This is a genomic window from Pandoraea sp. XJJ-1 (assembly GCF_026802345.1).
GTDB lineage: Bacteria > Pseudomonadota > Gammaproteobacteria > Burkholderiales > Burkholderiaceae > Pandoraea > Pandoraea cepalis.
In genome coordinates this window covers 2,467,769-2,581,922 of sequence record NZ_CP113827.1, presented here as the reverse complement: position 1 = coordinate 2,581,922, position 114,154 = coordinate 2,467,769, and the positions used below count along the sequence as shown (strand labels likewise).

Genomic DNA, 114,154 nt, shown 5'->3' with positions numbered 1-114,154 from the left:
ACATCCCCCAAGCGATCAACTGCTTGCGGCCAATGTGGTCGGACAGGGCTCCCGTGAAAATCTGCGTGATACCCCACACGGCAGGGTATATCGCTGCAAGCGTGCCGACCTGAGCAAGCGACATGCCTGCGGTAGCGAAGACCAGCGGAAATAGACCCCACGCCATGCCATCGTTGAGGTTATTCACCAACCCCGCCTGGCTGATGCTCGACAGATTGCGGTCGGTGAGCGAGGCGCGACGGAAGATTTCGCCTTGGGTGGGCAGCGCATCTTCATGTTCGGTGTGGTGCGCCTGCACTTCGTGTGCCACGTAGTGCCGGGTTTCGCCAACCGCCATAGCCGAGAGTGTCAAACCCGAGGCAACGTAGACGACACCCAGGTAGAACGGTTCCGGGCGCAGCCCGTAGCGGGCGGCCAGCCAGCCGGTGGCGAGCGCGCTGCCCGCCACGGCGAAATAGCCGGAAAATTCGTTGAGGCCCATCGCCAGGCCGCGTTGCTTGGGGCCAACTAGGTCGATCTTCATTATGACCGTGGTGGACCAGGTAAGGCCCTGACTGACGCCTAGCAAGACATTGGCAGCGACGATCCAGTTCCAATCGGGTGCCCACATCAGGACGAAAGGCACCGGCACGGCCACCAGCCACCCGGCGACCAGTATATGCTTGCGGCCGTACCGATCGGACAGTCGTCCTGCAAAGTAGTTGGTCAGCGCCTTGGCGATGCCGAAGACAACGATGAAGGAGAGAATTGCTGCCCGCGCCGCGACGTGAAATTCGTACGCGGCGATGGCCGGCAAAATGCTGCGCTCAAGTCCGACCATCGCCCCGACAAAGGCATTCACCAGCACGAGCAGCGAGAACTGGCCCAAGTTCTCGCGCAATCCGAGACGAATGTCAGATGTGTGCATGGGGCAGATCTCCAGGCTGAGGTTGAAGCGCAGCTTGTCGACGCCCACGAAAAACCACGGCCCTTCGCCGCGTCGCTTGCCCAGCCCCCCACAACCGAAAGAGTGGGAAAAGGGCCGACTCCTTGCTGGGGAATTGCGTGGAGAACATCGTCAGCGCCTCCGTCAGAACACCAGTACCTTGTCTGCCTCAGCTGTCCAGGCAGTCATTTAGCTCAAGGTGCTGCGGCGAGTTCCCTTGATAAGTTCATAGACGCTAATTCCTCGAGCGTCGAGACAAGTGCCGTACAGACCGCCGCCGCCCCCGACCGTGCACAGCATATCTCCCGCGTTCTAATAGTCCTCGGGAACATGCTGGCCTGACTTAGCACAGACCACTGCGCCTCCCATCAGGAACAGTCGGACCGTCCCACTTTCACGCTTGACCAGCGCTTTGGCGAGACGCAGAGCATTTTAGCTGTGTTCGCTCCCGTAGGCGGCATCATTGAGAATGAAAAAGGTTTGCATGGTGGCCTCCATAAGCGTTTCGATCGATGTTTGAGTTGCTTCGCGGCTTACTGAGTCGAGCTTTCGATGCGCAAACCGCCTGCGGCCCGTTCGCTGACGCCAGTACGGTCCTCAATGGCTCCCCCCGTCCCGCGTCGACGACCGACGCTATGCTGGCCGAGCGAATCGACGACCGGCTCGAGGAACTGGAGGACTATACCAAAGTCATGTGCGCCATCCTGGAGCAACTGCGACCTTTGGCAGCCCTGCGCGGTCGGTCGCCGGCAAGGCAGCGACTGACGCCACACCTGACTCTCGCCTTGGGTTTTCTAGGAGCGTATTGTCGCGCACAATGATTTATACTACCGGCCATGCGAATCATCCGCCTGCTTCTGCTCATCGTGCTGTCGCTAGCGCTGCCCACGGTTGGGCTGGCATCTGCGGGCTATATGGGTGAGTTCCAGATGCAGCAGGCGGCGGACGCGAGCATGACGGAGATGGCGATGCCGGTCGGCCATTGTGACGAAACCGCTACCAAAGTGGCCCAGCCCGGCAAACTCAAGGCCGGCACGCTCTGCAAGCTTGGTCAGGACTGCAAGATTGGCGCTGCCTATCATCCGACCAGCCCGGTCAAGCTGTTCCATCCATTGCCCGCTGCGCAGCGGGTTACGCCAGTGCCCACGCGAGCACTGCTTTCCCACGTCCCCGAAGGACTGTGGCGACCTCCCACTTCGCTTTGATTTCCTGACAGTATGATCCGCTGAGCGTGCGCTCGGCGGTCGCAGGCTGTGCGCACGCGCACGTTGTCTCGTCACGGAGTCAATAACATGTCCACGCGTTGGATGCTCATCCCCTTGCCCTTGTGTTTGGCAGGGGTGGCCGGCCTCGTCCAGGCCGCGCCCTTGACCTTTAGCGACGCGCTCAAGGTCGCCGAACAACAATCCCCGGCGCTGACGGCCAGTGCCGCCAACCTCCGATCGGCCCAGTCTGCGGCGATTCCGGCGGGCGCTTTACCGGATCCAAAGCTGATCGCAGGCGTCGAGAACTACCCGGTTTCCGGAGATACCCGCTGGGCACTGGAGCGCGACTTCATGACCATGCAGAAGATCGGCATCATGCAAGAGGTGCCCAATGGCGACAAGCGTCGCGCGCGCGTCGAAGTGGCCGATGCCCGTTCGGTGCTGGCCCAGAAGCAGCAGCAGGTCTCGCAGCTTGACGTGCGCCGAGGCACCGCGCTCGCTTGGCTCGATCGCTACTACCTGGAAAAAAAGCTGGCGCTGTTCGACCAGCTCGACCAGGAGAATCGCCTGCTGGCCGACACCGTGCGGGCTCAGGTCGCCTCCGGCAAAAGCCAACCGGCCGACGCCGTGATGGCCGAGCAGGAACAGGCCGACCTCGCGGATCGTCGTGACGGCCTGACACGCGATATCGCCATGGCAATCGCCTCATTGCGTCGTTACGTGGGCGCTGACGCGGATGATCCCTTGCCCGGCGACGCACCGGCGTTGGCGGTCGATCCAGAACGTTATCGGGCGCATCTGCATCATCACCCGGAAGTGGAACTGCTTGCCGCAAAGTCAGGCGAAGCCCGGGCCGAGTTGCATGAAGCGCAGGCGGAAAAAAAGCCCGACTGGGGCGTCGAGCTGGCCTACCAGCGTCGCGGCCCGCAGTTTGGCAACATGGTTTCGGTCCAGTTCACGATCGGCTTGCCGATTTTCTCGAAGAGCCGGCAAGACCCGATGATCGCCTCCAAGGCGGCCGATCTGGAGCGGGCCGACGCCGAGCGCGACGCCATGTTGCGCGATCACCTCAATGAGCTCGATAACGGCCTGGCCGAATACACGTCACTCACCCGCCAACTGGATCGCGTCAACCAGACGTGGCTACCGCTCGCCCGCCGAAAGGTCGACCTCCTCACGGCCGGCTATCGCAGCGGCAGGACCGACATGGGCACGGTACTCGCTGCCCGGCGCGATCTGATCGAGCGGCGCATGAAGGCAATCGATCTGGAAAACCAGCGCGCGCAGATCGCGGCCAAACTTTACTTCACGTATGGAGGGGACGAACAATGAAGCCACGTCACATAACACTTGGTGCATTGATTGTCTTGGTAGCCGCCGCCAGCGCCGGCGCAGGATACTGGTACGCGCTGCGTCATGCGGGCAGCGCTATGGGGAGTGCGCCCGCGGCCGCCGCCAATGGCGTGCCCACTCAAGGCGACGCCAATCGGAAAGTGCTCTATTGGTACGACCCGATGGTGCCGAACCAGCACTTCGACAAGCCCGGCAAATCGCCCTTCATGGACATGCAACTGACGCCGAAGTACGCAGGTGAAGGCGGCGATGCCGCGGGCGTTCAGATCGATTCGGGCGTGGCGCAAAATCTGGGCATCCGTCTGGCCCGGGTCGAGCAAGGCACGTTTGACGCACCGATCGATGCGGTGGCCAACGTGGTCTTCAATGACCGGGACGTGGCGGTGGTGCAAGCGCGCAGTGGCGGCTTTGTGCAACGCGTCTACGCCAGGGCGCCCGGGGACGTGATCGCGCAAGGCGCACCGCTTGCGGACTTGCTGGTGCCTGAATGGGGCGGTGCACAGGCCGAGTTCCTCGCGGTGCTCCGCACCGGTGACAAGGGCCTGGTCGACGCCGCGCGCGAAAGGCTCATGCTGCTCGGCATGCCCGCCGGGCTCATCGCCCGGGTCGAGCGCACGGGGGTGTCGCAATCGACGTTCACGATGACCTCGCCCATCGCCGGGGTTATCCAGTCGCTCGACGTGCGTCAAGGCATGAGCATTGCCGCCGGCATGACACTCGCGAAAATCAACGGATTGGCCACCGTCTGGCTCGAAGCGGCCGTGCCGGAATCCCAGGGTGGATTGGTCGCCGTTGGCCGCCTGGTGGAAGCCCGTCTGGCGGCGTATCCTGGCGAAACCTTCAAGGGCAAAGTCATCGCCGTATTGCCTGAAACCGATTCGGCCAGCCGGACCCTCAAGGTGCGGGTCGAGTTGCCTAATCGCGACGGGCGCCTGAAGCCCGGCATGTTCGCGCAGGTCCGCTTGCAGAATGGCGCGGCTAAGCCGGTTCTCACCATTCCAACCGAGGCGGTGATTCGCACGGGCGTGCGCAACGTCGTGATCGTCGCGCAGGACGGCGGCCGCTACGCGCCGGTAGAGGTCAAAGTCGGGCAAGAAGGTGCCGGCAAGACGGCGATTCTCGAGGGTCTGTCGGAAGGACAGAGCGTCGTCGTCTCCGGCCAGTTCCTGATCGACTCTGAGGCCAGCCTGCAGGGTGTCCTCACCCGCCTCGCGGGCGCCCCCGCCCAGGCCACGGTCCAGCCGGCAAGTGGCGCGAGCGCCCCCGCCGCGCTCAACGAAGCCACCGGCAAGGTGGAAAAACTCGAACACGGGCAAATCACGGTCTCGCACGGCCCGGTCAAGTCGCTCGGCTGGGGGCCGATGACGATGACGTTCAAGCTGTCCGACCCGTCCATGGCGACCGGCATCAAAGCGGGCGATACCGTGCATTTCGGCTTCGTCCCCAGCGGCGATGAGTTCGTCGTCAAGCAGTTGGAGAAGACAGGAGCCGGCTCATGATCGCGAGGCTGATCCACTGGTCGATCGTCAATCGCTTCCTGGTTCTGATGGCGACGCTCTTTGTTGCTGCCGCGGGCGTGTGGGCGGTCAAGACCACACCGGTCGACGCACTGCCGGACCTGTCGGACGTGCAGGTCATCATTCGTACCAGCTATCCGGGCCAAGCCCCACAGATCGTCGAAAACCAGGTGACCTATCCGCTGTCGACGACAATGCTGTCGGTGCCCGGTGCGAAAACGGTACGCGGCTATTCCTTCTTTGGCGATTCGTTCGTCTACGTCCTGTTCGAGGACGGCACGGACCTGTATTGGGCGCGCTCGCGCGTGCTTGAGTACCTGAACCAGGTGCAAGGCCGCCTGCCCGTCACGGCCAAGACCGCATTGGGACCGGATGCGACTGGCGTGGGCTGGATCTACGAGTACGCATTGATCGACAAAACGGGCCAGCACGACCTCGCCCAACTGCGCAGCCTGCAGGACTGGTTTTTGCGCTTTGAGTTGAAAAGCCTGCCCAACGTCGCTGAAGTTGCCTCCATTGGTGGCATGGTCAAGCAATACCAGGTCGTGCTCGACCCCATGAAACTGGCCGCCTACCATATCCCTCAGGCAAAGGTCATCGATGCCATCCAGAAGGCCAATCAGGAAACCGGGGGTTCGGTGCTCGAGCTGGCGGAGACCGAATACATGGTGCGCGCGACCGGCTATCTGAAATCGCTCGACGATTTCCGCAACATTCCGCTGAACGTCTCGGCCACCGGAGTTCCGGTCAAGCTTGGCGATGTAGCTACCATTCAGGTTGGCCCCGAAATGCGGCGTGGCATCGCCGAATTAAACGGGCAAGGAGAAACCGCCGGCGGCGTGATCATCCTGCGCTCGGGCAAGAACGCTCGCGAAACCATCGCCGCGGTCAAGGACAAGCTCGCCGAGCTGCAAAAAAGCCTGCCTGCCGGGGTCGAGATCGTGCCGACCTACGACCGCAGCAAGCTGATCGACCGCTCGATCGACAACCTCAAGCACAAGCTGATTGAAGAGTTCATCGTCGTGGCACTGGTTTGTGCGGTGTTCCTGTGGCATTTGCGCTCGGCTCTGGTGGCGATCATTTCACTGCCCCTTGGCGTGCTGATCGCGTTCATCGTCATGCGCTATCAGGGCATTAACGCCAACATCATGTCGCTTGGCGGCATCGCCATTGCGATCGGTGCGATGGTCGATGCGGCGGTGGTGATGATCGAGAACGCGCATAAGAAGATTGAGATGTGGACGCACGAGCATCCCGGCGAGTCCCTCAAAGGCAGCGCGCATTGGACCGTGATCGGCGAAGCGGCCGCAGAAGTCGGGCCGGCGCTGTTCTTCAGCCTGCTCATCATCACCTTGTCGTTCATTCCGGTGTTCACACTCGAGTCGCAGGAGGGGCGCTTGTTCGGCCCGCTCGCCTTCACGAAGACCTACGCGATGGCAGGCGCTGCGCTGCTTTCGATCACACTGATCCCGATTCTGATGGGCTACTGGATACGGGGGCGCATCCCGGACGAGACGCGAAACCCGCTCAATCGTGCGCTCATCCGTATGTATCGCCCGCTCCTCGACTGGGTGCTGGTGCGGCCGAAACTCACCTTGGTGATCGCTATGCTGGCGCTCTTGACCACCGCGTGGCCGATCAGCCGCCTGGGCGGCGAGTTCATGCCGCCGCTCGATGAGGGCGATTTATTGTACATGCCCTCGGCACTGCCGGGGCTATCTGCGGCAAAGGCGGCGGAGTTGCTGCAGCAGACCGATCGTCTGATCAAGACGGTGCCCGAAGTCCAGAGTGTGTTCGGCAAGGCGGGGCGTGCGGAGAGTGCGACGGACCCGGCGCCCATGGAAATGTTCGAGACCACCATCCAGTTCAAGCCACGCGATCAGTGGCGCCCTGGCATGACGCCGGCCAAGCTGGTCGATGAACTCGACCGGGTCGTGAAGATCCCTGGCCTGTCCAATATCTGGGTGCCACCGATCCGCAATCGCATCGACATGCTGGCCACCGGCATCAAAAGTCCGATTGGCGTGAAGATCTCCGGGACGAACCTGGCCGAGATAGATCGCGTCGCGCAAGACGTCGAGCGGGCTGCGAAAACGGTGTCGGGTGTGAGCTCCGCGCTGGCGGAGCGCTTGACGGGCGGGCGGTATGTCGACGTCAACATCGACCGCGCGGCCGCGGCGCGCTACGGCCTGAACGTGGCCGACGTGCAGGCAATTGTGTCCTCGGCCATCGGCGGGGAGAACGTCGGGCAAACCGTGGAGGGGCTCGCGCGCTATCCGATCAACGTGCGCTATCCGCGCGAGATTCGCGATTCGCTCGAGGGACTGCGCAATCTGCCGATCCTCACCGACGCCGGTCAACAGATTACGCTGGGGACAGTTGCCAAGATCGATGTCAGCGATGGCCCGCCGATGATCAAGACGGAAAACGCCCGGCTCTCGGGCTGGGTCTACGTCGATGTGCGCGGCCGGGATCTGGCGTCGGTCGCGGGCGACTTGCGCGCAACAGTGGCGCGGGAGGTCAAGCTCGAACCCGGCATGAGCATTGCCTATTCCGGTCAGTTCGAATACCTGGAGCGCGCCGCCGCACGCCTCAAGCTGGTCGTGCCCGCGACGCTGGTGATCATCTTTGTGCTGCTCTTCATGACCTTCAGTCGCTTTGACGAGGCTGCCCTGATCATGACGACGCTGCCCTTCGCCCTAGTGGGCGGCATCTGGGTTCTCTATCTGCTCGGCTACAACATGTCGGTGGCCACCGGCATCGGCTTCATCGCGCTCTCGGGCGTCTCCGCCGAGTTTGGCGTGGTCATGCTGCTGTATTTGAAGCAGGCCATCGCGGCAAGGCAAGCATTGGGCGTCACGTTGACTGCAGAGAGCCTGGACGACGCCATCCGCGAGGGGGCGGTCTTGCGGGTGCGCCCCAAGGCGATGACGGTCGCCGTCATTCTCGCCGGCCTGATCCCGATTCTGTTGGGCAGCGGCACCGGCTCGGAGGTCATGAGCCGGATCGCGGCGCCCATGGTGGGCGGCATGATCACCGCGCCGCTCCTGTCAATGTTCGTGATCCCGGCGGCCTTCCGGCTCATGCGTGGCCGGAATCATCGCCGGACGTAGTTCCCTTGCCCGAAAGGGTGTTTTTCTCACTATGTGTAAAAGGAGTCTGTCATGTTCAAAACGATCAGTGCAATGCTCACCTGTGTCGCCCTCGGCGCCTCCCTGCCGGCCATGGCCGCCGGCGCGGCCGATATGAAGCCCATGAGTGGCATGAGCCAGATGGGAGGCATGAAGGCAGACAAGTCTGCTGCGGTCACCGCAACGGGCACCGGCGTGGTCAAGGCTGTCGACAAGCAAGGGGGCAGCGTGACGCTGGCCCATGGGCCGATCAATGCGTTGGGCTGGGGGCCCATGACCATGGGCTTCAAGGTGGCCGATGCCAAACTACTCAATGGCGTTTCGGTCGGCCAGAAGGTCGACTTCACTCTGGTGTCGAAGGACGATGTCCAGACCGTGACAGCGATCCGAGCCGCGAAATAATGCATTGATGCGGGTGGGTGCCGCGACGATCGGCTGGCACCGGCGTCGCACTCCGCTCGTTGCGGCCGGGTCGGAATTCCAAGGAGCGAATGATGGGAACGAGTATCTTCTTCGGGGAATCGGTGATCGCCGCGTTTGGCGCGGGCGTGATCGCCCTGTTTGCACCGTGTGCATTTCGGTCATGCTGCCGGCGTATTTCGACAGTTCCTTCCAGAACCGTCGCAAGCTGGTGGCGATGAGCTTGGGGGTATCGCCACGGTCATCCTGCCGCTCGTGATGGGTGGCCGTGGCCCTGCGCCGTCTGTTGGTCACGCAGCAAACGCCGCTCTAACTGATTGGCGGCGGGCTGATGCTGGCGATGGCGGCCTTCACGTTGTTGGGCGGCAAGCTGCATCTGGGGGGACTGTTCGGAACCGGGATCGGCCAGGGCCGCGACAGCTTACTTGAGCGAGGCCATTTCCTCGGGCGTGCGACGCACGACCAGACCTGCAGCCCGCGGCAACTCACTGTCATGCGTTCGCCAGGCCGCCGCGCACCGATGTCAGCTTCGACCGGCGCGCCACCCGCTCTGGCGCGCGCCGGCGGCTCCATTGATGCCCCGAACTGCACGAGCGTCGCGACCCCGCTGATCCCCCGGCGGTCGCGATCAGCTATGTGCGGCATCCCGCGTCGGGGCGTTTTTCCTGATCGTCATGCATGGCAAATTCAGGGCGGGATGCGGGCCAAGCCCGCCCCGTCCACCGCAGTCTTACGGTGTCCGGATATGAAAGAAGTCCTCAACGGGAAAGACCGCCACGATACCCGTGCCCGGCACGTCGGAGTGCGCCACCTCCCGGATCGCGTCGGTGATGGCCTTGACGTCGGCTTCGTCGGCAAAAATCTCGAGCTTGATGTGCTCGCTCATCCAGTCGCTCGCGAAGACGTTCGCGTAATGGCCATACCCCTTTACTGTGGTCGCAGTGAGCCCGGGCACATGAACGGCCGCGAGGCGCCTCTCCAGTGGCTCCAGCACATCGTCTCGAACAATGGCAATCACATATCTGAAGCTCATGATCTTCTCCTCGACAAAGAAACCCCAACCCGGCAAGACCTAGGACGTCTTGATCAAATAGTTACGCATCAACCCCACATCCTCGTGCTCCAGCATATGGCAGTGGTAGAGGAACAGCCCGGGGTAGCCGTCAAAGTCGAGCAGCAGCCGGATACGCTCTCCGGGCATCACCAATACGGTGTCCTTCCAGCCGTCGTCCACGTAACCGCCCGCCACGGAATTTCTCGCTGACGCATAACCGGGGCGTACGGCACGCCCGACGACGCGGAACTGCAGGCCATGGACGTGCATGGCATGCGCCATCGACATGACTTCCTCATTGCGGAACTCCCAGAGTTCCGCAGTAGCGTGATGCACAGTTTCGTCTGGCGCGACGCCGTCCATTTCGAAACGGCGACCGTTAATGCCCCACGTCATCATGCCCATCGTGACGTTGAAAATCCTGGGATTGGCTGCATTGACGGCACGCTGCGGTTGCGCCTCTGGGAGCGCTGCCAATCGCTTTGGCAAGCGCGGTTTTTCCGATACTGTCCTCACCACGCGGACTTTCGCGACCGGGAAGGATGCTCCGTTGGGTAGCGATGTGCCACTCATCATGTCGCCCATCGCCATATCCCCGTGGAATGACAGGCTACGCAGTGTCAGTTCGCGGCCGACCGGGTATAGGGCAAAATCAACCCACACATCGATGCGCTCCGCAGGTGCCAGCGTCACATAGTGGCGGGCAAGCGGCTGTTGCAACAATCCGCCATCGGTGCCAATGACCGCAAGCGGCGATCCGTCGTTCCATGCCAGCTTGAAGATGCGTGCGTTCGAGGCATTCACCAGGCGTAAGCGATAGGCGCGGGCCGCGACCGGCAGTTCGAAGTCGGGTCTGCCGTTGACAAGAATGCGATCACCCAGAAAACCCATCATCTGCCGCGCGGTGGCCATCATGCCGCGACCATTCCTCATTCCGCCCCCCATCATGTCACCCATCCCGCCCATCATGTCGCCGCCCGCGCCACTGAGATAAACGAGTTGGTTATCGCCATCAAAGTCACGGTCTTGCAGCACGAGCGGTACATCGTAAGGGCCGCTGGGTAGGCCGAGCGTGGCTTCCTCGTCGTCGCTCACGATCAACAGTCCAGCCAGACCGTAGTAGATCTGGGCGCCGGTGCGGCCATCGGGGTGCGCGTGGAACCAATACGTGCCGGCGCGATTGCGTACCTCGAACTCGTACACATAGTGCTCGCCGGGCGCGATCGCATACCGGGGATGGCCGTCCATGGTGTCGGGCACGGACAGGCCGTGCCAATGGATGGTGGTGGCTTCGGGTAACTGGTTGATCAGGTCGATGCGTACCTTCTGGCCGCGTCGCACCCGCAGGATCGGCAGGTAGCTGCCGGGCAAGCGTTCGAAGGCATGCGGATCCCCCTTGAGGACGACGCCGTCATAGCGCCAGACGGCGGTTTGCTGCCCCGGCAGGATCGCGACTTGGTCCCGCTTTGCCCGTAGCTGAACATGAAGGTCGGCAGTGAACGGGCGCTGCCCAACCGATTCCAGCGGGCTTGCCGTTCCGGATAACCGTAGTCCCGCGGTGCCGATCGTGAAGATCGCTCCCGATAGCGTCGCGCGAAGGAGTTCACGTCGCGACGTGTCGATGCCATTGCACATATTGAGCCTCCTTGCACTGCAGCCCTGACCAGGGCCGGCGGTATGAGCGCCGCTAGCGTCGGGGTATGACGCCGCCACCCATATAACAGCTGCCGATGTCGTGCATCATGCCAGTGTGCATCACCCACATGCCCGCCACGCCAAGCACGGCGATCAAGCCAATGACCGCTAGAACGATTAGCACAATGTCGAATACCGAAATCTTGTCCAGTAGCATGTTCACTCCTCGGTCCAGCGGCTGCCGTCGCCGCTCATTGCGTTTGCCCTTCCTTGGCGATCTGCTTCCATGTACGGCCCCGATCCTCTGACAGGTAGACGTTGCGTTTGAATGTCGCGATCGCGATTTCGCCGTGCTTGGCTGGATTTTGGGCGATGAAGGCCACCGCGTCATCCGTCAGCGGCGGCAACGTCACTTCCTGGGGATCTTTGCCGTCTCGCCAGTTGATGCGCGTCAAGGCGGGCTTGCCGGCATAGTGGCTATACCAGAGATGCGTCCCGTCCAAATCGAACCATGCCGCAAGCGCTTGCCCGCCTTGCAGTTGGCGCAAATGGTCGGCGGCGTCTTCCGAGATATACAGACCCTGATCCGTGGTCACGGCGACCACGCGGGAAATGGTCGGATGAATCGCCAGACCGTTGACGTCGCCCGCCAAGCCCTTGGCGGCCGCTGCAATCCATTGCATGCCATCAGACTGCGTGTAGTAGATGCCCGGCTGTTTCATCCGGTCATTCGGGCGCTGGTTGAAGACATACACCGTGTTCGTCCCATAGCTCGTCGCCATGGTGTGGAAATCCGCCTGTCCTTCAAGGCCGAGCTTTTTCCAGGTGCGGCCGCCGTCCTGGCTCTTGAGCAGCCCGAACGGATTGTTCAGCTTGGTCCCCGGCGCAGCATGACCACTACTGTATAGCGCGTCGCGCGTTGCCGAGAACCCCATGTAGTCGTGCGGCGGACCTTCAGCCTTCAACCAGTGCCCATTGCTGTAGATCGCCAATCCGACGTGACTCGGGATGAGGATCTTGGTACCGTCCGTGCTATACGAAAGCCCGTGGACATGCATCAGATAGACGGTTTCCGCCGGGGCGCTCACACCATTCGGTGCGTGTCCCCCCGGGGCCTGGGGCGCTGCCGTGGCTACCGGCAAGCTGCCGTTTGCCATCGCAGCCAGAGCGATGACTTGGGCGAGCGCGGTCATCCGCGGGCGAATTTTGCGCTTCATCTTGTTCTCCGTGGTTCTGGGGCGCTCACCGCATCGCGGTGAAGGCGTTTGTCATTAGGATGCGCTCATTTCTCCAGGTTTTTTTGCGTCACGGACTTGGTGGCCTGCCCGGTCTCGGCTTTCTCATCGTGCGCCTGGTTGTGCGAACCCATGCCGCGCATCATGAAAAACATCGAGAGTGGGCACAGCAGGACTAACAGAAACGGCGCGATGCCAAGCACCAGGGCATGGAATTGCGGTAGGGCAAAATAGGCGGCCACCAGCACCACGCCCATCACCAGGGCGAGGTTGATCATCGTCTTGCGGCTGCAGTTCATTTGTCTCTCCTTGCGCCCGATCGCTTAGCGTCTTGCGGGTGGCCATGCGGGGCTGCCCACGGACTGCGGTCGTGCCAATCGAGCTTATGAAATCACTTTGGGCGCCGGCATCGAACTCGGGGGTGCGATGCCGGCGGCGGTCAAATCAGATCGAGTCGACTACTGTCCTCGGTAAAGTTGTTTGAGGTCGGCGGGCGCCGGCGCCGGAGATTCCGCACTTGCCATGCCGTGCATCGTGGTGCTGCCTTGTGACATCCCCATCGCGCCGGAGTGCATGTCCATCGGCATGCTCTTCATCATTTCTTGGCACTGCGCCATCATTTGTTGCGGGTCGACCGGGGCAGTCTTGGCCTGCGCGACCTGGCGCTGCCGTTGGGTCACGTCCAAGTCGGGGCCTGCGAAAGCGGCCGTGGCCGACGCAAGGGCCACAAGGCCCAGGAGCAAAACGGATGTTTTCTTCATGCTCTGTCTCTCCAAAATTCTCAAATTGCGGCACGAGCCCATGCGAAGGTAAGTGGCTCGTTATCCGGTTCGGCATTACGTGCCGAGCAACCGCTAAGCAGCTGGGTGGGCGATCGCGAGCAATTCGCGATGCGCGGCGCCAGCGGGCCTGAAAGGTGATCGCCGGCAATCACTCAAAAGAGAGTTCTCGCGACCACAGATGCCTGTGACGCGCGAATGAGGCCAAGGTGAGCGGATCAGCTCCGGAAACAGCAATAGCGAATGGACAGAGGGGGAGAGGTGACGCGAGCGAGCTCGGGGCGGGCGAGCGACGAGGAACTGGCCTGCGAGGCCGCTACCCGGGGGATCGGGAACACACGCGCGGGGCCAGGTGCAACGGGATGATCAAGGTCCGTCGACGTATCGACAGACTGCTTGCCGACATCGCCTTGCGCTTGACACAGCCCCACTTGGGCCGCGTCGCGTTGGGCGCAACCCGACGTGGCAAACGTGAAGTCGTTCATCGACTGTTCGGTCGACGCCATCGAAGCGTGCGGACAAGCGTAGGCGGCGACGGCGAGCTGCATGAACAGCATGCTCCACAGCACCACGAGGGCTGTCACTACCTGCTTTACGTAACTTGCGTGACGCGTTTTCATTGTTCTCGACTGTATTGCGACCTGGCGGCCACGCGCGTGGGCGTGTGGTTCAGTGTCGGAACGCCATTCGCCATGGCCAAACCTCCCGCTCAAGGCGATGCAATGACGGGTCAAGCCCTGTCGTCAGTGGCGCGGTACGTTTCAAATGTAGTCCTTCCTATAGTTGTAATGTCAAGCGGATTTTTCGCATGATTTGCGAGCGCACCCAAAAAACAGGTTGACCGTCCTACCGTGGGAATTTCTAAGCTGAAATCGTTCCAGTACGGTGGGGGGGCATCATGGCCAGAATCGATCCGGTCTGCGGGATGACCGTGGAGGAGCGTACCGCGGCGGGCCACACGTCGCACCGGGGCGTCACCTACTACTTCTGTTCGACAAGCTGTCAGCAACGCTTTGAGGCGGACCCTGGTAAATATGCCGCACGCGCCCCCGTCACCAGTGCCGGGGACATAGCGAAACAGCCCGCTGAGGCATACACGTGCCCCATGCATCCTGAAGTAAGACAGGCGGAGCCCGAGGTCTGTTCCACGTACGGCATGGCGCTGGAACCCAACGAGGCCATTGCCGTGGAAGAAAGCCCGGAACTGGCCGACATGACGCGGCGCTTCCGGGTGAGCGCTGCGCTGGTGTTGTGCCCGTATTCCTGATGACCATGGGCGCGGACCTCCGGCCGGACGCCTCGGCGCAACTGATTTCTCCGCGCGCCTTGCAGTGGCTGGAATTCGCGTTGGCAACGCCGGCAGTGCTGTGGGGCGGGTGGCCGCTGTTTGTGCGCAGTTGGCGTTCGCTGGTCAACCGCAGCCAATATGTTCACACTCATCGCCTTGGGCATGGGGGTTTTGCCTGAGGCTATGGCACGGTCGGCGGGCGAATATCTCGGCATTGCACAAACGCGCATCGTCACAATGTTAGTATAACCCCCTAGAGTATTTTAAGGGGGAGTGCGATGAGTCATACCGTGCGCAAAAAGAAGCAACTGCTTAACCGAGTCCGGCGGATCAAGGGCCAGATTGAGGCTATCGAGCGCGCGCTCGACGAGGAGCGCGGGTGCATGGACGTGCTACAGCAAATCACAAGTTGTCGCGGCGCCATGAATGGACTGCTCGCCGTGGTTCTCGAAGACCATATTCGAACGCATCTGGTTGACGCAGAACACGCCGACGAGCGTGGCAGTGGAACTGAGCAACTGATCGACGTCGTTCACAGCTATTTCAAATGAACAATTATGAGCAACTTTGAAGATTCCACGTTCGACGCGGGACACGACCACATCTTCTTGGGCGCGGCCCACGAAGACAACGAGCGCCGAACCTGGATGGTGATCGCTCTATGCAGCGCGATGATGGTTGTCGAGATTGTCGGCGGCAGTCTGTTCGGCTCACTGGCCCTCGTCGCCGACGGCTTGCATTTGTCAACGTACGCTGGCGCGATGCTTATCGCCGCGTTGGCGTACACGCACGCTCGCAGGCATGCTGCCGATCGCCGCTTTGTATTTGGCACAGGAAAGTTGGGAGATCTCGCGGGCTTTTCCAGCGCCATCGTACTCGCCATGATCGCGATACTGATCGCATACGAGGCCGTTAAACGCTTCTTTTTCCCGGTGCCCATCCACTTCGATCAGGCGATTCCTATCGCGATTCTCGGCCTGCTGGTTAACCTCGCAAGTGTGTGGCTGCTCAGCGGCGATCACCACGGACATGACCACGGCCTTGGACACGCTCATGGCGGCGAAGCGAAGCACATCCTCAGCGGCGCCACTGAGTTTGCCGTAACGATTTTCGAGGTTGGTGTGCCCCCAGTATTTCGCATCACGCCGATAGACGGATCATCACAACTGATCGCAGAGGCCGTTTCGGTAAATACTGTGCGCCCCGATGGGAGGTCCCAAACTTTCGTGTTTGTAGACCGTGGCGAGTATCTGGAGTCAACGGAGAGTATCCCCGAACCGCATGCTTTCCAGGCAGTAATCCGCCTACCTGATGGCGAACACCGCGTCGAATTCGAAGAGCACGCTCACCGTCTTGGCGACTCACCTGCTGCGGCACACCGTGATCACAACATTCGCTCTGCGTACGTTCACGTCATTGCCGATGCCGCTGTTTCCGTGCTGGCAATCATCGGGCTGCTGCTGGCCCGCGCGCTCGGTTGGCTCTGGATGGACCCGCTTGCTGGCGTGATTGGTGCCCTGGTAATTGCGAATTGGTCTTGGGGTCTAATGCGAGACACAGGGGCCATTCTGCTTGACATGAACCCAGACCAGCGACTGTCCAACGAGGTACGTCGACTTATAGAGAACAAGGGCGACAAGGTCGTGGACCTGCATGTGTGGCGCCTCGGCCCGGAACATATGGGCGCAATTGTTTCGATAGCCACTCGTCGCGCCGCGCGCACGCGCGATGTTCTATCGCGCTGCACTCAGGCACTTGAACGAACTCTCGCATCTAACCGTCGAGGTCCACGTGTCGCGAGCGGCGAGCTGACGCAAAAGTTGTCGGTTGGCTTCGAGCGCGTTGTTTGCCCTCAGGAAAACAGACAACTTCTCGTAGGGAGTACTTGTGGCGTGCCCGCATTAATTTAAACCAACCGGCCCCCACAATTCCCGTTGCGGTTTAATAAGCCATATTGCTTTTAGCGTTATGTGGGAAATTTCCCCTTATCTTGGCATGCCCCCAATTCGCATTTTCCATGAGGACTGTTCATGCGCTTACCACTTCGGCATGCTTTTGCTTCTGCCATTCTGCTCATCGCCACACAGGCCGCGTTTGCACAAGCATCGAGAACCGTGTTCCTTGAGGACCTGACCTGGACCGAACTGCGCGACCAGATTCAGGCGGGAAAGACTACCATCCTGATCCCGATCGGCGGAACCGAGCAAAGCGGCCCTGATGTCGCGCTCGGCAAGCACAACGCGCGGGTGAAGGTGCTTTCACAGCGTATTGCGGAGGGACTCGGCAATGCGCTCGTTGCGCCCGTGATCGCCTATGTGCCAGAGGGCAGCTACGCTCCGCCTACTTCGCACATGCGCTTTCCCGGCACCATCACGGTGCCGGACGACGTGTTTGAAAAAACGCTGGAATCCGCCGCTAACAGCTTCAGGATCCACGGGTTCAGGAACATTGTGTTCCTCGGCGATCACGGCGGTTATCAGAACGACATCAGGCGGGCTGTTGCCCAGCTCAACAAAGCGTGGTCAGGCTCAGCGGCCCGAGCGTTCGTGCCAACCGAATACTACGGCACCAGTTCCGATGGCTACGCGAAAATTCTGCGCCAACGTGGTTACCGCGATGACGAGATCGGCACACATGCGGGACTTGGGGATACGTCGTTGCTGCTCGCGCTGGCACCGCAAATGGTTCGCGAGGATCGGTTGCGACGCGGTCCGAAACTCGGACCGGCTGACGGTGTCTATGGCGGTGATCCGCGTCGCTCAACAGCTGAGCTCGGTAGACTGGGAACCGATGCGATTGTGTCGCGAACCATCGCTGCCGTCAGAAATGAGACCGCGGGCCGCTGACGGATCCGCCGGCATCTAACTCTTCCTTACACATTCATCTGATAACGGAACTCACCATGCATCAGTGTTCTCGTCGCTTGTCGCTGCTTGTCTCGTCTGTTGGCGTTGCCCTAGCCGGTTTAGGCGTCACCTGCATAGCCTCCGCAGCAACGGCTATTGCTACCGTGGCCGACATGCCCCCCGTGGTGGACGCAAGCAACCTGTACAGTGAAGCAGGCGCCGGCCACTTCAGCGCGACGGTGGCGGATGCGCTGCCGCGGATCTATGTGCCCAACCTGCGCTCCAACGACGTCTACGTGATTGATCCGGTGACGTTCAAGGTGGTGGGAAAGTTTCACGTCGGCTACAGCCCGCAACACGTCGTTCCGTCATGGGACCTGAAGACGCTATGGGTAGCCAACAACGCCGAAGGCCGCCCCGACGGAAGCCTGACGCCGATCGATCCGAGGACAGGCAAGCCCGGCAAGGAACTCAAGGTTGACGATCCCTATAACATGTACTTCACGCCGGACGGCAAGGAAGCGATCGTGGTGGCGGAAGCCCATGCTCGGCTGGACTTTCGCGATCCGCACACGATGGCGCTGAAGTCGAGCCTGTCCGTGCCAGAGTGCAAGGGCATCAACCATGCTGATTTGTCGATCGACGGCAGGTACGCGCTCTTTACCTGTGAGTTCGGCGGGAAGCTGGCCAAGATTGATCTCGTCAATCGCAAGGTCATCGGTTATCTTGAGCTGGAAAAGAAGGGTATGCCGCAGGACATCCGCGTCTCGCCGGATGGCAAGGTGTTCTATGTCGCGGACATGATGGCCGACGGGGTCTTTGTGATCGATGGCGATACCTTCACGAAGACGGGCTTCATCAGGACCGGCGTCGGCGCGCATGGGTTGTACCCGAGTCGCGACGGCACCCGTCTGTACATCGCGAATCGCGGCTCCAATCGTGTGCACGGTCCGCGCCATGGCAAAGGCAGCGTGTCCGTGCTAGATTTTGCGACACGCAAGGTGGTCGCGACCTGGCCGATTCCGGGCGGCGGCAGTCCGGACATGGGCAATGTCAGCGCGGACGGCAAGACACTGTGGCTGTCCGGCCGGTACGACGACGTGGTCTACGCGATGGATACGACAACCGGTGCCGTCCGCTCCATTCCAGTCGGCATGGAACCGCACGGCCTGACCGTCTGGCCGCAACCCGGTCGCTATTCGCTGGGCCACACGGGCAATATGCGCTGACTACGAATAGCATCTATTTGGCCGGCGATTTCGTGTAGATCCCTTGCTCACGAGCGCGCCGTGAAGGCGCGCTTTCGACAGGGCTATCATTTCGCGGTACTCCCCAACAATCGGGGCTCACTCATCCACATCGCCGCGATGACACCGAACGCGAAGGCCCGGCCCGCGACCAGCCCCATGGTGGCAGCCAGGCCGAACAGGTCGGCGGTGATGCCGACTAGCAGAGCCCCGACTGCATAGCCGAGATCACGCCAGAGCCGGTACGCGATGCTGGGCTGGTTCGCTCGATGTCCCACCAAGGATGCTCTCCCGGTAACGCGGCCTACGAAGGCTTCTTTGAGGCGCTGAAGACGGAGTTGATCGATTCATCGATGTCGTTGCCCCATACATCCGCTCGTATAACGCAAAGCGGATCAAGGTCTCCCGCGGCTCACTCAGCCCGCTCGAATGCCGCGAAAGTTTCGGAATTGCGGCATAAACCAGTCCAAGATTTGGTCCGCCCCCAGTGGGCCAGTTCCAACTCGGCGTTGACACTTCGGCCAATTGTCTGTTGCTGGCTGGACATGAAGTCGTCAGTTTTAACTCCGTGCCACAGGCGCGCTGCGCCTGCGCATGTTCACGGTAGCTCATTGGCTCAACGTCAAGCAATCGAATGCGCAGTGACGTGTGCGTCAGTTGCCCCACCTCCACCGAACCCGTCTCGACGGTAATCGCCATCGAAGCTTCCCAACCCGTCAGCGCTACGCCATCCGGTCGGCGCTTCGTCTACGAGTGTGAAGAGAAGCCCGATGATGCCCGCGACGGCACCAAGCCATACCAGTCCGGAAACACACCAAGCGATACCCCCGATAATCCCGCCGACAACGATGCCCTGTGGCCCTCGATCTGCCTTGCCTCGCAAGGCGCCACTCCACACCAGCAGAATTAGCAGAATCGCCAGCAATAACTGCTGCATCGCGTCGGTGAGATCGCTCGCGTGATCGGTTGACGCGTGCAAGGGGGCTTCGGCAAGGGCACCAGACGCGGCAAGCGCAGATCCGACCGCTGTCAGCCAGCCCCGTAGCATTGATGACAACATTGCCCACACCCTCCTGGTTTGCACGTGACTGCCCCATCGCCGCGGAGTCAATTACATCCTAGGCAGCAGCTAGGGCGTGCCGGTTGACGAAAGTCAAGCCCACAATGGCCACATCATCGGCCCATTTTTCAGGTCGTTCGACATGAACCAATCGCGCATTCAATTAACAAGTGCCCCGAGTTTGACGGCCGTCAATCAGCAAAGATGCGAAGCGGCGATACTGGATCTGCATGTCCCCATCTCGTCTCATTACAGTCCTAAGGGGCTTTCACCATGGCCAACATGAGATTCAATGCACTCGTCGCCGCATTTTCCCTCCTTGTGGCGATGCCGTCCGCGTTCCCCGCAGCAACGGCACCGGGTACAAACCACGACCATAGCCACGGCAGGGCGGGTGCGGCGAAGCGTGTGGCGCCCCCTCAACCGAGAAGCGCCGAACTCGACGACCAGATCGCACACCTGCGTGCGATAAGGATGAGGCTGTCGCGCGCCGAGACCCCGCAAGCGCGTCAGGCGCTGCTGGAAGAGCGCGCGGTGGTGATGCAGGCTGCGATGCACACCATGCACGAAAGCCTAGGAATGCCTGAACCGGGCGCAATGCGCTCAGCCACCATCAGACAAGGCACTCAAACGCGGGCATGCCGGGAGATGACATCTCAGCACTTGGACCTCATGCAGGAAATGATGCAATCAATGATGGGTTCCCAGAGCATGGGAGAGAGGACCGGCAGTGACATGGGGCGCGGAATGGGGAGCGGAGTGGGCGGGATGATGGGCAGATAGTCGATGCGTCTGCCGAACACGCCGTATCGGCAGATCCGGGCCCAGCGACGTCAAACCATTCGCGTATTCGAAATGGCCATGCACAGCGATCATGCCGGACAACACGCTAGCAACGCATCTCGCGCAAGTGAGATGCGACTCGCGAAGGATCCGATCTGCGGGATGATGGTCGACAAGGCCACCGCCTTATCGTCGGAGCGAAGCGGGCGCACGTACTACTTCTGCAGTCAAGGGTGCCTGCAAACGTTCGAGTCGCCGGAAACGGAATTGAAGGCGATGAAAACGCGCGTCACCATCGCCTTGGCCGGCGTGCTCGCGCTGGCAGTGTTGCGCGCCGGTGCGTTCCTCGCGCTGGCCGCCGGGGCAACGCTCCTGACATGGGCGCCGATTCCGGCGCTGCCGTGGTTCACATGGGGAATCTGGCTCTTCCTGCTGGTGACGCCCGTGCAGTTCATCGGCGGCTGGAGTTTCTACAAGGGCGCATGGAACGCGATCCGCACGCGCAACATCAACATGGACTTCCTGATCGCGCTGGGCACTTCGGTCGCGTATGCCTACAGCATCGTCGTCCTGTTCTTTCCGTCCTGGTTGCCTGTCAGAGTCGCCGAGCGCGATGTCTACTTCGAGGTATCTGCGGTCATCATTGCCTTTGTGCTGTTGGGCAGATACATGGAAGAGATCATCAAGAAAAAATCCTCTGCCGCAGTACGTCGCCTGCTTGACCTGAAGCCGGCCAAGGCCCATGTGATTCGCGAGGGTCACGAGGTCGAGATTCCCGCAGAAAGCATCATGGTCTCGGAACGGGTGGTGGTGCGCCCGGGCGAGAAGATACCCACCGATGGCACCGTCACCGAGGGGCAATCCAGCGTTGACGAATCGATGCTGACCGGTGAGTCGATGCCGGTCGACAAAGCCCTCGGTGCCAAAGTCATCGGCGGCACACTCAACCGATCGGGTGCGTTTACGTTCCAGGCGACCAAGATTGGCGCGGACACCGCACTGGCCCAGATCATCAAGATGGTGGAGGATGCGCAGGCGAGCTCGGCACAGGTCCAACGTCTGGCCGACCGGGTGACGGGCTACTTTGTGCCGGCTGTCGTGGGCGTCGCGCTGCTGGCGATCGTCGGTTGGACGCTTGCGGGGCATTTCCCACAAGGGGTGCTTGCCTTCATCGCGGTGTTGATCATTTCCTGTCCGTGCGCGCTGGGCGTGGCAACGCCTGCGGCCTTGATGGTCGGCGTGGGAAAGGGGGCGGATTCGGGCATCCTGATCCGCGGCGGCGAGGTTCTGGAACGTGCCGAAAAACTCAGTACCGTCGTCTTCGACAAGACCGGCACGATCACGCGCGGCGAACCGACCGTGACCGACATCGTGCCCCTCGGGCGTCACCAGGAGGCTGACCTGCTTGCGCTGGCCGCTGCCGTGGAATCCGGCTCCGAGCATCCGCTCGGTCAAGCCATCGTCCGCGCCGCGCAGCATCGTCGGTTACCGATCCTCAAGGCGAGCCATATTCAGGCGCTCTCGGGAATGGGCATTCAAGGCGAGGTCGACGCACGGCGGGCCTGGCTGGGGAACCGGCGCATGCTGGCATTACAGGGCGGGGCGATCGAGACGGCCGAAGCGATGCTGGCCGGCCTGGAAGCCGACGGCAAGACCGCCATGCTCGTGGGCAGCGGGCAGGATCTCCTCGGCATCGTCGCCGTGGCCGACACAGTGAAGCCCGAGGCGTCGCAAGCCATCGCCCTGCTCAAGGCACGCGGTATCGGGGTTGTGCTCTTGAGCGGCGACAACACGCGGACCGCGCAAGCGATCGGGCGGCAGGTGGGGATCGACCGCGTGATCGCGGAAGTCATGCCGGACGACAAGGTCAAGACCATCCAGCGGTTGCAGGCGGAAGGGGAGGTGGTCGCCATGGTCGGCGACGGGGTCAACGACGCGCCGGCGCTGGCGGCGGCCGACATCGGCATCGCCATTGGATCGGGTTCGGACGTCGCCAAGGAGACCGGCAGCATCATTCTCATCCGTGACGACGTGCGCGACGTGGCGGCCTCCATCGAGCTGTCGCGAGCCACGATGCGCAAGATCAAGCAAAACCTCTTCTGGGCCTTCTTCTACAACACGATCGGCATTCCGATCGCGGCGTTGGGGCTACTTAATCCCATCGTCGCGGCCGCGGCCATGTCGCTGTCATCGCTGAGCGTGGTCGCCAACTCGGCGATGCTCAAGCGCGTACGTCTGAGTGGCCACGAGGAGGTGATGACATGAAGTTTGCCGTCGGGATCTGTGCAACGTTGGCGACGCTACTGGCCATCGCCATCCTTTATGCGTACGGAATTTCGCTTATGTCGGTGCTGGTGGCCCTGTTGGTGCTGTCCTGCCCCGTCTGGGTGATCTGGATGAGCTTGCGTATTTCGCGGCGAACCGAGCTAGATATCCATGCCGCGGTGGACCAGGAATTGAAATCCCGCAACAAGCCATGAGAACGAGGGCGCAAATGAACTGGCTTTCACAAGACCTGATTCCGTCGATTCCGCAAATACCCTCGCGGCCGGCGTCGCGGGCAATGCTTTCAACAAAACCTTGCTGGCCTTGCACATCGGCATCCTCCCCGGGAAGGCGGGGGCGGCTGGGCGGGGCGCGCTATTGTCGATAACCTGACGACCGGGAGTGCATATGAACAACCAGATGCCTCAGCAGGAAACGTCGCACGAGGCTCACAGGACATTGTCCAGGTCCAGGTGGGTTCTGATCGGCTTCCTGATCGTCATTGCGTATTTCCTGTTCACGGAGCACCGGGCTCACGTCATTCCGTACCTGCCGTTCCTTCTGTTCGCCGCCTGTCCGTTGATGCATCTCTTCATGCATCACGGTCACCACCACGGCCATCGGCATTCGGGAGAAAGACCGTCCCGGCGTGTGGACGGAAAAGGGGAGTAAACATGCAGCACGATACTCAACCCGGGTATGGTCTATGGTGGCTGGTGTTCGTCAATTCGGCCATCTTCATCATCTTCGCTTTCAGCTTCACCAAACCCCGGACCTCGCGCGACTGGCGCTCCTTCGGCGCATTCTCTGCGTTTCTCGTAGCACTGTTCACGGAGATGTACGGATTCCCACTCACGATCTATCTCATGTTGCCCTGGTTGAACAAGCATTTTCCGGGGATTGATTTCCTCTCACACGACGCGGGACATTTGCTCGAGATGATGTTCGGCTGGCGCACGAATCCACACTTTGGGCCGTTCCACCTGGTGAGCAACGGGCTGATTTTTGGCGGATTTGTCATGCTCGCCTCTGCCTGGCGGGTACTGTATCTTGCCCAGGCGGAGCATCGGCTGGCAACCACCGGACTCTATGCACGCATGCGCCATCCTCAGTACGCGGCGTTCTTCCTGATCATGCTGGGTTTTCTGATTCAGTGGCCGACGCTCCTCACCCTGATCATGTTTCCGGTGCTGGTCTGGATGTATGTTCATCTCGCGTTGGCGGAGGAGCGTGAGGCTGCCGCCGAGTTTGGCCAGGAATACGCCAGCTATTGCCTTCGGACCCCACGATTCATCCCGCGATGGGGAAACACGGCGCCCAGCGCACGTCCTCACTGACATCAGCGGCCCGGCGGGACGCCGCGACAAAGCCACCAAGGAGATTATCGTGATGGTTCATTGGTTCGATATGGCGGGATACGGTGTGGTCCATTGGTTGACCTTCGCCATCATGGCGCTGGCGCTGATTTATCCGATCGGTCGAATTCTCATGCGGATCGGCCTGTCGCCCTTTTGGGCGATACTGGCGTTCGTGCCCTTGTTCAATCTGATCGGGCTTTGGCTGCTTGCGTTTGTCGAGTGGCCGAGGCAGGATCCTAGGCGTTCCAGCTAACGGCGTTCCGACTTGACGGCAATGCGTCTCGGATACCAGGCACCGCCCGACGTCGCGGTGGCAACGGCGTCGGCGATCGCCCAGCCGTCGCGGGGCGAGTTCAACGCATATCCCGTCAGCCCTCCCGGGAGGTCAACGTGAAATGGCTTCAGGCAGTCAAAGGCTTATTCACCGCGTTGCTGCTTTGAGTGTGCCTTGGGGCGAGCGCCGAAGTTGCCATTCCCCCATTGACCGCCCGTGTCACCGACCTGACCGGCACATTGCCCCCTGAACAGACGGCCGCCCTGGAGCAAAAGCTGCAAGCCTTCGAGGCCGAGAAGGGCAGTCAGATCGGGATTCTGATCGTACCGACCACGCAACCCGAAGACATTGCGCAGTACTCCATTCGAGTCGTCGAACAATGGAAGCTCGGGCGCAAGGGCACGGATGACGGCGTGCTGCTGATTGTCGCCAAGGACGACCGGCGCGTGCGCATCGAGGTCGGCTTTGGTCTCGAGGGCGTGCTCATCGACGCCATCAGCAACCAGATCCTCCACGACGACATCGTTCCGCGCTTCCAGCAAGCCGACTTCTATGGCGGCGTGAGCGCCGGCGTCGAACGCATCATGCGCGTTGTCAACGGCGAGCCGTTACCGCCACCGAAACGCATCAGCGGTGAGGGAAACGACTCAGTGCGCCCCTTCCTGCCAGTCCTTTTGGTGCTGACGCTCGTCCTCGGCGGCGTGCTTCGATCGATCCTCGGCCGGGGCCCCGGCGCCGTCGCCACGGGCGGCGTTGTCGGCGTCATCGGCTGGATGCTGTCCGGAACCCTCATCCTCGGGGTTCTCGCCGGCGCGATCGCCCTCTTCTTTACGATGGTTGGCGGTTCCCATCTCGGGTTCTGGGGAATTGGCGGCATGGGCGGCTTCGGCGGGTCAGGGCGGGGCGGATTCGGTGGGGGCGGCGGTGGATTCGGCGGCGGCGCCTCGGGGAGATGGTGATGCCAAATTTCCGGCGCTTGGGCCGACATCTGCTGATGACCCATTGGAAGGTCAGGCAAACCTTCCCGCGCAAGACGCTGCAGGCGATCGAGCGGGCCATCTCGGCCGGCGAAGCCAGCCACATCGGTCAACTCTGCTTTGTCGTCGAAGGCGCGCTGAGCTGGGCCGGACTGCTCAAGGGCCTCACCGCCCGCGAACGTGCCATCGAAGTGTTCTCCCAACAACGCCTATGGGGGTCTCCTCGTTTTCAGTGCAATAAGTGACGGTACGAAAAGCTAGCACTGGCGCGGAGGTGGTGTTGGTAGATCGTTGATTTCATTGACTTTCCTGTTCACTTTCAAATCTGCGATTCGTGGCGTCAAACCGTGGTCGGTTTCATCCATTGGTGCCAGTTATCGATGCATTTGGCCGCGAAGGCAGGATTTGGTCAGCATAGCGGTCAACCGGGAAGCGAAACACACCCCGCAAGTTGATGCTCTCCAGCCTGGTGGGCGCAATCTTCCCGATCAGTTCCGGTGGAATGACCTGGCGGCGGTTCGACCAGCGATCCAGGACCGCCTGCATCTGTGAGGTATTCCACGCCATCACGATGTTGGCCATCAGGCTCAACGCATCGGCCACAGCCTGCATTTCATCGACACGTTTGGCCTGCGCCGGGCTGATCCGGCCGGTATAAATGGCGCGCTTGAGGGCGTTAACAGCCTCGCCCCGATTGAGCACCCGGCGCAACTCGTTCCTGAAAGCGTCCTTGACAAAGTAGTCAGCCAAAAACGCCGTACGCAGCAACCGCCCCAATTGCACGCCAGCCTCATAGATTGGATCGCCCTGGGCGGCAGAACCGAACCGCGCAAGAGCTGCCACCGCACTGGCATGTCCGCTCATGACCGAGGCTGCCAGGTGCACCAGACTATCCCAATGCTTTTCGATCAAAGCGACGTCGACATTGGCTTCGCACACCGCAGCGATTTCTGCGGGCACTTTGGTGCCGCGTGGCACAAAGAGGTGGCGCTGTTTGAGTTCCTTCAACCGCGGGCAAAGATCAAAACCAAGCAAACGGGCATGTGACATGGCAAAGTCGGTGTAGCCATGGGTATCCACAGCAAGCTGGCTGGTCTCCAGCTTTTCTTGGCGGATGACACCTTCAATGGCCACGCCCGCCTGGCGCTCATTGAGCACAAAGGGCTGCGCATGGAAGATGCCCCACCGGTCTTTTACATGGGAGTAGATTCCAATGGAAGGTGTGTTGCGCCGAGGATCAAGCCGGGCTTGCCACACCCGTTTGGTGGTCTCCATGCTCATCATGTCAGAAGATGCCAAATCGGACCGCCCCCAGGTGGCGGCAATCGGGTGTCGCTGCATGAATTCCAGCACAGCCTGGCAGGCCTGGCTCAGACGCCGTTCGTCCCGCGCCCAGCGCATGGCCTGGCGAATGCTGGTGGCAGACAATTGCGGAATCATGCGCGCGCATTCGACCGCAGTCAGACTGGTGCCGTGGGCCATGATGCCGGCATAGACCATCAGCAGCTCGTCGGTAGAGCGCGGCTCACGTCCGAGCATGATCCAGCTAAAGCGCACCTGGGCGTCAACGGCCAGAATCACTTCCGGCAATTGAACCTCACCGATGCGGTGATCCAAAGCCGCGCGCAGCTTGGTCACTTCTGGGTCTTCGTCCTCTGCGGGCAATGGCGACAAATGGAGTTCATCATCCACGCGCAGTACGCCACTGCGGGCTGCAGCGGCCACCGCATCGACACCGGCAGTTACTCTGGCCAGCAAAGGCTTCAAGAAAGTGGCAGCCTTGCTGGGTAACGATAGACGGGCATAGTGTTTCTTGGACTCTGCCTGCCAACGCTCGTCCGTGAAGAACAAGCGCGCACGACCCCGAAAGCTCAGGCTGTGCTCAATCCAGACCGAGCCATTGCGCACCGCGCGGCGCAGGGCAAACAGGGTGGCCACCTCCAACGCCTGAAACGCCCGTTCCCGGTCTGGGCTGGAGATCGAAACCTGCCAGATCATTCCCAGACTTGGTGCCACCACTTCAACTGGCAGCTTTCTGGATCCTTTGAGATATAAAGCTTGCAGCTTGGCAAGGTACTCGATGGCAGGATGCTCGCCGGTGGCCTGCCAGGGCAGCTTTGCAATGGCGACGAGCAACGACCGCACGGGGCGAATTCCATCAATCAATCCCTCGCGGACCAGGGAGGCCCTGCTCGGTGGTTTGCGTTTCTGGGTTTCGGTGATCAAGGCTTCAAGACGGGCACGCAACTCAGCATCTGGCACCGCACCTTGCGCGCTCAAGGCAACAAGTTCGCCGAGCAGCGTTTTGTACATTGCGGCCCAATTGACGGTAGCGGGGACATCGGCGGCAGCCTGACGCCACAGATCGGCGATCCGGCGCTGCACCATAAGGATCAACTGGTCTGTGGTGGTGAACAGGCAATACCGAAGAAAGCATGCGACCTCCACGGTGCGCGCTGGCTCTTTGATCTTGGCTCCGGCTGAGGGCGGCCTGGAGACAAGTCGGCGCGCGTAGCGGCGCAAGATGAGATCGGGGATGTCTGCCAGGTGCTTATGAACGTCCAGCGTGTAAAGCAGGTCGATGCGCTCCAGTACCTCGCTGATTTGGCGGGTTGAGTGTTTCGCCGGTGCAGCCCATAGCCAACTCTGCTGGGTTTGTCCATCTGGGCGCAGCTCTGAAACTGAGGCTCGCCAGCGATCAAGTGTTGCTGGATCAACGCTGGCGGCGATGGCGGTGCCTGTTTCAACTTCAAGCTGGGCAAGTGCCGCCGCAATCAGTGTCCGAATTGCCCGCTCGTGCACGATCACCAGCTTGTTCTTGTACAGCCATTGACGCGCCCGCACGAGTAGCTGATCGCGGTCGGCGCAGCGCGCCACTTCGTCGCGCAGTTCACGTACCAGTGAGCGGCGCTGGTGCTCGCTCATCCACTGGAATCCAAGGACCGTGCAGGCTACTTGTTGGTGATCGAATAGCGTGCGCCCGCGTTCATACATGGCTCTCAGCGAGGCGACTTCTGGTGCTGCAATGCCAAGCTCGTTGCCAAGGTGGCGCCACAAGGCTACTGGAATTACCCGAAAGGCACCGAGCAAACGCCCACTCATGCGCAGGAAACCAATATGGAGCGCCAGACCAAGCTTGTGGGAATCACCTCGGCGTGCATTGATTGCGTCGCGCTCGGCACCATCGAAGGTGAAAAATGCCTTCATCTCGAAGTCGCTGATATCGCGGGGGAGCCCACGCATCCCCAAAAACGTTGTGTGCCAACCCTGCATCGTGAACCTCAAAAGTGGGAGGCCACCATACCCGTTTACAAAGCGAACAGGAAAGTCAATGAAATCAACGGTCTACCCAGACCACCCCCGCGCCAGTGCTAGCTTTGCGTACCGTCACTTATTGCACTGAAAACGAGGAGACCCCGTATAGCCCGGTCCGAGGTGGAGGTTCGGATACTGCTTCGCGACTTCGAGCTGAAGAGCCGATTCGGCCGCAGCGTAATCGGCAAGCGAGGCGCGCAGATCTGGGCGATGGAAGATCGCCGCGCGCTGTGCATCCGCGGTCGGCGGTGCGGGCGGAACTGCGCCGAAGGCGGAGAGGTCAATTTCGATGCCGTCGAGCGCAGCGACGGGTATACCGATAGCGGCAGCGAGCTGGGCTCGCGCATCCTGATCGGCGCTGCGCGCCGCAGCCAGATCGCTTTGCGCCTGCGTGTCGGCAAAAATGGCAGAGTCGACGTCTGGCCGCGAGAACTGCCCTGCGGCTAGACGCTTGCGGCTCATCTCGGCAATCTGCCGCTCGGATTCGGCCCTGGTGGACTGAAACGCAATGCGCTTGCGGGCAGCATAGAGGGCGAGCATCGCAACTCGGACTTGCCTGCGGACCTTCCACGCCTCATTGACGAGGCTCAGCCGCGCGGCTTCCGACAGGTGAGTCGCCTGATCGACGCGATAGCCGCGCTTGTGCGCCGTCTCGATCGGGATGTCGAGTGCCGGGCCGAAGGTGATCGGGGATCCCGGCCCCGGGTTGGGTGTCGAATACTGAAACGGTAACTGCAAGACCGGGTTGGGAGTCGTGTCGGCGACGTCGATGCCGGCCTTGGCAGTGCCCCATCGGGCGCGCGCAACGTCGAGGGCGGGGCTGTAGTAGAAGGCCGCCAGCGTGAGCATTTCGCGATTCCAGCGCGCGGGCGGCCACGGTGCGACATTGTGCCCGGCCTCGCGCACGACGAAGGAGTGTAACGCCTCGCTCGCAAGCGAGCGCTGCTCGAAATGTCGGGCAAGCTGAGCTGGGGCGATCGGCTGGGCATGATAGGTCGTACAGCCGGCCAGCCCGACGAAAGCAATCAATATCGCTCGGCGCATTCTGAAATCCATCGGTCGTTCTGCTGCCCACCAGGGGCAGCGTCCGACACGGATGCTACGCCACCGCTTGTGAAGTTTTCGTCAAGAAAATGTTCGGCCGTCGCTGGTCCCAAGATGCTCCAAGCTGGCGGACGGCAGGCGCAGCGAGACACGGGTGCCGCTGCCGGGCTCGCTGGCCAGTTCGATCGACCAACCATATCGGTCGCATATCTTGCGGACAATCGATAGGCCGATCCCAAAGCCCCGCTTTCCTGACTGCGGGTCTTCCGCTTGGTAATACCGATCAAAGACATAGGGCAACGCGCCCGTTGGAATACCCGGCCCGGTGTCCTCAATGTGCAACCACCCGCCCAAATAGGAAATACGCACCCGCCCTCGGTCGGTGTGCCGCACCGCGTTCTCGATGAGGTTGGACAGCACGATGGCGAGCGCCGAGCGGTTCGCCATTACGTGATGAGCGTGATCCAGGTCAACGACGGTCTCGAGCTTCTTTTCCGCAAGGCGATTGGCAAAGGGCATCAGAGCGGATTCGACCAGGTTTGCCATAGCCACCGGTTCGATATCGTGTGCCGACTCTTCTCTGGCGAGCATCAGCAATGCGTTAGTGAGTTCGCGCATATTGTCGGCGGCGTGCTCGATCTGTTGGAGCCGCTTGCGCGATTTTCCACTGATTGCGGAGTCCTGCGTGAGTAGTTCGCAACTCGTCGTGATCGTAGTGAGGGGCGTGCGCAGTTCGTGGCTCACGTTGCTGGTGAATTCCTTTTCGCGCTCGATCATCTCGGCCATGCGCCGATGGTAATCGTTGAAGGCGTCGACCAGTCCGGCGAGTTCCGTTTCATCGTACTTGCCGGGCTGGATCGACGGCGTTTCTCCGAACCGAAGTGTCTTCACCTGACTGGCGAGACTGGCCACCTGCCGCACCAGCAGGCCCGACAGACCGAAGGATAGCCAAATCGTGAGCAGCGCGAAAACACCCGTCCCGGCCATCACCGCATTGATGACTTCCTTGAAATGCTGTTCGTAGGCGTTGAAATTGTAAATGCGATATAGACGTGTGGTACCGAACGGGGTGATCGCGACGTGAATCTCACGGCCGTCGATGATGATTTGATGCGTCCCGTCAGGAAGGTTTCTGACGGACGCCGGTAGAACGATCGACGGATGGTCCGATGTTGACACGTACCCATTCAACTGTTGGTCGAATGGAGGCAGGAGCGTGGGATCGACTCGATAGTTCTTGAGGACATTCGTCATGTCGTCGTGGATCAACGCCACGATCAGCTTCTCCTCCTGGGCTTCGGCCAGCACTCTCACGCCTAGCGCCTGGGCAAGCAACAAGCCGATAGTCAGCGCCGAAAAGAAAAGTGCGACCTTGAAGCGCAGGCTATTTCGCATCTCGATCGCTCTCCTGAAGGCGGTAGCCAACGCCGTGGACCGTTTCGATAAGGTCCGCCTCCCCTGACTTGGAGAGCGCCCGACGTAAGATGTAGACGTGAGTGCGCAGCGTGTCACTGTCGGGAAGCTGTTCGCCCCAGACTTCGGCTTCGAGCTCGGCACGAGTGAACATGCGGTTTGGCGACTGCAGCAAAATGCGCAGCAACTGCAGACATTTGGGCGAGAGCTTGACTGGGCGGCCGGCACGATCGACCGTCATCTTCGATACGTCCAGGTGCACATCAGCGAACCGGAGATCCACGGCTGCGACCTGACCTCGATAGCGCTTGATCATGGCGCTCAGCCGCGCGCCAACTTCCTTGAGTGAGAACGGCTTGATTAGATAGTCATCGGCCCCATGCTCGAAACCGAGCAGTTTGTCGTCGAGCGCATCTCGAGCGGTCAGCATCAGCACCGGCGTGTCTCGACAAGCTTCTCCGCGCAGATTGCGGCAGAGCGACAGACCGTCCATGCCGGGCAACGATAGATCGAGGAGGATCGCATCCCACGAGTCGGTGAGCGCCATCCGTAGGCCCATGTTGCCATTGGACGCAACATCGACCTCGTAGCCGGTTCCCTCCAGATAGTCATACAGGTTCGCGGCGATCGCCGGATCGTCTTCGACAATCAGCACTTTCATGGAATTATCGTCCCTTTGATTTCCTTGAGCTAACTTTTCTGGCAGGTTGAATTTATATGAACGCGTATGCGTTGGCGCGGGCATCAAACAGGGCATGATGCTCACCGCCGTTCTCTGTCACGTACTGCATGAATCGCTCGGGATTGATTTTCAGAAACACGTTCTCATGTCTCCATCCCTGAGGCAGCGGCCCTCGCAAGAGACGGGTGACAAGCTGATAATCGCAGTCAGAATCGTAGCTGAGAACGGGGCGTGGTTTGAGCGGAACAGAGCAAAGCCAGGCCATCAACTCCTCCCTCACGTTGCTGGTTGGCATGGAGCGTCCTGAAATCTGGCCGAGTTGTGGCAACACCGTTTCGCGGACGAAACTATTGCAGAGCGACAGATCAAAATCCGTGCACTCTGCATAGAATTCTTCCCCGCCTTCGCTTACGATCGCGATGCTAATGAGCTGACACGCTTCGGCCTTGAAATCTGTGAATTCCGTGTCGATAAAGTATCGAGTCCTCCAAGGACTCCGGGGACCTCTGCGCAAAAGGACACCTTGAGGCATTCACAGCTTCCTGATAATCGATACCAAAACGGTGCTAAGAGCCGCGCAGCACGGCGTTGCTAGATACTTTTTGTCGCTTCTAACCATTAGAAAATCAAGCTCAAGCGTGCGATGTCGCGCGTGACAAACACCAGCACAGGCTTAATGGCACCAACACCAGTGCTGCGCCGGCGTAGAACGTGACCGACGCGCCAAAGTATTCCCACATGGCGCCCGCAATGGCGCTGGCCAGCAGCATGGAGAGGCCACCGATTAGGTTGAACATGCCGAACGCGGTGCCGCGTAACGCCGCGGGTGAGGATTCCGAAACCATTGTTGCGAGAATGCCCTGCGTAAAACCCATATGCAAGCCCCACAAGGCGACCCCGACGAACATTGACGAAATCGTGCGATTTGCTCCGAGTATCAGATCCGCTGAGATCAGCAGTAGCATGCCAAACGCGAGCAGCGTGCGCCGATCCATCCTGTCCGAGAGCATACCGACCGGCCATGCTGACACGGTGTACGTGAGGCTCATTATCACCATCACGCTAGGTATCCAGGCGATACTCAGGCCGCTTTGCTGCGCTCGCAACACGAGAAACGCTTCGCTAAAGCGGGCTAGTGTGAACGTGGCGCCAATGGCCACGACCATCCAGTAGCGGTTTGAGAACTCGGTCAGTGACCGCCAGTTCAGCGGCGACCGGAACCCTTGCGCCCTCACTTCTGCGGGCGACTCGCGAACGCAGAATACGATCAAAGCAATTGCGACGAACGCGGGCGCCACCGCAAACCACAACACCGCCCGGATCTGATCCGACAACCTGAACATCAGCAAAATGGCGAGTAATGGACCAAGGAATGCGCCGATCGTGTCCATAGACTGTCGCAGCCCAAAGCACGCACCGCGTATCTCAGCCGGAGCCACGTCTGCGATCAGTGCATCACGTGGAGCGCCTCGTATTCCCTTGCCTGCGCGGTCAAGTAGCCGTGCACTCACAACGATCGCGGGTGATGTGGCCAGCGGAAACAGTGGTTTCGTGAGCGCGGAGAGCCCATATCCTAAGAGCAGTAGGCCTTTTCGCCGACCGAGCCAATCGCTGATTGCTCCTGAGAACACTTTCACAATCATCGCTGTCGCTTCTGCTACGCCTTCAAGCAGGCCAAATGCCGCCACGTTCATGCCCATCGTGGTGACAAGATAGATTGGCAGCAGCGAGTGGATAAGCTCCGATGAGAAATCCATAAAGAGACTCACGAGGCCCAGCACCCAGACCGTGCGGGGTATCGATGCCTTCCGGGAAATCTGGGACTCAGTGGTCATCGCATTTTTGCGCTTTGGCGCGCCGGAAACAATCTTCCGAAGGAGGTATGGACAGAGCGTAATCGTCATGCCTTATGCACTACTTACATGGATCCTCATGCGCTATTGTCGCCGCACCATCCGCCGGCGATGCCAACCTCTCCAACATGCGTTGTTTGATAAAGCGATACTCGTGCCACGTCAGTGCAATGACGCCGAGATCAAGCACTGACAGAAGCAGTAACCAGATCGAATGCGTGTATGTGTAGCGATACAACTGATAAGCAATAAACACTCCGAATGCGACCATCGACACTGGGAAATACCAGAGTCGCTCGCGCAGTAGACCAATGATGAGCCACAACTTGACAACACCGTGTGCCAGCAAGTAAATCGCAGCAAATTTCTGCGAGCCAACCGAGAGATGCTGTACCGCGTGCATCAGGAAGGTCGCCACCGCGTCGTGCGGATCTTCCGTCAATTCATTACCGGTGAAGCGCAGCACGATAGACAGGAATACTTGTGTGGGCACGAAGTACGCCACAACGCCAGCGAGGATCTCGGAAAGCGCAAATAATGCTTTGATCCACAAGCTTGTCTCGAATACCCAGTGAAGCCGCTTTTCCGTAGCACCTGATAGACCTGTCACGCTTTTCCATCCTTAGGTTGCAGTGGCAATACGAGCGGAACGATCAGGCAGACGCTCAGGCCACGGCAAGCTTTTTCGTCCGAGTAGGCGAGAGAGAGGCTGGCTCCCATTTTGTCGGCAATCGCCTTCACAATTGATAGCCCGAGGCCAGAGCCCGATTGCGTTGTTCCCAGTACTCGGTAAAACGGGTCGAACACACGGGCACGCTCCTCCGGAGGAATTCCCGGTCCCGTGTCTTGGACGCGCAGTTTTGCGTGGCGCTCCGAGGCCTCAAGCATCAGGTCTACCCGGCCGCCGACGGGTGTATAGCGAATCGCGTTGTCCACGAGGTTCTTCATCAAAACACTCAAATCGGCCGGACTGACGCACAGCGACACGTCACCCTTTGCCTCGATGCCGATGTCGATTTCCTTGGCTTCTGCCAGCGGATAAAGCGTTTCGAGAATGTGACGATACACCTGGAGAACAGACTCGGTTCTGGCGTTGCCGTCGCGCGGCATCGCCTGCACGCTGGACAACGTGAGCAGATGTTCCAGCATGTGTCGCCCGCGCTCGATGCCGTGACGCAATTCGATGAGTCGCTCTTTCGCAGTGACCGACATTTGCGCCTCGGACAGTCGCTCCGCCTGCAACGACAGTGCGGTAAGAGGGGTTCGCAATTCGTGTGCGGCATCAGCGACAAAGCGACGCTGCGCGTCAACGGACGTGGCAACTCGCGAAAGCAGATTGTTAATGGCGCGGATAAACGGGCGGATCTCGCTGGGCAGGTGGTCGGCTTGTACGGCATGCAGCTCGCTGTATTGCCGCTGATCAATCTCCTTCGAAAGGCTGGCGACTGGCCGGAAGATCCTTCGAACGAGCCACCCGACCACAATCAGCAGGACCGGCACAAATGCCACCAGTGGCATCACTGTTCGAATTGCGCTGGTACGGGCGATTTCGTCTCTGACATCAGTCTCCTGAGCTACCGCGATACGTGTTCCGGAGCGCAATGTTTTGACCAATACCCGATAGGGCTCGCCGCCTGATGTGAGTGTTGTTAGGCCGTCACGCATCGTAACGGGCAGCGGAAGTGGCAGCTTGTCATCACCATCTCCCGCGCTTGGTGGTATTGAAGTCCCCAGCCGCTGAACAATTACACGGGCTTCCTCGTCACTCGCTTGAGGGGCTCTAAGGTTGTGAAACTCACTGGTCGGAAGATTGTTGTTGTCGACGAGCGCTGCAACTTGTCGCAAGACGTCGTCTTGGAGCTCATGCGCTTCGTCGAATGCCGCCCCAAACGAAATCACACCAGCGATCACGGCGAAAAAGAGGATTGCCGCCGATAGCCACAGGCTCAAGCGCAGGCGGATGGAGTCGCTCAATCGCCTCTTAAGACCATCCATCCCGCCCCCCTGACATTCTTGATCGTGCTCGCCCCGAGCTTTTTGCGAAGCGAGTGAATGAGAAACTCGATCGCATTGCTCTCGACTTCCTCACCCCAACCGTAGATGCGGTCCTCCAGGTCACCTCGAGAAAGGATCGCTCCGGGCCGGGTCAGCAACGCTTGTAGCAACGCAAACTCTCGGTTCGATAGCTGTACCGGTGACCCGCCCGAGGTCCGAGCTTCGCGTGTGCCGGGATCGAGCGTGACGATGCCGTTCGTCATGACCGGTGCCGCCTGTCCGGACTGGCGCCGCATGACGGCTCTTATGCGCGCCAGCAGTTCAGCCATCTCGAAGGGCTTGAGAATGTAGTCGTCCGCACCGGCGTCCAAGCCCTTCAGTCGTTCCGGCAACGCATCGCGGGCGGTGACAATGATGATCGGAACACGTTGCCCTTTTGCTCTCAAGGTTTGCAAGACGCTATGACCGTCTTTGCGAGGCAGCCCCAGATCGAGCAGCACCAGATCGTAGTGCTGGCAATCCGAAGCCGCTAAGGCAGCTTGACCGTCAGTGACCCAATCTACCGCGAATGTCGCATCCTTGAGTGAGTCGCGCACGACGCGGCCCACCATCGGATCGTCTTCTACGAGAAGGATTCGCATGTCATGCCCTCTGATGGGACGGTTCAGTGCGCTTTCGCCGCAGCGCGCTGCCTGAAGAGCAGCAGGCTGGTCAGAATGAATGCCAGCAACGCGAACGATGCAGAGTATCGACTCAGCGCAAGACCGCCGGCACTCACGGGTTTGTCTAGGAAGTCTCCCACGACGGCACCCAGTGGGCGGGTCAAAATAAATGCGGCCCAGAAAAGAAATGTGCGCGATGTGCGGGTCCACAAATACGCTGCAACCAGAATCAGCAGGAGCGCGCCGAACACCACCGCCGCCCCCGTATAGCCGAGCCCTGCCGTATCTGCGGTCCAGTCGCCTAGGGCGGTGCCAAGCGTTTGGGAAAACATGATCGTAACCCAATAGAACACTTCCGCTTTGGGCGAGTTGACGGTGTGGACGGAGACCGAGCCCATCGTCCGGTACCAGATCCAGAGCGAGCCGAGCAGCAAGGCGAGCAGAATTGAAGAGCCCCCGGCATAACCGATACCCAGCGATCTGTCGGCAAAGTCTGCGAGCGTGGTGCCCACCGTTGTCGTCGCGATAATGGTCGCCCAGTACAGCATTGGCGAGAACTGCTTGGCACGGATCTGTGCCGTGACAGCGATGGCGAAGATCACCGCAAATATTGCTGTGCCGACAAGGTAACCGAGGTTCATCGACATCGATACCGCGTCGCCCCCCGTCTCACCAAGTGTCGTCGCAGCGATCTTGATCACCCAAAACAGCAGCGTGACCTCGGGCACCTTGCTTAGCGATTTCTGTACGGTTTCGGTCATGGTCAGAAATATCGATCAATAAATTAGGTTTGCTGACGTGCGGTTGCCCGCTCGGAAATCGAGAGGTAGAGCACCAGCACTACGATGGCCACCACGAATCCAGCACTTGTGCCGACCACACCAAGCCCAAGGCCCCCATTGGACGAGGGTTGCGAGAGGAGATCGCCGCATGAGGCGCCGAACGGACGAGTCAGCACGTAGGCGACCCAGAACGTCGTGACGGCACTGCGATGGAACACAAAACGCGCAATCGCCGCAAGTCCAATCAGAGCACCGAACACCAAGGAGGAGTTTGCGTACCCCAGATTCAGGCCCTCGGCCACCCAATCGCCGGCTGCCGTGCCCAAGGCGAAAGTCAGCAGAATAGCCGTCCAGTAGAAGAGTTCTCGCTTGATCGTGTCAATCGAATGAATCGACAAGGTGCGCTCCTTGGCGTACCAGATGCCGAACGTGAGGAGCAACGCTACGGAGAAGGCGAGCGTGGATGCCGCCAGGGGTACGCCCAGGTTGTCGCTCAGGTTATCGGTGACCAATGTTCCGAAAACACTCACGAAGACGACGGTACTCCAGTAGCGCCACGGAATGTACCGCCGCGCCGACACCTGCAAGCCCAAAAATACGGCCAGAAGCACGCCCATCACGGCAGACGTTCCTGTCAGCCCGAACCCCAGGTTGACGTTCAGGAAGTCGGCCGCCGTCTCGCCGACGGTGGTGGACATCATCTTGATGAGCCAAAACGTCAAGGTGACTTCCGGCACCTTGTTCAACCACTCTGGACTTGCCTGACTGACACGATTCATGATTGCCTCCGATTTCACTCGATAACGGGCGAATTTTCCGACAGCAGGCTTAGGGCACACTTAGGTATGCCAGCGTCGTATCCTTACGGCTTCACCCAACCACGCTCGATCAATCGTGCAAACAACTTCCGGTGTACGCACAGGGCCACACGATACGCCGGGACTACCAGCCACAGCATTTGCCGCGTCACTAACCAGGCGGAAACAGCTGCGACGACCGCTGCACCCACCATATCCATCGGAAAATGCACGCCGAGAAAAATGCGCGCCCACGCGACTAACAGTCCGAGTAGCGCGGCGCTAACTCCCACCACCCGCGTACGCTGCTCCAAGACGAGCGCGAAGGCAACCGACCAGATCAATGTGAGGTGGTCGCTTGGGAACGAGCTATCGGGTGCGTGCGTCAGATAGGTGTGCCCAATTCCCATCACAAACGGTCGCGGGTGTTGCCACATCCAGCCTATCGCCTGGTTCATCGCCAGTCCGACGACGCCCGCAACTGCGGCGCCAACCAATGCTCGGCGTTGTGGTTCGTCGGCGCGCAGCCACGCCGCTACCATCGCGATCGGGACGGCAAGTATTAGGTACTGAGCCAAGAATATTGCTATCGCAAGCACGGGCGACGACGGCAAAGCGTGCGCGTTCAGCATTAAAAATAGCGTAGTGTTAATGGATTCCATATCGCTCGTCTGAAGTTCTCGCTCGCATTACCGTTACGTCGCTATGCTGCGCCATCGGCAGCTCAATCGTCCTTGTCCTGCGTCGATGAGATGACCGCCCCAGTATCCGCATTCACCTTCACGTCGAACACCTTGCCGCCACCCACCACCTCGACTTTGTAGAGGTTGCCCTGCTTTTCCTGATCGAATTCGGCTTGTGAGGCCTTACCGCTGACGTGTTTCTCCGCGATGCCCACGGCTTGTGTCAGCGAGATCTTGGCGCTGGCGGCCGCCATGGCATCGTTCTCTGAGCGCTGGCCGGCATACGCGAGCGTGCCAAGTGTCGCAAGGGTGACAGCTGCAAGGGAAAGTTTGGCAAATCGGTACATGATTGAGTTCTCCGAAAAAATGCGCGACCTTTCGCGCAAGAACAAGCGTATGCGCCGACACTTAGCGGGGCATTAGCGGGTTCAGATCAGCAATCGAAAAGTCGGTCAATCTCGCCCTTATTCGTTTGGTCTTCGGCGCGATGGCGTGAGAAGGCAACGCAAAAGCCATCTCGCCCCCACATGCGTGATGGCATGTGGGGGCGAGGCAGAGTTAGCGTGTTGTCGACGAGCGGCGCAGAGCTGCCGCTGTAGTGTGGCTAACGGAACGTACCGGGTTCGGGTTGATTCTGTAGGGGGAGCATCTTGTGCAAGGTGCCGTCGCGCAATACCCAGTGATGGTAAAGGGCTGCGCAGACGTGCAACGCCACGGCGCCGAGCAACACGTAGGCAAGCAGGGAATGCACGTCGCCCATGGCATGGCCGAACGACGACCCTGGTGCGGACAATGCAGGCAAAGGTACGATACCCATTAGCTTGACGGGGAAGCTACGTGCCGACGCATTTATCCAACCTAAGATGGGCACGAGGACCAAGAGCGTATATAGCCCCTTGTGCGCAATAGCGGCGAGCGTGTGAAATATCGACTTCATACTTCTTGCAGGCGCGGTGCGGCGACGCGCCCATACTAACCGGATGGCCGTAAGCCCAAGAATCGTCACGCCAAGCGAGAGATGCCACGCGACGAGCCCGATGGCGGGCGTTTGTCGCGTGATATCGGGCATCGCCCAAGCCACAACAAATTGTGCGCCTAGCAGTGCCGCAGTGAGCCAGTGCATATGGCGGGACGCAGCGTCGTAGCGGGTAATGACCTGTTTCATGGGAGCCTCTTATACACAGATTAAACATCATCTGGCGGGCGGTACGGCTAAGCGCCGTGGCCCATGAGCGAATTCTGAGGCACGACACTTAGCAAAGACTTAGCGACTGCTTGGCTACCGGGCTTGTTTTCGGCGCGCGGTAGGCTGAGCCACCATGTTGGTTACGGGTTTTCATAGAGCCGCTGGATCGTCGCCTCGCCCGCCACCTGCATTTTCGGCGTCCAAGCGGCGTGCTTGCGAGCCGCGACAGGGACTACCGGATAAGCGTTTCCGGGCTGGGTGAGCAGGCCGTGGCGCTCCGCTTGAAGCAGACGATGATCAACGGATCGTCTTGTGACGTGCATATTCCGCTCATGGCTCATCGCCGTCTTGGGATAGACAGTGTCGCCTTGTTGCAAAAGCCCATGCTTTTCGGCACTGACGAGTTGTCGATACACTTGCGCACGCGTGAGCGAGTCAGAACTCGCAATGCTGGGTGCGGCAGAATGGCTTGTCGCCGCTTGGGCGCTAGTTTGCACGGCGCCGATCAAGCCCAACACGGCAACCAGTGCAGCAACATATGAATGCTTCATGATTGAACTCCTAAGGTTGACGATCAATATGAAGGTGCGATCACAAGCGCGTCGCAGAACCTTCAATTTCATCGTAGGCGTGAAGCCTTAGCAGACCCTTAGCGCGAAGCATGCGTTGGTACGCCCTCGGCATGGCGAATCCCTCGGTGCGATCAGGCTCCTGGCGGACTGATGACTTCTCAGGAAGCCACTGCGCAAACGGACATGGAGGAGGTGTCTGATCATTCTCGCAATTCTAGAGACACCCGTTGGCACACAGTGACGTGGCTATAAGAACATGATCACAGCGCGGGCAATCGCAGCGAGTGCGACCAGCACGAGCGCAGGACAAATCGCAGCGGCGAAGAGGACGGCAATCATGTGTCCCGGACGGACGCGCCACGGGCTACCTGTTGCCATGCGCCAGCGGATACCTTCCGGGTCATATCCGGCAGCGCGCAACAATTCGTCAGAGCGCATCGGCCACGCATATTCCGCGCTCGGAAATCCCGGCACTGGCCGCCCCGCAGCAGAGTCCATGTTGACGAAAAGTTAGGTGATTCCGATCCCTGCCCAACCTATGCCCACGCTCCGCGCAGGCGAGGGATACGATGTTTGGTGTGGGCGCAATTGGGATACTACGCCGCCGCGGGCAGCGTCTGGCGCTCTGAGAGTTCAATCAGCCCCACCTTGGCTTAACCGCCGCTCGCATGTCCTTCGGTGCTGGCTCGTCGGTTGAGGTGCAATAAGCCTAGAATGCACCTCGTAATGATCGATGCAATCCATCGAGGCGGTAAGCTACTCCATGCAGTTCCAATGCCGCTGCCCATACGCATGAGCCGATGGAACACACCCACCGTCACTCTCACGACGAACACCATCAGCACGAACACGATTTTGACTGGGACGGGAGCGCGCCCCATACGCATTCCCACCGCCACGCCCAAATTTCGCATACGCACGCTCATTACCCCGATGTTCATCATCGGCATGTTCACTGACGCCTGACGATAATGCCGAGCATGCGATGACCGCACTACCCAAGAGGGCAAAAGCTGGCGAGTCGGCGTTAGACAAGCTCGGTCCTTGCACACTCGGGCAAGCTCAGTCGCCACCACCGCCGGGCGGCCGCAGTGCCGCCAACGGCTGGAGGTCCGCAAGGATGGCACGCAATACTTTAATGTTGTCCTCCAGTTCCTCAAGTATGTCCTCGGTTTGGTCTACCAGCATTGCTTTGGTCGTTGCTACCGTCAGACATGCACCATTGAAAACGGTGTGCGCCATGCCGTGAAGGTCTAGTAGATCGTCGCGCAGCCCTTCCGGCGGGCACAACCGTGCACGCAGGGCGTCGAGTTGGTCGACGGCGCGCAAAATGGTGCCAGTGTCGAAGTTCTCGGCTAGATCGAGTAGTGCGACCGCGTCCACTGCGCCGTACGCCGTCTGCTTCACCATGGGACGCTCCTTCATGTTTGAGACGGCCGAGCCGAGGACCGAGCACTCCCGCCGAATAGACTGTCGCTGATCCATGATTCCGGCGGCTTGTTCAAATGCAGTTGGTAGTCGCCAAAGCGCTTGACGTTACTCGTCAGGTAGGGACTCAGGAAGCCTATGTCATCAGCATTGACCCGAGTACCCTCGTTGGCCATCTCGCGTAGCACCCGCATCATGTCGACGGTGTTTTGCAGGATCACGGACGATGCAATCAAGTCGTTGTAGCGCAAACGCTTTTGCTGCTCGTCAGGATCGTTCTCCGCAATCACATCACCGCCAAATGAGAACCATTTGGCAAACCCATTGTATGACTCAATCTTGTTTGTCGTAGCGGTGACTTCTTGGCGCAGCTCGCGGCTGCCAATCCATTCAAGCAGGAAGACAGTGCGTACGACCTTGCCCAGCTCTTGCGCGGCGAGAAAGAGCCGGTTCTTGCGACTGTACGAGCCCAGTTTGCGCAGTAACAGCGGTGACGATATGGTGCCGGCTTGAATCGACAGGGCCACCTGCATCAGGTCTTGCCAATGCGAGGCGATCAGCTCCCAGTTCACGGGATCGCCAAATAGGCGGTCGATATGGCGGTAAGTGGTGTCGGCGTCGGGTCGGGAAAAGCTGAGATCGTGCCAGTTTCGAATGCGTGGCATCAGTTTAATGCCTAGCAAATGCGTGAAGGCAAATACGGCGGCCGACTGGCCTTGCGTGTCCGAGTGCACCGTATCCGCCTCGACTGAAAGTCCGGCCTTAAGTAGGCCTTCGATCACATAGATGGCCTCCCACACGCCAGGTGGGATGAAATGGCGAAAGACCGCGATGTAGTTGTCGGCCACATGCCGGTACGCGACTGCGCCCATCTTGCGGTATCGGAAGTGATAACCGGCCAGCAGGTTATCGTCGTAAAAATCGTATTGCGTGCCGTCGGCCGCAACGGTTTTTCCGTCCCCCCAATGTTTGGGTAAATCCAGTCGAAGATATAGCTCGATCAGCTCGCGCTGCGCCGTCTCGAGCTTCTCCAGGCTCATGTGGCGGCGATTGACGAAAGACAGCATGTGCGGAGAGACTCCCCCAGCGATGTGCCGAGCCGCTTGGGTCGGGCCCAAGTTGCAACCCATCGCGAAGATGGCCAGCAAATAGCGCTCGGCCGCACGTTTAAGCTTAGGATCGCTGCCGGAGAGCGGACCGAAGTGGCGGGTGAAGTGCGTCCAATGCTCGATATTGGTGAGAATGTCCAAGATGTGCCGAGTCGGCATGCGTTGGAGCAACGCCTGTTGCAACGTGATGACGCTCCCAGGAATGTCGCGTGCCACGGTGCGCTTAAGCACAGGCTCGCCGCTTTGGCCAATCGTCACATGCTCGCGCTGATGGGGAAACGTCTGGTCGAGCGTGAGTGCCGTCTGTGATAACCATTGCCGGAGTTGCGCAACAAACTCCGTGGCGCTGCTGGGTATGCCGACTTTGGCACAGTAGTCAGGCAGGCGTCGTTCGCACTCCCGCCAGGGCAGCAAGTGCGTCCGGTAATCGGCGAACCCCTCAGAGCCGACCACACATAAATCGCCCGAGCGCAGTTCGTTCGCCATATAGGAAAACACGCAAACTTCGAGGTAACGACGATTTGTAGGAGGGCCTTCATGATGCGGTCTGCGTACCAATTTTCGCCAGCGTTCCGAGGCGAAACTCAGGTCGACCTCCGCATCGATCCATTCTCGGTGCAACGACTCGTTCTCGAGCATGATCTGCAATGCGCGCACGAGTGAGCGATCCTGTGTGGTCGAATCTAGTTCGAGTGCCTGCGCAAGGCGTAGCAACATGGACCTGTGGGCACGGAAGTGCTTCCAAAGCAGTGGTAAGTGATTTCCACCGCTAAACGCGCGCACCGCCGCGCAACTCTCGCGCAGCGGCTCCAGGTCTCCCTCGGGTGCAAGAAACCTGCGGATCTGCTGTCCGATCTCCACGTCGCTCGGGGCATCTGTCAGGATATCGACTACGCCGTCAAGGAGGCCAACTAAAGCTTCCATTTGACCACGCTGTCGAGCCTGAATATCGGCGAGTTCTTCACGCGCACGCTTGTGGATGGTGCCTATGCGTCGGATGAACATCTCCGCCAGGTCGTCACGTGTGCGCACGCGCATGCGATCGATCAAGGCCAGCATCAGCGTGTAACGCTTCTCAGGTCTCGTTTCCTTGAGGTTAGCGGCGTCGAGCTGCATGGCTTGGTTGGCCAGCGAACGCAATTTGGTCGCGGGGATACCAGATAGGGGGCGCGAGAAGTCTCCCAGTCCTTCCAACCAGCTCAGATGATCAAGCAGGATTTCGAGATGTTTGCGCGATGGCCGCTGCGCATTGCGCTTGATGCCGTGGTAGGCGCTCTGGCGACGAGTGAAGTCACGGGACAACAGCCGATCTAGGCGTGTTTTGTCCTCCGGCGCCAATCGGCGCGCCACGCGCCGGAACAACGTGGTCTGTGTCGTGGCGTGAACCTGCTCGGCGATCTTATTGAGTGTGGAGAAAGCTGGCAGCTCAATGTGGCGCGCAATCAACTCATCGATGGTCGCATTGATGATGTCGACTTGCTGATCCATGATTGCCGCGGCTTCGTGTGCTGCACGAATGGCAATCTCTTCGGCCTCGGCGCCATAGTACGGCGTCACGCCGAGGTATTTTCGAACGGTGTCGAAGTGCCGATAAAGCGTTGTCGAACCTTTCGATTCAAGGAGTACATCTGTCTCAATTCCGGCAGCCGAACGCACATGCGCGACAATTTCTTCAGGGAGAGCTTCCGGCGGAGGAAAGTAATGGAGTTGCCCGAAGACTTTGAGAAACACAAGTAGTCGCAGCCGCCCGGCTGGAGATCGCCCCGAGCGACGCACCCACTCAAGTTCTTCCACAGTCGGCGTGTAGAAGGCCTTCAATTCCCCGTTAGATAGGGTTTTGGGTAGCCGCGGGTAAGCCGTGCGTTCAAGAGTGGCCATATCGGATATCCATGATCGCCCAACGGCCGGTCAGTCTATCCGAAGACAGTACGAGAAAATATTACGCTCAACTGAGGAGAAGCCGCATAAAAACAAAGGTCAATATAACTTTTGGTGTTATGTGCGAATTTCGCCGTTATCTTGGCATGCCCCCCACTCCATCGCCAAACACTCATCACGGAATTTTCCGTTGAAGCTTTCGTTGGTGCCGTTCTGCCAAGGCTTGCCCGGATCAATCAACGCTGTCTCGATCTGCTCCTGGACCGCCCATTTCAACAGCGCCGTGCTGACAAATTCCGGCCCATTGTCCGACCGAAGATAACGGGGCGCTCCGTGCACGCTGATCAACCGACTTAGCACTTCAATGACTCGGCGTGAGCGAATCGATCCCGCCACATCGATCGCCAGGCATTCCCGCGTATATTCGTCGACCACGGTCAGACATTTGACTTGCTGCCCGTTTGCGCAGGCGTCGAATACGAAGTCGTAGCACCACACCGAGTTACGAGCCGCTGGCGCATGAGGTCTCGGACGGCTGCCGGCAACCCGGCGCCTACGTCGCTTCCTCGGCACTTGCAGGCCCGCCCGGGCCCAGAGCGAGGCACATCGGTCGCGGCCGACAACGATGCCTTCGCGCTCCAGCAACACGCGGATGCGACGAGAGCCGAAGCGCGGGTGATGTCCCGACAACGTTCTCATAGCCTCGATCACCGGTGCATTCTTGCTTGGCATCTTCAATGCATAGCTCAAGCTCGAACGGCTGACCTGCATCAGCGCACACGCTCGCCTTTGACTCAAACCCCGCGCCATCGCGAACCGGGCTTGTTCACAGCGAACCTGTGCGCTCACCACTTTTTTGCGCCGATCTCCCTCATGACCTCAATCTCAAGATCGCGCTCGGCCACCATTTTCTTTAACCGCGCGTTCTCGGCCTCAAGCGTCTTGAGTCGTTTGACGTCATCGCTGACCATCTCGCCGAACCGTTTGCGCCAAGCGTATATCGACGCTTCGCTCACGCCATTGCGCTTGGCCACCTCGGGGATCGTATCTCGATCCGCCTCGCGCAGAATTCGCACAATCTGTTCGTCACTGTACCGGCTCTTCTTCATACCAACTCCTCGTCTGAGCTGAGGAGCCATTATCTCTAGATTTGATTGGTACGAAATTTTCAGGGCAGGTCAGTACCTAATTCATGTGTTGCCTACAGCATTCCCTTGAATGTTTTGCGAATTCTTGATGAATAGCCCGAAATGCCGTTGCGCGGCCTAACATGGCTAAGTTGTTGCGCTCAGAACGGGCGTTGTACGCAACATCTGCTTGAGTCACCTCTGCTGATTTCGTGCATGACGTTGCGTACGTGGGGGCATCGGAACTTGCGGCTGACCTGTGCTGATTCGAGTGCGATGACCCAGGGAAGTCTTGCCTTCAGCGTCACGCATCCATAGACGTCAAGTTGGAGCGTGCTGTGAGAGGGCCGTCGATCATCTGCGGGTGACGGCCGCTGAGGGCGGCAGGTCAGCGGAATCTTCAGTACCGCCTATTGTTGTATAACCATCGAGGAGGCATTTTGAGCAGGCGCTTTAGTCATTGTGAGTCATTCAGGAATCTTCGTCGGATAATTCAGCTTCACCGAACGAATAACTGCCGGTGAGCTTCATGCCGTCCCACACATAGAGACCATGGAACGACCTGCGCGCATTGATGCGATAGTTTGGCTCACCTTCAGCATCAACCTTTTCACCTTGGATGATCCAACAGACGGCTAAGCCATGGGATTGCAGGACTGCCTGCAAACACTCTTGTCTGACTAGGAACGAAGACGGGCCAGACGCATTCGCCGCAGGATCAAATGCCAAGACGGTGCCCGTTTTGTTCACATAAGTTGCTGAGACTCCGCTCCACTCGGCGTTCAGTAACTTAAGCATTTTTTCGGTGGGCACGCGCAGCGAGATCGTTTCCGACATCACGGAGCAGTCTAATCCTCCCCGCTCTCGACCATATCCTTGGGAGACGGCAATGGTAGCGATTTCACCAGGATCGACAGCGCCTGCCCATCCTAAGTGCGAGTAGTACGGGTCATCAAAAAATTCTGATGCCTCCGCCCACCCGATTTCACCAAGGAATATCTCGTGGAGATCGCCTTCATGTATTCCCCGGTCAAGGATCTTGCGAGCGGTTTCCTTTCTCTTCAGGCGACTGACGTCTTCGCGACTCACTAAAGCGCCATCAACGTGCATCCATATCTCGCGGCGACCATCCTCGAACGCGTTCTCGCTTGACGTCGGCATGATCCACTTGATGTCTGTGTGAAGATTTACCCAGTTGCTCTGGGACGTCTCGTCGCTGCAGAACAAAACGCTCCCGGGTTGAGGCACGTCGTCAGTAATATAAGACCACTCGGCGGCAGCAATGTCACCGTGCCATTCACGCACGCCTGCCTGCGCCCAGAACGCGGCTGCCGGGGCTGGCCTATCATCGTCATGGACCGGAGCTTGCATAACGTTCGACGGATCAATGTCGCGGACTCTATCCTGCCAACTGCCTCGGTAGGATGCCCCAACTTCTTTTGATGTCGTCTCAGAGATGTATTGGTAGTGATCGGCCATGAACGCAAGCATCTCGTGATATGCGATCCACTGGTATTTCTTGCCAATACGCTCTGGTTTGTCAGCACGACGATCGCCTGTGCGTACGTTTTGATCAAACTGTCCGAAGCGTTCTGAGGTCCAGCCTAGGCTGAAAACGCGCCCCACGATATAACGCTGTACTAACGTCAGATCGAACTTCGGCGGGAGTCGCATCGAAGAGTTGTTGGTGATTTCCTCCATGAGAGGCGATACAATTGCGCCTCTTTTTTTTCCTAAACTGTTAAGAAGCAGGCTTCGAGCAAAGTTCAGTATTTGCTCCGCCTCGCTTGGCGAATTCGCGGTCTCACTCTCCTGCTTATCCGTCGTTGCGCGGTGCGTCGTCAAGCGATAGCCGAGTTTCTCTCGGTTGACGGCGTTCACAGCACTCCGGAACAGCTCCCATGCTTTGCGTTCGAAATCGGAGAATTTCGACGTGGCGTGTTCAATTCGCAGATTGAGCGACATCCATTTTGGCTCATCCAACCGCAGCGAAAGCCAATTGGTTGATCCCGAGTTGGTGCCGATCACATAGCGGCCGAAGTCGTCGTCCATGACGGACGTTCGGATGCGACGTTGACCCCAAGAGATGGTCTCCGATGTGTCCGCGGTCCACCGAGGAACAATAGCGTCGATATCGTTTTCTGTCGGGATCTTGGGCCAATCGCTGGCGTACGGCGGATCAATATTGGACCACGAGGCGCAACTCGGCTCGCTTCGCAAGTACGCAGCTCTTCTGATGGTGCCCTGAGCGTACTCTCGGAATAGCAGGTGCGGCCTGGGCCTGCCGTCTCCAAATACCTTGGCATGGATCTGATCCGCGATGGTTCCGACGCTTGCGGCATCCAGGGTCCTCATCGCCGCGCCGTATACGGCCGCCAGAGTGCGTTCGGCGACGTAGGCATCGTCGACTTCACAGAAGCGCCCAATCAAGTGTTCTATGACACGTGGGCGCCAAGTGAGAACTCGGACCAACGCCTTGGTGGAATGGTCACGAAGGAATCGGTTCGACGAGGGCAGCAGCCAAGCGATCATGCTTCCTGTGAGCATGGCGCATTCATCGGTGATCTCGGTGTGCGGCCACAATCGAGTCGCCCACTGGATGAGGCGATCGACCGCACTCTGACGCGCCCACAGGCCGTTCAGCCCAATCGTCCACCAGGCGTCTCGCTCGGCCATGGTGTTCTCGCGAAGCAGACCGTCCGTGAAGTCGGCATTCAACGGATGCTCGGGAATGGTCGCCAGCGTGACGAGCGTGTCGATGATGTCCTCGGTATGTGACTCCTTTAGGGTTCGCAGATAAGCGACAGCATGGGGCGTGACGGACGCAGGATCTCGCCACACAATACTGTTTAAGAAAACGCGTGGGGTGAAATACTCTTCGGCGAGCGTCGGCATGAGGGTTATCAGTTCCCGGCCGGTACGCTCCGCGACGAGGATGTGAAGTGCTTCATGGAAGCCAGGGCGGCGCCATGTACTATGAAGCGTATCGAAATCCAGCGGGCCTCCAGGCTTAAAAGTCGTCGTCGGATCGCTTGCATCTAGATGGAGATCGAGGAGACTTTCTACGCAGAGATAGTCAGACAGTCGTTCGTAGGCGATTTGGACAACCGTCACGAATCCATTTTCTGCGTCCGACCACGTCCATTCTTCGATTAGCAACCCTTCGCCGAATAGCTTGGCCAGCAGTGAACGAGAATAATCGCGGCCCGGTAAATGCGAGTTGACAATGGTCTCAGCGTCAGCATGACTTAGCCATGTGCGGCAATTCTGCACCATGCACTTGGCGACATCCTTTAGAGCAGCGGAAATGGGATTACGACGGACATCATAGTCAAGGTCTCTGGCAGCTTTTTTGTTTACGCCTACGACATAATTGTCGAATGCTTTGACCACACCGTGGAAGCCTCGCGGCAATCGGGTCTGCCCGGACGCCTCGAGCCCTAAGCATAGCGTCTTAAGATACAGCGGGTTGCTGAACTCGGGGGCCAATAGCGGGGTCGAAGGCAAGTCGATACCGAAGTGCTCAAAAAACGCGCGGGTGGCATCAAACTCTATGCTCTCAAAACCACGGTGTTCCAGTTCGATGGCACCTTCCTTGGCACTCTCTGGCAGAAGATCCTCGGCGTAGGAGCTGCGCACTGAAATTATTGTGCAGACCCAAGGCGACGCATTGAGCCGCTCCAGGAAGGGTACCAAATGGGCTGGCCAGAGCTGTCGCCCAACCCCTTCGTTAATCGCGTCGATGACGACGAAGACTCTGCTATTGGCACGCTGAGCGACGACTTCTAATGCCTTGACGAGGTCGCTCGCACTCCAGTTGGCAAGATCAAGTTGCTGCAACGCCTGGATCCACGGGTCGGTGGTTTCTAGGAAACGCTGCCCCATGAGAACTACGGTCGGGCGGCCATTGGCAAGCCTTTGCTTCGCAAGGTCACACAGCAGGTGGGTTTTCCCGCTGCCCGCATTGCCGGTAAGAATAACAAGCTTGCTGGAGGCAACTGTCCGGAACTGGTCAACATGCGAAAGCACATCACTCAGATCTGAATACAGCTCACGAAGTACGTATAAGCGGTAGTCGTCAATTCGTTGCGTCGCGGCTCCGTTCCCGTCATTGTCCGGTCCAGCTTTCGCACCCTCGTGTTGGCGGCGAGCCTCCGCCATAAGGTCGCCGGTGCATCGAAGTGCTTCGCGAAGTGAATCTTGGAGGGCCTCCAATGGATTTGGGCATATTGGATCCTCGGAAAGGAGCCTGAACTCCTCCAACACGCGATTGCATTTCAACTCGGCAGCCTGAATTTTGCTGGTCAAGGTCGAGTTTGGATCGTCGGTCAAGTCAAATGAATGACTTCGCATCCGCTCACTTATGTGTCGTGCCTTTGCTCGGACGCCGTCGTAAAACTCGTGGGTGCGGCCGAGAGCGTCGAAATAACCGTTGATGGTTAGCTTGATGTTCAGCTCTGGTGTGTACCGCGGTCCAGCGGCCTTGTGCGCTTCCGACAGTCGGGCATGGAACCAAGCGTCATCAAGATACCGTGTGCCGAAGAAGAAGTGGGCTAGGCCGTCATGTTCTGGGGTGGCAAGAGCCGATATCAACTCATGACTGCCCTGCCAGATGAACTCGACGGACATGCCAGCCCGAGCAGCCCACCCTTGCCACTTCGCAACGCGCTCGTTCCAGTGCTGTCGTGCAGACTTAGAGCGTCCGGTTCGCCCATCGGGTAGATCCAATGGTACATAGACGACGAAGCGCGTCAGGTTTGGGTGCCCAGACAGCGCGGTCTTGACCGACTCATCCAGTTGTGCCCATTGGGAGCTTTTCATGGAGTCGAAATACTTCGATTGCCATGCCCACTCAGTGCCGTCAGCATGTACGGCATGCGCTTCCACGCCCGAGTCGGGTCGTCCTTTACGAATGAATTGAGATTCGTTTGGGCAGGATGCGCGAGCGAGCTGGGTACAGAGCTCTTCGAAGGCGTCCTGCTTCGAGCCATTGAGGGGGCGAATTGAAGCCCAGTCTAGATCAAGGGGGGGACGAGAATGCGCCATGCGTTCTTGAATGTGTTGTTGCAATGGGGGGCAGCCGCACCAAGAGTATTACGAAGCCGGGGGCGGGGCAACGCGGCACGACTGGCTTTGCAGCATCTTCTCCCTCACAATCGACTTCCGACTTGGGTTAGGCGTGTGCGCTTCCTATCGTTCCTGCGCTTTGGGGGGCGATGAACGCCCGCATACTGCGGAGCGATAGCTCATGTCGCAAGTACAAAGTGCATTCGATATCTCCAGTGCTCTTCGATTGAAGGTCCGGGACGCCCATCACGGACGTCCCACGTAGCGTGTATGTCAACGGTCATGCCGCAGAAAGCTCAGCGGGAGTCGCAATTCGAGATCAAGGAAAACCCCCGGGAGAGCCTCGATGTTGGGATTGAAGCGTGAGGGTTGAATTCCGGCGGATTTCCTGTTCCGGAGCCTGTTGCATACGTCATTGCGATATGCTCAGTTGGTACCGCATGGTCGCGCCGATTGCTCTTGCCGCCGCCGAGTATGGTGCTCACCATGTACCGAGAGAAGGCTTCACTAACCCAACAGAGGCTAAAGAATCCTCGGGCGATGTAGCGGCTATGGGAGGCCTTTTCCGAAACTTTAGAAAATGATCTCAGCGGGCATTTGTACGCGATCTGCCACGTTGCCTTATTCACATACGAATCCAACGCGCTCAGTTCTTACGACGTCGACACTGTCGCGGGCGACGGGTACCAAGATCGATCGATCCCCCCCAGAGTTGATGTCCATCAACCTCAAATATGACTTACTACCCACACCGCCCCAAACGGAACGGATGTCGCGACTAGCCCATTCTCCAGACCCCTCTAGTGGGCAGAACCGGATTGATATCTTGCTATGATTTGCCAGTTGAATCAAACGATCGTGAGTTGTTTGATTTACCACTACCAGATCTTTGGGCAATGACCGAACACCTAAATTGGCCATCGTGAAATTGAGCATGGCGGGTTTTACGGAAATCATTAGCACCAGTATGAGGGCTGCATAGATTGCTAGTCTCATTTTGGGCTTGTACCGGTTCGCGGCCTGCTCTGGCGTTGGGGCGGACGCCGTTTCCGAGACGTCGCTTTCCCGCTGAGATACACCAAAAATTGCGATTGTAAGAAATCCGCAGATCAAGAAAAAGCCGATGGTCTCCCGCGGACGCATGTCTTTTGCGCCGTCGATAAAGAACAGCCCCACGCTGAACGCGATGAAGACTAGGGGCGACGCCCCGAAGATGAGGAATCGATCCGAAATCCACCGATGCAGTTGCGTCCGTGGTTTTCCCTTCTTTGATGCTATGCGATTACTTATGAAATTGAATGTGCCCGCAACCCAAAGCATTGCGATAGCACCATAAAGTATTCCAACCAACGCTAACACCCCGAATCCGAAACTCACGTAGACCAGCAGGAACGCGTCCCCCAGCGAGAATCCGTCAGGCAAAAAACCTTCGGATGCGCAGTACAGAACAACGAGTGTCGCCCCGATTGCCAGAACCCCTTTCCAGGCAACCGCAATCAAAATTTGAACTGCCTCGATTACTTCTTTTCGCGAAAGCATGTCATCTCCGATTCCACGTCCACATTTCCAATTTCGGCAGAAATCGATAGTTCTTTATGGAGCAATGCCTACTTCAGGGAGCGTGTCGTGGTGAAATATGCCGTTGGAGACCTCGGGCATGCGATGTTACGGCGGTTTATCGATCGCTTCGTCCTCAAATCAATCCGTTGCTTTGGGGCGTCGAGTGGGTGAGAGGAGGCTTACAACGGACTTCACTTTCGCTAGGCCGATAAGTTCTGTGCTGTTAGAACGGGTGACCGATCGGAGGATATATCGCAGCAAACTCGCGGGAGGTGAGCTGCTTGATCTGGTGCGACGTGTAGTCTGCCGTGAAGTAGAGCGGCAACCCGACCGGCACAGGCGGAGCTGAAAGACAAAGCGGAACGAGATCGAACATGTGACCATACAGACGAGAAGCGAGCACGAGTGGGTTGTACCCGGCTGGCGCGCCTAGATCTGGTCCGAACAGCGCAAATACGTGACATGTGTCAGGGACCTTCGCGAACACGTTCGAAAGACTCTCAGCCGACCGCGGATACAGAGGCGGATCATTCCGAACGATAGAGCGTTTTATCTCGTCGAACTGGCGGTCCCTGACAAAGTCAGCACCTACCGCGAACGCCAGAAGGTTGATGCCGATCTTGGCTAGCACGCGCGGTTGGATCGAAATATCCATTGCCACGTTTGAAACGTGCACGATGGGGTTTTCGATATCGTTCGAGACCGTAGCAGAGACGTCAATTTGATGTGCCGCTTTTTTAAAGAAGGTCAGAGCTTGGTCGATGGGGTACCCGTCCGGAACCTTCATGGAAACCTGGCCCGAGCGGCGAGAGAACACGATTGGCAATCGTGCATTGGGTTCCTCGATCCGCGCGACTGTCGAAAGCCAAATGTATTTCTTGGGCCGTACATCGGTGTTTTGAGTCGAGGTTATGGTGTACGCCCCGGACCGACCGTCGTAAGTCCTAAGGACATAGCGCCCCGCACCAGACGTGGCCTTTTCGAGCACGATTGCAGTATCTAACAGGCATGAACGAAGCGCACCGAGAAATGTCGTGAGCTGTTGCTTGTCTCTTGCGTGAGTGTCGCAGGACGTATTCGTGGTCTGATGAATTTGGGCGAGAGTAACGGCTCGACCAAACTCGCCAAGTTCGGTCTCTAGCTGATTCCCCTCGCGTGTCACCATCAAAATTTGTTCCGCCTGCATGGTTGGCGAGCTGGCACCGGACGCGCGACGGCGTCCCGTTTTCTGTAGAAATTGGCGGGCAAGGGCTACTGGCGATGCTCTTAGCAGGGAGGCTTCGAGTGGGGAGAAGACTCTGCAGTTGCAATACTCGCACACGATTCCCTTCAACATGAATCTGCGATCGTCGCCACCTAACCCCGCGGGAATGACATGCTCGTCGCTGAAGGGGCCAGCGCTGCCGCAATAGATGCATGTAGTCATGGTCGGAGTCGGCCCCGCTGGGGTTGTGCCGTTTGGTCAGGGCTGGTCGGATGGGGGCGTCTAGGGCAGGAGGCTTGGATGGCGAGCGATCAGCTATTATCGTACTTCTAGTGAGCCGCCGTTGATAATTTCATCGATTTGGAGATTCGAGTGCCAGCGGAGATCAAGCGACTTCACGTCCAGCGCTTTCGAGGGATCCGAGAGTTGATCTGGCGTCCAGGAGCCCGCCTCAACGTACTGCTCGGTGGTGGTAACGTTGGAAAAACAACGCTCTTGGAGGCTGTCGGTCTGGACCGGCCAGCCTTTCGTAGACATCTTCGAGCCATAATTTATGGCAACCGAGGAGGTCAGTATGAGTGGCAAGCGGTATACGGATGAGTTCAAGATCGAGGCAGTTAAACAAGTGACCGAGCGCGGTCATTCGGTGAGGGATGTGGCACAGCGACTGGGCATCACGACACACAGTCTGTATGCGTGGAAGCTGAAGTTCGGCCAGCCCGATATCGTGCGGCAGACAGAGTTGGATCAAAGCGCCGAGGTTCGGCGACTGAAGGCCGAGCTTAAGCGCGTGACCGAGGAGCGCGACATTCTAAAAAAAGCCGCCGCGTACTTTGCAAAGGGGTAACGGCAAGGTACGCATTCATGCGATCCCATATCGGCGAGTTCTGTCTGAAGTCGATGTGCCGGATACTTGGCGTGCATCGCAGCGGCTATTACGTGTGGCAGCGTCAGGCGGTCAGCGCTCGCAAGCGCGAGGATGATCGATTGCTTGGTCTGATCAAGCACTCCTGGTTGGCCAGTGGTGGCGTCTATGGCTATCGCAAGATTACAGTGGATCTACGTGAGTCAGGCGAGACGTGCAGCCGTCACCGTGTCCATCGGCTCATGAAGGGCGAGGGTCTGCGGGCTGAGGTGGGCTACGGCAGCAAGCCACGTTATCGCGGCGGCCCCGTCGGCGTGGTTGCCAACGTGCTAAACCGCGAGTTCACACCGACTGCCCCGAACCGGGTCTGGGTGACGGACATCACGTACATCCGGACCTACGAAGGCTGGCTATATCTGGCGGCCGTGATGGACCTGTACTCACGCCAGATCGTCGGCTGGGCTGCGCGCTCGACGATGACCAGCGATCTGGTTTTACAAGCACTGTTGGCGGCGGTCTGGAAACGAAAGCCCGGACCCGGTGTCATGGTGCATTCGGATCAGGGCAGTCAGTTCACCAGCGATGACTGGCAGTCATTCCTGAAGGCGCACCACATGGTACCGAGCATGAGTCGTCGCGGTAATTGCCACGATAACGCTGTGGCCGAGAGCTTCTTCAGCGCCCTGAAAAAGGAGCGGATCAAACGACGTATCTACCCGAGTCGGGCAACCGCCACCTCGGACTTGTTCGATTACATCGAAATGTTTTATAACTCGGTTCGTCGGCATGGCTCCGCCGGCGATCTTTCACCGATTGAGTTTGAACGGCGCTACGCGCCAAACGGCTCGTGAGTGTCTATGAAACTCTGGCCGGTCCACCGACGGTACGAATTACCGCCAGATGTGAACTCGTAAGAAGCTGTACCTGAGCCTCGAGTTCCATTATTCGACGGTCCTTTTCTGCAAGCAACTTCGCCGTTGCAGCGTTTGTTCGATGGACGGTGGCTCCGCGCCAACGGCGGAGTTCGGACTGCCGTGCTTGATATTCAGCAATCAGCGTCCGCCGCGCTTCGTTGCGCGTCATCGATGACGCCGAGTTAATGGTGGGGTGGCAGCGTGCAGCAGCACGTGCAGTGATGTCTTCGTCATCTTCTAAAAGCCGCTCAAGCACGTCGCGAAGTTGTTCGTCTGCTGTTTTGGCTTCTGCTGCATTGTTATTCATCGAGGACTCCGGACGAGCGGGGCTTAGAGCGGTCCTGCCCGTCAGGGAAGGGATGGTGACCTGTCGGTGTGTCGAGCAATTTCCGAACAGCGTTTAGCCGGGATTCGGCATGCTGAAGCTGATTCGCCCTCCCAACGCTCTTTGACGGTCTAGCGCGGATCGCATCAAGGGCCGCTTGAAGCTTATGATCTAAGCCAATCAGGTTCTGCCGGTGTTCCGGAAGCCCTGTCGCTGATAAGTGGCGGCAATCGTTGAAACACTCAAGGTGATTGGGGCAGGGGTCTACCGTGAACGAGTTCATGCAGTAGCCGTAAGGCGTCGCGTGAAATCCATCGGCTTCGATTTTCAGGTAGTCGAACGCGGCGGCATCTCCTTCGGACGCCTGGAGGCGGCGGAACGAGTCCACAATCGGCCCACGAATCTTATCGGACGCAATAAGGCGCGCCACGGTGGCCGTCTTTTCGCCTAAGCGGAATTCAATGTCTTCCGGGATCTCAATTTGATCGAGGTCCTCTGCGAGACTGCGATGGTCGTACTCATAGCTCTGTGCAACGCTTTTGCGGTTGTAGCGCTTCGAGATGATGGTGTCTGCAACGCCAAGGCGGAACAGTTCAGTATTTTGCAGGTGACGCAAGGAATGGGAGGTGAGCTTCAGCGCCCGATCGTTAGCTGTTTCACCGTACTTTTCGAACAGGTTGGGGGTGCTCGGATGATGGTCGAGTGCGTGCTGGATGAGCATTGAGTCGGGTCGATTTACGCCCAAATATCTTGATATGTCACAGATACCTTCATTTCGCTCTTCGGCCACTGATCGCTTTGGATGCAAAAACATGAACTCCCAGGGTTGCAAAGTCCCATACTCAATGGGAAATGCGGACGTGTCGGATAGCTTTGTCGGGGTGTGCAAGCGAAGGTGTGCCTCAAGCTCACCGACATGCAAATAGACTTGGGGCCAGCTCATACGGGTGCCAACGGAGATGGGGGAGCCATCCGCATATCGAAATCGCATGGCGGTTTTGCCGCTGCTCATCAATGCCTTCAATCGATTGCCGAATATGTACAAGGCCATATTCAATCGAGTGTCGATTGGAGCTGCAAGCTGGTCGGCATGGATTTCATCGAATACTGCCGGATCGAACGCACATCTATAGCGCTCGAAATATGGCGCTTGTTCGACGTCTAGGAAGAACGGATTTCCAGTCAAGTGGGGATACAACTCCCGGACAGGAACGAGGTCGTTGAGACCGTACCATGGGAGAACTCGCCCCGTCTCGCATTGCAGACGTAGCGTGTGCCTGAGCGGGGCTGTCATTGCGCGGACGCGTTCCAACGTCTGTCTGAGTGTCGTCTCAAACATGGCGGGGACGGGCTGAAGTCGTTCAATAAGCAGTCGGCTGTCCGAGTGTTCATCATGTTGCTTTTCCGCGAAGTGCCGGAGGAACATTGCTTTTGAGATTCCACCGGCCTCTGCGGCAGGTCTGCCGTTTCTGTCGAAATAGTCCCGCTCCTTAAGGCAATCTGCAGGTAGCAACGCCACCTCGGAGATCCGCATGCCAGACACGATCATGGTCTGCAAGGCAGCGAACCGTAGGGCATCCACGAACGTTTGAGGCTTTTCCGTCGTGACGATGCGAACAAGTTCCCAGAACGCTCGCTTTTCGGGCAGGCGCTCAGCCCGTTTTCTTTCAGTTAGGTCGTCGCGCAACTGGGCTTCGGACCATGTGTGACGTGCGATTTTTGACGGACCAGTGATGAGTCGCTTTTCACCCAACAGCGCGTAGATAGGACCCACTTGTAGCAAGTGATGCGTGTCAAACAACGTGCGCGCGAGCCCGACAATCCGGTCGCTCAATTGTCCACTCTTTTGGATTTCGCTCGCGACTGCCATCGCAGATCGGAAATCGTCCACAGTGAGGGCCCAAGGCGCAGCCGTCGTACATGTTGCGAGCACGCGCAGCGGGCGAGCGACTTGCTGCGCGATGTGAGGCGCGGTGTTTCGCTTGAAGAATAGCTGTTCGGCAACTGCTGCCTTGATAAGGTTCTGCCAGGCGATAGATAGCGGACGAAACTCAGCTTTCAGCTCTTCCGAGCGACCAAATTTCTCGGCATAGATGGCCAGCGCCTTTGGCTCAACGGAAAAATCGCGCAGGTAGAAGGCGGGAGGCGGGACCTCGCCTGCCATTAGGGATAGCGACCAGCCAATTCCATTTGTTGCCTTCCCGCGGTCATCCAACTTGAAGTCCCAGTTGATCCCTTTTTCTAGGATCAATCGTTTCCCAAGAGCAACATATGCCTCAAACTGCGGGGTCATTTGTCATCCTCAGAAAGCTCGTCGATGACCACTTGGACATCGCTAATGGTCCTCCGCAGTTGAAGGTACGCCGGCGAGTTGACGTCACCCTTCGAGCTCTTCTCAAAAAACACCACGATCTCTCGCATTGAGGCCAAGACACTCTCGTGCGTCGTCCTGTCATACAGGGGCAGAAACTTCTGGCAGCCGTAACACGCCATGACGGGATTGAATCTGCATGTTGGTTGCCCACTGCTGCATCCGCCGATCCCGGCGATCGGGATTCCGTGAGGTACGGCAGCGATCTGTTGCTCTTCCTTGAGCTGCGCCAGTTCGTCCGCCGAGATAAAGCGATCATGCGCAATGCGCGCGACGCGCTGATAGACATCGGACACGCCTAATGCTCGGTTGACCCGTTCGGCGTGTGTGGGCGACACATCGTAGTAAATCAGACCGGTATCTGTACGGCTGTGTCCCATGAATTCGGCGAGTTCCTCGTGATTGGCTCCGGCATCGACGAGACGTTGCGCCGCACTATGGCGCAAGTCAGTTGCGGTTCCTACTGATTCGACTCCCAAAAGCTCTGCCGTGAGTTTGGACAGGCGAAGGCCGACCTCCCGGGCGGAATCAACGTCGAATAAACGATCAGCGGCTGTCGCTCCTTTCCGACGAGTCCGCTTCTCGTGGAGGGCCCGTATGATGACTCCCCACTCGCGCTTCACACGTCTCGTAAGCGGATGTCGAGCAGTTACGGAGCGTTGCTTGGCCATGTGGAACGTGATATGCACGGACGGTGCCGCGTCGGGCAGATCGCTCCAGATGCGACAGTTGCTCATCTTTACCGACGCAATCTGGATGGGACGCATGGCGAATTGGTACGAGCAGAGCAGAAGTCCTGCGTCCTCAACTGCGAGGTCATCTGGTTGTGACAAAGAGTCCAACTGAGCTGCAATCCTGTCCAAATGGCGAACCAGGTGAGATTCTTGCTCAATCGTCAGGAATACCTGGCCAGAACGAACGGCTGCATCTGCCACCACCGTTGGATTGGGAAGTCCGGTGTATAGCAGCCCCTCGTGGTCAGGGGACCAACCGTTGAACCGCAGTGTACATAGCATACGGAGTATCGTTTTGACGTAAATATAGGCGCTCAACGGGAGCTCACGGGCGCGCAGTGTGACCCACTCTTGGGATATCTCCAACGGCCCCGCTGCAATGATCCGCTCGACATCCAATGGGCTGAGTAGCTTTGCGCCGTCAAAGGTCTTACGAGCCGTAGCAACATGTCGACCTAAGCCCAGTACGAAGAGAAATGCTTGCTTCACAAGTGCCGCGCAATCGGTCGGCAAATGATCGAAAGTGTAATCAACGGAAGTCCCGTAAGCATGCACTCGGAAGACTCTCGCCGACTGCGGGGCATCTATTGAACGAGTAACGTCGTCAAATTCGTCGTAATAGCGGATCACAGGGGGAAGGGCAGGGGCGCATTTTAGGAAGGATGCGATCTGCGGGCGTACTTTCATTTCGTCCGCTGACGAAATGGCGCCGAACAAGTGCAACTGATTCATTTCACTCCGCCCGAGGAATTGCTCGGATCAGTGCGACGCGGTCATCGAAACTGTCATTCCAAACGCCGGCGAGCCGGTCTTCAAAGACGGCCCGTGCGTAACGAGAAGGCATCGTTGACGTGCGAGACCATCCGAAGAAAGTACGCATTTTTTGAAGGGCTTCGTCCATGGAGTCCCCCGCGCTGATTAGCTGATTTAGGCGGACGACGGCGCACGTGTGCCGCAAGTCATGTGGCGTAACCGATGTCTTATTACATCTATCAAAAAGCTCGCTGGCAGCCAGCTCCGGAAGTGCTGCCGAGATCGTGCGGAAAGCTTTGGTCAGCGACTCTGTCGCCAGCGGACGATCTTTGTACGAGTTGATCAGGTACGGGTGATCGGGCCGTCCGCGGTAGTTGTCGGTGTACGTCTGTACCAAGCGGGCCATGGTGGTGCTGACCGGAATCTGTCGGATCGAGCTGGCCGTCTTTACGCTTGGTCGTGAATATCTCGGGTCGAAGGCGTCGCCATCGTCGTCATATTCGTGCTGCTGCACGTTGATCCAGTAGCGGCGGTTTTGGGTGCGATGGTCGACCCCAGATTTCACGCAATCCACGGGCAAGATCAACAATTCACCGCGGCGCAAGCCTTGATGCAACATAAGCGTGAACGCCAAGTAAAGTCGCCATCGCGTTGAGGGGTGCTTGAACGGATTGATCGAAGACGTGGGATCAAGCAGCTCGTAAAGTGCCTGAACAACGTTTGCAGGCAACGAGCGCACCGCATCGGAAGAAAAACTCTTCGCTACGTGCAGTTGGCTATAGAGTGTTCCCAGCCGGTGAATCCGAGCAGCGCGTGAACGTTCGTCGCTGGGTGCGTTTGTGGCTTTGGTAAGCCAAGCGGAGATGTTCGTGACGAACGCTAGTCCGGTATTCCATCGCAGTTCATCGGATCTGCTTCCAGGCGCTCGATTTCGAATCGAGACAAACCATGACTCAAGAGTGTCAGCGAGTACGGTGTGATCTTGGCGCGACAGCGCGTTATCGAGGCCACTCGGCCCGAGCACTCGATCTGCGTGTCTGTACAGCGTTTCAAGCTGACGAAGTTTTGCTGTCTTGGTGGAGTCAGCCAGATGGCCGAGGCACATAGTGGACCAGACGTTGGCCCAGTAGCGTGGTACGCCGTGAGCATCAACAAGTGTTGGAACTCTGAGTGCGCGAGGAACAGACGGATGGGACAGATGCAGATACGGCATTTATGCAATCACAAAATGGTGCCAAATGATACGTGAAGTGTTGCTCGTTTTCATAGGGAAAACCGGCAATGGCGCAACACGTTGTTTTGGTACCATTGATTCGCATAATGTACAAGGAGTAAAACGCTAACTTAAGCTCGTGCTACACCCAGCGGAGGCAAGCTCCACGGGCGTTAGCGAGTGGCACGAGCGTGCGAAAACCCTCGGAAATCTTTTCCAAAAGCCCCGCCCAAAGTGCCCGACCGGTATCGGTCTTGGCACGCTCATAGTTCGCGCTCGCGATAACTTCCATCGGGTCGATTTCGAGAATTTCGGCCACGCGCACGGCGATTTCTTCATCGAAATGGCTGCGGCCTGCGCGGTAGTTGCTGATGGCTGACGGGCGAATGCAAAGCAGTTTCGCCAAGGCGTAGTCAGACGGTAGGTCGCGGCGGATCTTCACCGCGTCGAGAAAATCGACAGTCGTTTTCATACCAATCCCCTTGTAAATCAATCCGGTTTGAAGGGTAGTGCAATAGTCATGAACATGCAAATATCATGGGCCGTGATACTTCATGGTGCTTGACTATTTCAAGGGGCGTGACTATTCTCCGATCCAGTGCCCCGCCACCGGCTGATCAATCCCAAACCCCGGCTGGCGCGAGGAGACCACCTAGCACGGCGGGGCATGTTTCACGATGTGAAAACGGTAGGGTTTGGGGAAAAGGGGATTCGGCATGAACAACACTTCGTTACAAAAAGCCCGCATTCATCGCAACGCACTCGGCGGGTACACACTCGACGGCCCGTACACCAAGCGGCGCGGCGTTCGCGCGCTGGTGGCTCGGGTGCTTCGCTTCGTGGGGGTCTGACCATGTTTCACGACCATCTCGTGGAGAAAGTCAGGTGCCCGCATTGCGGGAGTCCGAACGTTGTTAGTTCGCAGGCGGTTTCGACCTTCGTGACGAAGTGCAACCTCATCAAAGAATTCAAGGACTCAAAAAACGTGGTGGAGCATGGCTGCGGGCAAGAATTCGTCGTAGTGGTCAAACGCAGTGTCACGACCCGCCGCATCGGGGGAGAGTGACATGGCCTACACCGAGGAAGTCGATTTCGTACCCGGTAGCGAGCGAGGCGCGGCGCACCTGTCGCACTGTCCGGCGCAGTTACCCGACCTTTCAGGCGAGCGCACGATGGCGCTTGCCGATGCCGCGCTCGCTGGCATCTACAAACTGCTCAAGGGCCGCAGGGCCCGCAACGCGGCGCAAGCCCGCACGCGGTCGTTCGCCTGATATGTGGGTCTACGCACGCGACGCGGCGGAAGTGCTGGCGGCCTCTCCTGTGATGGGAGCGGCCGCGAAGCGCTTGCCGGCCAAGTGGCTCAAGCGCGCGGCCGATACGGCGCACAAGGCGGGGCGCGCGAGCGCTGCGAAGGCGAGCGCCTCGCACCTGTGGGATACATCGGCCGCTGAGACGGCCGTGCGCGCCTTTCTTGACGAGCACGCCCCCGAATCCCTGCCGGTGCGACCGGACGCCACCGACGCCGAAATCTGCGCGGTCGCGCGGCGTATCGCCATCGACGTGCAATTGCGCACACATGGCCTGTCGTCGGCCGACGCCCTCGTCGTCTGCCAGCACGAATGCAGCACGCGCGGCGTGACGATGCCCGCCTTCGATAAGCCGGCCGATCAAGTGGCGCGCGTGCGCTGCGAGCGCTGGTGGAGGCGTCGCCTTCGCACGCTCCACATTCGCGCGCTTGAGCACTCCAACATTCGCCTGGGCTATGTCCACTACGGCGCGGAACCCTACGCCAGCAACGAGGCGGTACGCCGTCGCATCGCGCAGAACCGGCGCAACGCGGCCACGCTCGCGGCGGTGGTGTTGGAGAACGAGAACGGCCAGCAATTCACGCTCGAACAACTCGCGGCCGTGGGCATGGCGAACAAGGTGCTTCGGCGCGGCGAATTGATGACGCGCCTTCGCGGCTGCGAGGACTTGGCAGACGCGGCCGGCATGGGCGGCGTGATGTTCACACTGACGTGCCCGTCACGCTTTCACGCGGCCAAGCACGTCGGCGGCGCGAAGTTCCGCGCGAACCCGAAATATGACGAAAGCCTGTCGCCGCGCGAGGCGCAGCGCTACTTGCGCGAAGTCTGGAAGCTGATCCGCTCGAAGCTGGCCCGCATGGGAATTACCTATTTCGGAATGCGCGTCGCGGAGCCGCACCACGACGGGTGCCCGCACTGGCACGGCCTGATTTTCACGAGTCGCGTGAGCGACGTGTGCGGCGTGATGCGCGCGCACGCGCTCAAGGACGCCCCCGACGAGCCAGGCGCGCAAGAGCGCCGCGTGCGCTTCGAGGTGATCGACAAGGCGCGCGGATCGGCCGTCGGCTACATCGCCAAGTACATCGCCAAGAACATCGACGGCGCGCACGTCGGAACGCACAAGACCGATGAGGGTTTCGCCGTCGTGGCCGATCTGCTGGGCGACGAGGAAATCGTGCCGTCACAGCGCGTCGAGACGTGGGCGGCGCAGTGGGGCATTCGTCAGTTTCAGCAGTTCGGCGGGGCACCGGTCGGCGTGTGGCGTGAGCTGAGACGCGTCAAGGCGGAAGACCTGCCGACCGAACAGGAAGCACCGGCCATCGTCGCCGCGTGGCACGCCGTGCAAAAGAGCGATGAGCATCGCGCCGATTGGGCGGAGTACTGCCGCGCGATGGGCGGCGTCGCAGGCGAGGGCAGGGCGATCCGCATTCGCTACACGCAGGAAATGCGAGAGGGCCGATATGGCCTGTCGCTGGTGAATGTGCCGCGCGGCGTCGAAGCGGCGGGTGAGTGGCGCGTGCAGGACGGTATCTGTGATTACGTCAAGGCGGGGCAGGTGTTTGTTCCGGCCACGCGCTATGAATGGCGGGTGGTTTCGCGCAGCGGCGAAGCCGCGAGCACTCGGACTCGTGTCAATAACTGTACGCGGGGCCAAGAAGGAACGGCGCCCGCCTTTCCGCATGGTGAAATCGGGAGGGAGGGGTTTTCACCATCCGAAAAGGCGCCCGAATGGATGCCGACATAGCGGGGAAAAATGGACTACATCACGCAACAAAAGCTCGACAAGGTGCACGCCGAAGCAAAGGCGCTGCCCCTGATCGTCCGGAGCCAGGGCGGCGCGTTCTTTGCCGCCCTGCTCGACATGATCGACCATCTGGCCCGACGGGACGGCCAGGCGGTCACTACAAATCGTCCCGATCAACGAGGAAATGACCATGTTTGACGCACTGAAGAATCTGATGGGCCGTATCGAGGAATTGGCGCCGCACCTGCGCGACACGGGCGAAAACCTGTTCGCGGAAATCAAGAACGACCTGTCCATGCACATCGTTGCGGCCATGAACGCGGCCGCAACGCAGGGCGCGACGCCCGCCATCGCGCAGGCGTCGGCCGCTGGCGACGACGTGGCGACCGAAGTCGCGCACGCCGTGTCGGATGCCGTGCATCTGCTGGTGGCGCCGGTGCTCGATGAGTTGCGGGCGGTGGTGGCGCGCGTCGAGGCGGGCGAGGCCGTGATCGCATCGCAGGCGGCACCGGCACCGGCGGCGGCATCCGCCGTGATCGTTGAACCGGTGTCGAGCGCCACGACCGAAGCGCCGCAACCGGCGACGACGGACGCGGCCGTGGCCGGGGTCTGACCATGACGGCGGCGGCGGGGGCCAAAGCCTGCCTCTGCCCGATCTGCGGCAGTGATCGGGCGCGGTGGTCGGTGATGAAAACGGGCCGCGTGTCGATCACGCACGGCGAGTGCGGGGTGCAGATTTTCGCGCGGGGAGACGAGGCGGACGAACTGATGCGAGACAAATTCATCGGCGCCGAACGTAACGTATGTACGGGTGTAACAGGGGAAACAGCCGTACATACGTTACCGGAGCAAACGGGCGGGGAGGGCTTCGGCGTATGGGGGAAGTGACAGAGGTCGACTACTGGGAACGGCTGGCGCATGCCAACGAAGCCATGTGGGAGGCGGAACGCGACGCGCCGATGCCGGGGGAAAAGCCACCGCCCGACGAGGCCGAGCAACTGGCAGACCTGCTGAAATTCGCTCGGGACGCGGCGGCGCCGATGTGGCCGTATCTGCCCGACGTGTATACGGACGAGGCAATCGGCGCAATCGCCAGTACGGGGTCAGCGCTGATGAAAAAGTATGGCGTCACGCTGGGCGGATTGGGGGCGCGCTTTGGCGAGGAAATCGCGTTCGTGATGGTGCTCGGGCCGCTGGCGCTGGCGCACTGGCTTGCGCACCGGGCATGGAAAGCGAAATGTGACGCCGAACGAACGATTGAGGCGGGCGAGCACGGCGCGAGCGTCACGGAGTACAGGGAAGCACCGGCCGCGCCTCAGGCGGCGCCGGTCGAGGATCACGGCGGAAGATTGAGGGCGGCATGACGGAAGAAACCAAGAAAGACGGAAGCCAGAACACCGCGAAGGTTATCGCGGTGATGGGGGCCACGGGGTCGGGAAAATCGGCATGGATCAAACAGCAATTGCGCGCGGGCAACCCGCAACGGCTGATGATATGGGATCCAAACGGCGAATGGGGCGCGTTCGGGCGCGTGCTTACCGATCAGCGTGAGGTCGTGGCGGCGGTCAAGGCCGGGAAGGACGCGGGCGGGTTCCGTATCGTCTATCAACCGGGCAAGCACATAAGCCAATGGGCGGCAAAATTCGATTGGTTTTGCGGCTATGCGTTCGACATTGGCGACCTGTGCGTCGTGGTCGATGAACTGGGCGACGTGACCGAGCCGAGCCGCGCGCCGGATGGCTGGTCGATGCTATCGCGCAAGGGGCGGCACAAGGCGCTCACGCTGTTCGGCGCGGCGCAGCGACCGGCGAACATCGATAAGGATTTCATCGGCAACAGCACCATGATTCACTGCTGCCGCCTGTCCTACGATGAGGACAGAAAGAAAATGGCGCGAGAATTGAACGTTTCGTATGACGAGGTGAACAGCCTGAAGGCCGACGAGGACGCGGGCGTTTTCGAGTTTTTGGAGAGAAACCAGAAATCCGGCGAAGTGAGGCGCGGAAAACTGACGTTTTAACCCCCGTACGTAACGTAACGGAGCGGCCTTTCGGGGCCGATTTTTTTTGTCTAGCTTTCGCCTTGCATTCCTACATTTCACACGTCGAGCGAGGCTAGACATGCATCTCAAGGAAATTCTCAAAACGGTGGCGATCACGGCCGTGGCCATGATTGCGATCAACAAGGCGAAGAAGTACGTCCCGGCCAGCGTCCAGGCGCTGCTCAGTTAAGCGGAGAAGATACGACATGAGCGACATCAAGTCGGCAGTCAAGACTACGGCCATGGTGCTCGTGGTCATCTTCATCGCGCGGCAACTGCCCGTGACCAATCAACTCGTCGCGCTGTCGCTGTACGGCGGCGCCACCACGAACTGAGGCCCAAGACATGGCGATCATTCAACAAATGCCCCCGTTCAACAACGTCAACGCGAACGGCGTGGCGACGGTGCGCATCCCGAAGTACAACAACGCCTTGACGCGCATGGTGCTCGACCTGGGTGGCACAGCCTTCACCAAGGCCATGATTACCGACATCAAGGTCAAGATCGGCGTGCGCACGGTGTACAACGTGACGGGAGCCTATCTCGACACGATCAACAAGTACAAGGGCATCTACGACGCAGCGAACCAGCTCACCATCGACTTCACGGAGCGCGACGCGCCGTCGATCAGTGGCAAGGAGCTTGGCGGCTACGATATGTCGGTGCTGCCGGATTCGATTTCGGTCGAGGTCACCATCACGGGCGCCACGGCCCCGACGCTCACGGGATTCATGTTCCTCACGGCCCCCCAGGGGCAAGTTGGGGCGCTGATTCACAAGCTGCTCTACTACCCGACGTCGACCACGGTCGCGGGCAAGTTCCCGATCAACATCAACCCACAGGGTGCGCTCATCAAGCGCATGCACATCTTCTATGCGGGCGCCTCGTGGGCGGGCAACGGCGACGGCAACGTGAACCGCGTCGAGGTCAAGAAAAACGGCATCGTGGTCAAGGACATGACAGACCACATTCGCCGCTTCGTGCAAAACGAATATCGCAAGGTGCCCCAGGCGGGCCACTTCGCGGTGGACTTCATCGTCGACAACAACCAGAGTGCGATGTTGATTACCAAGGACGCAAAGTCCCTGGAATTCAACTCGTACCTGACGGCCGGCGATACGCTCAACTGCTACGTCGAAATGCTCGACCTGCCGTATAACGCCTAACGGCAGGGAGGCGGCATGAGTTACGTTCTCGACTCCAACGGCAATCAGGTATGGGTGGATGACACGACCAACACCCAGCCCGCGAGCTACTACAGCGACCCGGTGACACAGCAGGGCACCGACCTTGTAGGTCAGCGCGTCGGTGACGTGCTGACCTACGGTCTGATGCGCGCCATCGACGTGGCGAGCATCAACGCCCTGCAACCGAGCAACACCATGGTACTCACGCAACCGCAATCGGTGCTGTTGGGTACCAACGGGCCGGTCGCGGCGTCGTCTAGCCGTGGCCTGCTGGTGCTGCTCGCGGTCGGCGCCTTGTTCCTGATGGCCGAGCACAAGGCATAGGGGGCGATATGGCGATGAGTCCAATGATGGGCATGGGAGCGGCCGGGGCGGCGATGTACAGCAACCCCTACACGGCCGGGATCATGGGCGCGTCGCAGGTGTTGGGCCAAGCCCTGCAACCGGCAGGGCCGACCGTCTCGGGATCGAGCCAGACTGTCAACTCGTGGATGGATTCGAGCGGATGGACGGTAGCAACGGGCGGCAGTGACGCCAGGGCGCTACCGACCGTCACGAGCGCGGCGCAATCGATCCTGACAAACCCCGTGGTGCTCGTGGGTCTGGTGTTTCTGGTGGCGGCATGGAAAAAGCACGCGTAATCGAGTGTCGCGCGGAAGACATCACGCCCGAGGTATTGGACGAGGTGTCGGCGATATTTTCGGGCAGAACGCGCGACAAGACAACGACGAGCGACGGCGTGACGGCAGAGTCAGACGTGGTGCGCGGCGGGTGCTTCTTTCGCGTGCATGAGGACGGCGAGCCGGTCGCATGGTACGTGCTGGGCTTCACGCAAGAGGCGGGCGGCGTCATCGCCACGGTGAGACTCGCACACGGGCGCGCGGGCTTCGATCTGGTGTCGCATGTGCTGCCGCTGATCGAGCGGCAGTGTGAGGGGTGCGCCTCGCTGCGCATCGAGACGCGGCGACCGGGCTTGATTCGCAAACTGTCACGTGCGGGCTATCGCGCCACTTCGGTGACGATGAGGAAAAAACTATGAGTGAATCGAGTTCTCAAAGTAACCCGAGCACGACAACGAACAACATTGACCGGCGCACGGTCAACGATCACGGCCTGAGCATTTCCGGCGACGGAAATGCCGTGTCTGCGAGCATCACGGACGCAGGCTCGATCGCCAAAGCGTTCGACTTCGCCACGTCGGCCAACTCGACGGCGCACGCCGACATGACGAGTGCGGTGGGCCTCGCAAGCGACGCGATCAACACCAACGCCGATCTGCTCAAAACGAATTCGTCGGCCTTGTTGCAAGGATTCGGCGGCCTGCTCGACTTGGCGCGCAGCACGGTGCAAACCGCGCAGACGGCCAACGCCACCGCCACGCAAGCCGTGGCCGGGGCGTATTCGACGGCACAAGAAATCAGCAACGGCCAAAAGTTCCTGGTGGCGGGCGGCCTCGTCATCGCGGGCATTGTGGCGGTCAAGAGCATGGGGGCAAAACTGTAATGCAGACCTACGACATTAATCTCGCGGCGCCAGGCGCGAACGGCTCGATGCAGATTATCGAGGCCGAGGCCAAGATCATCGATTTCCTCGTCTGCTCCGATCCAAACGGATCGATCAAGGTCATCCCGGACATGCAGCAGGGCGGGGCGGCGATCCAGTTGGGGCAAGGACTGGAAGTCGCCAACACGGTAAAGCGCTGGCTCATCGTCAACACGAGCGCGGGCGCCATCACGGGCACGGTGCTGCTCTCCGACAAGGGCTTTCGCAACTCGCGCATGTTCGGCAGTGTCACGGTGCTGGGCACGGTGGGCGTGTCGGGCAACGTGAGCGTAATCGACAACTCGCGCAGCCTCACGCAAAGCGGAATCGAGTTCGTGGCGAACGTCGGTGTACAGGCGGCAGCGGGCCAATATGGGCTGATGGGGGTTTTCAATCCGGCGGGTAGCGGCATCAACGCCTATATCTCGGGGATCAGTTCGGTGGGGCCTGCGGCGGCAACGTTCACGGGGTTCTTCCGCAACAACACGGCGGGCCTGACGGCCTACGGCACGCCGAACGTGCAAAACAAGCTCGCGGGCGGCGCGGCGGGCAAATGCACGATGTGGATCGCGTCACTGGCTGCGGCACCGCCCGATACGGCGCTGCTGACGATGGCAGTCAGCCAGCGATACCCGGAAACGCAACCGATCGTTTTGCCGCCCGGATGGGGGTTCTTCACCTGGTGCTCGCAAGCGGGGCAGGCAACCGTTTTCAATGGCGAGATTCAGGAAAGTGTGAGCTGATGAACCGGGCCACGTTCGCGGCGGGCGTCGTGCTGATGATGGGCGCTTACTGGTGGGTGCGCGAGCAACAGCGCATCAACGAACCGGGCGCCGTCGAGCCGGATGCCATCGACGTGGCACAGAACTATTTTTTGGACGCGGCCAACATCATGGACGCCGCGCCAACGGACAACGGGGGCGACATGGCACAAACCAACCGCGCGGCCTTTCTGGCGATGATTCGCTATAGCGAGGGCGCGACCTATAACACGCTGTTCGGCGGCGGCACGTTCGACTCGTATGCCGACCATCCGCGCCAGTACATCACGCTCACGGTCGGCGGCAAACCGCTCACGTCGAGCGCGGCCGGTGCGTATCAGTTCTTGGCGCGCACCTGGGACGCGCTGGCGTCCAAGCTCGGACTGTCGGACTTCTCGCCCGCCAATCAGGACGCGGCGGCTATCGAGTTGATCCGCGAGGCGGGCGCGCTTGCCAACGTGGATGCGGGGCAATTTAGCGTGGCGGTGCAGAAGTGCCGACACATCTGGGCGAGCCTGCCGGGGGCGGGCTACGGCCAGCCGGAGCGCACGCTGGCGAGCCTGCAATCGGTCTATGAGAACGCGGGCGGGGTGGTCTATGGCTAAGGCAATGGGCGGCGGTGGTGGCGGCGGCGATCTGCTGATGCTCGCGGCCGTGGGGCTGGTGGCACTGTTGATGACCAAGCGCGCCACGGCGGCGCCGACAACGGGCACCGCGACGCGACCGGCGGCGGTGCAATCGAGCAACCCGGCGGCGGCGATGTGGAATGGCACGACCTCCGTACTCCGAAGCATTCTCGGTACGGGTTCGCCGGACGTGACGGCCACAGGAAATTACGGCAACGGATCGACGGGCGGATTCAGTTTCAACACCATCCAGGCGGTGGATAACGCCACGGCGGCGGTCGACGGGCAAATCAGCGCGGACACGGCGGCAGGAGCGGGCTGGGTGGCGCCCTACAACTGGGGCCAGTGGAGCGTAATGCCGAACTCGCAATTCACGCTGCCCGACCAACTGAACCCGAGCCAAGACCTGTTGTCGGGCTTCGACAACCCCGCGAATTACGGCTGATATGGCGCTCTCCGACGATCTCAAATTTAAGCTGATCGTAGCCGGGGTGGCGGTGGCGGCGGTGCTGTACGTCGGCAAGAAGGCGGCGACGGCTGGGAGTGCGCTGGCGAGCACGGCCTTTAACGCGGCGGTCGATACCACACGCGCGGCGGGACAGACGGTGCTAGGGCCGGTGTATTCGGCGGATGACTGGGTAACGCAACACTTACCGGCGGCGATTGCCACGCCGGACGCGCTGGCAAACACGATTGATCAGTTTGTGTTCAACGTGGCCCCGCAGGCGATTGCCAACGGGGCGAACAGTTACGGGGCGGCAGGCGGGCAAACGGTCACTGATCTGGCGCCCAATTTGAACGTGTCCCCGTACTGGGGGCTGTGATGTTTCACTCAACAACGGGGGAATGACCATGTACTTTTTGCAACGACTTCGGGAGCCGTCCACCTGGGCGGGACTGGCCGCGCTGGCGGCGATGTTCGGTGTGCCGACCGGCACGGCGCAGGCGGTAGCGCAAGCGGGCGTCGCGCTCGCGGGCGCAGCGGCCGTGCTGCTGCCGGAACAGAAACCGGGCCAGTGATGGACATGGCGCAATGGCTGCCTGTGGCGGCAAGTCTGGTCAACCTGATTGGGCTGCCGATCGGTATTTTGGGGTACGTGGTGCGCATCGAGAAACGCCTGGTGCGCATCGAGACGAAACTTAGCATTGGAGACTGACATGGCAACGCGCAAACACAAACCGCACCGCACGCCCAAGCGAGACAGCAAGGGCCGATTCAAGAAGCGCAAGTGAAAAAAGGCCGGGAAACCGGCCTTTTTGCTATGCCTCGGCCAGGAATAGGCCAAGTTGGATGATGGGCGTGAACAGGTCATCGTTGGCGGCGTGCTGCGCGGCCATGATGATGAAACCGACGGCGGGCCGCATGGTGCGGGTGACGCCCATTTGGCGCATGCGATCGGCGTGCTCGAACGCCTTGAGGCGCAGGATTTCGGGCACCCACCACGGCAGGCGTTCGCGGTAATTGAGCCAGTTGGATAGCGTGCGCGTGGTTCGCTTCAGGTAGCGGGCGGTGCCCGTAATGCCGCCAAAGTGGAGCATCCAGTGCCGGAGCGACTCCGGATTCCCGTAGCGCAGGTTCGGATAGTTCATTGTTGTTTTTGGGGATAAAAAAACCCGGATTTTCGCCCGGGAGTTTGAATCTCTTGGGTAGCGTTTTACTCGCATAATGTACATTATGTTAAATTACGAAAATTAGCGAACACAAAGTGGGCTAGCGAAACCCGTTTGTGGACAGCAATAATCAAGAGTCAGCGGACACAATTTAGGTTAACAAACCCCATTTTTTGGACGCAAATGTGCAACTTCACCCGATTTGCAGATTCGTAGCAATTTTCTGTCGCGGAAATGGAGACTCGCAGAATCGTAGCGAAATTGTGTCCTGCGCGGCTTGAGAAGACTCCGGTGGAATCCTGGATACTCTGGCGCTACCCTACAGCGTACCTGTGATGTTAATGATTGGCAGTAGCAGATCTAACGAGCTCATGCTATCGATCCCGAGGTGCCTTGCGCCCGATCGGTCAAGGAGAACCGATCGCATACCCACAGAGTTCGCACCCACGTAATCACCGGCGCGGGAATCACCGACCATTACAGTGTGCCTGACATCGACCGCAAGTTCTTCGCATGCCAGTTCAAACATTCGGGAATCTGGTTTGAGCAGCCCCGATTCAAATGACCAGATGCAGGCCGTTGGTCTGATAGGCAAACAGTCGAGCGCCGGTTTGGCGTATGGGCTAGCCAGATTTGATAGAAGTCCGATCTTAATACCCCCTGCCCTAAGGCATCGCAGTGTTGTGTCGGCGTCGGGAAAAAGACTGATGCTTGCCAATTCGATCTGTAACTCTCTCTTGACCTGCCCTAGCGTTTTAGCACTTGCGCCGACGTACGTGGCCATATCCTCAATTGTCATGCGTCGAGTCATTGCCATTTCGATCGCCATGCGAGGATCTCGAGACAGTTTCGCTAACTTTAAGAACGGGCGCTTCCTTTCGCCGACGTTGCAAACCGTTCCGTAAACATCGAGGAGTACGGCGTCAATTCTTGTGGAACGCTTTGGGATAGATTGGATCATCGTCGTTTGAAGGGGGCTTGGGTGACTCACAATCTCCGTCTCCGATCTTCACGCGTACGCTGTATTCTAAATTCATTGTGTGCGGCCCTCACCCCTGCCGTGGCATTTGCGAACCGTCCTTCCCACTTGTTCGAATCACCTTTGATCCGCTTGGGTTTTCTGTGCCAAATCCAGAGCGAGTTTTTCGGCGTATCGGGTCAAGTCGACCCGGGTAAAAACACCAATTGTCGGGCGAATTCGGCCGGCGCCAGCTCTTGGAGAGCTGAGTGAGGCCGACTCTCGTTGTAGTCCCCGCGCCATGCCTCGATAGTCGCTTTCGCTTCGTCCAGCGTCTCGAACCAATGCAAGTTCAAACACTCATCACGGAATGATCCGTTAAACGTCTCAATGTGGCAATTGTCCGTGGGCTTTCCTGGGCGACTGAAATCGATTTTCGACTTGTGGTGATATGCCCACATGTCGAGCAATCGCCCGGAAAACTCACTGCCGTTGTCTACGAAAATATGCCGAGGAGCGCCGCGTCTGGCCGCGATACTATTGAGCGCCGACACCACATGCTCTCCCCTCAACCGTTGACCAACTTCGATGGCCAGGGCTTCTTTCGTGAATACATCGACAACTGTCAGCGTGCGAAACTTCGAGCCATCTGCGAGTTGATCGGCGACGAAATCCATACTCCAGGCATCATTCGGTTTGCTCGGCACGATTTTCTGCACGCGCGTGACGACCATCTTGCGGCGCTTGGGCAGTTTCGATCGTAATTGCAATTGCTCTTCGCGATACAGCCGGTATGCTTGATCCCTGCCCAACTGCCAGCCTTCACGCCGTAGCAGTACATGCACGCGCCGATAGCCATAGCGCACCCGCGTATAGGCAATTTCGCGCATGCGGGCACGAAGCTCGGCCCGAGGATCTTTCACGCTTTGGTAGTACTGCGTGCTGCGAGGTTGCTTCACCAAACGACAGGCCCGCCTCATCGTCAATCCATAGTGGCTTATCACGTAATCCACCACGTCTTTCCTCAGCGCGGGCCGGGCCACTTTTTTGAAGCAACGTCCTGCAGAATGGCCTTGTCCAGGCTTAGCTCGGCCACTAGCTTCTTGAGCCGTACGTTCTCGTCTTGCAACTGTTTGAGCTCACGTACCTGATCTGACTGCATACCTGTAATGACCCACTGAAAACCTGCTCAGGTGTTAACCTTCGAGGACAAACACATGAGCATGAAGATGGAAGACGAGATCAAGCGGTGGACGGCCAAGCGTAAGAGCGCATTGGTGCTCGACATTATTCAAGGCAAAACGACGATATCTGAGGCGAGCCGTTCGTTTGACCTCACACCCTCGGAAGTCGAATCGTGGGTCGAAGACGGCAAGCGGGGCATGGAAAATGCGCTGCGAGCAAACCCGCTGGACGTTCGGGAGCAATACGAGCGGCAACTCAAAGACCTGCAAGAGGCATACGGCGAGGCGATGCTGGAGCTGCGCGCCAGAAAAAAATTGCAGTCCCTGCTGGGCGAGGACGAGAAGTGATCGAGACGATCCGCCAGGGACTTCAAGCCGACGGCATCACCGTCTCGATTGCCAAGCTGTGCCGATGGTTCGGTGTGCCGCGCCGCACTGCGTATTATCGATCCGTGAAAGCACCCGCCAAAGTACAACCGCGCTTTGCCGAACCAATCAAGGCACTGATCGAGGAGTCACCGTCATTTGGTTATCGGACGGTGGCTTACCTGCTCGGGTTCAACAAGAACACCGTGCAGCGGGTCTTTCAATTGAAAGGCTGGCAGGTCAAGAAGCGCCCAATCGGCTTCCGGCCCCGCATACAGGCGCTGCCTTCGGTGGCGACAGCGCCGAACGAACGGTGGTCCACAGACCTTTGCCGCATTTGGGCCGGCAGAGATGGCTGGGCGACGTTGGCGCTGGTAATCGACTGCCACACGCGGGAGTTGCTCGGCTGGCACCTGTCACGCAGCGGCCGTGCAACGACGGCTGGCAGTGCGCTGGAACAAGCGCTGATTGCTCGCTTCGGTACGTTGGGCCGAGTGCCAGCGCCATTCCTGTTACGCAGCGACAACGGATTGGTCTTTACCAGTCGCAGTTACACCGCGCTGGCGCGCAGCTACGGCCTGCGCCAGGAATTCATCACCCCGCATTGTCCACAGCAGAACGGCATGGTCGAGCGCGTCATCCGGACGCTCAAGGAGCAATGTGCACACCGCCATCGCTTCGAGACGCTGCAACACGCCAGCCGTGTCATCGGCGACTGGATTCAGTTCTACAACCATCGACGGCCGCACCAGGCACTGAAGATGATGACCCCGGCCGAGGCTTTTGCTTTAGCCGCCTGACCTGAGCAGGTTCTGCTGGGTCATTACATACCGGCGTATTGCTTCTTCCAGCGATAAAACGTCTGCTCCGAAATACCGACGTGACGGATGAGATCGGCCACCGGCATACCCAACTCGGCCTGCTTCAGTACCGCCACAATCTGCTCGACTGAAAAGCGCTTGCGTTTCATAGCAAACTCCTCCTTCTTCCAAGGGTAAAGTTTGCCGAAAAACTAACGTCCCAGGTGGTCCAGATTTCTCATTGCAGATCACCTTAAGGCTTGCGCCACAGGTGTGCAATTCTGGATAAGTCCTCGAGCAGTGTTTGACGTGAAAGTTTGTTCCGAGGCCCCAAATATGCAAGTGTCGACGGTGGAATACTGTAGGGCTTGCCAAAGAGCCTCCAGTTGTCTCCCCCGGCATCTTCTACCTGTTGCAAAAACGTGTTCGCCAATCGTCGAGCCCCTCCATTCAACAGTAGTTCTGCTGTGTGAGCGTCCGATGCCATGGTGGCCAATGACGCTGCATCGCGAAACGCGTGCCGCGCAATCTGTTGAATTCCGGCGAGCCCCATTCCAAGGAGGGGTTCTGAGGCGCGTTCAGAGGTCGTGTTTCCAATCGTCCACAAATCGTCCGATGCAGTTTGAATTCCCGTCAGTTCAATCCAGTGGTTTAGCAACTCGCCTAGTGGCGGCACCACATACACGATTTGACACCCAGGCTTTCGACGTTGAACTTTGATGACGGTTTCGTGCGGCTGAATGGAAAGGTCTGCGCCCAACAGGGCCTGAGCTTCAGGCAAGCTGAGCGTACCGTAATAGCACAGTGAAATCAGAAGCTGGCGCCGCAACCCTTCCGCCGTGCCGTCATTCTCAATCGCACGCCAGAGATAGGTCATTGCCGAACCGCTTATAGGCTCGCAGCGAATTCTCATAATACTGCTCGCATTCATCGGATTGGTGTCGGCTAACCGTCCGATTCGATACTGACGAATCTCGTGGCGGTTTGTCGCGTAGCTAATGTTGCCTAACCAATCATAAAGCAGGCGAATTGCGATCATTGTCGAGCGAATACTTGCCGGCGCGAGGGGGCCGCGAAATGGTGCCCATTCTTTGCCGGAGCCGTTGCCTATAATCCACAAGGAGCGTGGAGTAGGGTTCAGCAGAAAGGCCTCGAATGCGTCGAAATCACTGCTGTCAAGGGAACTCATTGCTTTGCCACGTTGCACGTAGGCCCAATTCACAATTTTTTCGAGCGCGCGCCGGTAACTCGTCGCCGCTGCAGGCTGATCCCGAAAGGTATCTAGCCACTTATTGATCGCTTGCAGATCGGTTTGCAGCGGTATCGACGGACCTTCCGGTGCGCGAAACGCACCGTCACGACCGTCGAGTTCCGGACCTGGATTAAGATCCGTTAGGTGTTGCGGGCGATCCAACTTGGCTGCGGCCACGGAATTACGGTCGCTCTCACTGGCTTGTCGCAAAGTGGTCTCGCAGCTCGCATTTTCATACCGCCTGGACAAACGCGCAGCCACGCTTGGAATAGCGACGAGAATCTGTGATGCGTGATGAATCCACGCGTCATAGTCCTCCCCTGCGCAAACAAAGATCCATACCTGTGCCGTCGCAGTGCTGGGGGTTGCCGATTGATAGGCATAGCTCAAGTGACATGGCCACGGCGGATTCGACGAGTTGAGTTTTGGACGAAACTCATTAACCAGTTCCATCCAGCGAGGGTTGCGGGGACCTGGCGAATCCAGTGTTTCGATCTGGCTTTGCCAATGCACGCACACGGCGTAGTCAGCCAGAAAGCTCATTGCACAGTATGCGACCCAGGTTTCCATTGTCGCGATAACGTCGACCGGCCATGAAGCCATTCGACTGCGCAACGACGTCAGGGGCTTGTGCGCGCGTATGTCGCGTGCTTCTTCGAATCGCTGCCGCCAGAGAATATAGGCGCTGAGCTCAGGCGGATCATCAGGAGGCGAGACGAGCATTGCGCCATCTTCATGTTCTTCGAGCCATTGCGTGACGTAGCTCCGATTTGATGCATCGCCACCGAGCCCGAGGGAGTTCCACAGCCACCGGCGAAAGGCACGATACAACGACACCATCTGTTGTTCGCGGACGTGGACCTGACTGAAGGTCAAGGGGCCAGAAGACCGCAAACTGCCGACGACGGCGATTTGTCTTGAGGGCGCTAGAAGCGATACGGGCGTCCGTGACGCGCGTAGGTGATTGAGCGCGTGAAACACCGATATCCTTCGCTCTCGCTCAACGTCCGAGAATGAACAAGACCAATTGGATTGATTTGGCCACGTGAGGTTTAGCGCGGAGAGCTCCGTTAGCCAGCGTGTCAACGACGCATATTCCGTTTCTGCAACAATAATGTCGGATAATGCGTTTCCCGTTGATGTTGGGCCCCAAGCGGCGCCGTACCAATTGCCGCATGAGGGGCAACGGAACGGTGCATCAAAAGTGGCATGCGTCAGCGCATATCGTGGCGTGCGAGCACCACACTGAGGACAAGTCGAGCGCAGCGTATCCCCATGGATCGGGCATTTTTCCAGCGCTTCAATTTGACAGGCCGCATGATGAAACCCGAGGCTTAGGCAGGTTGGGCAGAATCTGAGTGCGTCGTCACTGGCGAGTCCGCTCGCCCAGCGGCCGGGTTCCCGCTGAAGCACCCCGTCGCGAATTTGCTGGATCAAGGCACCTTCAGACTTTCGTTGCGTCATCCACTCGCCCCATAGCAGGTCCCGTGGATGGCGCCGGGAGTAGTCGTTGGGGGCAAGCGGTCTAGCAAATACGCTGGCGCACAGTTCCGCGGCGCCCATAGCATTCGCAATCGCAAGCTTCCCCAAACACGCATAAGCGCTCTCACCTACGACGAACCAGGCTGACGCCCAGACTAACCCGTCACGAAGCGCGCTGTGTGCGGCCTCGCCGCCCAGTGAGGTCATCAAGCGATTCATAAGCCCGTCGGATCTTGCGAGAGCGTTGCCTCGAAGCCGCTGCGTTGCACCGCCTGGATCCACGCATCTCGTGATGCCCTGAAATCTCTGCCATCCTCGTCCATGTGGGTGCACAGGAAGTCACGAATGGCCCCTCCGACCCATTTCATGCCGATTTCCGCGTCGTGACCCGTGCGGTGGTTGCCGAAGGTCTCGAAAGCATCCCAGCATGCCCGTGCTTCATTCTGGATACGCCAGCCTGCATCGTAGGCGCGCGGTAGGAAAAATGAGGAGATGCACACCCCGCTGCGCGCCGGAAATTCAACGATGTCTGGGTCGTCATAGCACTGCAGCGTTGCAAGAAGGTCCTGTTCCGAACGGACGCCATGAAACGCGTAGGGCGAAAGCAGAAACCTGCCAATTAAGTCGGTTCGTTTTGCGGTGCGTAGCTCGGTCCGCAGCGTGTTGAGCTGGTGGTGACCGAACAGCACCACAACGAGGGAGATGCCCTGGCGCGTCAAGTCGTTGGACAAATCACGCATGTGAGTGAAATCCGCCGTTTTCCAGTTCTGGGCTTCGTCGACAAACAGCAGAATCCGGTCGCTAGCGCTCGTCTGTGCGGCGGCGAGCATCAGCGAAAACACACGGATGCGGCGTGCGATTGCGGTCCCCGTGTTCGCGCTACCATGGCCCAGATCCAGCAGGAGATCGGTGTACAGGGCACGCTCGGTGGGATGGTCGTGCTCTTTCGCGTTCACGCGCAACCGTGGAACATTGGCGAAATGCTGAGTGACGGTGGTATCGATCAGGTTGATGGCAAATGTTTTGCCAAACCGCGATTCGGCAATGAAGCAGACCCCCGACTCATAGTGAATCAAGGCGTCTTCCACAATATCGAATGCCTCCTTGATCGCGGGCGTCGGAGCGATCACTTGATCTTTGATCAGTGGATGTGCATGCAGCTTTTCGTCGCGAAGTTGTAGCAGCTCAGGCAGCGCTATTGCCTGGGTGTGCGGTGATTTGGGCGTTTCCATGGTCCCCTCCTCTAGCAGGCTGTTGAAGTATCCCCCTCGTGGCGCGACGGTAGCTTTCCAAACAGCTGCCCCGCCGATTTTTGGGGTGTCGATTTGATGCTGGATTTCCTTAATTCGGGCCGATTCGATGTCATTTCCTCGCCGACTTTCGCCTCTATGCCGCTTTCGCCGCGAGTGTTCGCATGCGCGTGAGGTTGTAGGCCGCCTGCGTCAGGAGAAACAACTGCTCGACTCGCTCGCGCCCGCGACACATGACCTGCCGAATCCGGCCAATCGTCTTGCCCCAGCCGAACACTTGCTCGATACATTTGCGCTTGCGCTGACTGACGGTGTAGCCCGCCCAACGTGTCGTGCGCCCGTCAATGGCAGAGCCGCCAGCACGCGCGTCGTTTTGCGCGACATGCGGCGTCACGCGATTGGCGCGACACGTCGCGACAAACCCGGCCGTGTCGTAATTCTTGTCGGCCCCCACAGTAATCGGCACCTCGGCAAGCCGCGCCGCATCAGCAAGCATGTCGGCCGCCGCGTCCCGTTCGGCCGTACCGGTGGCCTGCGTCACCTGCGCGTTGACCACCAGGCCATGCCGGTTGTCCGTGAGAACGTGCCCCATGTAGCAAAGCATCGCGCCGGTGTTGCGACTCTTGCGGAACAGCTTCGCCTGACTGTCGCTGCTCGATTCATGCGTCTCGTTGCTGCGCTTCTCGCCGTGCCAATCCTCGCGCTGGCGAGCACCGCCCTGGTGCGGCGTATCGTCGTCGGACTTGTTCTTGCGCACGAAGCTTTTATGGCCCGCCCACGCCTGAATCAGTGTGCCGTCGACGCTGAAGTGCTCGCCCGAGAGATGACCGCGTGCATGCGCCGTCTCGACCGTCTCGTTAAACAAGCCCACGATGACATCGTGCACGAGCAGTCGGTCGCGGTTCTTGCTGAACGTCGAGTGGTCCCACACCGCATCGTCCATCGCCAAGCCGACAAACCAACGAAACAGCATGTTGTAAGAGATTTGCTCCATCAGCATGCGCTCGCTGCGAATCGAATACAGCACTTGCAGCAACAACGCGCGAATCAGCTTCTCGGGCGCGATGCTTGGCCTGCCGCCTTTCGCGTCGCTCTCGTACATGCGCGCGAACACGCCATCCATGCGCTTGAGAGCGTCGTTCAACCAGAGGCGAATCGGTCGCAGCGGGTGATTGGCCGGCACGAAGTCATCGAGCTTCGCCATCGTGAACATCGTCTCGGTGTAGCCGTCCGCTCCGCGCATCGCTTCGCTCTCAGTGTTGTTCGATCCCTTGTTTCAACGTTTACCCCTCCCGCTCGGATGACGTCTGCGGGAGGTATTTCAACAGCCTGCTAGTGCCCTTTCCATACGACCGGTTTGAGCCGATGGGTCAGCGGGCGAATGTGTGGCACTCGCGCAGGTCGCTTTGGCGCTGCTGTCGCGTCGATGGTGACACCGCTCTCTCGTGTCAGATTGGCAAGTTTGGTCGCGTCCCGAGATATCTTGGTGGGACGCTTGCGTGATTGTTTTTTGATACGTGTGGCTAGCGCTCGTGCAACTTCCTGAATAGGATCGTCGTCGGGCGCATAGCAGTACCCGTTGGCCTGGATCTTCCTTCGCATCTCCAGCGTGTGGGCATGCCGCGCCCACCCGGCGTTCAGTATCGTCAATTCGCCAAGCGCAAAGCCATTGCTTAGATACGCGTCGCAATTTCGGGCATCGCGCGGCACATGTACCACAATCCGCTTGCGGATGAGATGCCACGCGCTTTGCAGGTGGGCGTTGCTGTATCGTGCGCCACCAAATTCGACATAGGGTCGCCGGCCCAGCCGTATCGAGCCACGTACGACGGGCGTGACGATTTCTACACCCAGTGCGGGTGAATTCCACGATGGTGCGGGCAAGGCGGGCAGCAAGGGGCCATCGAATTTGCGTTGAGCGAAGGCACGAAGTACATCTAGCGGTGATTGCCCTCCGAGCGCCCGATGAGGAGTGGCGTTGTAATTGGCACACAATACGTCCGCGAGATAGAGCAATTGCTGGTAAGTGATCCCCAGTCGGCTCGCGGTACGCGCCGGATCACGTGCACGGGGGTCGCCCGGATGCGATCCGGTGGTTGACGGCAGGCGTTGGAAGCCTCGAGTTTCCAACGTTTTGAACCAGCGCTCAAGCAACGCGTTGTGCCCCCAATCGGCCAGTCCCCCATACGCGATGATGCAGCCGAGCCGACGACGCAGATGCTCTGCGATAACGTGGCTGTAGTGTTGCATCGCATTGTCGAGTTTAAGCACACAGGGGCTGCATTGGGCCAATTCAGGGATAAGGCCGGAGGGAAATCCTGCTCCTTGAGCATACTTGACGCCCAATATCGACGCCTCCATCGGCTGCCACGGGGTGTTTGCCGCAACGAAAGCCGCTTCTACCGTTTGGGCGGACGGCTGCGTGGCAATGCCGACAGCGTAGCCCAAGATGCACCTCGAGTAGCTGTCCAAATAGGCGATAAGCCATAGGCGCTCGATGGGCACGAACTGGGGCCCCACCGGGCCGGTAAGCTCCAGCGTGCCGATGCAATCAATCTTGTGCGCATCACACTGTCCGATGTCAAAGGGCGCCATCGCACAAATCGGTGAGCGACGGGCGGTACCAAAGCGCAGTTTGTAAGCGGCATTCTCGCCAAAGCGGGTGTCGACTGCGCCGTGCGGCGAGCGCTGGACAAGCTCAGCGATGTAGCGTGCCACGGATCTGCGCCCTTGGTCTTTCGTGTTCAACGGGTAACTCCGCTGGTCGATGCCCGCATCTAAACACCAGCCGCAGAGCCGCGCCCACGCTGTTTTTGCCGATACCCTGGCTTCGGCGACCTCCCCAGTAATGTGTCGGCCGAGAATGACCGCGTCGAGTTTGTCTCGAATTTCCGGGTGCTCCGAGAGAAACTGCGTGAATGCGCCCGCGTGTCCGTGCTTGTCGGCGGCACCCGGGAGTGATTTGTTTCGGTGATAGCCGCATGTGCGTACGCCGCGAAGCAACCCCGCCCAGCCGTACAGACGCCCGTCGTCGGCGAGCGTCACGCACCGATTGAGTTGCCGAATCAACACACTGCGCGACACCTGAGCGATCTGGGCGGCGCGTGTGAGGTGACCGGTTTCCACATAGGACGCGATGCCGGCAGACAAGCGCTCGAAGCGCTCGCGCACAGGATCAGTGAGCTGGCTTGAGTCCACGCGTCGCCAGTCCTCGGTGTTGCGCCACTCCCATGGGAGGGTCCGGGCGGTCAGTGGCCTGCTCACGACGGCACTCCCGCGCGCACAAGTTCGGTGTGCAGCGAAAGCGGCTCGTTGCCCAATGCGAGCACGAGGCATCCGCTTTGAACAAGTCGAAATGCCGCGGCGATATAGGCGTCACCCCTGCCAACTTGATCCAGCCGTGCGACATCCTTTAGCGAGGTGGCCTGCCCTGCGTCGAGCAGTGCCCCTACGGCCATGGATTCATGCGCCAAGGGTATGCCGCGATACAGCGCAAGCCAGTGAATGATGCGCAACCAGTGGTGAATACGTACACTATCGGCATGTAAGTCGTGCTCACTCAGGCGACAGTGCACGGCCTCACATGCTTGGGCAAGTCGCACGCGCGCTTGCTCCTTTGCCAGGTCGGCAGTTTCTCCCAGGCAACGCCACTCCCACGTCCCGTCGTGTCGGCGCACTTCCGCGGACCAGCTGATTAATGGGCTGCCCGTGTCAGCCGATACCTGGCGCGGCGCTGGCGCATAGTTCACTGACACGATGTCCGGTGTCGACTCCGCCAATACAAAGTGGGCCAATTCCAGTTGTCCACTTAGTGCCCAGTCGCGATCCGATTTTGGACTGTAGACGTAGCAGAGGTTGGCTTTACGATGCCCGCGCTTGTCGTACGCGTCGGCCAGTGCCGCGCGCATGCGAGTCCCCGGGCGTGCGTTGGCTGCGGGATGTGAGGTAGTGCTGGACATGGCAAGCCTCCCACGCTCAGTGGCGAGACGCACGCCTCATGAAGGTCGTACCGCAGCGCTCCCAAGTGACGGAAGCAGGATGCACCAATCTTGCCTTGACATGGCCGCCTATGCGACCTATGTTCAAAGCGAGTGCCCCACCGGTCAGGGGGTGTGCTAGCGGTAATCAACGGGTTCTGTCGCGCCAACGGCAGAGCCCGTTTGTATTTTCATGTTGGCGCTCGTATACGTCTCCTTTCGGATCGTTATGATCCGCCTCCTATATCGATAGGTCGTAACTCGCGCAAGGTCAAGTCCGGCGCGCGGTTGTGCCGTCCAACAAGCCGCGAATGTGGGCTACAGGTGTTCGCCAAACGCCTTGTCCATGTCCTCGGCCCGCTTGCGCCTCTCGGGGTGTAAGTATTGTGAAGTGGTGGCCAGGCTCGCGTGCCCCATTTGATCTTTCACCACGTCGAGCGCAGCACCCCGCGCTACGGCGTGTGTGCCAAAGGTATGCCGCAACCAGTGGGGGGTGGCCTGGCGGATTTGGTGGGCAGCCCCGGGATTGTCCGTTTCATAAACGCTTGCCGCCTCAGCGAGCGTTTGGCGAAGCATATTGGCGAGTCCATTGGGCGACAGGGGCTGATGCGGATGGCGCTGCGCATCCATGCCCAAGCGGCCGATGAGCGGGACATCCGGATCGATGTGGTCTACCACGTCCCCCATACCACGCTGCGCAAGATAGCGTTGCAGCATCTGCACCAGAGTCTTGGCCAACTCGACCACCCGCGTATGCTCGCCCTTGCCCGTGACAACCAGACGCCATCGCATACCTAGCCCGTCGAGGTTCTCGCATGACAAGTCCCCTACCCTTGCACGGGCAAGCTCAGATAACCGCATGCCCGTGGCGTAGGCAAAGCGCAGCACGAATTGTCGGCGTTGCGCTATCGGATCGGCAGGGTCGAGGCGGTCAAGGTAGTCCTTGAGCAACCCCCAATCGCCCTGGGAGAGACTACGACCGCGGTTGGCGCCTCGATGCCGGTGCCCCGGTTTCGGTTTAGCGATGAGCAGCCAGGGGTTGTAGCGCAGATACTGCACCGCCATAAGCCAGTTGAAGAGGCGCTGCAACACCGTCATCGACAGGCGGATGCTCGCCGGCGCGAGTGCGCTTGCGAAGGGGCGCCAAGTGGCGCTATAGCGAGGCAGGTGTCGTGATGCAATCCAGTGTGGCGCGGGCGAGGCGAGAAACTCCCGGTAGGCCGCGCCATCCTGCACGTCCACATCGGACAGTGCTTTGCCCCGCTCGAACCAAGCCCAGTTCAAAAAGCGTTCGGCGTGACTGCGATAAGAGCGCCATGTATTGCCGCCGATCGGGTGCAGCGTGGCGAGCCAGGCCTGCACGGCGCCGAGATCGTGTGCGACCATGAGCCGACAAGTGCTGCCTATCAAGCGATTGTGACCATCTTGTCCGTCCAACCCCATCGGGACGCTCAGGAATTCAAGTGGCGCGATACCGCCCAGTTGCGGTCGTAACAAACGCTGCACGTCAAGCCCCGCAGCGCGGCGCGGCACCAAGGCGTGAGCAGGTACGCCCTGTCCTAGCGAGCCCTCATGCGCGTCTAACCATCGCTGCAGGCGAGTGGCTGCGACCGGTCCCAATCGGTGTACGCGGGCATGCCAGCTCGGTCCGTGAGTACGGATAAAGGCAATCAAATCCAGCAGCGTGAGGATGCCAACGGTCTCGAGCCGACCGGCAATGGCCTGATGGAACCAGCCGCGCACATGGTGATGCACTTGCGGCTTGACGGCCAGCAACTGCTGCAGCCGGGCCAAGGCCCGCAACTGTCGAGCCCGAAGCCGATCATTGCGCACTTGCCGCCGATCGGAGCGCGCCTCTGGGTGGGCTTCTTGAAAGAGCGCAAGCAGCTCCTTTTGAGTAAAGCACTCATACGGATCGTAGGCTTCGGCAAAGGCTTCCAACGTGGGTATGCTGCTCGCGGATGCCGCGTCACCGGACATCAAAGGCGAGCCGATAAGCACTTCTGGTGCGATGCCGAGTACCCGTGCTCCCGTGTAGTCCCGTTCGCGGCGTGCGGCGGTGACCAATTGCTCACGTATCCAACGCAGCGTCGTTCGGGCCCGGCGCAGATCGAGGCCGGTCTCCAGGTACTGGTCGGCCAGACGCTCGAGCGGCAATCTTTCCAGATAGCCCCGGAACAACGCGAAGTGCTCGAGGCCGAGGTGCTCGCGGGCGGCCGGGGATGGGCGGGGGCGCCCCTCGGTGCCAATGAAGGCGACGTCCGTCACGTCGGATGAGCGGGATTTGACGTGCTGCATGGTCTTGCGCGGGTTACCTGTCTTGCGAGGATGCTTCCCCCCACCTCGTGCTGGATTCAATGGATCGTCGCACGTCGACGCCCTACCCGGCTAACCAAGGGGGGCCGCGCAGAACGCCGCTAGGGCATTGATTTGCAAAAGGATAGCGTTTGGACCTTGCGCTGGTGTTAGATTTATTGGACAAAATCGGCACTGATGCTTATGGCACTAATCATCAGTCAATTTTGAGAAATATTTCCAATGGATGTTCTGACCCCCGATGGGCTTGGGCGTGATCTCTCGTGGAGGCATTGGCGCGTTGATTACTTCGGCTGAATCAGGTTGCGAGCGAGGGCCCGGGCGCAAATTTTGATGATCGCAATATCGCCAACGCTATGCATAGGCCCCGCTCTGCATCCGTGCCAGGAGTGCCGACAAAAGCTCCTGCCCCAAAATCGTGTCCGAAAATTCCGCGGGACACCTGCCGCCAAGTGCCGGGGTTGGTTGCTGTAACCACTGGCCGGTCCAACGAGCCGGATCGAACCCGTCTGCCTGCCCCGACTGGACAACCATGGCCTCAACTTGCCCGATTAACCGGACAAGGCCAAGGACACGTTCGGCCTGGTCGACGGACAGGTGCTTCCGTTGCTTCACCTTGCGGTCGATTGCGGATCGAGAAAATCCTAGCGCCTTGACGAGGAATTCCTTGCTGATGTGCATGCGGTTTGCCACGCGCGGCACGTCACTTGCTCGCACGCCGTTCCTAATTCGTAAAACACGCTCATGTATCGTGGCTTGGTACATTTCCCGAGCCTCGGAGATGATGGACGTTGCGCGTTTGCCTCCCCTGTTACCCCTAGGGGAATTCTACGTTGCAGGGGCTGCCATTTTGTCTTACAGGGCGAGATACATGAACATGGCGAACACAAAGGCGATGGCAATCACACCCCCCCAACATTTCTGCGCTCCGGGACTTGATTGATTAATCGCGTCCGCAAGGTGGCTTCTTCTACGATACCTTCGACGTGCCATTTGCAGTGCGCTCCAAGGTGTCAGTTAATGGGATGGACTGCCCCCGAAGGGGTATCGTGCTAATGACTCATCTCGTGTTCGGAGGCCATCATGGCAATCTCTTTTCTCGGAATCGATGTGGCAAAAAATGTGTTCCAACTGCACGGCGTCGACGCGTCTGGGAAAATCATGCTACGACGCCGTGTCGCGCGGTCGCAACTCATGGAAGCTGTTCTGAGGCTCACGCCGTGCACCATCGGCATGGAGGCATGTGGTAGCGCCCACCACTGGGCCAGGGAGTTCGCGAAGCTGGGCCACGCGGTTCGGTTGATCAGTCCGCAGTTCGTCAAACCCTTCGTCAAGGGAAACAAAACCGACAGCAATGATGCAGAGGCCATATGCGAGGCATTACAACGCCCCTCAATGCGATTTGTTCCCGTAAAGTCTGTTGAGCAGCAGGATGTTCAAAGTCTGCATCGTGCTCGCAGTCGCTTGGTCAACAATCGAACTGGCTTGGTAAGCCAAATGAGAGGCATCTTGGCCGAGCGTGGCATCGTGTTTGCTCAGTCAATCACGCGGGCGCGTCGGGAGATTCCAACTATTGTTGCTGACACCGGCAATGCGCTCACACCGCTCGCGCGAGAAATGCTGTCCGATCTTATGGACCAGTTGCGTGAGCTTGACGGTCGAATCTCCGGTTTTGACAAGCGCATTGATGCGGTCTTCAAGGCCAGTGAAACGTGCCAGCGCATCGCGAAGATCGAAGGCGTCGGCCCCAAAACGGCCACCGCCATTGTGGCCGCTGTCTCGGACCCCAAAGACTTCAAAAACGGGCGTCATTTCTCCGCATGGCTGGGCTTGGTGCCTCGCCAGTGCTCAAGCGGCGACAAAACGAGACTCCAGGGAATCAGCAAACGCGGCGATCGACATCTGCGAACACTACTGATTCATGGCGCACGTGCGGTACTTCGAACTGCCCCCACCAAACAGGATAAAAAGCATACCTGGGCTTTGGCGCTTCAACAGCGGCGTGGCGCAAATCGTGCGATCGTCGCAATGGCCAACAAGATGGCTCGTACCATCTGGGCCATACTCGCCTCAGGCCAGCCTTACCGTCCTGCGTAACATTACCTCCACCGACGATGCGTTGATGATTGACAGTGGCACACCGGTCGATCCGGCGAGCAGGGAACCTGATTTTTATGACGGCCCTTGAGGTCTTCCAGTTGTTGAGGCCTGTTCGTGCGGATTTCCAGTTAGGCGCAGGACTTTTCCATGACGCCGGATATATGTACGCAATCGACTCCCGTGCTAATCAAAACATCAACTTGCTATCTAGGGCAGTCCATATATGTAAAAACTGGCGACGTGCCAACGATTCGATATTGGCAGTCTACCGGCGAGCGTGTGTAAGGACTTTACGCCACCTCCGTGCAGAATGGGGCTTGAAGCCTAACCCATTGAAACATCAATCTTGTCGCCAACAGCCCACCCGATTGCTTTCAAGACCTCGGCAAGCGGTCGACGCGATACATCAGCAATGCCGTCGGGAACTGGAACAAGACGTGTTCGGCACAGCCGACGTATGGAACGTAAGGTAACTGGCCCATGGGGATGTTCGCAAGTTCATTGTCGGAGTCTGACAGGGTGGGCTATGACGCAAAAATTTTTTCCGAACCCGTCGCCTACGCTACCTATTCCTCATCGACACCTTGATGCATTTCGGTAGGCAGTCGGTCAAACGCATCGAAACGTGGCGAATCGACTACCAATCGGCTCGACCGCATAGCGCCTTGGGGCAACTGGCGCCGGCCCAATTCCAGCACTGCATCAACCGAAATCTGGCCAGCCGGCCAACTTACGAATGGTGTACGCGGCAGGGTAAGGTCAAAAGGGTGCGAGGACTTGGCCCACCAACTCGCGGTCTACACCGCGGAAAATGACCGACAAGGCCTCGTCGCTGGAGCAAGCTCTGGCTTGACGTCGCCGAGAAGGTCTGAACCGGCCTATGGGGATTTTCTGCTGCCGCGATAGCCTGGATTACTGGTCGTAATCGACGGATTATTTTGGGACGTATATCGAGCAACAAATGGCTCGTTCGAGATCCCCACGCTGGGAGCCTCGACAGGAAACGAAACCTCTCGTACTGGATCAAGTTTTTGGATGAGCGTTAGTATGGCTTGGCCTTCTCCGCACGGCATTTCTCGAGCTCACGCGACAGTGCATCAATCTCCGACTGCATGTTGGCTGCTCGCTTGAGCAGTTGCCCCACCCGAAACCAATACTCATCACCCAAGTCGCCATCCGCCGAGGCGAGTTCGTGCAACTTGCGAAGTGCAATGGCCAGATCGATCTGATTCTCCGAAGACATCGACATGCTCCTTTTTTCGGCCCACATGCTACGTTCCCGTGCGAAATTCGGGTGGCGCGCACTTACGAGTTTATGTTCTCAGACCAGCTTGCCTGCCTCGAGTTTGAACTCTCGGTCGAGCACTCTTCTCGTTCCCAACGGCCATCTCCGATTTCGCCTTCACATTTTGACAAGGTGTTTTTGCAAACGGTAGCAGCCGAGTGTGGTCGATGTGATCTGCTCGGCTAAATCCGAACCAGTTTGACTGTTGGTTTTCAGGCAAAGCATCGCGCACACCGCCGGAACCACGGATTTGGCCATTTGGCCGCGACGCTTCCAACGGCGTGGTTTTCCCAGTCGCCATAGACGATCCGAGAGCGATTTAACCAACAGACTTGCCGCTACCCGCAGCATCCGCACTGCTGCTGGATCGGCGGACATTTGACCGAGCCGAACGAGCAGAAGACGCAACAGTCACCGGAGTTGGGGCGCAGCAGCATCATGCAGTGACTGCACTCGTAGTAATACTGGCAGGCGTTGGTGGGCATGGTTTCGTGTTGGGCAAAACCGCAATGCGGGCAGGTCAACAAGGACTCGAGGATGACGGCGTTCATCGCGGCCTCACTTGCGAACGGCGGACGGATAGCCCGCGTTCCCCGTCGCTTGCGTCAACGCCTGCGGCTGGGCCTCGTCGGGATCGTAGGTGACGGTGGCGGTCTTCTTGTCGAAATCGACCTTGACGGTGCTGACACCGGTCACCCGCTTTAATGACTTCGTGACCGTTATCGGACACAGATCGCACGTCATGTTCTGCACGTCAAGCGTGACCGTCTCCGGCGCGCCAGCCAGTGCCGCCAGAGGCAAGGCCGCGAGCACGGTCATCAGCAGTTTGCGCATGGAAACTCCCTTTCAGTTCAGTAGAGCAACGGTGCGAGCCAAGGCACGGCCAAGAGGCCGAGCAGCAAGAGGGCAATGATCCAGAACACACGTCGCTGACGATGGATCGGACGAAGATTTGCGCAGGGCATGTCGGGCGCGCAGACCTGCGGCACCCCATAGAGCTTGCGGAAGGCCAGCCCGAGAAACAGCAGCGTCAGGCCGATGAAGAAGGGCCGGTACGGCGCCATCGCCGCCAGGTTTCCGATCCATGTGCCACCGACGCCAAGTGCGAGCAGCACAAGCGGACCGACACAGCATACCGATGCGCCCACGGCGGACAGCACGCCCGCAATGAGCGAACCTTTCCCGCTGAGTCGCGCCATACGCTTCTCCTTGAATTAGTTTGCGTTGGTGATACTCTAAATCCCGTACTTAAGTACGGAGTCAAGGAGACATGTCGTGGCAACACTGAGTATCGGCAAGTTGGCCGAGGCTGCCGGGGTGAACATCGAGACGATCCGGTATTACCAACGGCGCGGCCTGCTGGAGGAACCACCCAAGCCGCCAGGCGGGCATCGTCGCTATTCAGCAGAGCAGCTCAAGCGGGTGCGCTTCATCAAGCGAGCGCAAGCGCTGGGTTTCACGTTGTCTGACGTTGGCGGCCTGCTGGCGCTCGATGCAGCGTGCGCCTGTAAGGAGACGCGGGCGTTGGCCGAGCGCAAGTTGGCGCTCATCGAGCGGAAGATAATCGACCTTGCCGCAATGCAAAAGGCGCTGGGCGCGCTGGTGCAGCAATGTGATGCGGGTGGCGGCGGGCCCAACTGTCCGATCATTGATGTGCTGGCTGGAGAATGAGCCTGAGCGCGCGAGTCCGTCGCCCCGCTGCCGCCGAGGGTGTGTTGATTGCCGCGCGCATGCATCGCTGTCGCAACTGTTCGACGCGTTGTTATGGCGGTGGCCGAGGCAGACCTGCAATGGAACCGCGTTGTCCGCACACTACGCATTTCCCGGCAACGCCACCGGCTGTGGATGTCAACGCCACGCAATGTGCAACGGTCTATAGTTCAAATGTGCAATTAAGGGACGGACCGTCCCGGGCGGTTCCCGAATTTTGGCGGGTCGACATGATGATTGCGATCATCATCTGCAAAGTGTGGCTGGTGCTGCTGCTCGGGGCAATTCCTTCCGAACCGACAGTACCGGGTGCCGACATCGGATCAGCCACGTTTTCCGGCGTCGTTGCCGACATGCCCCGCTAGCGCGAATTCAAAGCGTCCGGAGCAGACTCTGGACACCCGCTTCGCCTTCCAATCTCTCCACGCTCGTGCTGCCGTCGGGGTCATTCCGCTCACGGCAGCCCCGCGCTTGCCATGAACTGCTTTCACGGCCATAGGATGCAGTTCAAAGTGTCCGAGTGCGCCAGCGCGGTACAAACATCGGCACGCGCTCGCGGTAGTCCGCATACGCCCGCCCAAAACGCTCCATCAATCGAGCCTCTTTTCGCGTTGCTAGGCGCACATAGGCAAACACGATAGCCGGGGCCAGTCCCAGCGTGAAATGAGGGGTATACGGATTCTGTGGTTGGTTTCGGCTTGTGCGGCGCAGCAGTGGCTGAAGTGGGGCGATCGTTGATTCCGAGGGCACAAAACGGCCATTAGCGACCGCCCGCGAGCACTGCAACGGAGACATCCGAATGTTTCCTCCGTAATGCCAAGCTGGCATTCCATTCGAAAGCACCACACCCGGCAGGTTGAAATTTTCTGGCGCGAAGCGTCGCACTGGCAACGCTCCATTCAACCCTCGTTTGATAGAAACGTATACCCCCGTACCCTATATGTAGTAAGATAGCCCCCTACACTATTTGGGGGCTGGCCGTGAGCCATACGATTCGCGAAAAGCAGAAGCTGCTCAACCGGGTTCGCCGTATCAAGGGCCAGGTCGAGGCCATCGAGCGAGCACTTGAAGAGGAGCGTGGATGTATGGATGTGCTTCAGCTCATCACTAGCAGCCGGGGTGCAATGAACGGGCTGCTCGCGGTCGTTCTCGAAGACCACATCCGCACGCATCTCGTCGACGCAGAACCGCACGACGACGAGCACGGCAGCGGCACCGAGCAACTGATCGAAGTGGTGCACAGCTACTTCAAGTGAGAGAGATATGAGCAAATTTGAGGACGCCGCTTTCGGGGCGGGACACGATCACATTTTTCTGGGCGTAGCCCACGAAGACAATGAGCGCAGAACCTGGATGGTGATTGCGCTGTGCAGTGCGATGATGGTGGCTGAAATTGTCGGCGGGAGTCTTTTTGGCTCTCTCGCACTCGTCGCCGACGGTCTGCACATGTCAACGCACGCTGGAGCGATGCTCATCGCCGCTTTGGCTTATACGTACGCCCGCAAGCATGCTGGCGACTCCCGCTTCGTATTTGGCACCGGCAAGCTGGGAGATCTCGCGGGCTTTACCAGCGCCATCGTACTCGCGATGATCGCGCTGCTGATCGCGTACGAAGCTGTTTCGCGCTTTCTCTCGCCCGTGCCCATCCACTTTGGTCAGGCGATCCCCATCGCCGTACTTGGACTGCTGGTTAATCTTGCGAGCGTCTGGCTGCTAAGCGGCGATCACCACGGCCATGGACATAGCCACGGGCATAGTCATGGCCACAGTCACGAGGAAGAGGTGCATCGCATCTTCGGTAGCGCCGGCGTATTCGCCTTATCGGTCTTCGAAGACGGGGTGCCGCCTGTCTTCCGCATTGCACCAGAAACGGACTCTTCGAAGCTCAACGCCGATGCTGCTTCGGTTACGACGATCCGCCCCGACGGCACGCGCCAGACGTTCGCACTTGTCGATCGCGGTGGCTATCTGGAGTCGAAGGACCACATTCCTGAGCCCCATGCATTCAAGGCCGTTGTCCGCCTGCCCGATGGTGAACATCAAGTCTTGTTCGAAGAACACGAGCACGCCGATGCTCAGGATGGAGCAAACCGTGACCACAACATTCGCTCGGCCTACATTCACGTGATTGCCGACGCGGCGGTTTCCGTGCTGGCGATCATTGGACTGCTGCTTGCGCGTGCTTTCGGCTGGGTCTGGATGGACCCACTTGCGGGTGTGATCGGCGCACTGGTGATTGCGAACTGGTCGTGGGGCTTGATGCGCGATACGGGCGGCATCCTGCTCGACATGAATGCGGACAAGCGTATGTCCGAGAACGTCCGTCATGTCATCGAAGACAACGGCGATACCGTGCTCGATCTCCATGTCTGGCGCGTCGGTCCGGGGCATATGAGCGCGATCGTTGCGGTGGCCACCGATGAATCGCGGCGCAACCCGAGCTTCTACCGCGCAGCACTCAAGCGCTTCAAGGGACTGTCGCATGTGACGGCCGAAGTGAACCCGACCCGCGCAGTGGCCTGAGTGATGCCAGTCAAATCGCCATGCATCGATGTCTGTGCGTTCGATGGCAAGACCGGGCTTTGCATCGGCTGCTTTCGGACGCCCGACGAAAGCAGCGGCTGGAAGAAAATGACGACCACCGGCGTCATCAGATACTCAATGAGAAGACCCGGCGACAGGCGAAGGTAGCACGTGAGGTAAAGGTCGCTGAGGTGAAAAGCTGAAGGAATAGACGCGTTCCCCGGCACTGCCTGGGGGGGCGGAGTGCACCGTACTGCGGACGTTTGAGCGGGGAGCTTGTCACTGGCAGAAACGGCCTAGGGTGTGAGGAAACGCCGATTGATCCGCAGCATACGCGGCGGCCTGCGAGTCCTGCCTTGTTTTACTGTTTCCGCGGTCAATTCGGTGACGACGATCTGCTGAACGGCTCTGATGCCCTCCGCACCGTCGTCTTCGGTCCGCTCGGAAGGCGCAAAGGGCGGGTGCTTACGCACCCGTCAGCCGCATTGCTTTCATCGTTTTCGAGAACCCCAGTGTTTTCAGCACTCGCTTGAGGTTGTAGGCGAGCACATCCAAGCTCATCTCGGTGCCCACGTTGGCCAGCCTGCGTGCCAGGAAGTGTGTGTAGCCCATCCAGTGCTTGAACGTCCCGAAGACATGTTCGACCGGTTCGCCTGCGTACTGTCATCGCATCCGGAGTCTTGTCGAGCTAGCGTTGGACGGCTTCAAGCACAGTCTCATGCTCCCATCGGGGGATTCGTCGTTCGGGGCTCGGCGTGCACTGTGACTTTATCGCGCATTGAGAACAGGCGCTGCTCCAGTAGCGGCGCAGTTGCAAACCGTTTTCCCCCGGCTAAGGATTAGTTATCGATATATGGACAGCGCCGAACTCTCATGATTGCGTGCATGTGGAGGCTCGAATGATGTCCATGGGCGTCGCCGAATGAGTTGCTGAATGGAGGCATGCGGTGGTGCGCAACATTGGGCTCGTGAACTGACCAAACTGGGACATCAGGTCAGGTTGCTCTCACCGAGATTTGTGAAGGCATTCAACATCGGCAACAAGAGCGATGCGGCGGACGCGCGAGCGATCTGGCTAGCTGTCCAACAGCCGGGCAAGCACGTTACCGTAAAGACCGAAACGCAGCAGGCAGTACTTGCCATGCATAGGGTTCGGGAGCAGCTTCTACCTCGGGCTGACCGGGGTCGCTTGCGGCTGGTACTATCGCAAGGTGCTGACGCAGGGTCCGTGGGCCGTCGTGACCCATGTCATCTGGCCGGTGGCAAGCGGGCTCTTCCTCTTTTTCATCGCGGTCTACAGCATCCCGACCTTCGACTGGGCCACCAATGTCGTCGGCAGGCCGGCATTCTCATCGGTATCGTTCCGCTGCTGCTGAACCGCAAAAAGATCTGGGTAGCCCGGCGAGGCTGATCCGGCTGGGCGCCTGGCATTGGCCGCACGGGTCACCCGCTGACCCGTGCGAGCGGTGGAATTCGCGCATCGCCTCCCCGCGGCTGTCTTCAGCATGACAAATTCGTCATTTTGCCGTCATGTTATCGATGTCAGCGCCCGGATAATCTTGTGCCATGCCGCAAGGTACCGGCCGGGCGAACACCGCGGTACCGACTGACGGACATCGAGCCATACGGCGTTGTCGAGACAATCGGAAACGGATACATGCAAACGCACTTCGGCAGACGCACCTTCGTGAAGGGATTGGGGGCCGCCGGCCTTGCCGGCGGGCTTGGCCTGTGGCGTCCCCCAGTCTGGGCGATCTCGAGCCCGGGCCAACCCCATGTGCTCACGGGCACCCAGTTCGATCTCGATATTGGTCAGACCCCCATCAACATTACCGGCCAGACACGAACGGCCACGCTGATCAACGGCACCCTGCCCGGCCCGGTCCTGCGCTGGCGCGAAGGCGATGACGTTACCCTGCGCGTCGCGAACAAGCTTCAGGCGCAGACTTCCATTCACTGGCACGGCATCCTGCTGCCGAGCAACATGGATGGGGTTCCGGGGCTCAGCTTCAACGGTATCGACCCCGGCGAAACGTTCACCTATCGCTTCAGGGTGAAGCAACACGGCACCTATTGGTACCACAGCCATTCGGCCTTGCAGGAGCAGACGGGCGTGTACGGCCCGTTGGTCATCGACGCGAAGGATCCGGAGCCGTTCAAGTATGACCGGGATTACGTGGTCATGCTCTCCGATTGGACGGATGAAGACCCGCGGCGAATCCTGGCAAAGCTCAAGAAGCAGTCCAATTACTACAACTTTCACCAGCGCACGATCGCCGACTTCTTTCACGACGTCAGAACCCAAGGGTGGAGCGCGACAATCGCCGACCGAAAGATGTGGGCAGAGATGCGCATGAGCCCGACCGATCTGGCGGACGTCAGCGCCTACACGTACACGTATTTGATGAACGGGCAGGCGCCCAACGGCAACTGGACGGGCATCTTTCGCCCGGGCGAGCGCATCCGCCTGCGCTTTATCAATGGGTCGGCCATGACCTATTTCGACGTGCGAATCCCCGGCCTCAAGATGACGGTCGTGGCGGCCGATGGGCAATACGTCAATCCGGTCAGCGTGGATGAGTTCCGGATCGCGGTCGCCGAAACGTACGATGTGATCGTTGAGCCGGCGAACGGATCGGCTTATACGATCTTTGCTCAGTCGATGGATCGAACCGGCTTTGCCCGCGGCACGCTGGCCGTGCGCGAAGGGTTGGCGGCCGAGGTGCCCTCCCTCGACCCGCGCCCGCTGCTCACGATGGATGATATGGGCATGGGCGGCATGGATCACAGCGCAATGCCCGGCATGGATATGTCGAGCACGAGCGACGACGCGATACAGACCATGGATGGCACGCCTGCCAAGGATCCCAACGCCATGCCGGGCATGGATATGTCCAGCATGAGCGGTGAAAACCTGCAGACCATGGACGGCACGTCGAGCACGGATCCGGGGGCGATGCCGGGCATGGACGGCATGTCGGGATCGGCCACCGGCGCTGCGGCGGGCATGTCTGGCATGGATCACGGAGCCATGTCCGGCATGGGCGCCATGGGTGCGATGCAATCGCATCCCGCAACGGAAAGCGGAAATCCGCTGGTCGATGCGCAAGCCATGAGCCCCACGCCACGGCTCTCCGATCCAGGGATCGGACTGCGCAACAACGGACGTCGCGTGCTCACCTATGCCGACCTCAAGAGCACATTTTCCGATCCCGACGGACGTGAGCCGACGCGCACGATCGAACTGCACCTGACCGGCCACATGGAAAAGTTCGCCTGGTCGTTCGATGGCGTGAAGTTTGCGGACGCGAAGCCGATTCGCCTCAAGTACGGCGAGCGGGTCAGGCTGGTGCTGGTCAACGACACGATGATGACGCACCCGATTCATCTCCATGGCATGTGGAGCGATCTGGAGGACGAAGAAGGCAAGTTCATGGTGCGCAAGCATACGATCGATATCGCCCCTGGGTCGAAGCGAAGCTATCGCGTCACGGCCGACGCCCTTGGGCGATGGGCCTATCACTGCCACCTGCTTTTCCATATGGAGACGGGGATGTTTCGCGAAGTACGCGTGGAAGAATGATGCGAATGGATAAATCGATGTCGTCGACGATCCCGCGACGCCTCCACCGAATCGCCCTGGCCTTCGGCGTGTCGGCCGCCTTCGGTCACGCCGTTCCTGTCCTTGCGCAGTCGGCGGCTTCCCCGGCGCACGCGCACGTTCAGGCCGCGTCGGGGGACGTGGAGATTCAACCCATGCAACCCGCCGCATCGACCCCGACCGCGTCTCCGGTCCCGCCGCTCACCGACGCGGATCGCAATGCCGTATTCCATGGCGGGCATATGCACGATATGGGCGACGCGCAGATCAACTACCTGGTGCTGTTCGACAAACTGGAATGGCAACGCGCCGGCGGCGGCAATGCGTTGAACTGGGAAGGCACAGCCTGGGTGGGCGGCGATATCGACCGCTTGTGGATCCGTTCGGAAGGCAAGCGGACGGGACATGGTTTGGAGGACGCGGAAGTCCAGGCGCTTTGGGGTCATGCGATCAGTCCATGGTGGGACGTGGTCGGGGGCGTTCGCCACGACTTCAAGCCGGGACGGTCCCAGACGTGGGCCGCGTTAGGCCTGCAGGGGCTCGCGCTGTACAACTTCGACGTGGAGGCAACCGCCTATGTCGGCCAGGCCGGGCAGGCCGCCGCCAGGCTGGAAGGCAAATACGAGTTGCTCATTACCAACCGACTGGTGCTTCAACCGACGGCGGAAATCAATATCTACGGCAAGAACGATGCAAGCCGGGGTATCGGTGCGGGCCTGTCGTCCACCTCGCTCGGCTTGCGCCTGCGATATGAACTCGATCGCCAATTCGCCCCTTATATCGGTGTCAACTGGGACCGAAGCTACGGAAATACGGCGCGTTTCGCCGAGCAGGAGGGCCAGCGACGCAGCGAAGTGTCCTTTGTTGCGGGCGTTCGCGCCTGGTTCTGAGTCGGCGTTCGCACGTCCGGCGCACGACGTCCCCCCCTTTTTTTGCCTCACCCATTACCCACGGAGTTACCGATGAATCTTCGACACGTCGCCTCTCGCATCGCGGTGATCGCCGCCACTGGAGCCCTTGCCTCGGTCGCCTATGCGCATCCCAAGCTGTTGTCCTCGACGCCGCAGGAAAATGCCGAAGGCGCGGCGCCCGAAAAGATCGAGCTGCACTTTTCCGAGAACCTGATGACCCAATTTTCCGGCGCGGCGCTCGTCATGACGGGCATGCCGGGCATGTCCAGCCATGCGCCGATGCGGGTTGCCGCAAAGGTGTCGGGCAGCGACGATCCCAAGGTCATGGTCATCGCGCCGTCGCAACCCCTGCCGGCCGGCACCTATCGCGTCGACTGGCGCGCCATTTCTTCCGACACCCATCCGGTGACCGGGAAGCTTTCGTTCACGGTGAAGTGATCGGCATGGACAGTTGGGTCAACATCGCCGTCCGGTTCGCGCTCTACCTGGATCTCATGCTGCTTTTCGGATTGCCGCTCTTCGGGCTCTACGCGTTGCGGCGCCATGAACGACATTCCACGGATTTCGTGAGGCCGCTGCGCTCGCTGCTCGTGGCGCTGGTTGCCATCGGCATCGCGTTGTCTGTCGGCAGCATGATCGTAATGGGCAAAGCCATGACCGGCGCGTCCGATTACGCCTCGATCGGGGCGCACGCGTTTTCGATGCTGATCTCCGGTACGGCCTTCGGCGCGGCGTGGCTGGCTCGCATCGCCGCCCTGGCGGCAAGTCTTGCCGCCGCGCTCGCCCTTGCACGCCGCCCTACGACGTCGCTGGCGGTGGCCACCGTCTCCGGCGGTATCGCGCTGGTTACGCTGGCCTGGGGCGGACATGGGGTGATGGACGAAGGGGACAAAGGTGTCCTCCACCTCACGTCCGATGTCTTCCACCTCATTGCGGCCGCCGGATGGGTGGGCGCATTGACGGCATTCGGGCTGCTACTGCGCGTGGATCATTCGACGCCGCAAGCGCGCATCGCCCTGTTGAGCCGGACGCTGAACAGTTTTGCGGTCGTGGGCGCCATGATCGTCGTGACGCTCGTCGCCACCGGACTGATCAACTACGGCATGATCGTCGGTCCCACGTTGCGCGGTCTGTTCACCACCTCCTATGGGCAGTTGCTCGTCGTGAAGCTGGCACTCTTTGGCCTGATGCTCGGCCTCGCGGCGGCGAATCGCTACCATTTGGCGCCCTTGCTCGAGATCCGGGTACAAAGCGGGGATTTCCAGGGGGCGATATCCGCGCTGCGCCGGAGTCTCTTTATCGAAGCCAACGCTGCCACGGCGATCCTCGCTGTGGTCGCGGCGCTAGGCACGTTGAGCCCCGAATGACCGGGAGGGACGCCGCGGCATGCGCCGCGGACGTCCAGGCCGGGCATGGGATAATGCCTCGCTGCGCGGATGACGCCCACCCACGGCTCTGGCGGCATCGGCCGCCGGCCCGCCCAATTCTGATATGCGCATACTCATAGTCGAAGACGAGCCCAAAATGGCCGCCTACCTCAGGAAGGGTCTGATGGAGGCAAGCTATACCGTCGACACGGCGAACAACGGCAAAGACGCGCTGTTTCTCGCGCTGCACGAAGATTTCGATCTGATCGTGCTTGACGTGATGCTCCCGGAACTGGATGGCTTCGAAGTCCTCAAGCGCCTGCGTATACAAAAGCAGACGCCCGTGCTTCTGCTGACGGCGCGGGACACCGTGGAAGACAAGGTGACCGGCCTGGAGCTGGGTGCGGACGACTATCTGTCGAAACCGTTCGCCTACGCGGAATTCCTGGCCCGGATTCGATCACTCCTGCGGCGTGCTCCACGGGGTGTGCGAGACACGCTGGTCATCGCGGATCTTGAAATCGACCTGATCAAGCGCCGTGTGCGCAGGGGGCAGATCCGGGTCGACCTCACGGCGCAGGAATTCTCTCTGCTTCAGTTGCTGGCCGAGCGCCAGGGCGAGGTGCTGACGCGAACGTTCATTACCTCGCAGATATGGGACATGAACTTCGACAGTGACACGAACGTCGTCGATGTCGCCGTCAAGCGGCTGCGCGCCAAGATCGACAATGCCTTCGAGAACAAGCTGCTGCACACGGTCCGTGGGATGGGCTACGTGCTCGAGGATCGCTCGTGAGCTTCGACGCCAGGCCCTACTCCCTGCTGCGCCGTCTGACGGTGGCGTTTTCGACGGTCGCCATACTCGTATTCGCCCTGGTGGGCACGTTCCTCTATGATTCGTTGGCCACCGAGCTGCAGCGGCGCGACGACATCGAAATTACCGGCAAGCTGAACCAGTTCCTCCAGCTCATTCGCGATCAGGGCTCGATGGCGGCGATAAGGTCCAATCCGGCACTCTTCCACGAGGTGCTGCTCTCGCACCCTGGCGTCTATCTCGGCATCTTCGACGAGAACAACACGCCGCTCGTGGAACACTCGGACGCGGAGGCAGTAGACCTGTTGCCGGTAGCGACGTCGCACCACGCTTTGGGTGTGCCCTTTACTTGTGAGCCTGCGGGAATCGGCCTGTCGCGATGTATCTCCGGGCAGGCGGTGTTGCCGGGGGGCGGCACGGTTCGTGTCTCGCTTGTGCGCGCAGCGTCCGAGCGCCGATCTCTGCTCGACAGGTACCGCATTGACGTACTTCTCGCGATGGCCGCAGGGGCGGTGTTGGTCGGCACGCTGGGGTATGCCATTACCAGACGAGGGTTCCGGCCGATCCGCAGCATCGGTCGCCAGACCTCGCGCATCGAAGCGCATAACCTCGGCGAGCGACTCGACATTCGGGGCGGACCGCTGGAGCTTCAGGACATCGCGCTGTCTGTGAATCGAATGCTGGACCGGCTGGAACGCGCATTTGTGAGACTTTCGCAATTTTCGTCCGATCTCGCGCACGATATGCGCACGCCGCTTGCCAACGTCATCAGTTCATCGCAAATCACGTTGTCGCGCACCCGCACGATCGAAGAGTACGAAGCACTCATCGACTCCAACATCGAAGAATGCGAGCGGCTCCAGCGCATGACGGAAAATATGCTGTTCCTTGCTCGCACCGACAATGCCACACAGCACTTGGCGCTTGGCACGCTCGATGCGCAAAGCGAACTGCTCAGGCTTGCGTCTTACTTTCAGGGACTGGCGGAGGAGGCTGGCGTCGACATCGTTGTCGAGGCAGACGCTCGCATCTGGGCGGACGCGGGCATGTTTCGGCGCGCCGTGAGCAACCTCGTATCGAACGCGCTGGCGCATGCCGTGGCCGGCACCGCCATTACGCTTTGCGCCCATGAATCCTCGCACCACGCCATCGTCAGCGTGATGAACCTCGGGGAGTGCATCGCGCCCGAACATATCGAGAAAATTTTCGAGCGCTTCTATCGCGTCGATCCGTCTCGTCACGGATCCGCGAAGAACACGGGGCTTGGCCTGGCGATCGTCAAATCCATCGTGGAACTTCACCGCGGCAAGGTCGATGTCGTGAGCTCGGAGGGCAAAACCACCTTCATCTTGCTATTTCCGCGCCAACCGAGCGCATAGCGCCGCTCCCTCACCCCGTTACAAGACCACGGGCTTGTCGCTCAGCTCATTCGTGCCGCCGTCCCGTGCAGGGAAGTGTCGCCGCAGATGCCGGCCAACGGACTCGACGCCGGCGATGACACCGGCTTCGTATTCGCCTTTCTGAAAGGCGGCTTCCATCTGCCGGCACACGGCGCTCCATTCTCGCGCCCCGACTTTTTGATGGATGCCGCGATCCGCGACGATCTCGACGCTGCGATCCGCCAGCAGCAGGTAAATCAGAACGCCAGTGTTGTGCTCGGTATCCCATAGGGGGTCTCCTCGTTTTCAGTGCAATAAGTGACGGTACGCAAAGCTAGCACTGGCGCGGGGGTGGTCTGGGTAGACCGTTGATTTCATTGACTTTCCTGTTCGCTTTGTAAACGGGTATGGTGGCCTCCCACTTTTGAGGTTCACGATGCAGGGTTGGCACACAACGTTTTTGGGGATGCGTGGGCTCCCCCGCGATATCAGCGACTTCGAGATGAAGGCATTTTTCACCTTCGATGGTGCCGAGCGCGACGCAATCAATGCACGCCGAGGTGATTCCCACAAGCTTGGTCTGGCGCTCCATATTGGTTTCCTGCGCATGAGTGGGCGTTTGCTCGGTGCCTTTCGGGTAATTCCAGTAGCCTTGTGGCGCCACCTTGGCAACGAGCTTGGCATTGCAGCACCAGAAGTCGCCTCGCTGAGAGCCATGTATGAACGCGGGCGCACGCTATTCGATCACCAACAAGTAGCCTGCACGGTCCTTGGATTCCAGTGGATGAGCGAGCACCAGCGCCGCTCACTGGTACGTGAACTGCGCGACGAAGTGGCGCGCTGCGCCGACCGCGATCAGCTACTCGTGCGGGCGCGTCAATGGCTGTACAAGAACAAGCTGGTGATCGTGCACGAGCGGGCAATTCGGACACTGATTGCGGCGGCACTTGCCCAGCTTGAAGTTGAAACAGGCACCGCCATCGCCGCCAGCGTTGATCCAGCAACACTTGATCGCTGGCGAGCCTCAGTTTCAGAGCTGCGCCCAGATGGACAAACCCAGCAGAGTTGGCTATGGGCTGCACCGGCGAAACACTCAACCCGCCAAATCAGCGAGGTACTGGAGCGCATCGACCTGCTTTACACGCTGGACGTTCATAAGCACCTGGCAGACATCCCCGATCTCATCTTGCGCCGCTACGCGCGCCGACTTGTCTCCAGGCCGCCCTCAGCCGGAGCCAAGATCAAAGAGCCAGCGCGCACCGTGGAGGTCGCATGCTTTCTTCGGTATTGCCTGTTCACCACCACAGACCAGTTGATCCTTATGGTGCAGCGCCGGATCGCCGATCTGTGGCGTCAGGCTGCCGCCGATGTCCCCGCTACCGTCAATTGGGCCGCAATGTACAAAACGCTGCTCGGCGAACTTGTTGCCTTGAGCGCGCAAGGTGCGGTGCCAGATGCTGAGTTGCGTGCCCGTCTTGAAGCCTTGATCACCGAAACCCAGAAACGCAAACCACCGAGCAGGGCCTCCCTGGTCCGCGAGGGATTGATTGATGGAATTCGCCCCGTGCGGTCGTTGCTCGTCGCCATTGCAAAGCTGCCCTGGCAGGCCACCGGCGAGCATCCTGCCATCGAGTACCTTGCCAAGCTGCAAGCTTTATATCTCAAAGGATCCAGAAAGCTGCCAGTTGAAGTGGTGGCACCAAGTCTGGGAATGATCTGGCAGGTTTCGATCTCCAGCCCAGACCGGGAACGGGCGTTTCAGGCGTTGGAGGTGGCCACCCTGTTTGCCCTGCGCCGCGCGGTGCGCAATGGCTCGGTCTGGATTGAGCACAGCCTGAGCTTTCGGGGTCGTGCGCGCTTGTTCTTCACGGACGAGCGTTGGCAGGCAGAGTCCAAGAAACACTATGCCCGTCTATCGTTACCCAGCAAGGCTGCCACTTTCTTGAAGCCTTTGCTGGCCAGAGTAACTGCCGGTGTCGATGCGGTGGCCGCTGCAGCCCGCAGTGGCGTACTGCGCGTGGATGATGAACTCCATTTGTCGCCATTGCCCGCAGAGGACGAAGACCCAGAAGTGACCAAGCTGCGCGCGGCTTTGGATCACCGCATCGGTGAGGTTCAATTGCCGGAAGTGATTCTGGCCGTTGACGCCCAGGTGCGCTTTAGCTGGATCATGCTCGGACGTGAGCCGCGCTCTACCGACGAGCTGCTGATGGTCTATGCCGGCATCATGGCCCACGGCACCAGTCTGACTGCGGTCGAATGCGCGCGCATGATTCCGCAATTGTCTGCCACCAGCATTCGCCAGGCCATGCGCTGGGCGCGGGACGAACGGCGTCTGAGCCAGGCCTGCCAGGCTGTGCTGGAATTCATGCAGCGACACCCGATTGCCGCCACCTGGGGGCGGTCCGATTTGGCATCTTCTGACATGATGAGCATGGAGACCACCAAACGGGTGTGGCAAGCCCGGCTTGATCCTCGGCGCAACACACCTTCCATTGGAATCTACTCCCATGTAAAAGACCGGTGGGGCATCTTCCATGCGCAGCCCTTTGTGCTCAATGAGCGCCAGGCGGGCGTGGCCATTGAAGGTGTCATCCGCCAAGAAAAGCTGGAGACCAGCCAGCTTGCTGTGGATACCCATGGCTACACCGACTTTGCCATGTCACATGCCCGTTTGCTTGGTTTTGATCTTTGCCCGCGGTTGAAGGAACTCAAACAGCGCCACCTCTTTGTGCCACGCGGCACCAAAGTGCCCGCAGAAATCGCTGCGGTGTGCGAAGCCAATGTCGACGTCGCTTTGATCGAAAAGCATTGGGATAGTCTGGTGCACCTGGCAGCCTCGGTCATGAGCGGACATGCCAGTGCGGTGGCAGCTCTTGCGCGGTTCGGTTCTGCCGCCCAGGGCGATCCAATCTATGAGGCTGGCGTGCAATTGGGGCGGTTGCTGCGTACGGCGTTTTTGGCTGACTACTTTGTCAAGGACGCTTTCAGGAACGAGTTGCGCCGGGTGCTCAATCGGGGCGAGGCTGTTAACGCCCTCAAGCGCGCCATTTATACCGGCCGGATCAGCCCGGCGCAGGCCAAACGTGTCGATGAAATGCAGGCTGTGGCCGATGCGTTGAGCCTGATGGCCAACATCGTGATGGCGTGGAATACCTCACAGATGCAGGCGGTCCTGGATCGCTGGTCGAACCGCCGCCAGGTCATTCCACCGGAACTGATCGGGAAGATTGCGCCCACCAGGCTGGAGAGCATCAACTTGCGGGGTGTGTTTCGCTTCCCGGTTGACCGCTATGCTGACCAAATCCTGCCTTCGCGGCCAAATGCATCGATAACTGGCACCAATGGATGAAACCGACCACGGTTTGACGCCACGAATCGCAGATTTGAAAGTGAACAGGAAAGTCAATGAAATCAACGATCTACCAACACCACCTCCGCGCCAGTGCTAGCTTTTCGTACCGTCACTTATTGCACTGAAAACGAGGAGACCCCTATACATACGACACGGGCACGCACAAGATCGCATTTGGGCTCGCAGGCATCACGTTGCCGATCTTCAACCAGAATCAAGGCGGCATCCATGAAGCCGAAGCAAGACGCCAGGAAGCTGCGGCCCGTGCCGGCGCGCTGCAGGACAAGATTCTCGCCGATCTTGCGCATGCGCTCACGCGCTACCGGTCAAGCGTCGAAGCATTGCGCTTGTCCGACGCCCATCTCGCGAGTGCCCGCAGACAGCTCAACGGCCAGGCCGCCGCTTTTGCCAACGGGAACGCGGACCGACTGACCTACACGCAGGCGAAAGCGGGCTATCAGACCAGTGAAACCGTCCATCTCGATGCCGTGATCGCGGTCCAGCAAGGCGCCGGCGCACTCGAAGATGCGATGCAGCAACCCCTCGGTCACGAGGCGGTGAGCGATACCTTCAGTGAAGAGACACCACGATGAAACTCCGACTGATCCCTCTCTCCGTCGTATCGCTGGCCCTGGCTGGCGGTGCAGGCTGGTACATCTATCAGACGTTCCTGGACACCAGCACGTCGACGACCGTGGCAACGCAATCCGCCCCGCCCCGCGCCGTACAGACGGTCAACGGCGAAACGGTGGTCGTCGTCGGTCCCGAGGAACAGCGCGCCAGCCACATCGAGGTCGCGCCGCTCACAGCCGTCACGCGCCAGGCCAATATCAGCGCCTACGCCACCGTCATCGATCTGCAGCCGCTCTTCGATCTGCGCAACCGCTTGGCGGGCGCCCGCGCGGACGTCGGAACGTTCACTGCGCAGGTCGCAAGCTCGCGCGCCCAGTACCAGCGCAGCCGCACGCTGTTCGCGGACGATCGCAACATTTCGCAGAAGAGCTTCCAAGATGCGCAGTCGGCGATGCAAGCCGACGAAGCGAGGCTCCAATCGGCCCATGCCACGCTGAACGGGCTGAACGCTACGATGCGGCAGCAGTTTGGCGACGCGCTTGCGAATGCCGCGACGGCATCGACCTCGAAACTGTTTCAGCGTCTCCAGTCTGGGCAAGCCGTGGTGTTGCGCGTCACGTTGCCGGCCAGCTTTGACATGGCCCCGCCCGCACGTATCTCGATCGATACTCCCGACGGCCGCTCGGTGCCGGCTCAAAAGCTTTCCGCCTCGCCGCTTGCCGATCCGACCGTGCAGGGCAGCCCTTGGCTTTACTTCGTTGACGACGCGCTGCCGGCAAATTTGCACACGAACGCGCGCGTGCCGACGTCGAGCCAGACCGCACCCGGGCTGCGGATCCCCGAAAGGGCGGTGGTATGGTACGGCGGGCAAACATGGACATACGTGCGGACGGCCCCCGATCGCTTTACGCGGCGCTTCGTGCCCGCTGGCGACGAGGGCGACCACAGTTTCACGGTGACGTCCGGTTTCCAAGCCGGCGACCAGGTCGTGACGCAGGGTGCCCAACTGCTGCTCTCCGAAGAGCTCAAGCCACAAGGCATCGCCACGGCCTGCAAGGATCCACCCGAGTGTGACGACTGACCCACGCCTCACCCGCCCTGATCAACGCGACCTTACGTTCCATGCTCAACGCGATCATCCGCTTTTCGCTGCGCTTTCGCGGCGTCATCTATGCGCTGGCCGTCGTCGCGGCCGGCTACGGGCTCTTTACGCTCACGCGCGCCAAGCTCGACGTCTTTCCCGAATTCGCTCCGCCGATGAGCATCGTGCAGACGGCAGCGCCAGGCATGACGAGCGAGCAGGTGGAGACGCTCGTCACGCAACCACTCGAGAATGCCCTCGGCGGCATGGTTGGGCTGCAGTCGATGCGTTCGCGGTCGATGCAGGGCCTCTCCTCGATCACGCTCGTCTTCGACGACAGCGCAAACGTGATGCAGGTCCGACAACTCGTCACCGAGCGCATCAACGGGCTCGCGGCCACGCTGCCTGCAGGCGTCAAGCCGCCCAGGCTTTTGCCGCTCACCACGACGACGAGCGTCGTGCGCATCATCGGTCTCACGTCGAAGACACGCTCGCTCGCGGATCTCTATGGCATCGCACAGTGGACCATCAAGCCACAACTGCTGAGCGTCCCCGGCGTGGCCGATGCAATCGTGTTCGGCGGCGAGACGCGCCAGATGCAGATCCAGGTCGATCCCGCGAAGCTGATGCACTACGGATTGTCCATCCAGGACGTGATCGCCGCGGGCCGCCAAGCCACCGGGGTAAGGGGCGCCGGGTTCATCGAGAACAATAACCAGCGCATCGCCATCAATGCCGATGGCCAGATCGCCACGCCGGAGAAACTGGCCGGCGTTGTACTGCGTTCGAGCAACGGTGCGTCGGTTCGGCTTGGCGACGTCGCGAATGTGGCCTGGGGCAGTGCGCCGACTGTCGGCGCGGCTTCGGTCATGGGCAAGCCCGGCGTGATGGTCGTGATGGAAAGCCAGTACGGCACCAACACACTGGCCGTGACGCGCGACATCGAAAATGCGCTCGCCGGACTCAAGCCGGCGCTTGTCAAGCAAGGCGTCGACGTGAACGCGGACGTTTTCCGGCCCGCCAATTTCATCGATGCCGCGGTGGGTCACTTGAGGACGGCACTCATCGTCGGCGCCGTGCTCGTGATCGCCATCCTGTTCCTGTTTCTGCTCAACGTGCGCACCGCCGTGATCTCGGCCGTCGCGATTCCGCTGTCGCTGCTGGTTGCGATCATCGTGCTGACCAAGTTCGGCGTGAGCCTGAACACGATGACCTTGGGTGGCCTCGCAATCGCGCTCGGTGAAGTGGTGGACGATGCGATCATTGACGTCGAGAACATTTATCGGCGTCTACGCGAGAATCGCAAGCGACCCCAGCCACTCCCCGCGTTTCGCGTCGTGCTGCGTGCTTCGCTCGAAGTCCGTAGCGCCGTCGTGTTTGCGACTTTCATCGTGATGCTGATCTTCCTGCCGGTACTCACGCTCTCGGGTGTCGGCGGACGGCTCTTCGCGCCACTCGGCATTGCCTACATACTGGCCGTTCTCGCGTCGCTCGGCGTCGCGTTGACGCTCACGCCGGCCATGGCGCTTGCCCTGCTGGCGAAGGGGCCTTTGCCCGAGCATGAACCCCGTCTCGTCGCGCGCCTGAAGGCGCGTTACATCGCGCTGCTGACAAAGGTCGAGCAGCACGTGAAAGCGGTCATGGTAACGGTGGCGCTGATGTGTGTCGCTGCGCTCGCGTCGCTGCCGTTCATGAGCGGGAGCTTCATTCCGCAACTGCGCGAAGGCCATTACATCGTCCATATGGGACTGGAGCCGGGCACGTCGCTCGCGGAATCGATGCGCATCGGCACGCAGGTATCGAAGGCGTTGATGCAGGTGCCCGGCGTGCGTCTCGTGGCACAGCGCGCAGGCCGCGCGAACGGGGTGGTCGACCCGACCGGCGTGCAGCTCTCCGAGTTCGAGGTCGACCTGAAGCCGATGGGCGCATCGGGCCAAAACTGGGCGCTCTATCGGATTCGCCAGGCGCTGGCGCGCTTTCCGGGCCTGAGCACCTCAGTCAATACGTTTCTCGAGGAACGTATCGACGAGACCATTTCGGGAACAACGGCCCCGGTGGTCGTCAAAGTGTTCGGCAACAATCTCGATGTCATCGATCGCACGGCGCAACAAATCGCTCAGCTGATCGGCACGATCCACGGCGTCGCCAGCGTGCGGGTAGATTCGCCTCCCGGCATACCCGAGCTCGACGTGAAGCTCAAGCCGGACGCGTTGAGCCGCTGGGGCTTCAGGCCCGTCGAAGTGCTCGATACGATCCGGTCCGCCTATGCTGGCACAACGGTCTCGCAGATCTACAAAGGCAGCCGCACCTATGACGTCGCGGTCGTGCTCGATCCGGTGCAGCGCAAGACGGTCGGCGACATTGGCAAACTCATGGTGCGTAATGCCGACGGGTTTGCCGTTCCGCTGAGCACGCTCGCGACGATCCGCCAGGTCGCCGGCCGCTATCAGATCACGCACGACGGCGGCCAGCGCGTGCAAACAGTGTCGGTCAACCTTGGTAGCCGGCCGGCCAGTGATTTCGTGAAGGAGGCGCAGGCGCGAGTGAACCGTGAGATCAAAATGCCACCGGGCACCTACGCCGTTTTCAGCGGGGAGAGCGAAGCACGCGCGCAATCGCAGCGCGACCTGCTGGCGTACGGGGGGATGTCGCTCATCGGCATCGCATTGCTCCTGTTCCTCGCGATGAAGAGCCGTCGCGGCGTGCTGCTCGTCATGGTCAACCTGCCCTTCGCGCTCGTCGGCGGGGTACTGAGCGTGGTGCTGACGGGGGCGAATCTTTCCATTGGTGGTATGGTGGGTTTCGTCACATTGATTGGCATCTCATTACGAAACTCGATCATGCTGATCAGCCACTATGAGCACTTGATACAAGTCGATCGATTGACGTGGAACATGGATACAGCGGTGCGCGGGGCATCGGAACGGCTGGTGCCTATCCTGATGACCGCACTCGTTACCGCGCTCGCGCTGGCGCCACTCGCGCTGACAAGCGGCGCGCCAGGTAACGAAATCGAAGGGCCGATGGCGATCGTCATTCTCGGCGGCCTGATCACGTCGACCGCCCTCAACCTGATCGTGCTGCCGACGCTGGCGCTGCGCTACGGACGCTTCGAGCGCGACGAGCGCGACGAGCTGGCCGAGCCCGGCACTGCGCCGGCATAGGCCGAAACGAGGGACGGCCAGTGACTGGGCAGCCGGCGATGGCGGATCTTCCCGACGGCCTGAGCCTCACCGAGGTGGCCGAGCGCCGGGGTGACCTCCCCCCCGCTCCCCTCTGCGCACACCGAAAATTGTTTGCACGATTGATCGATCGTGGTTCGGTGAAGGCGTAGGGATACGACGCTGGCATACCTAAGTGTGCCCTAAGCTTGCTGTCGGAAAATTCGCCCGTTATCGAGTGAAATCGGAGGCAAGCATGAATCGTGTCAGTCAAGCAAGTCCGGTGTGGCTGAATAAGGTGCCGGAAGTCACCTTGACGTTTTGGCTCATCAAGATGATGTCCACGACCGTCGGCGAGACAGCGGCCGACTTCCTGAACGTCAACCTTGGGTTCGGGCTGACAGGAACGTCTGCTGTGATGGGGGTGCTTCTGGCCGTATTCTTGGGCTTACAGGTGTCGGCGCGGCGTTACATCCCGTGGCGCTACTGGAGTACCGTCGTCTTCGTGAGTGTGTTCGGAACCCTGGTCACTGATAACCTGAGCGACAACCTGGGCGTACCGCTGGCGGCATCCACGCTCGCCTTCTCGGCCGCGTTGCTCCTCACCTTCGGCATCTGGTACGCCAAGGAGCGTACCCTGTCGATTCATTCGATTGACACGATCAAGCGTGAACTCTTTTACTGGACCGCTATTCTGCTGACTTTCGCCTTGGGCACGGCAGCCGGCGATTGGGTGGCCGAGGGCCTGAATCTGGGGTACGCGAACTCCGCCTTGGTGTTCGGTGCGCTGATTGGTCTTGCGGCGATTGCGCGATTTGTGTTCCATCGCAGTGCAGTCACGACATTCTGGGTAGCCTACGTGCTGACTCGACCGTTCGGCGCATCGTGCGGCGATCTCCTCTCGCAACCCTCATCCAATGGGGGACTTGGGCTTGGGGTTGTCGACACAAGCGCCGGATTCGTGGCAGCTATCGTAGTTCTGGTGCTCTACCTCTCGATTTCCGAGCGAGCAGTCGCGCGTCAGCAAACTTAATTTCTCGATCGATATCTCTGACCATGAACGATAACGTCCAGAAATCGCTAAGCAAGGTGCCCGAGGTCTCACTGCTGTTTTGGGTGATCAAGATCGCTGCAACCACACTGGGTGAGACGGGAGGCGACGCGGTCTCCATGTCGATGAACCTCGGTTACCTCGTCGGCACTGCAATATTCGCGGTGATCTTTGCCGTCGCTGTTACGGCACAGATTCGTGCCAAACAGTTCTCACCATTGCTGTACTGGGCGACCATTATCGCGACGACAACGGTGGGCACCACGCTCGCAGACTTTGCCGACCGATCGCTGGGTATCGGTTATGCCGGAGGCTCTTCAATTCTGCTCGCCTTGCTGGTCGGCTCGCTCTGGATCTGGTACCGGACGATGGGCTCGGTCTCCGTCCATACGGTCAACTCGCCCAAAGCGGAAGTGTTCTATTGGGTTACGATCATGTTTTCCCAAACGCTGGGCACAGCCTTAGGCGACTGGACCGCAGATACGGCAGGACTTGGCTATACGGGGGCGGCGGTGGTGTTCGGTGCGCTCCTGCTGATTCTGGTCGGGGCGTACTTGTGGACCCGCACATCGCGAACGTTGCTTTTCTGGGCGGCATTTATTTTGACCCGCCCATTGGGTGCCGTGGTGGGGGACTTCCTAGACAAACCCGTGAGTGGCGGCGGTCTTGCGCTGAGTCGATACTCGGCATCGTTTGCGTTGCTGGCATTTATTCTGACCAGCCTGCTGCTCTATAGGCAGCGCGCCGCGGCGAAAGCGCACTAAAACGTCCCATCAGAGGGCATGACATGCGAATCCTGCTCGTAGAAGACGACCCGAAGGTGGGCAGCGTCGTGCGCGACTCACTCAGGGATGCGACATTCGCGGTAGATTGGGTCACCGACGGACAAGCTGTCTTGGCGGCCTCGGATTGCCAGCATTACGATCTGGTGCTGCTGGATCTGGGGCGGCCTCGCAAAGACGGTCACAGCGTCTTGCAGATCTTGAGAGCAAAAGGGCAACGTGTTCCGATCATCATTGTGACCGCCCGCGATGCGTTGGCGGAACGACTGAAGGGCTTGGACGCCGGTGCGGACGACTACATTCTCAAGCCCTTCGAGATGGCTGAACTGCTGGCGCGCATAAGGGCCGTCATGCGGCGCCAGTCCGGACAGGCTGCACCGGTTATGACGAATGTCATCGTCACACATGAGTGAGCTTGCCCGCCCGTAGTCCGTCCGTATTGCCTGAATTTCGCCTCTCAGGGGTAACTCCGCCTTCCAGTTCGATTTGTGCAACAACGCCGCCTCAGGCCAAGGCCGCTGCACTTATCCGACTGTCCGAGCCGATGAGACCACCTTCGCCCATGTCAAAAACGTAACCTCGATGTCACCGTCGAATCAGGATGAGGCCGTTAGATTATCAGTGCAATGAATCACATCTCGTGACTCATCCAGTTGGGCAACTCTGAAGGAAGAATATGAAAGCACATCTGCTTACCGTCGCAGCCCTTGCCGTACTCGTGTCCGGTCCCACATTTGCCGAAGATGCCCAGGCATCGTCTTTGACGCGCGCTCAAGTACGGGCCGAATTGCAAGACGCCGAGTCCAAAGGACTATTGAACCAAACAGACACGGTCTATCCAAGAGACGCAAATCGCACGCTCAACACCGGAATTGGAACGATTGTTCAGAGTGCCAGTGCGCTTCCGGTAGGGGGCCCGACTGCTCAGCCGGGGGCGAATCCAGACCCCGATACCTACGCGAAACCGTAAGCAATTCTCACCTTATGTCGATGAGGTGTGCCATTGCCGGTCTGCGTAGTCGACGGAGCGAAGCGCAAATCGGACTTTCACGATTTGTGGTGCCGCGAAAAGGCCGTGGCGCCACAAGTCCGCGATGTTGCCAGGGCAATTTGGCGGATCCTTCTGATGGGCAGTCATCTCTGCAGCGAGCATGTGCTGCCAGCGCCTCCGAGCACAACGTGCTCAGGACGCGACAATCGGCATGCCGCAGACAAGCGACGTAGAACTTCCCACCTACGCGATGTCGCAAAAAATATCAAATGACATTCGGCCGAGACAATGAATCAATTGCAAGCCGTGAGAGTGTTTCTGAATGTTGCCGAAACCGGCAGCTTTGGAAGCGCAGCCGCAAAGCTTAATCTTTCAAATGCGGTGGTCACACGGTACGTTGCGTTACTCGAAGAACATTTGGGCGCACGCCTACTCAATCGCACCACGCGCCGCCTTTCGCTGACCGAAACGGGACGTCTGTATGCGCGCGGCTGTCGCCAGATATTCGATCAACTTGATGAGATGGAGGCAGGGGTTGAAAACGCTTCTCGTATGCCCTCAGGAGAGCTGCGTATCGCATCGTCCACGACGTTCTCCTTGCAAGCATTGACGCCACTTCTGACCCTGTATCGATTGAGGTATCCCTCCGTGCATCTGGCCGTTGACTTGTTCGATGGAAGCGTGAACTTCATAGAAGACGGGTATGACGTCGGCATGCTTGCGCCAGTTCAAGTCAATAGCACACGCGTGGTGAGCCGTCCGCTGCTATCGGTGGCGGCCGTCGCCGTTGCATCTGCAGAGCTGACTCAGGAACACGGTAGTCCGACGGCTCCGCAGGACTTGCGCAAGTTTCCGCTTCTTTGCCTGCAAACGGATGCACGAAACCCCACGCTTCGCTTCACCAAGGAGAACGCCAACGAATGCGTTTCATTCGATCCGGTGTATGCAGCGAACAATCTTCTCATGCTCAAGCAGGCCGTGAAGGCGGGCATGGGGGGCGCCGTCCTGCCTCAAACCATGATTGCCGATGAGCTCGCTCAAGGTGAATTGGGGCAGATCCTCCCGGGTTGGCAGGTCAGTGGCAATGAGTTTGAAGTTGCATTGATCTATCCTGGGCGTCGTAATATATCAGCGAAGACACGCACCTTCGTCGAGATGGCGATTGAGCACTTCGGGCAAGGGGTGAGTCTCTAGCTAGAATCAACGCAATATTTAGAAAAGACTTTTCAAGGTTTTGGTGATAAATATCTATTCTTCGTGTTTTATAATTTCGTTGCGAGAAGAAGATCAGTTCGATGTTGAGCCGATCTCCAAAAGTTAACGCGGCCTCTGGCCGCGTTTTTTTGCCGAGAAATATTGATAGTTGTTTCATCGCAACATTCCCATTTGGTGCGGTTACCTAATGGCATTGCCTTGGATGCTGAAATTCATTGATTTGTATGGATATTTATTAAAAAATTTATTTTTTTAATTTGTTGAAAAAAGATTTCAACAAAATTGCGATGCCCCTGACGAGAGCCGCTCCATACAATTCGGTCTGTGATCAATACGGAGGGTCGGTAGGCACCGAGATGCCGCATGCGGCGATTCATTTCTCGTGACCAATCCGAGTCCTCCTGATTACGCAACCAAACTGGTTTAATCATTGATGGTTATGGAGATGAATACATGAAGAAGACACTTCTCGCGATGGCACTTTTGGGGGCTTTTTCAGCAGCACAAGCACAATCCAACGTCACGCTGTATGGCGTCATTGACGCTGGCGTGACCTATGTCAGCAAGCAGGCGTTCAAGGATACGAATGGCAACATTCAAGGTGGTTCGAACTGGCTTGCGCAAAGCGGCGTCGCCCAAGGGTCCCGCTGGGGGCTGCGCGGTTCGGAGGATCTGGGCGGTGGCCTGAAAGCCATCTTCAATCTGGAAAACGGCTTCGACGTATTCTCTGGGCAATCTCAGCAAGGCGGGCGGATGTTCGGACGCCAATCGTACGTTGGGCTAAGCAGCAATCGCCTCGGCACAGTGACCCTAGGCCGCCAATATGACTCGGTGGTCGACTTCCTACAGCCGGTAAGCTCCGTGCCGTCTTTTGGTCTGTACGGTGCCCATTTCGGCGATGTGGACAATATCGACAACAGCTTCCGGACCAACAACTCCGTCAAATATACAAGTGTCAACTACAAC

The 114,154-nt window shown here is 59.5% G+C and carries 106 protein-coding genes and 15 pseudogenes (2 of these 121 cut by a window edge); 68 read left to right on the top strand and 53 right to left on the bottom strand.

Annotated elements, in window-relative coordinates; translation table 11 throughout:
- A protein-coding gene (locus OYT13_RS11765; RefSeq protein WP_026132046.1) for an MFS transporter crosses the window boundary here: on the bottom strand, positions 1–907 show its 5' portion. 338 nt of this gene lie to the left of the window's left edge; only the first 907 of its 1,245 coding nucleotides appear in the window; its start codon is at positions 905–907; its stop codon lies beyond the left edge, outside the window.
- An 854-nt stretch (positions 908–1,761) separates the two neighbouring features.
- On the opposite strand from OYT13_RS11765, the gene OYT13_RS11760 reads away from it, so the two are divergent.
- The 5 genes from OYT13_RS11760 (at position 1,762) to OYT13_RS11740 (ending at position 8,533) form a co-directional block, all read left to right on the top strand.
- Complete coding sequence (locus OYT13_RS11760; RefSeq protein ID WP_017234506.1) at positions 1,762–2,130, top strand: hypothetical protein; 369 nt, start codon at positions 1,762–1,764, stop codon at positions 2,128–2,130.
- Positions 2,131–2,217: 87 nt separating this feature from the next.
- Positions 2,218–3,462: a TolC family protein gene (locus OYT13_RS11755; RefSeq protein ID WP_017234507.1), complete on the top strand. Its 1,245-nt coding sequence runs from the start codon at positions 2,218–2,220 to the stop codon at positions 3,460–3,462.
- Entirely contained in the window at positions 3,459–4,982 is a 1,524-nt protein-coding gene (locus OYT13_RS11750; RefSeq protein WP_026132048.1) for an efflux RND transporter periplasmic adaptor subunit, read from the top strand. Before OYT13_RS11755 ends, OYT13_RS11750 begins: the two co-directional genes overlap by 4 nt.
- The gene (locus OYT13_RS11745; RefSeq protein WP_017234509.1) at positions 4,979–8,113 is read left to right on the top strand and encodes an efflux RND transporter permease subunit; all 3,135 of its coding nucleotides are present in this window, start codon (positions 4,979–4,981) and stop codon (positions 8,111–8,113) included. Before OYT13_RS11750 ends, OYT13_RS11745 begins: the two co-directional genes overlap by 4 nt.
- Positions 8,114–8,164: 51 nt before the next feature.
- Positions 8,165–8,533, top strand: a complete 369-nt coding sequence (locus tag OYT13_RS11740; protein WP_017234510.1) for a copper-binding protein — start codon at positions 8,165–8,167, stop codon at positions 8,531–8,533.
- Between the two features lie 748 nt (positions 8,534–9,281).
- Here the strand turns inward: OYT13_RS11740 and OYT13_RS11735 are convergent.
- From OYT13_RS11735 to OYT13_RS11705, 7 genes are all read right to left on the bottom strand, one after another.
- Positions 9,282–9,584 (bottom strand): P-II family nitrogen regulator, encoded by a 303-nt coding sequence (locus OYT13_RS11735; protein WP_017234511.1) that lies wholly within the window; start codon positions 9,582–9,584, stop codon positions 9,282–9,284.
- 39 nt (positions 9,585–9,623) lie between these two features.
- Entirely contained in the window at positions 9,624–11,240 is a 1,617-nt protein-coding gene (locus OYT13_RS11730) for a multicopper oxidase family protein (RefSeq protein WP_017234512.1), read from the bottom strand.
- 52 nt (positions 11,241–11,292) lie between these two features.
- Positions 11,293–11,457, bottom strand: coding sequence for a hypothetical protein (locus OYT13_RS11725; RefSeq protein ID WP_017234513.1), 165 nt, complete (start codon positions 11,455–11,457; stop codon positions 11,293–11,295).
- Positions 11,458–11,491: 34 nt separating this feature from the next.
- Positions 11,492–12,457 carry a F510_1955 family glycosylhydrolase gene (locus OYT13_RS11720; RefSeq protein ID WP_017234514.1) on the bottom strand — a complete coding sequence of 322 codons (966 nt, stop codon included), beginning with the start codon at positions 12,455–12,457 and terminating at the stop codon, positions 11,492–11,494.
- Positions 12,458–12,522: 65 nt separating this feature from the next.
- Entirely contained in the window at positions 12,523–12,774 is a 252-nt protein-coding gene (locus tag OYT13_RS11715; protein WP_017234515.1) for a DUF2933 domain-containing protein, read from the bottom strand.
- Between the two features lie 159 nt (positions 12,775–12,933).
- Positions 12,934–13,236 carry a hypothetical protein gene (locus OYT13_RS11710; RefSeq protein WP_017234516.1) on the bottom strand — a complete coding sequence of 101 codons (303 nt, stop codon included), beginning with the start codon at positions 13,234–13,236 and terminating at the stop codon, positions 12,934–12,936.
- A gap of 236 nt (positions 13,237–13,472) precedes the next feature.
- Positions 13,473–13,874 (bottom strand): hypothetical protein, encoded by a 402-nt coding sequence (locus tag OYT13_RS11705; protein WP_017234517.1) that lies wholly within the window; start codon positions 13,872–13,874, stop codon positions 13,473–13,475.
- Between the two features lie 278 nt (positions 13,875–14,152).
- Here OYT13_RS11705 and OYT13_RS25270 point away from each other — a divergent pair.
- The 6 genes and pseudogenes from OYT13_RS25270 to OYT13_RS11680 form a co-directional block, all read left to right on the top strand.
- Positions 14,153–14,239 (top strand): annotated as a pseudogene (locus OYT13_RS25270) (hypothetical protein); the annotation flags it as partial.
- Between the two features lie 120 nt (positions 14,240–14,359).
- Positions 14,360–14,521 carry a hypothetical protein gene (locus OYT13_RS11700; RefSeq protein ID WP_232424654.1) on the top strand — a complete coding sequence of 54 codons (162 nt, stop codon included), beginning with the start codon at positions 14,360–14,362 and terminating at the stop codon, positions 14,519–14,521.
- Positions 14,522–14,820: 299 nt separating this feature from the next.
- Positions 14,821–15,093, top strand: a complete 273-nt coding sequence (locus OYT13_RS11695; RefSeq protein WP_017234519.1) for a metal/formaldehyde-sensitive transcriptional repressor — start codon at positions 14,821–14,823, stop codon at positions 15,091–15,093.
- Between the two features lie 6 nt (positions 15,094–15,099).
- Positions 15,100–16,354: pseudogene (dmeF, locus tag OYT13_RS11690) on the top strand (CDF family Co(II)/Ni(II) efflux transporter DmeF).
- A gap of 218 nt (positions 16,355–16,572) precedes the next feature.
- Complete coding sequence (locus tag OYT13_RS11685; protein ID WP_017234520.1) at positions 16,573–17,388, top strand: creatininase family protein; 816 nt, start codon at positions 16,573–16,575, stop codon at positions 17,386–17,388.
- A gap of 56 nt (positions 17,389–17,444) precedes the next feature.
- Positions 17,445–18,617: a YncE family protein gene (locus OYT13_RS11680; protein WP_026132050.1), complete on the top strand. Its 1,173-nt coding sequence runs from the start codon at positions 17,445–17,447 to the stop codon at positions 18,615–18,617.
- An 86-nt stretch (positions 18,618–18,703) separates the two neighbouring features.
- Here OYT13_RS11680 and OYT13_RS11675 read toward each other — a convergent pair whose 3' ends face one another.
- Positions 18,704–18,916: a hypothetical protein gene (locus OYT13_RS11675; protein WP_017234522.1), complete on the bottom strand. Its 213-nt coding sequence runs from the start codon at positions 18,914–18,916 to the stop codon at positions 18,704–18,706.
- Here OYT13_RS11675 and OYT13_RS11670 point away from each other — a divergent pair.
- The 9 genes and pseudogenes from OYT13_RS11670 to OYT13_RS11630 form a co-directional block, all read left to right on the top strand.
- A pseudogene (locus tag OYT13_RS11670) lies at positions 18,878–19,095 on the top strand (IS3 family transposase); the annotation flags it as partial. The gene OYT13_RS11675 and the pseudogene OYT13_RS11670 overlap by 39 nt on opposite strands.
- 873 nt (positions 19,096–19,968) lie before the next feature.
- A complete protein-coding gene (locus OYT13_RS11665; protein ID WP_017234524.1) occupies positions 19,969–20,478 on the top strand; it encodes a hypothetical protein in 510 nt (169 codons plus the stop codon).
- A 132-nt stretch (positions 20,479–20,610) separates the two neighbouring features.
- Positions 20,611–22,743 carry a heavy metal translocating P-type ATPase gene (locus tag OYT13_RS11660; protein WP_232424655.1) on the top strand — a complete coding sequence of 711 codons (2,133 nt, stop codon included), beginning with the start codon at positions 20,611–20,613 and terminating at the stop codon, positions 22,741–22,743.
- Positions 22,740–22,958 (top strand): hypothetical protein, encoded by a 219-nt coding sequence (locus tag OYT13_RS11655; RefSeq protein ID WP_017234526.1) that lies wholly within the window; start codon positions 22,740–22,742, stop codon positions 22,956–22,958. Before OYT13_RS11660 ends, OYT13_RS11655 begins: the two co-directional genes overlap by 4 nt.
- Before the next feature lie 193 nt (positions 22,959–23,151).
- Positions 23,152–23,415, top strand: a complete 264-nt coding sequence (locus OYT13_RS11650) for a DUF2933 domain-containing protein (RefSeq protein WP_017234527.1) — start codon at positions 23,152–23,154, stop codon at positions 23,413–23,415.
- 2 nt (positions 23,416–23,417) lie between these two features.
- Complete coding sequence (locus tag OYT13_RS11645) at positions 23,418–24,080, top strand: methyltransferase family protein (RefSeq protein WP_017234528.1); 663 nt, start codon at positions 23,418–23,420, stop codon at positions 24,078–24,080.
- A gap of 52 nt (positions 24,081–24,132) precedes the next feature.
- Positions 24,133–24,354 carry a hypothetical protein gene (locus OYT13_RS11640; protein ID WP_017234529.1) on the top strand — a complete coding sequence of 74 codons (222 nt, stop codon included), beginning with the start codon at positions 24,133–24,135 and terminating at the stop codon, positions 24,352–24,354.
- Positions 24,355–24,542: 188 nt separating this feature from the next.
- Complete coding sequence (locus OYT13_RS11635; RefSeq protein WP_268567796.1) at positions 24,543–25,334, top strand: TPM domain-containing protein; 792 nt, start codon at positions 24,543–24,545, stop codon at positions 25,332–25,334.
- A 35-nt stretch (positions 25,335–25,369) separates the two neighbouring features.
- Positions 25,370–25,597 (top strand): hypothetical protein, encoded by a 228-nt coding sequence (locus OYT13_RS11630; protein WP_268567795.1) that lies wholly within the window; start codon positions 25,370–25,372, stop codon positions 25,595–25,597.
- Between the two features lie 112 nt (positions 25,598–25,709).
- On the opposite strand, the gene OYT13_RS11625 is transcribed toward OYT13_RS11630, so the two are convergent.
- The 15 genes and pseudogenes from OYT13_RS11625 to OYT13_RS11555 all read right to left on the bottom strand — a co-directional run bounded on the left by OYT13_RS11625 (position 25,710) and on the right by OYT13_RS11555 (position 40,315).
- Entirely contained in the window at positions 25,710–28,625 is a 2,916-nt protein-coding gene (locus OYT13_RS11625; RefSeq protein ID WP_003049965.1) for a Tn3-like element IS1071 family transposase, read from the bottom strand.
- A 144-nt stretch (positions 28,626–28,769) separates the two neighbouring features.
- A pseudogene (locus tag OYT13_RS11620) lies at positions 28,770–29,711 on the bottom strand (TolC family protein); the annotation flags it as partial.
- Between the two features lie 81 nt (positions 29,712–29,792).
- Positions 29,793–31,106 (bottom strand): sensor histidine kinase, encoded by a 1,314-nt coding sequence (locus OYT13_RS11615; RefSeq protein ID WP_268567794.1) that lies wholly within the window; start codon positions 31,104–31,106, stop codon positions 29,793–29,795.
- Positions 31,096–31,785: a response regulator transcription factor gene (locus OYT13_RS11610; RefSeq protein ID WP_268567793.1), complete on the bottom strand. Its 690-nt coding sequence runs from the start codon at positions 31,783–31,785 to the stop codon at positions 31,096–31,098. The genes OYT13_RS11615 and OYT13_RS11610 overlap by 11 nt, the downstream gene beginning before the upstream one ends.
- Before the next feature lie 52 nt (positions 31,786–31,837).
- Entirely contained in the window at positions 31,838–32,338 is a 501-nt protein-coding gene (locus tag OYT13_RS11605) for a 3'-5' exoribonuclease (RefSeq protein ID WP_268567792.1), read from the bottom strand.
- Positions 32,339–32,438: 100 nt separating this feature from the next.
- Positions 32,439–33,641: an MFS transporter gene (locus OYT13_RS11600; RefSeq protein ID WP_268567875.1), complete on the bottom strand. Its 1,203-nt coding sequence runs from the start codon at positions 33,639–33,641 to the stop codon at positions 32,439–32,441.
- 79 nt (positions 33,642–33,720) lie between these two features.
- On the bottom strand, positions 33,721–34,212 hold the full coding sequence (locus OYT13_RS11595) for a DUF2127 domain-containing protein (RefSeq protein ID WP_268567791.1): 492 nt from the start codon (positions 34,210–34,212) through the stop codon (positions 33,721–33,723).
- 53 nt (positions 34,213–34,265) lie between these two features.
- Entirely contained in the window at positions 34,266–35,654 is a 1,389-nt protein-coding gene (locus OYT13_RS11590) for an ATP-binding protein (protein WP_442796475.1), read from the bottom strand.
- Positions 35,630–36,295: a response regulator transcription factor gene (locus OYT13_RS11585; RefSeq protein WP_268567789.1), complete on the bottom strand. Its 666-nt coding sequence runs from the start codon at positions 36,293–36,295 to the stop codon at positions 35,630–35,632. The genes OYT13_RS11590 and OYT13_RS11585 overlap by 25 nt, the downstream gene beginning before the upstream one ends.
- 23 nt (positions 36,296–36,318) lie before the next feature.
- The gene (locus OYT13_RS11580) at positions 36,319–37,077 is read right to left on the bottom strand and encodes a COG4705 family protein (RefSeq protein ID WP_268567788.1); all 759 of its coding nucleotides are present in this window, start codon (positions 37,075–37,077) and stop codon (positions 36,319–36,321) included.
- A gap of 23 nt (positions 37,078–37,100) precedes the next feature.
- Positions 37,101–37,877 (bottom strand): COG4705 family protein, encoded by a 777-nt coding sequence (locus OYT13_RS11575; RefSeq protein WP_268567787.1) that lies wholly within the window; start codon positions 37,875–37,877, stop codon positions 37,101–37,103.
- Between the two features lie 83 nt (positions 37,878–37,960).
- On the bottom strand, positions 37,961–38,557 hold the full coding sequence (locus OYT13_RS11570; protein WP_268567786.1) for a phosphatase PAP2 family protein: 597 nt from the start codon (positions 38,555–38,557) through the stop codon (positions 37,961–37,963).
- Between the two features lie 62 nt (positions 38,558–38,619).
- On the bottom strand, positions 38,620–38,925 hold the full coding sequence (locus OYT13_RS11565; RefSeq protein ID WP_268567785.1) for a PepSY domain-containing protein: 306 nt from the start codon (positions 38,923–38,925) through the stop codon (positions 38,620–38,622).
- A gap of 257 nt (positions 38,926–39,182) precedes the next feature.
- Positions 39,183–39,743, bottom strand: a complete 561-nt coding sequence (locus tag OYT13_RS11560) for a cytochrome b (RefSeq protein ID WP_268567784.1) — start codon at positions 39,741–39,743, stop codon at positions 39,183–39,185.
- A gap of 161 nt (positions 39,744–39,904) precedes the next feature.
- Positions 39,905–40,315 (bottom strand): DUF4148 domain-containing protein, encoded by a 411-nt coding sequence (locus OYT13_RS11555; RefSeq protein ID WP_268567783.1) that lies wholly within the window; start codon positions 40,313–40,315, stop codon positions 39,905–39,907.
- Between the two features lie 806 nt (positions 40,316–41,121).
- On the opposite strand from OYT13_RS11555, the pseudogene OYT13_RS11550 reads away from it, so the two are divergent.
- A pseudogene (locus tag OYT13_RS11550) lies at positions 41,122–41,295 on the top strand (EamA family transporter); the annotation flags it as partial.
- Between the two features lie 103 nt (positions 41,296–41,398).
- Here the strand turns inward: OYT13_RS11550 and tnpC are convergent.
- The 6 genes and pseudogenes from tnpC to OYT13_RS11520 form a co-directional block, all read right to left on the bottom strand.
- On the bottom strand, positions 41,399–41,746 hold the full coding sequence (gene tnpC / locus OYT13_RS11545; protein WP_268567782.1) for a Tn3 family transposase post-transcriptional regulator TnpC: 348 nt from the start codon (positions 41,744–41,746) through the stop codon (positions 41,399–41,401).
- 11 nt (positions 41,747–41,757) lie between these two features.
- Positions 41,758–44,751: a Tn3 family transposase gene (locus tag OYT13_RS11540; RefSeq protein ID WP_268567781.1), complete on the bottom strand. Its 2,994-nt coding sequence runs from the start codon at positions 44,749–44,751 to the stop codon at positions 41,758–41,760.
- 126 nt (positions 44,752–44,877) lie between these two features.
- Positions 44,878–45,860: pseudogene (locus OYT13_RS11535) on the bottom strand (IS3 family transposase); the annotation flags it as partial.
- Positions 45,861–46,349: 489 nt separating this feature from the next.
- Positions 46,350–50,924 carry an AVAST type 2 anti-phage system protein Avs2 gene (avs2, locus tag OYT13_RS11530; protein ID WP_268567780.1) on the bottom strand — a complete coding sequence of 1,525 codons (4,575 nt, stop codon included), beginning with the start codon at positions 50,922–50,924 and terminating at the stop codon, positions 46,350–46,352.
- 642 nt (positions 50,925–51,566) lie between these two features.
- Entirely contained in the window at positions 51,567–52,484 is a 918-nt protein-coding gene (locus OYT13_RS11525) for a hypothetical protein (RefSeq protein WP_268567779.1), read from the bottom strand.
- 244 nt (positions 52,485–52,728) lie between these two features.
- Positions 52,729–53,931, bottom strand: coding sequence for a hypothetical protein (locus tag OYT13_RS11520; protein ID WP_268567778.1), 1,203 nt, complete (start codon positions 53,929–53,931; stop codon positions 52,729–52,731).
- Between the two features lie 352 nt (positions 53,932–54,283).
- Here OYT13_RS11520 and OYT13_RS11515 point away from each other — a divergent pair.
- A protein-coding gene (locus OYT13_RS11515) for an IS3 family transposase (RefSeq protein WP_181321408.1) occupies positions 54,284–55,425 on the top strand; the annotation gives its coding sequence in 2 pieces (ribosomal slippage) (positions 54,284–54,521 and positions 54,521–55,425; 1,143 coding nt in all).
- Positions 55,426–55,429: 4 nt separating this feature from the next.
- On the opposite strand, the gene OYT13_RS11510 is transcribed toward OYT13_RS11515, so the two are convergent.
- The 5 genes from OYT13_RS11510 to OYT13_RS11490 all read right to left on the bottom strand — a co-directional run bounded on the left by OYT13_RS11510 (position 55,430) and on the right by OYT13_RS11490 (position 61,356).
- Entirely contained in the window at positions 55,430–55,795 is a 366-nt protein-coding gene (locus tag OYT13_RS11510; RefSeq protein ID WP_268567777.1) for a hypothetical protein, read from the bottom strand.
- Positions 55,788–58,106 (bottom strand): hypothetical protein, encoded by a 2,319-nt coding sequence (locus OYT13_RS11505; RefSeq protein ID WP_268567776.1) that lies wholly within the window; start codon positions 58,104–58,106, stop codon positions 55,788–55,790. The genes OYT13_RS11510 and OYT13_RS11505 overlap by 8 nt, the downstream gene beginning before the upstream one ends.
- Positions 58,103–59,650 (bottom strand): site-specific integrase, encoded by a 1,548-nt coding sequence (locus OYT13_RS11500; RefSeq protein WP_268567775.1) that lies wholly within the window; start codon positions 59,648–59,650, stop codon positions 58,103–58,105. Before OYT13_RS11500 ends, OYT13_RS11505 begins: the two co-directional genes overlap by 4 nt.
- A gap of 1 nt (position 59,651) precedes the next feature.
- Entirely contained in the window at positions 59,652–60,884 is a 1,233-nt protein-coding gene (locus OYT13_RS11495) for a site-specific integrase (RefSeq protein ID WP_268567774.1), read from the bottom strand.
- Between the two features lie 142 nt (positions 60,885–61,026).
- On the bottom strand, positions 61,027–61,356 hold the full coding sequence (locus OYT13_RS11490) for a helix-turn-helix domain-containing protein (RefSeq protein WP_268567773.1): 330 nt from the start codon (positions 61,354–61,356) through the stop codon (positions 61,027–61,029).
- Between the two features lie 244 nt (positions 61,357–61,600).
- Here OYT13_RS11490 and OYT13_RS11485 point away from each other — a divergent pair, with 244 nt between their 5' ends.
- From OYT13_RS11485 to OYT13_RS11395, 19 genes are all read left to right on the top strand, one after another.
- Positions 61,601–61,735 (top strand): hypothetical protein, encoded by a 135-nt coding sequence (locus OYT13_RS11485; protein WP_268567772.1) that lies wholly within the window; start codon positions 61,601–61,603, stop codon positions 61,733–61,735.
- A gap of 216 nt (positions 61,736–61,951) precedes the next feature.
- On the top strand, positions 61,952–62,155 hold the full coding sequence (locus tag OYT13_RS11480) for a hypothetical protein (protein ID WP_268567771.1): 204 nt from the start codon (positions 61,952–61,954) through the stop codon (positions 62,153–62,155).
- Position 62,156: 1 nt separating this feature from the next.
- Positions 62,157–63,935 carry a replication endonuclease gene (locus OYT13_RS11475; RefSeq protein WP_268567770.1) on the top strand — a complete coding sequence of 593 codons (1,779 nt, stop codon included), beginning with the start codon at positions 62,157–62,159 and terminating at the stop codon, positions 63,933–63,935.
- Between the two features lie 9 nt (positions 63,936–63,944).
- Complete coding sequence (locus tag OYT13_RS11470; protein ID WP_268567769.1) at positions 63,945–64,133, top strand: hypothetical protein; 189 nt, start codon at positions 63,945–63,947, stop codon at positions 64,131–64,133.
- Positions 64,126–64,548, top strand: a complete 423-nt coding sequence (locus tag OYT13_RS11465; protein WP_268567768.1) for a hypothetical protein — start codon at positions 64,126–64,128, stop codon at positions 64,546–64,548. The genes OYT13_RS11470 and OYT13_RS11465 overlap by 8 nt, the downstream gene beginning before the upstream one ends.
- Positions 64,549–64,810: 262 nt before the next feature.
- The gene (locus tag OYT13_RS11460; RefSeq protein ID WP_268567767.1) at positions 64,811–65,299 is read left to right on the top strand and encodes a hypothetical protein; all 489 of its coding nucleotides are present in this window, start codon (positions 64,811–64,813) and stop codon (positions 65,297–65,299) included.
- 98 nt (positions 65,300–65,397) lie between these two features.
- Entirely contained in the window at positions 65,398–65,955 is a 558-nt protein-coding gene (locus OYT13_RS11455; RefSeq protein WP_268567766.1) for a hypothetical protein, read from the top strand.
- 227 nt (positions 65,956–66,182) lie between these two features.
- On the top strand, positions 66,183–66,311 hold the full coding sequence (locus tag OYT13_RS11450) for a hypothetical protein (protein ID WP_268567765.1): 129 nt from the start codon (positions 66,183–66,185) through the stop codon (positions 66,309–66,311).
- 10 nt (positions 66,312–66,321) lie between these two features.
- On the top strand, positions 66,322–67,143 hold the full coding sequence (locus tag OYT13_RS11445) for a major capsid protein P2 (RefSeq protein ID WP_268567764.1): 822 nt from the start codon (positions 66,322–66,324) through the stop codon (positions 67,141–67,143).
- A 15-nt stretch (positions 67,144–67,158) separates the two neighbouring features.
- Complete coding sequence (locus OYT13_RS11440; protein ID WP_268567763.1) at positions 67,159–67,488, top strand: hypothetical protein; 330 nt, start codon at positions 67,159–67,161, stop codon at positions 67,486–67,488.
- Between the two features lie 14 nt (positions 67,489–67,502).
- On the top strand, positions 67,503–67,805 hold the full coding sequence (locus OYT13_RS11435) for a hypothetical protein (RefSeq protein ID WP_268567762.1): 303 nt from the start codon (positions 67,503–67,505) through the stop codon (positions 67,803–67,805).
- Entirely contained in the window at positions 67,787–68,203 is a 417-nt protein-coding gene (locus OYT13_RS11430; protein WP_268567761.1) for a hypothetical protein, read from the top strand. The genes OYT13_RS11435 and OYT13_RS11430 overlap by 19 nt, the downstream gene beginning before the upstream one ends.
- The gene (locus tag OYT13_RS11425; RefSeq protein ID WP_268567760.1) at positions 68,200–68,667 is read left to right on the top strand and encodes a hypothetical protein; all 468 of its coding nucleotides are present in this window, start codon (positions 68,200–68,202) and stop codon (positions 68,665–68,667) included. The genes OYT13_RS11430 and OYT13_RS11425 overlap by 4 nt, the downstream gene beginning before the upstream one ends.
- Positions 68,667–69,449: a hypothetical protein gene (locus OYT13_RS11420; RefSeq protein WP_268567759.1), complete on the top strand. Its 783-nt coding sequence runs from the start codon at positions 68,667–68,669 to the stop codon at positions 69,447–69,449. The genes OYT13_RS11425 and OYT13_RS11420 overlap by 1 nt, the downstream gene beginning before the upstream one ends.
- Positions 69,449–70,072 (top strand): glycoside hydrolase family 24 protein, encoded by a 624-nt coding sequence (locus OYT13_RS11415; RefSeq protein ID WP_327198125.1) that lies wholly within the window; start codon positions 69,449–69,451, stop codon positions 70,070–70,072. The genes OYT13_RS11420 and OYT13_RS11415 overlap by 1 nt, the downstream gene beginning before the upstream one ends.
- Entirely contained in the window at positions 70,065–70,538 is a 474-nt protein-coding gene (locus tag OYT13_RS11410) for a hypothetical protein (RefSeq protein WP_268567758.1), read from the top strand. Before OYT13_RS11415 ends, OYT13_RS11410 begins: the two co-directional genes overlap by 8 nt.
- Position 70,539: 1 nt before the next feature.
- Positions 70,540–70,917, top strand: a complete 378-nt coding sequence (locus OYT13_RS11405; protein WP_268567757.1) for a hypothetical protein — start codon at positions 70,540–70,542, stop codon at positions 70,915–70,917.
- A 28-nt stretch (positions 70,918–70,945) separates the two neighbouring features.
- Positions 70,946–71,113, top strand: a complete 168-nt coding sequence (locus OYT13_RS11400) for a hypothetical protein (RefSeq protein ID WP_268567756.1) — start codon at positions 70,946–70,948, stop codon at positions 71,111–71,113.
- 5 nt (positions 71,114–71,118) lie between these two features.
- Complete coding sequence (locus tag OYT13_RS11395) at positions 71,119–71,250, top strand: hypothetical protein (RefSeq protein ID WP_268567755.1); 132 nt, start codon at positions 71,119–71,121, stop codon at positions 71,248–71,250.
- 103 nt (positions 71,251–71,353) lie between these two features.
- Here OYT13_RS11395 and OYT13_RS11390 read toward each other — a convergent pair whose 3' ends face one another.
- The 3 genes and pseudogenes from OYT13_RS11390 to OYT13_RS11385 all read right to left on the bottom strand — a co-directional run.
- The gene (locus tag OYT13_RS11390) at positions 71,354–71,683 is read right to left on the bottom strand and encodes a hypothetical protein (RefSeq protein WP_268567754.1); all 330 of its coding nucleotides are present in this window, start codon (positions 71,681–71,683) and stop codon (positions 71,354–71,356) included.
- Between the two features lie 340 nt (positions 71,684–72,023).
- Positions 72,024–72,665: an HAD family hydrolase gene (locus OYT13_RS25265; protein WP_442796474.1), complete on the bottom strand. Its 642-nt coding sequence runs from the start codon at positions 72,663–72,665 to the stop codon at positions 72,024–72,026.
- Positions 72,666–72,862: 197 nt separating this feature from the next.
- Positions 72,863–73,827, bottom strand: a pseudogene (locus OYT13_RS11385) (IS3 family transposase); the annotation flags it as partial.
- A gap of 52 nt (positions 73,828–73,879) precedes the next feature.
- Between OYT13_RS11385 and OYT13_RS11380 the strand changes: the two are divergent.
- Both OYT13_RS11380 and OYT13_RS11375 read left to right on the top strand, forming a co-directional pair.
- Entirely contained in the window at positions 73,880–74,194 is a 315-nt protein-coding gene (locus tag OYT13_RS11380; RefSeq protein ID WP_268567753.1) for a DUF1153 domain-containing protein, read from the top strand.
- The gene (locus tag OYT13_RS11375) at positions 74,191–75,012 is read left to right on the top strand and encodes an IS3 family transposase (RefSeq protein ID WP_268567752.1); all 822 of its coding nucleotides are present in this window, start codon (positions 74,191–74,193) and stop codon (positions 75,010–75,012) included. Before OYT13_RS11380 ends, OYT13_RS11375 begins: the two co-directional genes overlap by 4 nt.
- Before the next feature lie 26 nt (positions 75,013–75,038).
- On the opposite strand, the pseudogene OYT13_RS11370 reads toward OYT13_RS11375, so the two are convergent.
- The 8 genes and pseudogenes from OYT13_RS11370 to OYT13_RS11335 form a co-directional block, all read right to left on the bottom strand.
- Positions 75,039–75,182: pseudogene (locus OYT13_RS11370) on the bottom strand (transposase); the annotation flags it as partial.
- Positions 75,183–75,265: 83 nt separating this feature from the next.
- Positions 75,266–77,965: a hypothetical protein gene (locus OYT13_RS11365; protein ID WP_268567751.1), complete on the bottom strand. Its 2,700-nt coding sequence runs from the start codon at positions 77,963–77,965 to the stop codon at positions 75,266–75,268.
- Entirely contained in the window at positions 77,962–78,978 is a 1,017-nt protein-coding gene (locus tag OYT13_RS11360) for an ATP-binding protein (protein WP_268567750.1), read from the bottom strand. The genes OYT13_RS11365 and OYT13_RS11360 overlap by 4 nt, the downstream gene beginning before the upstream one ends.
- 154 nt (positions 78,979–79,132) lie before the next feature.
- Positions 79,133–80,239, bottom strand: a complete 1,107-nt coding sequence (locus OYT13_RS11355) for an IS5 family transposase (protein ID WP_268567749.1) — start codon at positions 80,237–80,239, stop codon at positions 79,133–79,135.
- A gap of 89 nt (positions 80,240–80,328) precedes the next feature.
- On the bottom strand, positions 80,329–82,260 hold the full coding sequence (locus OYT13_RS11350) for a hypothetical protein (RefSeq protein ID WP_268567748.1): 1,932 nt from the start codon (positions 82,258–82,260) through the stop codon (positions 80,329–80,331).
- Positions 82,257–82,904, bottom strand: coding sequence for a hypothetical protein (locus OYT13_RS11345; protein ID WP_268567747.1), 648 nt, complete (start codon positions 82,902–82,904; stop codon positions 82,257–82,259). Before OYT13_RS11345 ends, OYT13_RS11350 begins: the two co-directional genes overlap by 4 nt.
- 387 nt (positions 82,905–83,291) lie before the next feature.
- The gene (locus OYT13_RS11340) at positions 83,292–85,271 is read right to left on the bottom strand and encodes a tyrosine-type recombinase/integrase (protein WP_268567746.1); all 1,980 of its coding nucleotides are present in this window, start codon (positions 85,269–85,271) and stop codon (positions 83,292–83,294) included.
- 372 nt (positions 85,272–85,643) lie between these two features.
- Positions 85,644–85,970: an antitoxin Xre/MbcA/ParS toxin-binding domain-containing protein gene (locus tag OYT13_RS11335; protein ID WP_017234402.1), complete on the bottom strand. Its 327-nt coding sequence runs from the start codon at positions 85,968–85,970 to the stop codon at positions 85,644–85,646.
- Between the two features lie 402 nt (positions 85,971–86,372).
- Here OYT13_RS11335 and OYT13_RS11330 point away from each other — a divergent pair, with 402 nt between their 5' ends.
- Positions 86,373–87,386: an IS110 family transposase gene (locus OYT13_RS11330; RefSeq protein ID WP_268566701.1), complete on the top strand. Its 1,014-nt coding sequence runs from the start codon at positions 86,373–86,375 to the stop codon at positions 87,384–87,386.
- Positions 87,387–87,976: 590 nt separating this feature from the next.
- Positions 87,977–88,204, top strand: coding sequence for an integrase core domain-containing protein (locus OYT13_RS25260; RefSeq protein WP_150563910.1), 228 nt, complete (start codon positions 87,977–87,979; stop codon positions 88,202–88,204).
- 227 nt (positions 88,205–88,431) lie between these two features.
- On the opposite strand, the gene OYT13_RS11325 is transcribed toward OYT13_RS25260, so the two are convergent.
- The 5 genes from OYT13_RS11325 to OYT13_RS11305 form a co-directional block, all read right to left on the bottom strand.
- On the bottom strand, positions 88,432–88,632 hold the full coding sequence (locus OYT13_RS11325) for a hypothetical protein (protein ID WP_039830432.1): 201 nt from the start codon (positions 88,630–88,632) through the stop codon (positions 88,432–88,434).
- 159 nt (positions 88,633–88,791) lie between these two features.
- Positions 88,792–89,052 (bottom strand): hypothetical protein, encoded by a 261-nt coding sequence (locus OYT13_RS11320; protein ID WP_165385207.1) that lies wholly within the window; start codon positions 89,050–89,052, stop codon positions 88,792–88,794.
- Positions 89,013–89,225 (bottom strand): GDCCVxC domain-containing (seleno)protein, encoded by a 213-nt coding sequence (locus OYT13_RS11315; protein ID WP_083902328.1) that lies wholly within the window; start codon positions 89,223–89,225, stop codon positions 89,013–89,015. The genes OYT13_RS11320 and OYT13_RS11315 overlap by 40 nt, the downstream gene beginning before the upstream one ends.
- Positions 89,226–89,232: 7 nt before the next feature.
- Positions 89,233–89,508, bottom strand: a complete 276-nt coding sequence (merP, locus tag OYT13_RS11310) for a mercury resistance system periplasmic binding protein MerP (protein ID WP_017234404.1) — start codon at positions 89,506–89,508, stop codon at positions 89,233–89,235.
- Positions 89,509–89,525: 17 nt separating this feature from the next.
- Positions 89,526–89,873, bottom strand: coding sequence for a mercuric transporter MerT family protein (locus OYT13_RS11305; protein WP_017234405.1), 348 nt, complete (start codon positions 89,871–89,873; stop codon positions 89,526–89,528).
- Between the two features lie 76 nt (positions 89,874–89,949).
- Between OYT13_RS11305 and merR the strand changes: the two genes are divergently transcribed.
- From merR to OYT13_RS11280, 5 genes and pseudogenes are all read left to right on the top strand, one after another.
- Positions 89,950–90,345, top strand: coding sequence for an Hg(II)-responsive transcriptional regulator (merR, locus tag OYT13_RS11300; RefSeq protein ID WP_017234406.1), 396 nt, complete (start codon positions 89,950–89,952; stop codon positions 90,343–90,345).
- 269 nt (positions 90,346–90,614) lie between these two features.
- The gene (locus tag OYT13_RS11295) at positions 90,615–90,749 is read left to right on the top strand and encodes a hypothetical protein (protein ID WP_017234407.1); all 135 of its coding nucleotides are present in this window, start codon (positions 90,615–90,617) and stop codon (positions 90,747–90,749) included.
- Positions 90,750–91,364: 615 nt separating this feature from the next.
- Positions 91,365–91,640: a metal/formaldehyde-sensitive transcriptional repressor gene (locus tag OYT13_RS11290; protein WP_017234408.1), complete on the top strand. Its 276-nt coding sequence runs from the start codon at positions 91,365–91,367 to the stop codon at positions 91,638–91,640.
- Between the two features lie 7 nt (positions 91,641–91,647).
- Complete coding sequence (dmeF, locus tag OYT13_RS11285; RefSeq protein ID WP_017234409.1) at positions 91,648–92,907, top strand: CDF family Co(II)/Ni(II) efflux transporter DmeF; 1,260 nt, start codon at positions 91,648–91,650, stop codon at positions 92,905–92,907.
- Between the two features lie 3 nt (positions 92,908–92,910).
- Positions 92,911–93,110, top strand: a pseudogene (locus OYT13_RS11280) (DUF1289 domain-containing protein).
- Between the two features lie 262 nt (positions 93,111–93,372).
- Here OYT13_RS11280 and OYT13_RS11275 read toward each other — a convergent pair.
- A pseudogene (locus tag OYT13_RS11275) lies at positions 93,373–93,733 on the bottom strand (transposase); the annotation flags it as partial.
- A gap of 108 nt (positions 93,734–93,841) precedes the next feature.
- Here OYT13_RS11275 and OYT13_RS11270 point away from each other — a divergent pair.
- The 8 genes and pseudogenes from OYT13_RS11270 to OYT13_RS11235 all read left to right on the top strand — a co-directional run.
- Positions 93,842–94,075, top strand: a pseudogene (locus OYT13_RS11270) (IS110 family transposase); the annotation flags it as partial.
- Positions 94,044–94,318, top strand: a pseudogene (locus tag OYT13_RS11265) (APC family permease); the annotation flags it as partial. The pseudogenes OYT13_RS11270 and OYT13_RS11265, both read left to right, overlap by 32 nt.
- 246 nt (positions 94,319–94,564) lie before the next feature.
- Entirely contained in the window at positions 94,565–96,490 is a 1,926-nt protein-coding gene (locus OYT13_RS11260) for a copper resistance system multicopper oxidase (protein ID WP_150563911.1), read from the top strand.
- 17 nt (positions 96,491–96,507) lie between these two features.
- Positions 96,508–97,398 (top strand): copper resistance protein B, encoded by an 891-nt coding sequence (locus OYT13_RS11255; RefSeq protein ID WP_150563912.1) that lies wholly within the window; start codon positions 96,508–96,510, stop codon positions 97,396–97,398.
- A gap of 72 nt (positions 97,399–97,470) precedes the next feature.
- Positions 97,471–97,857: a copper homeostasis periplasmic binding protein CopC gene (gene copC, locus OYT13_RS11250; RefSeq protein WP_017234413.1), complete on the top strand. Its 387-nt coding sequence runs from the start codon at positions 97,471–97,473 to the stop codon at positions 97,855–97,857.
- 5 nt (positions 97,858–97,862) lie between these two features.
- A complete protein-coding gene (copD, locus tag OYT13_RS11245; protein WP_017234414.1) occupies positions 97,863–98,786 on the top strand; it encodes a copper homeostasis membrane protein CopD in 924 nt (307 codons plus the stop codon).
- A 124-nt stretch (positions 98,787–98,910) separates the two neighbouring features.
- Positions 98,911–99,582, top strand: coding sequence for a heavy metal response regulator transcription factor (locus OYT13_RS11240; protein ID WP_094067655.1), 672 nt, complete (start codon positions 98,911–98,913; stop codon positions 99,580–99,582).
- Complete coding sequence (locus OYT13_RS11235; protein WP_150563913.1) at positions 99,579–100,979, top strand: heavy metal sensor histidine kinase; 1,401 nt, start codon at positions 99,579–99,581, stop codon at positions 100,977–100,979. The genes OYT13_RS11240 and OYT13_RS11235 overlap by 4 nt, the downstream gene beginning before the upstream one ends.
- An 18-nt stretch (positions 100,980–100,997) precedes the next feature.
- Here OYT13_RS11235 and OYT13_RS11230 read toward each other — a convergent pair.
- A pseudogene (locus tag OYT13_RS11230) lies at positions 100,998–101,270 on the bottom strand (TPM domain-containing protein); the annotation flags it as partial.
- 145 nt (positions 101,271–101,415) lie between these two features.
- On the opposite strand from OYT13_RS11230, the gene OYT13_RS11225 reads away from it, so the two are divergent.
- The 10 genes and pseudogenes from OYT13_RS11225 to OYT13_RS11185 form a co-directional block, all read left to right on the top strand.
- The gene (locus OYT13_RS11225; RefSeq protein WP_003049965.1) at positions 101,416–104,331 is read left to right on the top strand and encodes a Tn3-like element IS1071 family transposase; all 2,916 of its coding nucleotides are present in this window, start codon (positions 101,416–101,418) and stop codon (positions 104,329–104,331) included.
- A 134-nt stretch (positions 104,332–104,465) separates the two neighbouring features.
- A pseudogene (locus OYT13_RS11220) lies at positions 104,466–104,927 on the top strand (TolC family protein); the annotation flags it as partial.
- Entirely contained in the window at positions 104,924–105,988 is a 1,065-nt protein-coding gene (locus OYT13_RS11215) for an efflux RND transporter periplasmic adaptor subunit (protein WP_268567745.1), read from the top strand. The pseudogene OYT13_RS11220 and the gene OYT13_RS11215, both read left to right, overlap by 4 nt.
- A gap of 41 nt (positions 105,989–106,029) precedes the next feature.
- Complete coding sequence (locus tag OYT13_RS11210; RefSeq protein ID WP_268567744.1) at positions 106,030–109,152, top strand: efflux RND transporter permease subunit; 3,123 nt, start codon at positions 106,030–106,032, stop codon at positions 109,150–109,152.
- Between the two features lie 253 nt (positions 109,153–109,405).
- Positions 109,406–110,182, top strand: coding sequence for a COG4705 family protein (locus OYT13_RS11205; protein ID WP_268567743.1), 777 nt, complete (start codon positions 109,406–109,408; stop codon positions 110,180–110,182).
- 23 nt (positions 110,183–110,205) lie between these two features.
- Entirely contained in the window at positions 110,206–110,964 is a 759-nt protein-coding gene (locus OYT13_RS11200; RefSeq protein ID WP_268567742.1) for a COG4705 family protein, read from the top strand.
- A 23-nt stretch (positions 110,965–110,987) separates the two neighbouring features.
- Positions 110,988–111,386: pseudogene (locus tag OYT13_RS11195) on the top strand (response regulator); the annotation flags it as partial.
- A gap of 272 nt (positions 111,387–111,658) precedes the next feature.
- The gene (locus OYT13_RS25255) at positions 111,659–111,952 is read left to right on the top strand and encodes a DUF4148 domain-containing protein (protein ID WP_363324620.1); all 294 of its coding nucleotides are present in this window, start codon (positions 111,659–111,661) and stop codon (positions 111,950–111,952) included.
- A 309-nt stretch (positions 111,953–112,261) separates the two neighbouring features.
- Positions 112,262–113,167 carry a LysR family transcriptional regulator gene (locus tag OYT13_RS11190; protein ID WP_268567741.1) on the top strand — a complete coding sequence of 302 codons (906 nt, stop codon included), beginning with the start codon at positions 112,262–112,264 and terminating at the stop codon, positions 113,165–113,167.
- A gap of 474 nt (positions 113,168–113,641) precedes the next feature.
- Positions 113,642–114,154, top strand: partial view of a porin gene (locus OYT13_RS11185; protein ID WP_268567740.1) — the beginning only. 621 nt of this gene lie beyond the right edge of the window; only the first 513 of its 1,134 coding nucleotides appear in the window; it begins with the start codon at positions 113,642–113,644; the stop codon falls past the right edge of the window.

What these genes read in the sequence shown, in the direction of transcription:
- OYT13_RS11625 (WP_003049965.1), bottom strand. Translation starts at nt 28,625, where the DNA reads ATGCAGGGTTGGCACACAACGTTTTTGGGGATGCGTGGGCTCCCCCGC.
- OYT13_RS11470 (WP_268567769.1), top strand. Translation starts at nt 63,945, where the DNA reads ATGGACTACATCACGCAACAAAAGCTCGACAAGGTGCACGCCGAAGCA.
- OYT13_RS11390 (WP_268567754.1), bottom strand. Translation starts at nt 71,683, where the DNA reads ATGAACTATCCGAACCTGCGCTACGGGAATCCGGAGTCGCTCCGGCAC.
- OYT13_RS11445 (WP_268567764.1), top strand. Translation starts at nt 66,322, where the DNA reads ATGGCGATCATTCAACAAATGCCCCCGTTCAACAACGTCAACGCGAAC.
- OYT13_RS11425 (WP_268567760.1), top strand. Translation starts at nt 68,200, where the DNA reads ATGAGTGAATCGAGTTCTCAAAGTAACCCGAGCACGACAACGAACAAC.
- OYT13_RS11365 (WP_268567751.1), bottom strand. Translation starts at nt 77,965, where the DNA reads ATGAATCGCTTGATGACCTCACTGGGCGGCGAGGCCGCACACAGCGCG.
- OYT13_RS11410 (WP_268567758.1), top strand. Translation starts at nt 70,065, where the DNA reads ATGGCTAAGGCAATGGGCGGCGGTGGTGGCGGCGGCGATCTGCTGATG.
- OYT13_RS11510 (WP_268567777.1), bottom strand. Translation starts at nt 55,795, where the DNA reads ATGAATAACAATGCAGCAGAAGCCAAAACAGCAGACGAACAACTTCGC.
- OYT13_RS11585 (WP_268567789.1), bottom strand. Translation starts at nt 36,295, where the DNA reads ATGCGAATCCTTCTCGTAGAAGACGATCCGATGGTGGGCCGCGTCGTG.
- OYT13_RS11315 (WP_083902328.1), bottom strand. Translation starts at nt 89,225, where the DNA reads ATGAACGCCGTCATCCTCGAGTCCTTGTTGACCTGCCCGCATTGCGGT.
- OYT13_RS11580 (WP_268567788.1), bottom strand. Translation starts at nt 37,077, where the DNA reads ATGACCGAAACCGTACAGAAATCGCTAAGCAAGGTGCCCGAGGTCACG.
- OYT13_RS11210 (WP_268567744.1), top strand. Translation starts at nt 106,030, where the DNA reads ATGCTCAACGCGATCATCCGCTTTTCGCTGCGCTTTCGCGGCGTCATC.
- merP (WP_017234404.1), bottom strand. Translation starts at nt 89,508, where the DNA reads ATGCGCAAACTGCTGATGACCGTGCTCGCGGCCTTGCCTCTGGCGGCA.
- OYT13_RS11555 (WP_268567783.1), bottom strand. Translation starts at nt 40,315, where the DNA reads ATGAAGCATTCATATGTTGCTGCACTGGTTGCCGTGTTGGGCTTGATC.
- OYT13_RS11435 (WP_268567762.1), top strand. Translation starts at nt 67,503, where the DNA reads ATGAGTCCAATGATGGGCATGGGAGCGGCCGGGGCGGCGATGTACAGC.
- OYT13_RS25255 (WP_363324620.1), top strand. Translation starts at nt 111,659, where the DNA reads ATGAAAGCACATCTGCTTACCGTCGCAGCCCTTGCCGTACTCGTGTCC.
- OYT13_RS11645 (WP_017234528.1), top strand. Translation starts at nt 23,418, where the DNA reads ATGCAGCACGATACTCAACCCGGGTATGGTCTATGGTGGCTGGTGTTC.
- OYT13_RS11715 (WP_017234515.1), bottom strand. Translation starts at nt 12,774, where the DNA reads ATGAACTGCAGCCGCAAGACGATGATCAACCTCGCCCTGGTGATGGGC.
- OYT13_RS11610 (WP_268567793.1), bottom strand. Translation starts at nt 31,785, where the DNA reads ATGAAAGTGCTGATTGTCGAAGACGATCCGGCGATCGCCGCGAACCTG.
- tnpC (WP_268567782.1), bottom strand. Translation starts at nt 41,746, where the DNA reads ATGGTGAAGCAGACGGCGTACGGCGCAGTGGACGCGGTCGCACTACTC.
- copC (WP_017234413.1), top strand. Translation starts at nt 97,471, where the DNA reads ATGAATCTTCGACACGTCGCCTCTCGCATCGCGGTGATCGCCGCCACT.
- OYT13_RS11730 (WP_017234512.1), bottom strand. Translation starts at nt 11,240, where the DNA reads ATGTGCAATGGCATCGACACGTCGCGACGTGAACTCCTTCGCGCGACG.
- dmeF (WP_017234409.1), top strand. Translation starts at nt 91,648, where the DNA reads ATGAGCAAATTTGAGGACGCCGCTTTCGGGGCGGGACACGATCACATT.
- OYT13_RS11360 (WP_268567750.1), bottom strand. Translation starts at nt 78,978, where the DNA reads ATGGAAACGCCCAAATCACCGCACACCCAGGCAATAGCGCTGCCTGAG.
- OYT13_RS11500 (WP_268567775.1), bottom strand. Translation starts at nt 59,650, where the DNA reads ATGAATCAGTTGCACTTGTTCGGCGCCATTTCGTCAGCGGACGAAATG.
- OYT13_RS11565 (WP_268567785.1), bottom strand. Translation starts at nt 38,925, where the DNA reads ATGTACCGATTTGCCAAACTTTCCCTTGCAGCTGTCACCCTTGCGACA.
- OYT13_RS11740 (WP_017234510.1), top strand. Translation starts at nt 8,165, where the DNA reads ATGTTCAAAACGATCAGTGCAATGCTCACCTGTGTCGCCCTCGGCGCC.
- OYT13_RS11575 (WP_268567787.1), bottom strand. Translation starts at nt 37,877, where the DNA reads ATGAATCGTGTCAGTCAGGCAAGTCCAGAGTGGTTGAACAAGGTGCCG.
- OYT13_RS11485 (WP_268567772.1), top strand. Translation starts at nt 61,601, where the DNA reads ATGAACAACACTTCGTTACAAAAAGCCCGCATTCATCGCAACGCACTC.
- OYT13_RS11190 (WP_268567741.1), top strand. Translation starts at nt 112,262, where the DNA reads ATGAATCAATTGCAAGCCGTGAGAGTGTTTCTGAATGTTGCCGAAACC.
- OYT13_RS11615 (WP_268567794.1), bottom strand. Translation starts at nt 31,106, where the DNA reads ATGCGAAATAGCCTGCGCTTCAAGGTCGCACTTTTCTTTTCGGCGCTG.
- OYT13_RS11710 (WP_017234516.1), bottom strand. Translation starts at nt 13,236, where the DNA reads ATGAAGAAAACATCCGTTTTGCTCCTGGGCCTTGTGGCCCTTGCGTCG.
- OYT13_RS11225 (WP_003049965.1), top strand. Translation starts at nt 101,416, where the DNA reads ATGCAGGGTTGGCACACAACGTTTTTGGGGATGCGTGGGCTCCCCCGC.
- OYT13_RS11325 (WP_039830432.1), bottom strand. Translation starts at nt 88,632, where the DNA reads ATGTCTTCGGAGAATCAGATCGATCTGGCCATTGCACTTCGCAAGTTG.
- OYT13_RS25260 (WP_150563910.1), top strand. Translation starts at nt 87,977, where the DNA reads ATGCATTTCGGTAGGCAGTCGGTCAAACGCATCGAAACGTGGCGAATC.
- OYT13_RS11205 (WP_268567743.1), top strand. Translation starts at nt 109,406, where the DNA reads ATGAATCGTGTCAGTCAAGCAAGTCCGGTGTGGCTGAATAAGGTGCCG.
- OYT13_RS11750 (WP_026132048.1), top strand. Translation starts at nt 3,459, where the DNA reads ATGAAGCCACGTCACATAACACTTGGTGCATTGATTGTCTTGGTAGCC.
- OYT13_RS11665 (WP_017234524.1), top strand. Translation starts at nt 19,969, where the DNA reads ATGGCCAACATGAGATTCAATGCACTCGTCGCCGCATTTTCCCTCCTT.
- OYT13_RS11405 (WP_268567757.1), top strand. Translation starts at nt 70,540, where the DNA reads ATGGCGCTCTCCGACGATCTCAAATTTAAGCTGATCGTAGCCGGGGTG.
- OYT13_RS11760 (WP_017234506.1), top strand. Translation starts at nt 1,762, where the DNA reads ATGCGAATCATCCGCCTGCTTCTGCTCATCGTGCTGTCGCTAGCGCTG.
- OYT13_RS11260 (WP_150563911.1), top strand. Translation starts at nt 94,565, where the DNA reads ATGCAAACGCACTTCGGCAGACGCACCTTCGTGAAGGGATTGGGGGCC.
- OYT13_RS11695 (WP_017234519.1), top strand. Translation starts at nt 14,821, where the DNA reads ATGAGTCATACCGTGCGCAAAAAGAAGCAACTGCTTAACCGAGTCCGG.
- OYT13_RS11255 (WP_150563912.1), top strand. Translation starts at nt 96,508, where the DNA reads ATGTCGTCGACGATCCCGCGACGCCTCCACCGAATCGCCCTGGCCTTC.
- OYT13_RS11480 (WP_268567771.1), top strand. Translation starts at nt 61,952, where the DNA reads ATGGCCTACACCGAGGAAGTCGATTTCGTACCCGGTAGCGAGCGAGGC.
- OYT13_RS11680 (WP_026132050.1), top strand. Translation starts at nt 17,445, where the DNA reads ATGCATCAGTGTTCTCGTCGCTTGTCGCTGCTTGTCTCGTCTGTTGGC.
- OYT13_RS11650 (WP_017234527.1), top strand. Translation starts at nt 23,152, where the DNA reads ATGAACAACCAGATGCCTCAGCAGGAAACGTCGCACGAGGCTCACAGG.
- OYT13_RS11495 (WP_268567774.1), bottom strand. Translation starts at nt 60,884, where the DNA reads ATGCCGTATCTGCATCTGTCCCATCCGTCTGTTCCTCGCGCACTCAGA.
- OYT13_RS11400 (WP_268567756.1), top strand. Translation starts at nt 70,946, where the DNA reads ATGTACTTTTTGCAACGACTTCGGGAGCCGTCCACCTGGGCGGGACTG.
- OYT13_RS11355 (WP_268567749.1), bottom strand. Translation starts at nt 80,239, where the DNA reads ATGCGCGGAGCGGACGGCTACACCGAGACGATGTTCACGATGGCGAAG.
- OYT13_RS11295 (WP_017234407.1), top strand. Translation starts at nt 90,615, where the DNA reads ATGATGATTGCGATCATCATCTGCAAAGTGTGGCTGGTGCTGCTGCTC.
- OYT13_RS11420 (WP_268567759.1), top strand. Translation starts at nt 68,667, where the DNA reads ATGCAGACCTACGACATTAATCTCGCGGCGCCAGGCGCGAACGGCTCG.
- OYT13_RS11655 (WP_017234526.1), top strand. Translation starts at nt 22,740, where the DNA reads ATGAAGTTTGCCGTCGGGATCTGTGCAACGTTGGCGACGCTACTGGCC.
- OYT13_RS11605 (WP_268567792.1), bottom strand. Translation starts at nt 32,338, where the DNA reads ATGCCTCAAGGTGTCCTTTTGCGCAGAGGTCCCCGGAGTCCTTGGAGG.
- OYT13_RS11380 (WP_268567753.1), top strand. Translation starts at nt 73,880, where the DNA reads ATGAGCATGAAGATGGAAGACGAGATCAAGCGGTGGACGGCCAAGCGT.
- copD (WP_017234414.1), top strand. Translation starts at nt 97,863, where the DNA reads ATGGACAGTTGGGTCAACATCGCCGTCCGGTTCGCGCTCTACCTGGAT.
- OYT13_RS11725 (WP_017234513.1), bottom strand. Translation starts at nt 11,457, where the DNA reads ATGCTACTGGACAAGATTTCGGTATTCGACATTGTGCTAATCGTTCTA.
- OYT13_RS11755 (WP_017234507.1), top strand. Translation starts at nt 2,218, where the DNA reads ATGTCCACGCGTTGGATGCTCATCCCCTTGCCCTTGTGTTTGGCAGGG.
- OYT13_RS11705 (WP_017234517.1), bottom strand. Translation starts at nt 13,874, where the DNA reads ATGAAAACGCGTCACGCAAGTTACGTAAAGCAGGTAGTGACAGCCCTC.
- OYT13_RS11415 (WP_327198125.1), top strand. Translation starts at nt 69,449, where the DNA reads ATGAACCGGGCCACGTTCGCGGCGGGCGTCGTGCTGATGATGGGCGCT.
- OYT13_RS11630 (WP_268567795.1), top strand. Translation starts at nt 25,370, where the DNA reads ATGACCCATTGGAAGGTCAGGCAAACCTTCCCGCGCAAGACGCTGCAG.
- OYT13_RS11320 (WP_165385207.1), bottom strand. Translation starts at nt 89,052, where the DNA reads ATGTCCGCCGATCCAGCAGCAGTGCGGATGCTGCGGGTAGCGGCAAGT.
- OYT13_RS11700 (WP_232424654.1), top strand. Translation starts at nt 14,360, where the DNA reads ATGCATCCTGAAGTAAGACAGGCGGAGCCCGAGGTCTGTTCCACGTAC.
- OYT13_RS11685 (WP_017234520.1), top strand. Translation starts at nt 16,573, where the DNA reads ATGCGCTTACCACTTCGGCATGCTTTTGCTTCTGCCATTCTGCTCATC.
- OYT13_RS11640 (WP_017234529.1), top strand. Translation starts at nt 24,133, where the DNA reads ATGGTTCATTGGTTCGATATGGCGGGATACGGTGTGGTCCATTGGTTG.
- OYT13_RS11735 (WP_017234511.1), bottom strand. Translation starts at nt 9,584, where the DNA reads ATGAGCTTCAGATATGTGATTGCCATTGTTCGAGACGATGTGCTGGAG.
- OYT13_RS11345 (WP_268567747.1), bottom strand. Translation starts at nt 82,904, where the DNA reads ATGCGCGCGGCACTGGCCGACGCGTACGACAAGCGCGGGCATCGTAAA.
- OYT13_RS11540 (WP_268567781.1), bottom strand. Translation starts at nt 44,751, where the DNA reads ATGGCCACTCTTGAACGCACGGCTTACCCGCGGCTACCCAAAACCCTA.
- OYT13_RS11475 (WP_268567770.1), top strand. Translation starts at nt 62,157, where the DNA reads ATGTGGGTCTACGCACGCGACGCGGCGGAAGTGCTGGCGGCCTCTCCT.
- OYT13_RS11465 (WP_268567768.1), top strand. Translation starts at nt 64,126, where the DNA reads ATGTTTGACGCACTGAAGAATCTGATGGGCCGTATCGAGGAATTGGCG.
- OYT13_RS11505 (WP_268567776.1), bottom strand. Translation starts at nt 58,106, where the DNA reads ATGACCCCGCAGTTTGAGGCATATGTTGCTCTTGGGAAACGATTGATC.
- OYT13_RS11450 (WP_268567765.1), top strand. Translation starts at nt 66,183, where the DNA reads ATGAGCGACATCAAGTCGGCAGTCAAGACTACGGCCATGGTGCTCGTG.
- OYT13_RS11215 (WP_268567745.1), top strand. Translation starts at nt 104,924, where the DNA reads ATGAAACTCCGACTGATCCCTCTCTCCGTCGTATCGCTGGCCCTGGCT.
- OYT13_RS11745 (WP_017234509.1), top strand. Translation starts at nt 4,979, where the DNA reads ATGATCGCGAGGCTGATCCACTGGTCGATCGTCAATCGCTTCCTGGTT.
- OYT13_RS11660 (WP_232424655.1), top strand. Translation starts at nt 20,611, where the DNA reads ATGCGACTCGCGAAGGATCCGATCTGCGGGATGATGGTCGACAAGGCC.
- OYT13_RS11590 (WP_442796475.1), bottom strand. Translation starts at nt 35,654, where the DNA reads ATGGATGGTCTTAAGAGGCGATTGAGCGACTCCATCCGCCTGCGCTTG.
- OYT13_RS11460 (WP_268567767.1), top strand. Translation starts at nt 64,811, where the DNA reads ATGGGGGAAGTGACAGAGGTCGACTACTGGGAACGGCTGGCGCATGCC.
- OYT13_RS11560 (WP_268567784.1), bottom strand. Translation starts at nt 39,743, where the DNA reads ATGAAACAGGTCATTACCCGCTACGACGCTGCGTCCCGCCATATGCAC.
- OYT13_RS11200 (WP_268567742.1), top strand. Translation starts at nt 110,206, where the DNA reads ATGAACGATAACGTCCAGAAATCGCTAAGCAAGGTGCCCGAGGTCTCA.
- OYT13_RS11520 (WP_268567778.1), bottom strand. Translation starts at nt 53,931, where the DNA reads ATGACTACATGCATCTATTGCGGCAGCGCTGGCCCCTTCAGCGACGAG.
- OYT13_RS11600 (WP_268567875.1), bottom strand. Translation starts at nt 33,641, where the DNA reads ATGACCACTGAGTCCCAGATTTCCCGGAAGGCATCGATACCCCGCACG.
- OYT13_RS11395 (WP_268567755.1), top strand. Translation starts at nt 71,119, where the DNA reads ATGGCGCAATGGCTGCCTGTGGCGGCAAGTCTGGTCAACCTGATTGGG.
- OYT13_RS11330 (WP_268566701.1), top strand. Translation starts at nt 86,373, where the DNA reads ATGGCAATCTCTTTTCTCGGAATCGATGTGGCAAAAAATGTGTTCCAA.
- OYT13_RS11720 (WP_017234514.1), bottom strand. Translation starts at nt 12,457, where the DNA reads ATGAAGCGCAAAATTCGCCCGCGGATGACCGCGCTCGCCCAAGTCATC.
- avs2 (WP_268567780.1), bottom strand. Translation starts at nt 50,924, where the DNA reads ATGGCGCATTCTCGTCCCCCCCTTGATCTAGACTGGGCTTCAATTCGC.
- OYT13_RS11240 (WP_094067655.1), top strand. Translation starts at nt 98,911, where the DNA reads ATGCGCATACTCATAGTCGAAGACGAGCCCAAAATGGCCGCCTACCTC.
- OYT13_RS11490 (WP_268567773.1), bottom strand. Translation starts at nt 61,356, where the DNA reads ATGAAAACGACTGTCGATTTTCTCGACGCGGTGAAGATCCGCCGCGAC.
- OYT13_RS25265 (WP_442796474.1), bottom strand. Translation starts at nt 72,665, where the DNA reads ATGATCCAATCTATCCCAAAGCGTTCCACAAGAATTGACGCCGTACTC.
- OYT13_RS11305 (WP_017234405.1), bottom strand. Translation starts at nt 89,873, where the DNA reads ATGGCGCGACTCAGCGGGAAAGGTTCGCTCATTGCGGGCGTGCTGTCC.
- OYT13_RS11335 (WP_017234402.1), bottom strand. Translation starts at nt 85,970, where the DNA reads ATGCACATCAGCAAGGAATTCCTCGTCAAGGCGCTAGGATTTTCTCGA.
- OYT13_RS11440 (WP_268567763.1), top strand. Translation starts at nt 67,159, where the DNA reads ATGAGTTACGTTCTCGACTCCAACGGCAATCAGGTATGGGTGGATGAC.
- OYT13_RS11570 (WP_268567786.1), bottom strand. Translation starts at nt 38,557, where the DNA reads ATGGAATCCATTAACACTACGCTATTTTTAATGCTGAACGCGCACGCT.
- OYT13_RS11430 (WP_268567761.1), top strand. Translation starts at nt 67,787, where the DNA reads ATGGAAAAAGCACGCGTAATCGAGTGTCGCGCGGAAGACATCACGCCC.
- OYT13_RS11340 (WP_268567746.1), bottom strand. Translation starts at nt 85,271, where the DNA reads ATGCAGCACGTCAAATCCCGCTCATCCGACGTGACGGACGTCGCCTTC.
- OYT13_RS11525 (WP_268567779.1), bottom strand. Translation starts at nt 52,484, where the DNA reads ATGCTTTCGCGAAAAGAAGTAATCGAGGCAGTTCAAATTTTGATTGCG.